Here is a 111,306-nt window from a genome sequence, read left to right on the forward strand (position 1 = left end):
GCGGCAGCGTGAACACGATGGCCACCGGCGTGAAGGCCTTGATGGGATCGAAACTCATGCGCGGCTGCAGGTACTGCGCGATCAGCAGCGAGCTGTCGCCCAGCATCAGCGTGTAGCCGTCGGGCGCGGCGCGTGCCACCGCATCACCGGCAATGAGGCCCGCAGCACCGGCGCGGTTGTCCACAATGACCTGCTGGCCCAGCGCGGCGGCCATGCGCGGCGCGATCAGCCGGGCCATGGCATCGACCCCACCACCGGCCGAGTAACCCACCACCAGGCGCACGGTCTTGTTCGGATAGGCCTGTGCCCAGGCGCCGGTGGCGGTGGTGGCCGCGGCTGCGGCCATGGCGAGGGCCACGACGCTGCGGCGGCGCATGGGGAAGTTGAGTCGGTTCATGGGTGTCTCCTGTTGTGGTGTCTGGTGGGGTCTCAGGCCTTGCCGGCGCCGCGCGAGCCGGGGCGCCTGGCGAGCTCGGCCAGGCGATCGGCGTTGGGCTTGAAGCCCAGGCCGGGTGTCTCGGGCAGGCGCAGCACGCCACGCTCGGGCTTGGGCAGGTCGTCGAAGACGAGTTCGCAGCACTGCACGGCCACCGAGTGGTATTCCACCAGCGAACCATTGGCCAGGCCGGCGTGCAGGTGCATGTTGTGGTGTGGCCAGGCGCCGCCGTTGGCAAAGCGCGTGTTGAAGGCCGCGGCCATGCCGGCGATGCGGGTGCATTGCGTGAAGCCACCGCTGATGCAGGCGTTGGGTTGGACCACGTCCACCGCCTGCGCGACCAGCATGTCGCGAAACCGCGAGGCCAGGCCTTCGTTCTGCCCGGCGGCCAGCGGAATCGACGTCTTGGCGCGCAGCCTGGCGAGGTTGGGGATGTCGTTCTGCGACACCGGTTCCTCGAAGAAACTGATGTCGTAGGGCTCCACCTTCTTCGCCAGCGACAGCGCGTGGAAGTAGTCCAGGCTGCAGTTGGCATCGATGTAGATTTGCACGTCGGGACCGACCGCCTCGCGCACGGCGCGGATGCGTTGCACGTCCTCCGCGATCACCTGGTCGAGCGGGCGCGGCTCGTCGCGCCGCTGCAGCCCGTGGTGACCCACGGTCATCTTCAGGCGCGAGAAACCCCGGCCCACCCAGTCGCTGGCCGCAGCAGCCAGTTCGTCGCGATCGAAGAAGGCAAAGCCGAAGGTGGCGTACACCGGCACCTCGGCGCGCGCGCCACCCAGCAGGCGCCAGCAGGGCTCGCCCAGCGCCTGGCCCTTGATGTCCCACAGCGCCAGGTCGATGGCCGCCATGGCATGGCTGGCGTAGCCCGACTGGCCGCGCGGGGTCAGCAACCAGTACATGCGCTCCCAGATCTGCTCGTGCCGCATCGGATCCATGCCCACCAGGTGGTGCGCGGCGATGTCGTTGACGATGCTGCCGATCACCTCTTCCTCGGTGATGGCGGTCATGCCGGTGCCGGTGAGGCCGCTGTCGGTTTCAACCTGGACGATGCACACCGACAGGCTGGTGCTCTTGCTGCCGCTGGCCATGGGCACGGTCACGGGCAGGTTCAGCGGCGTGGCGCTGACGCGGACGATTTTCATGAAGTCTCCAGCGCGAACCGGTCGGCTGCGCTTGTGTTGTTGGGGTCTGCAGGCAGTGTAGGAACCGCGCCGGCCTCGCGGCAAGGGCGTGGGGCAAAGGCCGCTTTCGCGAATCGCGAAAGCGGCTTCAGCCTGCCAGGGCCCGGATCAGCGTGAGGGCAGCGGGTGCAGATGGCGCGTCCGTGCGGGTGGCGATGTGGTGCGTTCGACGTGCCCAGGGGTCGGACAGCGGCACCGCGGCGAGCGGCAGGTGCGCGAGCTGCGGGGCAATTGCCTCCAGCGGCAGCACGCCCACGCCCAGCCCGGCGGCGACCATGCGGCACACCGCATCGAAGCCGCGCATGCGCATGCGCACGTTCAGCGGCCGGCCGGCATCCGCGGCCGATGCCATCAGGCGGTTGGAAAGGGCCGTGCCGTCGCTCAGCGTGATGAAGGGTTCGTCCAGCGCGTCGGCCAGGCGCAGCCGGCGCCGGCTGGCCAGCCGGTGCGAGCGTGGCGTGAGCAGCACCAGCGTGTCGCTGAAGAAGGGGGTGAACGCCAGGCCGGCGGGTGGCACGGGCAGGTCCACGACGCCGAAGTCGGCACGCCCTTCGATCAGCGCCAGCGGAATCTCCGGACTGCCGCGCTCCTCCAGGTCGATGCGGATCAGCGGGTGGGCCTTCATGAACGTGGCCAGGCGCTGGGGCAGCACCTCCAGCAGCGCAGAGGTGTTGGCCACCACGCGCACATGGCCCTGCAGCCCTTCGCTGTAGCCGCGCAGGTGCTGTGCCAGGCGGTCGGCGTCGGTGAGCAGCGCGCGGCTGCGCTGCACCAGCATCTGGCCGGCGGGCGTGAGCTGCACGCCGCGCGAAGATCGTTCGAACACGCGAAAACCGAGCGAATCCTCCAGCGCGGTGATGCGCGCACTGGCGGCCGCCACGGCCAGCTGGAGGCGGGCGCTCGCGGCGCTGATGGAGCCCAGGTCGGCGGCGGCCACGACGACGCGCAGGGTGCTCAGGTCGATGCTTTCGTGCATGTCAGCGCACCTCTGCGGCCTGTTTCACGCCCGCACCACGCACCTCGAAGCGCACCTCGTCCAGCACCTGGCCGCGCGCGTCGGTGAGCTGCATCACATGCCGGCCCGGCCACGGCAGCCATTGCACCTGGCTTCCCTGGGCCAGCGTCTTTCCGTCGAGCCGCCAGCGGCCGCCGCTGCCGCTGGCGGTGAAAGTCAGTCGCTGGCGTTGGGGTGGAATGTCCGGGTCGAGCGCGACGATGGTGCCGGGCGCCGGTGAACGGATGCGCAGCGGCGCGCGCGTTGCGCTGGCGTCGCTCGCCGGCATGGCGAAACTGTCCTGCTCGGTGCCCGCCATGAACCACTCGCTGCGCGCCGCTTCCAGTGGTCGAGTGCCCTCAGCGCCCACGAATCGGGCGTGGGCCCGCACCAGGCCTGCGGGCGCGCTCGGCGCGCGGCTGGGGGTGCGCTCGTGCAGGTGCTGCATCAGGCTCGCCCACACCGGTGCGGCGCCGCTGGTGCCGCTCACGTCCCACATGGGGGCGCCGCTGGCATTGCCCACCCACACGCCCACGGTGTAGCGCGAGGACCAACCCACCGCCCAGTTGTCGCGCATGTCCTTGCTGGTGCCGGTCTTCACGGCGGTCCAGAAGCGGGTGGCCAGGATGCTGTCGGTGCCGAAGGTGCGAGCACGTGCGTTGCCGTCGCTCAGGATGTCGCCAACGATGAAGGCCGCGCGCGGGTCGATGGCGGGCCTGGACTGCGGTGGGGCGCCCACCGCACCCGGGCGCCCGCCGTTGGCCAGGGTCCGAAAGGCGTTGGTGAGCGAGAGCAGCGACACCTCGGCACTCCCCAGGGCCAGGCTGTAGCCGTGGTAGCCACCCGACTCGCGCAGGGTCAGGCCGACCGCGCCCAGTTGTTGGTGGAACGCATCGGGCGACACCATGACCAGCGTGCGCACGGCCGGCACGTTGAGCGAGGAGGCCAGGGCCGTGCGGGCGGACACCCAGCCCTTGAACTGGCGGTCGTAGTTCTGCGGGATGTACAGGCCGCCCGCCGTGGGGATGTTGGTGGGCGAATCTTCCAGCAGGGAGGCGGCCGTGATGCGGCGCTCGGCAATGGCCTGCGCGTAGAGAAACGGCTTGAGCGTGGAGCCCGGCTGGCGCTGGGCGAGCACCCCATCCACCTCCGACGCCGCGCTCAGGTCGCCACCGGAGGAGCCGACCCAGGCCAGCACCTCGCCGCTGGCGTTGTCCAGCACCACCAGCGCGCCGTCCTGCACGTGGCGATCGCGCAGCTCGCGCAGGTGGCGCCGCAGCGTCTGCACGGCAAAACGCTGCAGCGGTGCCGAGACCGTGGACCGCAGCGGGGCCGGCGTGGCGCTGGCGTCTTGCGCGGCGGCGGCCAGCAGTCGCCGCGCATGGTGCGGTGCCGTGCCCTCGCTGGCCTCGAAGCTGCGCTGCGGCAGGGTGGCCGTGGCAAACAGCGCAAGGCCGGCGCAATCGACCGGCGTTTCTGGCTGCATGAGTTTCAGCACGCCACAGGCGCGCTGGCTCACCAGGCGCGGGTTCGCGTTCGGAGACCGCACCAGCGCCGCCGCCACGGCCGCTTCGCGCTCGTCCAGGCCGTGCGCGGCCTTGCCGAACAGGGTGCGAGAAAGCGCGTCGATGCCCACCACCTCGCCCCGGAACGGCACAAGGTTCAGGTAGGCCTCCAGGATCTGGTCCTTGCGCCAGTGCCGCTCCAACCGCTTCGCGGCCACGGCCTGCCCGAGTTTTTGCGGCACGGTGCGCCCGCCCGCGCCGCGTTGCAGGGTTCCCCCGTCGTCTTCGACCAGCGCCGCCAGCTGCATGGTGATGGTGGAGGCGCCGCGCGTGCGGGTGTTCCACAGGTTGCCCCAGGCGGCGGCCGAGATGGCGCGCCAGTCGACACCGCTGTGTTCGTGGAAGCGCTTGTCTTCGCTGAGCAGCATGGCCGTGCGCAGCGCGGGCGACACGTCCTCCAGGGCCACCCACTGCCCTCGTCGCACGCTGGCGTCGGTGCGGATGCGCTGCAGGAATTCGCCGTGCCGGTCGACCACGGTGGTGTCGGACGGCTGCCAGTTCCTGCGCACCTGCTCGAAAGAAGGCAGGGCGTGCACGGCCGATGCAGCCGCGAGCAAGGCGAGCGCCAGAGGCACGCGAAAGGCGTTCATCTCGGCATCTCCACCTTCAGCGTCGCGTTGGGCGTTTCACCGAACATCTCGGGCGCGTACATGGCCTCCGCCCGGCTGGGCGGCAGGGAGAATGTCCCGGCGTTGTTCAGCCGCACCGTGTATTCCATCTTGATGATGCCCTTGGGCACGTGCTCGTAGTAGCTGCGGTAGGCCTCGAAGCTGCGTTCCTCGAAGGCGGGCCAGGCGTTGCCGCGCGGGCTGTTCTGCCCGGCGGTCGCGATCTGTGAATCGCGCCCGAGCCCACCACCCAGGATGGTCGCGCCGCCCGGGATGGGGTCGGTGATCACCACCCACGTCATGTCGGTCGACGCGTTCACCTCCAGCGCCACGCGCAACACGTCGCCCCGCGTGTACTGGCCCGCGACCGCCTGCTCCACTGGCGTGATGGTTTTCTTGAGGGTGTAGCCGGCACTGAACGGCGCCTTGAGCTGGACGGCGGCGATCGACTGCAGCGTGAGCCACGGCTTGCCCGCGCCCTGGTGCGTCACGGTCAACGTGTCCTTGCCGCCATCGGCGGTCCATGGCAGGAAGCCGGTGTTGTTCCTGAGGTTGCCGGGGCTGGCCGGCGCACCGAACCAGGTGGTCTGGTGGGACGCGCCAGCAACGTCGCTGGTCTTCACGCGCTCCACCTTGCTCCAGTCGATGGCCGCGCTGCCCGTGCCCAGGGCTGCACGGGTCAGGCCTGCCACCGGCACCGCCTCGAACTTCGCCGAGAACTTCTCCAGCGCCAGGCCACCCCACAGGTTGGCCGTGGTGGTGTGCCATGCACCCGCCTGCTGGCGGCCGATGAAGCCGTTGGCCAGCCGGGCCATGTCGTCCTTCCAGGCCGGGTCGTCCATCACCGCCAGCATGAGCCGCGCGGTGTTGACGTCGCCATTGGTCATGAGCCACCACCAGTAGTCGTCCTGCTCCGTGCTGAAAACCAGCTTCGTGCCCTGGAAACTCAGGCGCGACCGCAGCACCTGCGTGGCCTCGGCCAGGCGCTGGTCGCGCTGCGGCACGTCGGCCACGCGCTTGAGGATGTTCAGCCAGTCGAGCACGGCGCTGGTGGGCCACTGGTTGGGCGCGATGGTGACGCTGCCCAGCATGCGCCCGCGTGCCTGCCCGTAGCGCGACAGCGCCTCGATCGCTGCGAGCTTGCGCACGTCGAGGTCCTTGCGCGGACTCCAGAACTCGCGCGTGATGCGTCCCTCCACAAACGCGATGAGGCCGCGCTCCATGGGGGCGCGCACATCGTCGGGCAGGGCGAACGCCGGATCGAGGGTCGAGGCTTCGTGCGTGGCCGCCAGCAGGTAGGCGGTGAGCGTGTCGCTGCCCCGGCTGGCATCGCCGTCGCGCGGCGGGAAATAGCTCGCCAGGCCATCGGCATCCAGGTAGCCGGGCAACTGGGCCACCACGCCCTGCCACAGCTTCGCATCGCGCAGGCCGACCGACTTGCTGGTCTTTTGCTCAAGGCAGACGAAGGGGTAGTTGGCGAACCAGTCGCGCACGCCAGGCAGGCCCTCGGCCAGCCGGGGCTGCAGCGCGAGCTTGAGGCCGCCACGCCCGGGCAGTGCGTTGGCAGGCGAGTTCACTTCCAGGTTGAAGCTGCCATCGACCTGCACCAGCGTGGCCTGCTGCACGGTGAGCGGGACGGCCGGCAGGATGCGCTGCCGGGCCTTGAGCGCGTCCTTCGCGCCGCCCAGCGTGTCGCTGGCTTCGATCTCCCACAGGAGCGATTCCGCGCGCGTTTGCGCGAGTTGCGCTGGCGCCGTCACGTTCCAGGCCACTTCGCGCGCCTCACCGGCGGGGATGTCCACGGTCTGCGTCTGCAACGCCAGCAGGGTCGCGCGGGGCTTCACGTCCACCTTCATGGCCTGGGCGGTGGTGTTGCGCAGGGTGATCTGGGCGCGGAACTGGTCGTCTTCGCGCACCAGTGGTGGCAGGCCGCTGATGATCTGCAGGTCCTGCGTGGCGCGGATACTGGCCTGCCCGGTGCCGAACAGACCCGTGCCCAGGTCTGCCACGGCGACGATCCGGAAGGTGGTGAGCGCGTCATTGAGCGGCACCGTGACCACCGCCTGGCCGTTGGCGTCCAGCACCACGCGCGGATTCCACAGCAGCAAAGTGTCGAGCAGTTCGCGCGCGCCGCTCTTGCCGCCGCCGCCACCCGCAGGCACCGCCTTGCGGCCGTAGTGCCGCCGGCCAATGATCTCCGTCTGCGCCGTCGACGTCTCCACGCCCCACGCGCGCCGCTGCAGCATGGCATCGAGCAGGTTCCAGCTGGTGTTGGGCATCAGTTCCAGCAACGCCTGGTCCACGGCCGCCAGCGCCACTTCGGCGTTGGCCGCCGGCTGGCCGCCTGGCAGTTTGGCCGTGATCGTGACCTTCGCCTGCGAGCGCACGGCGTAGCTCTCCTGGTCGGTCTTGACGCTGACGTCGAGCTGGTGGGCCCGCGTGCCCACGCGGATCTCGGCCAGGCCCAGGCGGAACGCGGGCTTGCTCAGGTCGACCAGCGCGGTCGGTGCCACGTACTCGCGGCCCTCGTACCAGAACGAGGTCCACCATTCACGTGGTGCCTTGTAGCCCCAGGTGAAGAAGGAGTACCAGGGCACATCGCGCAGGCGCCCGCGCAGCGCCAGCACGCTCACGTACACGTTGGGCCCCCAGCCTTCCCTGACCTGCAGGCGCACGGTGGGGTCCTGCCCGTTGAGTTGCACCACCTGCGATTCCACGATCCCCTCGCGCTCCACCGTGAGCAGCGCGGTGGCGAAGCGGAACGGCATGCGCACCTGGAAAATCGCGGTCTCGCCGGGCTGGTAGGTCTTCTTCTCGGGCAGCAGGTCGATGCGGTCGTGGTTCTCGCCACCGAACCAGAGCTCACCCTGGCGCGTGACGTACACCGAGCTCGCCGCCTGGATGCTGCGGCCGGACGCATCTTTCGCCGTCACGATGAGTTCCACCTCGCCCGGCTCACCCAGACGCGCTTCGCACAGCAGCAGGCCGCGGGCGTCGCTCTGGCCGCTGCAGACCGAGCCGAGCTCCTTGATGTCCGTCTTGTTGTCGTAGGTATAGAAGCCGCCCACCATGCGCTTGCGGCTGGTGGTGACGATGCGTGCCACGGCCTTCACATCGAGCGCGATGCCGGCGGCGGGCTTGCCTGTGAGGTCCAAGGCCAATGCCTGGAACCTGATCTTCTGGCTGGCAGAGACCCAGCCTTCGGTCTTGATGCCCGCCACCACCGCCGCCGGCCAGAGCGTGGAGACACTTCGCAGCGTCTGCAGCTCGCCATTGGGGTCGGCGTAGGTCGCCTCCAGCAGCAACTCCTGGGGCTGTGCGGCGGTGGGCACCTGCTCGATGCTGAGCTTGCCCGCGCCGTTGCGGTCCAGCGTCACGGGGAGCTTGTCGGCGATGACGCGCTGGTCTTGCGACGCGGTGGCTTCTTCCTCGCCGCCTTCGCCGCCTTCGTTGCCGTTGTCGCTGCGGGGCGGCTGGAAGCTGAAGGCCTCGAAGTCGCTGTAGAACAGGGATTTGTCGCGCACGAGCGCCGACACGCGCACCGGCAGGTTGGCCGCACCGCCGCCTGAGACGTAGTTGACCTGCACATCGGTGGGCACGGTCTGCACATTGACCAGCGCGTTCTTTCCGGTGGGGGCGATGCGACCTTCCAGCACCGGCAGGCGGAATTCCTCGACGCGAAACTCGCCGGAACTGAACTGGCGCTCGCGCTCGTCCGCGCTCTTGAGCAGCACCTGGTAAGTCCCGAGCCGGGCGGCCGGGGGGATCGCGAACGTGTTCTCCGCGCTCTGGCCGCCCGTGGCTGTGCGGCGCCAGGTCACGGGTTGCGTGTACTGCTGGCCGCTGCCTGTGTGGGTGATCTCCAGGATGTCGGGTCGGGCGGCCGGCACGCCGAAGCCCTGGCCGGTCTCGGTTCGGATCAGGTGTTTCATGGACACCGTTTCGCCGGCCCGCAGCAAGGTGCGGTCAAACACGGTGTGCACGCGCTCGTCGGGCCGAGCGTCGCGGCTGGTGGGCACATTGAAACGCCAGGGTTCGATGCCGCGGTGCCAGTCGCTCCAGGTGAAGGCCATGTCTTCGACGTTGCCGTCCTTGGCGCGCGCACTGACGAAATACGCCTGTGAACTCGCGCCGCCTTCGTCGCTGGCGCATCGCCTGGCCTCGGGCGGCACGCCCTTCAGGTCCGCCAGGCCTTGCGCGTTGGTGGTGGCGGTGGCCACTTCCTTGCCCGCGCAGTCCGACACGCGCACCAACGCGCCGGCCACGGGCCTGCCCTTGTCCAGCGTGGTCACCCAGGCCATCGCGTTCTCCCGGCCCAGTTTGAAATGCACGCCCAGGTTGGTCACCAGCGCCGAGGTGCGAACGAACATCGTTCGCGAGGCGCCATAACGTTCGTCCAGCAGCGCGCCGCCGAGTGCCGGCGATGCGATCTCCACCACGTGGAAGCCGGGGGTGAGTGGAATGCCGACCACTTCGAAAGGCCGCGGGTCGTTGTTCGACGGCCGGGGCAGCTCCAGCTGCTTCACGCCCGCCTGGCCCTTGAGCAGCGACACGGCACGCGTTTCCACCCAGCGCTTGTCGCGGTCCTCCAGGATCGGGGGCAAGGGCCCCGAGGTGTCGGCCTGGGCCTGCTGGCGCGTGACGGTGGACTGGTCGTAGCGCTGGACCCTGCGAAACCAGGCAATGATGTCCGCGTCGGCCCGGGGCTGCAGGTCGCTGACCTGGCCGGGCTGCACGCCTTGCACCTGGAGGGACGCTTCCACATTGCGCAGCGTCACCGGGAGCAAGGGTGGGCCGCCGGGTTCGGCGTGGCGCTCGACGACGCCGAAGGGAGAGGCCGCAAACTTCGCCAGCGGTGGCATCGGGCCGGTGCTGACGGCCAGCGGGAAGCTGCTGGCGTTGGAGGGCGTACGCCCCGCAGCGTCCTTGAAGTCCGGTGGCAGTTCGACGGTGAGCGCCGTCTGCTCGGCAAAAGGCGGCTTGAACCGCACTTCGGTGACCACGCTGTCGCCATCGGCGTTGACTTCGTCGAACACCGGCTGGTGCGACTGCCGGGGCGACTTCAGGCGAATGCCTTCGGCAATCCTGCGCGGCACGGGCGCATTGAAATCCACCGTCATGGGGCGGATCGGCAGGCAGGCGGCCTGCGCGTTCTCGCGCTCACAACTGAAGCTCACGGCAAAGGCCTCGCGCACCTGGAAGTTGAACCGTCTCTCGATGGAGTTCGCCACCCCCGACGGCGTGGCCACGCCCTTGCCATAGACGATGGAGACCCGGGAGTCGGCGGTGAACCGGCGATTGCACGACAGCGTCACGTAGCGCAGCGGGTCTTGCGCTGCGCGCTGGTCGAGGTACTGGGATTTCAGCAGCGCCGTGCGTTCATCGCCTTCGATCAGCCGCACCGGCACCCGTTCTCCCAGGCCTTCCACGGCACACCACACGTTGGCTCGCACACTGGCCGCCGTGGCGGCGCCGTTCAGTTGCAGGACGAAGTACTGTTCCTCATCGATGCGTGCGGACGTGCTGGGGCGCACGTTCTGCACGAAAGGTCCGCCGGTGCTGAAGCGGTAGCGCGTGGCGGGCAGTTCAACGCCCGCGGGCGATTTGAAGCCGCTCCTGACCTGCACGCCGCAGTTCACGCCCGGTGGCAGATCGTTCTGGAATTCGAAGGCCCATTCGCGGTCGCTGATCCATCGGCCGTTTCCCTGGGTGGCCTGTGCGTCGCTGCAGCTGAGGGTGACCGGCGCCGGTGCATTCGCATCGCCAAAACGGATGGCGCTCTCGTTGAATTTCACGACGACCTGCCGCACCCGGGCGACCTCGCCCTGCGGCGAAAGACTGGCGATCTGGAATGCAGACGCAGGCTGGGTGGCAGCGAGCAACGCGGCTGCGATCCAGCGGGACGGGATGTGCTTCACGGTTTCCTCCTTGGCCGAGGCCAAGGGTAGCCGAAAGAACCGCGTCAGTCTGCCGTGACGGGCGTCTGCATCTGCTGAACCGCGCGCAGCAGTTCGGGGGCGTGAAGTGCCTCGTTCAGGCGGCTGAGCACGGGGAGCGCCAGGCAGGCGCGCAGGTGGTGCATGTCCAGGGCCTCGTCGTCGGCCGGGGAGTAGGTTTCCAGCGAGGCGAGCTGGCCCATCGCCAGGCGTTCGCCCAGGCGAGCACAGAGGTGGGCCAGTGCCAGCCGGGGCACGCGGGCGGGATCGATGTCCTGCGGCGCGGTCACCATCAGGCGACCACCACCGTACACGTCGGCCACCAGCGCCGAGGGCAACGACCACCGCTGGTTCAGCAACAGATGGCCGATCTCGGTGCTGTTCAAGCCCAGCAGATCCTGCTCCAGCCGGGCGCGGCCCAGGCGGTCGCGCTGCAGCCAGGCAGAGAGCCCGGTGGGCGGAATCACCGAAGCCGTGGCCAGCAGGCCCACGAAGCTCAGCACCACCTGGGTGGCGAGCGTGCCCTGCGCGGGCAGGTGCAGCGCCTTGTCCAGGCGCGAGGCGATCTCGCTGGCGATGGCGCTGGCCTTCCACAGCGTGTCGAAGGTCCTCTGCACGCCGGGCAGTTTCGGCTTGAACGATCCGGCCAGCATGTGCTGCAGGCAGGTGCTGTGCACGCTGTGGATGCCGAGGAAAGTGACGGCCTGGCCGAGGTCCGTGACCGGCGTGTGCAGGCCGTAGAACGGGCTGTTGATGGAAGCCAGCACCTTGGCCGCGATCAGCGGCTCGCCCATGATCACTTCGCGCAGCTCGGTCGAACTCGCTCGAGCCAGAAAGTCGGGTGAGAGGATGCGCTGCAGGGCTTGCGGCGGGTGCGGAATGTCGCGGATGGCGGCCAGCAGGCGCTCGCGCTTGTCGGGCTCCATCTCGCCTTCGGTGCGCCATTGGAACCGCACCAGCGCATCGGGCGTGGGGGTCTCCTTGCGCGCTGCAGGCGCCGGTGCCAGGGACGCGGCTGCGCGCAGCACGGGCTGGGGCGCTGGACGAGTGGCCGGCAGGGTCGAGCGGCGAAAGCCCCACCAGGCCAGCGCCAGCAGCGGCAAGGCCGCCATGGAGAGCAGCAGGTTGGACATATGGAAGACCTCCGCAGAGGGGCTTGAGGCCTCTGCCGCCGATGGCGGATGAGGGTCGTTCCAGCTTATCGACGGGTTGGGCGCCGACTTGAATTCGGCCTGCTTCAGCCCAGGCGCGAGCGGTGCCGCGCGATCTGCGCGCGCACCTGGGTCGGTGCGGTGCCGCCCAGCGTGTTGCGGGCGTTCAGGCTGCCGCGCAGGCTCAGGCACTCGTACACGTCCTTTTCGATCGACGCGTTGAAGCCTTGCAGCACCGCCAGCGGCAGCTCGGACAGGTCGCAGTTGTGCGCGACCGCGGCCTTGACGGCGTGCGCCACGGTTTCGTGGGCGTCGCGAAACGGGAGGCCCTTCTTCACCAGGTAGTCGGCCAGGTCGGTGGCGGTGGCGTAGCCCTTCCTGGCAGCTTCTTCCATGGCGAGGGCGTTCACAGTGATGCCCCCTTCCTTTTCGCCCGTGGCCGGGTTCACCTGGCCACCCACCATCTCGCAGAAGATGCGCAGCGTGTCCTTGAGCGTGTCCACGGTGTCGAACAGCGGCTCCTTGTCTTCCTGGTTGTCCTTGTTGTAGGCCAGGGGCTGCCCTTTCATGAGCGTGATCAGGCCCATGAGGTGGCCCACCACGCGGCCGGTCTTGCCCCGGGCGAGTTCGGGGACGTCCGGATTCTTCTTCTGCGGCATGATCGAACTGCCCGTGGTGAAACGGTCGGCAATCTTCACGAAACCGAAGTTCTGGCTCATCCACAGGATGAGTTCTTCGCTGAAGCGGCTGATGTGCACCATGCACAGCGAGGCCGCCGCGGTGAACTCGATGGCGAAGTCGCGGTCGCTCACGCCATCCAGGCTGTTCTGGCACACCTGGGCTTCGCCGCGCTCGTCCACCATGCCCAGGGTGCGCGCCACCAGCTCGCGGTCCAGCGGATAGGTGGTGCCGGCCAGTGCGGCCGAGCCCAGCGGCAGGCGGTTGACGCGGCGGCGCACATCGCCCATGCGCTCGGCATCCCGCGAGAACATCTCCACGTAGGCCAGCAGGTGGTGTGCAAAGCTCACCGGCTGCGCCACCTGCAGGTGGGTGAACCCGGGCAGGATCACCTCCACGTTCCTCTGCGCCACGTCCACGAGGGCGGCCTGCAGTTCGTTGAGCAAAGGAACGATGAGGTCGATCTCGCTGCGAAGCCACAGGCGCACGTCGGTGGCCACCTGGTCGTTGCGGCTGCGGCCGGTGTGCAGGCGCTTGCCCGCATCGCCCACCAGCTGGGTCAGGCGCGCCTCGATGTTGAGGTGCACGTCCTCCAGGTCGAGCTTCCACTCGAAGCGGCCATCCTCGATCTCGGCGGTGATCTGCGCCATGCCGCGCTCGATGGCTTCCAGGTCGTCGCGGCCGATGATCCCCTGTGTCGCGAGCATGCCCGCATGAGCGAGGCTGCCGGTGATGTCGGCCTGCCACAGGCGCTTGTCGAAGAACACACTGGCCGTGTATCGCTTGACCAACTCGCTCATGGGCTCCGAGAATAGGGCAGACCAGGCTTCGGATTTCTTGTCGAGTTGATTGGTGGACATGGTGTTGCCAGCGGCTGGATGGGAGACGAATGAAGCGGATGTCCGCCAGGGAAGGGGCCACGAGATGCACGCCCGGGCCGGTGGACGGCGCGACGGATCCCTGTGCTGGCCCTCATGTTGGCCGACCCGAGGACGGAAAACGCTTCCCATGAAAGATTCCAGAATTTTATCGAGCTTCCAGGAGCTCGCGCATGCCGCGGGTGCCCGGCCGCTGTCGGAGATGCCCGAGCACATGCGTGCGCGCGTGCAGGTGTTCGACACCTGCCAGGTTGGCACCGTGTTGCGCGCCGTGCTGTTCGTGCAGGCCGTGGTCGCCGTGGCCGCCATGTTCGGCGTGCACGAGGTGCTGGGCTGGGTGACGCAGATGGCCATCCTGACCGGCGCGGCCTTGCCGGCGGTGCTGGCCTGGCTGCTCACGGTCTGTGGCCTCAAGCGACAGCTCGGCCTGCTGCCCATGCCGGGCCAGTGGGTCGCAGCCACCGGGCTGGGTGCCATTTCAGGTCTGTACGGTTGCGGCCTGCTGGTGCTCATGGGGTTGGCCGATCTCGCGCCCTGGGTGGCCAGTGCATCGGCCGGGGCCCTCGTGTCGGCGGTGCTGGTGGCTGCGCTCATGTGGCGCTCGAAGGCGCGCACGCCAGCGGGCACCACGGCGCGCCTGGCAGAGCTGCAGGCGCGCATCCGCCCGCACTTCCTGTTCAACACGCTCAACAGCGCCATTGCGCTGGTGCGCGAGGAGCCGGCCAAGGCCGAGAGCCTGCTGGAAGACCTGAGCGAGCTGTTCCGCCACGCCCTGGCCGACCCCAAGGAGGCGGTGCCCCTGTGGCAGGAGCTGGAGCTCGCCGAACATTACCTGGGCATCGAGCAGGTGCGCTTCCGCGAACGGCTCAAGGTGGAATGGAGCATCGACGAATCGGCCTCCAAGGCCAAGCTGCCCCCGCTGATCCTGCAACCGCTGGTGGAGAATGCCGTCAAGCACGGCGTGGAGCCCAGCCCCACCGGGGCCATCGTGCGCATCAGCACGCAGCGCCGGGGCAGCGTGGTGGTGATCAAGGTGACCAACACGGTGCCGGCCGGCAGCGGGCGGCCTGGCAACGGCCTGGCGCTGGACAACGTGCGCCAGCGGCTGACGTTGCTGCACGACGTCGAGGGCCGCTTTCAGAGCGCCCTGGTCAACGGGGTGTTTCAGGTTCGCCTCGAAATACCGGTATAAGCGCGTATTGGACGGGTTCTGGATACGGAGCGTGACATGGCATTGAAGGTATTGATCGTGGACGACGAAGCGCTGGCCCGCTCAAGGCTGCGCGCGTTGCTGGCCGAGTGCACCGAGCCGCGCACGGACGTGGTGGGCGAGGCGTCCAACGCGGTGCAGGCGATGGAGCAGATCCAGCGCACGCAGTGCGACCTTGTCATGCTCGACATTCACATGCCCGGCGTGGACGGCATTGCGCTGGCGAACACCTTTCGCGAGATGGCCAAGCCGCCGGCGGTCATCTTCGTCACGGCCTATGCCGAACACGCGGTGCACGCCTTCGAGCTCGAAGCGGTGGACTACCTCACCAAGCCGGTGCGGCGCGAGCGCCTGCAGCAGGCGCTGCAGAAGGCGCAACGCCTGCTGACGTCGGCCGAAGGCACGGGCGATGCCGGATTGCCCGAGAGCCTCATCATCCAGGAGCGCGGTCGCAGCGAGCGCGTGGCGCTGGCCGATGTGATCTACCTCAAGGCCGAGCTCAAGTACATCACCGTGCGCACGGCCGACAAGGAGCACATCTACGACGGCGCCCTCAGCGACCTGGAACAGCGCTACGCCCACCTGTTCGTGCGCGTGCACCGCAATGCGCTGGTGTCGCGCCGCGCGGTGCGCGCGGTGGAAAAGCACAACGACCCGGTGGAAGGCGAGGGCTGGATGGTGCGGCTCGATGGCGTCGACGAGCGCCTGGCGGTTTCCCGGCGCCAACTGGCTGCAGTTCGCGAAGCTCTGATGAGCTGATCTTCTTGTTTTGCGGTCACGCCACGCCGTGTCGCCGCAACACTTCGGCCCAGGCCGACAGCTTGCGGTCGAAGCTCCAGCTGGCATTGGCCGGGCTGGTGGAAGGAAGCCGGTACACCGGCAAACCGAAAGCCTGCGTGTGCCGCGCATGGCGAAAACTCTCCCCGCCGTTGTGGGCAATCGCCTCCAGCAACGGGCATTCGCGCAGCGCACCGGCGAAATCGTTGAGCTCGGCGTTTTCGATCGCGGTGTCCAGGCTGCCCTCTCGCTCGCAGGCGCGGTACACGTCCCAGACGCCCAGGCCACGTTCGCGCAGCACCCCCACGCGTTCCGCATAAGGCATGGCCAGCAGGGGCAGGGCCCACAAGGCGCCGAGGATTTTCCAGAAATGGTTCTGCGGGTGGCCGTAGTACTGCTGGGCGCGCAGCGATGCCACGCCGGGAAAACTCCCCAGCACCAGCACGCGCGTGTGGGCGTCCAGCACCGGCGCAAGTCCCTCGAGCCGCTTCATCCCAGCGCTTTCAGCCGTGGCAGGGCTGCCCATGCGTTGGCTTGTGACGCCGCCTGCATCTCGTCCGCGCCAATGCCGCGCAAGCCGGCCACCACACCCCCGATGCGCGGCAGCTCCGCGGGCGTGTTCACGCCCTGTGCTCGCCCTGTGGCGCGCTCGGCTGCCGTGGCGTACAGCCATTGCGGCGGGATGTCGGGCGAATCGGTCTCCAGCACCAGGGCGTCCAGTGGCAGGCCGACGGCCAGCCGACGCAGTTGCCTGGCGGGCTCGAAGGTGACGGCGCCGCCGAAGCCCAGCTTGAAACCGTGCTCCAGAAACGCCTGAGCCTGCTGTTCGCTGCCATTGAAGGCGTGCGCGATGCCGCCGCCCGTGGGCAGTTCGCGCAGGTGCTTGAGCAACACGTCGGCGCTGCGGCGCACGTGCAGGATCACCGGCAGGTGGTGCTTGCGCGCGAGCCGGAGTTGAGCGCGGTAGAAGGCCGCCTGCCGCTCGCGCATTTCGGGCGTGCACAGCGCCGGCACGAAAAAATCCAGCCCGATCTCGCCCACCGCCACCAGGCGGGGATCGTCGCGGTGCGCGGCCAGCGAGGCGTCCAGTGCGTCCAGATCGCTCTCTTGCGCCTCTGGCACGCAGAGGGGATGGATGCCCAGGGCGTAAGCGTCGCCCAGGCGATGGGCCAGCAGACGCACGGTGTCGAAATTGCCCCGCTGCACCGCGGGAATCACACATCGACCCACCCCGAGCGCGGCTGCGCGTTCGCGCGCGGCCACGGCCAGCGCGTGGTCGGCGCCGAACTCGGGAGCATCCAGATGGCAGTGTGTGTCGATCCACATGGCGGTATAACGGGCCATTGTGCCGTCTTGAAAGGAATCCCCGATGCCGTCCACCTTCCGACTTGCCGGGCTCATTGCGCCCGCGTTGATGGTTCTTTCTGCCTGTGCCATGCCCGGCGCACCCGCCGCCGCGCCGCTGGTGGGCAGCGAATGGCGCCTGGAAGATCTGGGTGGCAGCGCCGTGCTGGATGGCGCGCAGGCCACACTGGTGTTTCCTGAAGCCGGGCGCGTCGCCGGCAACGGTTCATGCAACCGCTTCTTCGGCTCCTATACCCTCATGAGCGATCGCATCGCCATTGGCCAGATGGGGGCCACGCGCATGGCCTGCGCGGGTGCGGTGGGAGAGCAGGAGGCGCGTTACCTGGGCGCACTGGAGAAGGCCGAACGCGTGGAGGTGCAGGGCAGGACGATGCGGGTGCATGTGAAGGGGATGGACAAGCCACTCCGTTTCACGAGAACAAAACCTTGAATGACCACGCTCCGCCTTGAGGACGGGTCTGTGGCGAATCGCCTCAGGTCAATACACCCGTCGTCAGCCGAAGGACACGGCCACACCGCGCCGCCAGCGTCTCATCGTGCGTGACCACGATGAAGGCTGTGCCCTGGTCGCGGGCAAGTTCCATCATGAGTTGAAACACGCCTTCGGCGGTGCTGCGGTCGAGGTTGCCGGTGGGCTCGTCGGCCAGCACGCAGGCGGGTTGGGTGACCAGCGCACGCGCAATGGCCACGCGCTGGCGTTCACCACCCGAGAGTTCCGCAGGACGGTGGCCGAGCCGGCTGGCCAGCCCCACACGCTCCAGCATCCTGGACGCGCGCTCGGCCGCTTCGGCGCGCAGCATGCGGCGAATCCACAGCGGCATGGCCACGTTGTCGCGGGCGCTGAACTCGGGCAGCAGGTGGTGGAACTGGTAGACGAAACCCAGATGCTGGTTGCGCAGGTCGCCCTGCTGGGCCGCGCTCAAGCCCGAGAGCGCCTGTCCCATCAGCTGCACGCTGCCGCCGGTGGGCGCGTCCAGCCCGCCAAGCAGGTGCAGCAGGGTGCTCTTGCCTGAGCCGGAAGCACCCACGATGGCCACGGTCTCGCCGGCGCGCACGGTGAGATCCACGCCGGTGAGCACGGTGACGTCCAGGCGTCCTTCGTGGAAGCGTTTGGTGAGGCCCTGGGCCTGAAGAACGATGTCACTCATAGCGGAGGGCTTCGGCAGGGTTCACGCGGCTCGCGCGCCAGCTTGGGTAGATGGTGGCCAGGAAGGACAGCACCAGCGAGATCACCGCCACGGGCATGATGTCGGCGCGCTGCGGGTCGCTGGGCATGCGGCTGATGAGGTAGATGTCCTGTGGCAGGAAGCTCGCGCCGAGCAGCTTTTCCAGTGCCGGCACCAGCGTGTCGATGTTGAAGGCCACGCCCAGGCCGAGCAGCAGCCCCGCACCCGTGCCAATGATGCCGACCATGGCGCCCTGCACCATGAACACGCCCATGATGCTGCGCGGGCTCGCGCCCAGCGTGCGCAGGATGGCGATGTCGGCGCGCTTGTCGGTCACGGTCATCACCAGCGTGGAGACGAGATTGAACGCGGCCACTGCCACGATCAGTGTGAGGATGATGAACATCATGCGTTTCTCGAGCTGCACGGCGGCGAACCAGGTCCGGTTCTGGCGTGTCCAGTCGCGCACCAGCAGGCCGGGATCGAGCCCCGCGGCCATCGAAATCGCCACCTCGCGCGCCGCGTGCAGGTCCTTGATCTTCACGCGCACGCCCGTGGGGCCTTCCACGCGAAAGATGCGCGCGGCGTCTTCCTGGTGCAGCAGGGCCAGCGCCGAGTCGTACTCGAAATGCCCGGAATTGAACACACCCACCACGTTCATCTGCCGGATGCGCGGCACCACGCCGGCGGGCGTCACCTGGCCACTGGGCGCGATCAGCGTCACGCTGTCGCCCACGATCACGCCCAGGCTGCGCGCGAGTTCCCCACCCAGGATCACGCCGAACTCGCCTGGCACCAGGCGGGGCAGCACGGTGGCGGCGAGATCGGCCGCGAGATCGGTCACCTTGGGCTCCAGTGCGGGATCGATGCCGCGCACCAGCGTGCCCTTCATGTCTTCGCCGCGCGCAATCAATGCCTGTGCGCCCACGAAAGGCGCTGCGCCCAGCACTTCGGGGTGGCCCTCGATGCTGGCCAGCACGCGGGGCAGATCGGGAATGGCCTGTCCGCTGGGCTCGAACACCTCGATGTGCGCCAGCACACCGAGCATGCGGTCGCGAACTTCCTTCTGGAAGCCATTCATCACCGAGAGCACGATGATGAGCGCCGCCACGCCCAGCGCGATGCCCAGCATGGACACCCCGGAGATGAAGGAAATGAAGCCGTTGCGCCGGGTGGCGCGGCCTGCGCGCGTGTAGCGCCAGCCCAGGATGAGTTCGTAGGGGGTTTGCATGGGAGGTGGGATTGTGGCATCCCCGACAATCGGACCATGCCCTTGACGCCCACGTCTTCCGAGTCCACCACGCACCTGCTGGTTCCCTTCGCCAGCGCGAGCGACCCGGCCTGCCGTGCCGCGCTGCCGGGTCTGGTGCTGCCGAATCTCGGCGAACTGCTCGCGCTGTTGTCTCCCGCCCATGAAGACGTGGGCGAGGACCACAGCCTGAGCCCACCGCACGAACGCGCCCACGCCCGTGCCGTGGGCCTGCTGGGCGCCGACGGGAAACCCTTCGCTGACGGACGCATTCCCTGGTCGGCGGCGACGAGCACGCAGCCTACGCAGCCCCAGGCCTGGTTCACACCCTGCCATTTCCAGGTGGGGATGGAGCAGGTGACGCTGCTGCCCGCAGAGCAGCTCGGCCTGGACGAAGAACATGCCCGGCCGTTGTTTGACGCGCTGGCGCCGTACTGCGCGGAAGACGGCATCCAGCTTGCGTACACCGCCGCCACGCGCTGGCATGCCCGGGGCGAGCCGCTGCGCGACCTGCCGTGCGCCAGCCTGGACCGGGTGGCCGGCCGCTCGGTGCAGGCCTGGATGGGCGAAGGCCTGGCGCACACCCCCGGGGGCCAGTTGCTCAAGCGGTTGCAGAGCGAAGCGCAGATGTTGTTCTACACCCACCCCGTGCACGACGCCAGAACGGCGGCGCGGCTGCATCCCGTGAACGGCTTCTGGGTGAGCGGCGCGGGCGCTCTCGACCATCCGGTGGCGTTCCACGCCTCGCCCGCCATGCCCAATGGCTTGCGCCGCGCTGCGCTGCAGGCCGACTGGCCTGCGTGGCAGCGGGCGTGGTCTGAACTGGATGGCGGTGACATGGCCGCGCTGCTGTCCCGCGCACGACGCGGCGAACCGGTGACGCTCACCTTGTGCGGCGAGCGCACCGCCCGCAGCTGGACGCTGGCACTCAAACGTGGGTTCGGCCTCGCGCGCATGATGCAAAAGCTGCGCGGCACACCTCCCGCCTGGAAAGTTCTGGAGACCCTATGAAGATCATCAACCGCGACGTGCCCCCGCGCGCCGCCTGGGCGCTGGAGCAAGGCGGCCTGCACCCGTTGCTGGCGCGCCTGTTTGCCGCCCGCGGCATCACCAGCAAGGACGAGCTCGACGACGCGCTGGCGCGCCTGATTCCCCCCGCGCAGATGCTCGGCGCCCAAGAGGCAGCGCGGGCGCTGGCCGATGCCATGGCTTCGAGACAGGCCATCTGCATCGTCGCCGACTACGACTGCGATGGCGCCACGGCCTGCGCCGTGGGTCTGCGCGGCTTGCGCCTGCTGGGCGCACCCCTGGGTTTCGACCGTGTGAACTACCTCGTGCCAGACCGCGTGACGGACGGCTACGGCCTCACGCCGTCGATCGCCAGGCGGGTGAAGGCGCAGGGCGCGGACGTGCTGGTGACGGTGGACAACGGCATCGCCAGCGTGGAAGGCGTGCGCGCTGCGCGCGAGCTCGGCCTGCAGGTGATCGTGACCGACCACCACCTGCCTGCGTTGAGGGACGGGGAGGTCACCCTGCCGCAGGACTGCATCATCGTCAACCCCAACCAGCCCGGCTGCACGTTCGAGAGCAAGTCGATCGCGGGCGTGGGCGTGATGTTCTATGTGCTGCTGGCGCTGCGGGCAGAGTTGCGTGAACGCGGCGTGTTCACGGCTCAGGAGCAGCCGCGCATCGACGCGCTGCTCCCTCTGGTGGCGCTCGGCACCGTGGCCGATGTGGTGAAGCTCGACGCCAACAACCGCCGCCTCGTGGCGCAAGGCCTCAAGCGGGTGCGCATGGGCGCCATGCCACCGGGCATGACGGCGCTGTTCAATGCCGCCGCGCGCAAGCCGGCAGCGGCCACCGGGTTCGATTTCGGTTTCGCGCTCGGCCCGCGCCTGAACGCGGCGGGGCGCCTGGCCGACATGACTCTGGGCATCGAATGCCTGAGCACCGACGACGCCTTGCGCGCCGACGAGCTCGCGCGCGCGCTGGATGGCATCAACCGCGAGCGCAAGGTGATCGAGGGCGACATGCGCGAGCAGGCGCTGCAACTGGCCGAAGAGATGTTCGATGAGTCGGAGGAGCCTCCACCCGCGCTGGTGGTGTTCGACCCCGACTTCCACGAGGGTGTGGTGGGCATCGTGGCCTCTCGCTTGAAGGACAAGCTGCACCGCCCGACGTTTGTGTTTGCCGCCAGCGGCGCCCAGGGCAAGGAGCACGAGCTCAAGGGCTCGGGCCGTTCCATTGCGGGCTTTCACCTGCGCGATGCGCTGGACCTCGTGGCCAAGCGGCATCCCGGCGTGCTGCTGCGTTTCGGTGGCCACGCCATGGCGGCAGGTTGCACCATCGACGAGGAGCACCTGGACACCTTTGAAGCGGCGCTGCAGCAGGTGGCGCACGAATGGCTGGACGCGGCCACGCTGCAACGCCGCATGGAGGCGGATGGCCCGCTGGAAGCAAAGTACCGCCGACCCGATCTGGTGGACACGCTGCACCAGGAGGTGTGGGGCCAGGGTTTTGCGCCGCCGGTGTTCTGCGAGGAAGTGCAGGTGGTGTCGCAGCGGCTGGTGGGGGAGAAGCACCTGGCGCTGAAGCTGAAACACCAGGGGGAGCCGGTGGATGGCATCTGGTTCAGCCACACGGAGCCTTTGCCCGAGCGCGTGAAGATTGCGTTTCGGCTGGACGCGGATGAGTGGCAGGGGCAGCGGCGGGTGCGATTTCTGGTTGAGGCCGCCGAGGTTTGAGCCTTTCCATACCTCGCGGCTCGGAGCGACTGGGCGCTCTGCTCCGCGAATGTCCTCCGCCGGCCTTCGGCGGTCTCCCCCTTTATTTCGCTGCGCAGAGCGCCCAGTCGCTCCGAGCTGACCAGGTTTTTCGCTCCATGGAAAAAGAAGACCACAGGAACATGGTGATCCGAATGAAGAGAAAAGGAAGCGCCACATGAAAGCCGGAGCCAACGCCGCAGCCCTCAGGCGTCGCACACCTCAGAGCCTGCCCGAGGTCACCATCTCCGAAGACAGCGAGGTTCGTTTCCTCCATCTGGGCACCGAGTGGATCCAGGGCTCCATGCTGCTGGATGCACCCTTCGACATCGAACTCGACTACGTCCAGCGCATGATGGCCTGGCTGCTGTTCGTCGAACCCGACACGGTCAGCAAGCGGCGCGCGCTGCAACTCGGCCTGGGCTCGGCCGCCCTCACCAAGTTCTGCTTCAAGAAGCTGCGCATGGACACCACCGCCATCGAGATCAATCCGCAGGTGCTCGCGGTGTGCCGGCAATGGTTCAAGCTCCCGGCCGACGGGCCGCGCCTGCGCGTGGTGCTGGCCGATGCGGGTGAAGAGATCCGCCGTGCCGATCACATCGCAGCCTTTGATGCGCTGCAGGTCGACCTGTACGACCACGAGGCGGCCGCACCCGTGCTCGACAGTCCCGACTTCTACGCCGATTGCCGTGCCGCACTCACCGACGAAGGCTGCCTCACGGTCAACCTGTTTGGCCGAGACGCCAGCTACGAACGCTCCTTGCAAAGCCTCTGCGCTGCATTTGGCGAGGAGGCGGTGTGGGCCTTCAAGCCCACGCGGGAAGGCAACACTGTGGTGCTGGCCCAACGAACCGCCTCGCGACCGTCTCGCATGGCCCTGCTCACGCGCGCCGAGGGGGTGCAGGAGCGCTGGGGTTTACCCGCTGTGAAGTGGTTGCGCCTGTTCAAACCGGTATCCTGATTGCGCCATGAAGACCTTGCAGAAGCCTCACCCCTCACACGTCGAAGGCCCCCTGGACTGGCGCCGACTGGTGGACTGGCTGCGTGAAGACGGCGTGATCTCGGCCGAGGAGGCCGAGCGCACCATCGCCCGCTGTTCTTCCGCCCACAGTTCGCAACACCCCTTGCAGCGCCTGTCGGTGGTGGGCATGTCGCGCGCGGCCGATCGGCACGTGCTCGATGTCGAGGAGCTCACGCAATGGCTGGCCGCGCGCAGCGGCCTCGAGTACATGCGCATCGATCCCTTGAAGGTGGACGTGGGCAAGGTGGCTGACGTGATGAGCGCGGCCTACGCCGAGCGCCACAAGGTGCTGCCGGTGCTGGTGAGTCCCACCGATGTGGTGGTGGCCACGGCCGAGCCGTTTCTGCGCGACTGGGTGCCCGAGGTGGAGCGTCAGACGCGCAAGACGGTTCGTCTGGTGCTCTCAAGCCCGCAGGCCATCAGCAGCTTCACCGCGGAGTTCTTCGCGTTGGCCAAGTCGGTGCGCGCGGCCAACAAGAGCGGGGGCCAGGCCGGGTTCGGCAGCTTCGAGCAGCTCGTCGAAATGGGCAAGGCCAACAAGCAGCTCGACGCCAACGACCAGGGCGTGGTGCAGGTGGTGGACTGGCTCTGGCAATACGCCTTCGACCAGCGCGCCAGCGACATCCACCTGGAGCCGCGGCGCGAGCAGGGCGTGATCCGCTTCCGCATCGACGGCGTGCTGCACCCGGTGTACCAGATGCCGATCGGCGTGATGAACGCGATGACCGCGCGCATCAAGCTGCTCGGCCGCATGGACGTGGTGGAGCGCCGCCGCCCGCAGGACGGGCGCATCAAGACGCTGCGACCCGGCGTGGGGCAGGCGCGCGGCGAAGAGGTGGAAATGCGGCTGTCCACGCTGCCCACGGCGTTTGGCGAAAAACTCGTCATGCGGATCTTCGACCCCGATTCCACGGTGAAGGACCTGGCTGCGCTGGGATTTGCCGCGCACGACGCGCAGCGCTGGGAAGGGCTCACGAAACACCCGCACGGCATCGTGCTGGTGACCGGCCCCACGGGGTCCGGCAAGACCACCACGCTCTACGCCACCTTGAAGCGCCTGGCCACCGAAGAAGTGAACGTGAGCACGGTGGAAGACCCGATCGAGATGATCGAACCGGCCTTCAACCAGACCCAGGTGCAACCGCACCTGGACCTGGACTTCGCCCAGGGCCTGCGCGCGCTGATGCGCCAGGACCCGGACATCATCATGGTGGGCGAGGTGCGGGATCTCGCCACCGCCGAAATGGCGGTGCAGGCCGCGCTCACGGGCCACCTGGTGTTCACCACCCTGCACACCAACGACGCGCCGGCGGCCATCATGCGCCTGATGGAGCTGGGCATTCCGCCCTACCTCATCAACGCCACGGTACTGGGTGTGCTGGCGCAGCGGTTGGTGCGCACGCTCTGCCCCGCGTGTCGCCAGCCCCTGGGCAAGGAGGAAGTGGCGGCTTCGCGCGACACACTGGCCGAACTGGTGAAGCCCTGGCAAATAAGCGGCAGCTACCGGCCCTTCCAGCCCGTGGGTTGCGTGGACTGCCGCATGACCGGTTTTCGCGGGCGCATGGGGCTTTACGAGTTGCTGGTGGTCACCGAGGGCTTCAAGGACAAGGTGAGCCGCGAGCCGCGTCTGGATGTGCTGCGCAGGCAGGCCGTGCAGGACGGCATGCGCCCGCTGCGCCTGGGTGGCGCGGCCCGCGTGGCCGAAGGCCTGTCCACCATGGACGAAGTGCTGGCCTGCACGCCGCCGGTGCAGTGAGCCGCTGAGCACGCGCCATGATCAAGAACCTGCAGGACTTTCTGGCTGGCCTGCTGTTCCTGGGCTTCGGCGTGGGTTTCGGCTGGGCGGCCACGAGGCACCCGCTGGGTGAAGCGGCCGACATGGGGCCCGGCTACTTCCCCTTGCTCATGGGCCTTCTGCTTGCGCTGCTCGGCGTGCTCATTCTCTTCAAGGCACTCACCTTTGAAGCCCTGGGTGGCGGGCGCGTGCCCCGCTGGGGGCTGGGCTCGCTGTGGCGCGTGCTCGGTGGCCTGCTCTGGCTGGCCTTGTGCACCGGGCCGTCCCAGTGGCCCTGGCTCGGGTCGGCGTTGGCCGGCTTTCCCACCTTCGGTCTGGTGATCGGTGTGGCCGGCCTGTTGCTGGCGGTGGGCTGGGGTGGCGGTGCTCGTGCGGCCTGGTGGTCGCTGGCGCTGGCGGTGGCGATCGGCGCCATCTGGTTGGCATTGCTGGGGCTGAGCGTGCCCCTCTGGCCGGGTCCCGGCGCGGGCTGACGGAAAAGGCGCAGCGACCATGCCGCTCTCCTGGTGGGACTCCTTGATGCTGGGCGCCTCCGCCGTGGGGGCGCTGCAGCCGCTCGCCCTGATCGCGGTGGGCGTGCTGGTGGGCAGCGTGTTCGGCCTGTTGCCCGGCCTGGGTCCCGTCACCGCCATCGCGCTGCTGCTGCCCGCCACCATCGGTCTGCCACCGCTGCCCGCGCTGCTGGTGCTGGCCGGCGTGTATTACGGCGCGCAGTACGGCGGCTCGCTCCCGGCCATCGTGCTCAACCAGCCGGGCGAGGCGTCGTCCGTCATGACCAGTCTGGATGGCCATCCGCTGGCGCGGGAAGGCAGGGCGGGTGCGGCGCTCACCATGGCCACGGTCAGTTCCTTCGCGGCCGGTTGCCTGGGCATCGCGGTCGTGGCTGCCCTGGTGTTGCCGGTGGTTTCGCTCGGCCTCCAGTTCGGATCGGCCGAGCGCTTCATGTTGCTGGTGGTGGGGCTGATGGGCGCCACCGTGCTGGCATCGGGTTCCTTCCTCAAGGCACTGGCGATGACCGTGCTCGGCATCCTGCTCGGCCTGACCGGCTGGGACGTGCACACCGGCACTGCCCGCTTCGTGCCCGAAGCGCTGGAACCGTGGATGGGCCGGCAGAACGGGCTCACCGATGGCGTGGGGTTCATCGCCCTGGCGTTGGGCTTCTTCGTGGTGGCGCCGGTGGCCGCCGAACTGGCGGGCTTGTCCGCCCTTGCCCCTGTGGTCGAATCGGAACCGAGCTCGCCATCGCAAGGCATGGCAGAACGCCCGACCCCGGCGGAATGGCGCGACGCCGTGCCCGCGCTGCTGCGCGGCACGGGGCTGGGCGTGGTCCTGGGCGTGGTGCCAGGTGGGGGTGCGCTGCTTTCGTCGCTGGCGGCCTACCAGGTGGAAAAGTTCGCGTCGCGCCAACGCACGCCCCCGCTTGGCCAAGGCAACCTGCGCGGCGTGGCCGCCCCCGAAGCCGCCAACAACGCCGGCGCACAGACCGCCTACCTGCCCATGCTGGCGCTGGGCCTGCCACCCAATGCCGTGATGGCCTTGCTGCTCGGCGCCCTCGGCCTGCACGCCATCGAACCCGGCCCGTCGGTCATGAAGGTGCAGCCCGCGCTGTTCTGGGGATTGCTCGTGTCCATGTGGGTCGGCAACGTGCTGCTGGTGTTGCTCAACCTGCCGCTGGCGCGTTGGTGGCAACCGGCACTCCTGAGTGTGCTGCGCATCCCGCGCAGGGCCTTGCTCGCCGGCCTTCTGGTGGCCTGCGGCATGGGCGCGCTGGCCCTGGGTCCGCACAGCTGGGGCGTGTGGCTGGTCATGGGCCTGGGCCTGCTGGCCTTTGTGCTCCAGCGCCTGGGTTGCGAAGGCGTCGCCCTGCTGCTGGGCTTCGTGCTCGCGCCGGGGCTGGAGGAACACCTGCGACGCACGCTGCAGCTCTCTCGCGGCGACTGGTTCGTTTTCCTGGAGCGGCCCGTGTCGGCGTTGCTGCTGATGGCGGCGATCGGCTTGCTGCTGGTGGTGGTGTTGCAGCCGGGACGGCGGGGCAGGCGCTGAACCGGATGAGGCGAAGGGGCTGCGGCGTGCTCAAGAGCTTGCCCACCGCCATATCCCGATAATCGACCCGATGTCCGCTACCGCGTCCCCTCCCAGCCCCCACCTCGCCACCGGCCTCACGCTGGCCATTGCAGGTTCGATCGCCTTCAGCGCCAAGGCCATCATCGTCAAGCTCGCCTACCGGTACGGCGTGGACGCGGTCACGCTGCTCATGTACCGCATGCTGTTCTCGCTGCCGCTGTTTCTGGCGCTGGCGTGGTGGGCGTCCTATCGGCAGGGCGGGCAGGCGGTTCGGCGGCTGGTGCTCAAGCGGCGCGACTGGCTGGGTGTCATCGGTCTGGGGTTTACCGGCTACTACCTCGCCAGTTTCCTGGATTTCTGGGGTCTGCAGTTCATCAGCGCGAGCCTGGAGCGGCTGATTCTTTACCTCAACCCCACGCTGGTGCTGGTGCTGGGGTGGATCATCTACAAGCGTCGCATCACCGGCCTGCAGGCCCTGGCCATGGCCGTGAGCTACGGCGGTGTGCTGCTGGTGTTCGGGCACGAGGCGGGATTCCAGGGGCCCAACGCGCTGCTGGGTGCCGCGCTGGTGTTCGGCAGCGCCATCAGCTATGCGATCTACCTGGTCTACAGCGGTGAACTCGTCAAACGGCTGGGATCGATGCGCCTGGTGGGCCTGGCGACCAGCGTGGCGTGTGTGCTGTGCATTGTCCAGTTCGCCCTGCTGCGGCCCTTGGGCGCAGCGGTGGTGGCGCCCGAGGTGATCTGGCTGTCCATGCTGAACGCCACGCTGTGCACGTTTGCGCCGGTGGTGATGGTGATGATGGCGATCGAGCGCATCGGCGCCGGCCTGGCCGCACAGACCGGCATGATCGGCCCCATGTCCACCATCGTCATGGGCGTGCTGATCCTTGGCGAACCTTTCAACGGCTGGATCGTGGCCGGCACCGTGCTGGTGCTCTCGGGCGTGTTCCTGGTGACGCGCTTTGGTGGTGCTGCTGCCAGCAAATAACTTCAATTCTTTCAGGAGATCGACGCATGGACATGGGCATCAAGGGCAAGTGGGCGCTGGTGGGCGGCGCGAGCAAGGGGCTGGGATTGGGCTGCGCGCAGGCGCTGGCCGGCGAAGGCGTGAACGTGGTCATGGTGGCGCGCCGCCTGCGAGACCTGGAAGAGGCGGTGGCCAGTGTGCGCACGGCATCGCCATCGGTCACGGTGCTGGGCGTGGCAGCCGACATCACCACGGCGGAAGGCCGCGCGGCAGCGTTCTCGGTGGGTGGCGGGCCGGGCACTGCGTTCGACATCGTGGTGACCAATGCCGGTGGCCCGCCGTCGGGAGACTTCCGGGCCTGGGACCGGGAGGTGTGGATCAAGGCGCTGGACGCCAACATGCTCACGCCGATCGAACTCATCAAGGCGACGGTGGACGGCATGGCGCAGCGCGGCTTTGGTCGCATCATCAACATCACCTCCGGCGCGGTGAAGGCCCCCATCGACATCCTGGGGTTGTCCAACGGCGCGCGCAGCGGCCTCACCGGTTTCATCGCAGGCGCAGCGCGCAGCCCGCTGGCCGCGCAGGGCGTCACGATCAACAACCTGCTGCCGGGCGCCTTCGACACCGACCGCCTCAAGAGCCTGTTTGCCGGTACGTCCAGCAAGACGGGCGAGCCGGCGGAGGCCATCGCCGATTCGCGGCGCAAGACGATACCGGCCAGGCGCTTCGGCGATCCGCAGGAGTTCGGCGCCACCTGCGCCTTTCTGTGCAGCGTGCACGCGGGCTACATCACCGGCCAGAACATCCTGGTCGACGGCGGCGCCTACCCCGGCACGTTCTGATCCTTCAGCGGCGCGATGACACCAGGATGCCGCCGACGATGAGCACGAAGCCCACCGCGTGGTACAGGCGCGGTGGTTCGCCGAGCAAGGTGGCCGACATGAGTGCGGCGAAGAGCGGCGTGAGGTTGGAGAAGAACGCCGCCATGGCCGGGCCCACGCGGGCCACACCAGCGCCCCAGCAACGGTAGGCCAGCAGCGAAGGGCCCACGGCCACATAGACCAGCGCGGCGGCCAGCGGCCAGCCCCACTGGATGGCCGACCCTCCTGGCGGCTGCGGGGGCAGCGTGAGCCATTCGCCCGCCGCAAAGAGGCCGGACCACGCCACACCCATCACCACCTGCGCCAGCAGGAAGGCGGCCCAGTCCGACCTGATGTGGGGCGGGTCCTCGCCCGGTCGGGGACGTGCCAGCAACCAGCTGTACCACGACCACAAGATCGCCGCGAGCAGGATCCAGGCGTCGCCCGGTACCAGCTGCAAGGCCTTGAGCTGAGCGAGCTCGCCGCGCGTGAGCACCACCACCACACCCGCGATGGAGAGCCCCGCGCCCAGTGCAGCCAGGCGCGACACCGCCACCCCGTAGAACAGCCTGCCAAGGAGCAGCATCCACACCGGCATGCTCGCAGCCACCAGCGTCACGTTGATCGGCGTGGAGGTCTTCAGGGCGACGTACTGGAGCGCGTTGTAGCAACCCACCCCCAGCAAGCCCAGCAGCGCGAAGCGCCGCCAGTGGGGCCACATGCTTTTATCTCCCGGCCGCAGCACCCAGCCCGCCAAGGGGAGCAACAAGGCCAGCGCCAGCGCCCAGCGCAGGAAGTTCAGCGTGACCGGCGGAACCACGCCCTGCATCAATCGGCCCACGATGGCATTGCCTGCCCAGAGCAGCGGGGGTGCCAGCAGCAGCAAGGTGGTGGAGGGGGAAAGGCGGAGACGCTCGGAATCGGACATGGCAGCACTGTAGCGGCCCGACCAAGTCCGGCCATTGCCCGGGGATGCTGCGCCCGCACGGACGCGGTGCAGAGATTTCGTGGCAGCATGCCGCTTTCATCATCACAAGAGGAGACCCGACATGAGCGAACAAAGCAGCCGCGCCGTGCGCATACACGCCGCTGGCGGCCCGGAGCAACTGGTGATCGACACGGTGAGCGTGGGCGAGCCCGGCCCCGGGCAGGTGCGGATTCGCCACCATGCGGTGGGTCTGAACTACATCGACGTCTACCAGCGCACCGGCCTCTACCCCTTCCCCATGCCGCTGGCGCTGGGCATGGAAGGCGCGGGCGTGATCGAAGCGGTGGGGGAAGGCGTGACGCACCTGAAGGTCGGCGACCGCGCCGCCTACGCCGCCAACCCGCCGGGCAGCTACTGCGACGTGCGCGTGATGCCGGCCATGAACCTTTGCAAGCTGCCGGATGGCATCGATTTCGAAACCGGCGCGGCCATGATGCTCAAGGGCCTGACCGCGCAATACCTGCTCAAGCGCTGCAAGCCGGTGGAAGGCCTCGAGGCCGGCGACTTCGTGCTGTTCCACGCCGCCGCTGGTGGCGTGGGCCTGATCGCCTGCCAATGGGCGAAGGCGCTCGGGCTTCAGCTCATCGCCACGGCGGGCTCGGACGACAAGTGCAGGCTCGCGCTGGAACACGGCGCGAGCCACGCCATCAACTACCGCACCGAAGATTTCCTGGCCCGCGTCAAGGAGATCACGGGCGGTCAGGGCGTGAAAGTGGTCTACGACTCGGTGGGCAAGGACACGTTCGACAAGTCGCTCGACTGCCTGCGCCCATTCGGCCTCTTGGTGAGCTTTGGAAACGCGTCAGGCCCGGTCCCGCCGATGGCCCCGGGCATCCTGGGCGGTAAGGGCTCGATCTACCTCACGCGTCAGACGGTGTTCAGCCACATCTCCAGCCGCGAGCGCACCCAGGCGATGGCGGACGATCTGTTCGCCGTGGTGGCCAGTGGTCAGGTCAAGATCCGCATCGACCAGCGATTCGCGTTGACCGATGTGCAGGCCGCACACAAGAGCCTGGAAGCGCGCGCCACCACAGGCTGCACCGTTTTGTTGCCGTGAGGTTCCGGGGCCTGCGTGTGAACGCCGTCACGCTCCGATCCTGCGAGGTCGTGGCGCGCGATCAGGCAGGCTGACCCTGTTTCGGAGCCACCTCAGCCAAAGCCCGTTCCAGGTGCTTCAACGTACCCGGCACGTCGTGCCACTTGTCCAGGCCGAAGAGCCCGATGCGGAAGGTCTTGAAGTCCGGGCCTTCGTCGCATTGCAATGGCACGCCCGCAGCGGTCTGCAGGCCTTGTGCCAGGAATTTCTTGCTCGACTGGATGTCCGGGTCGGTCGTGAAGCTCACCACCACCCCGGGTGCCTGGAAGCCTTTGGCCGCCACGCTGGCAAAGCCGTGGCGCTGCAGCAGTTCGCGCACCTGGGTGCCCAGCGCCATCTGCTCCTGTCGCACGCGCTCCACACCGTAGGCCTCGGTTTCCTTCATCGTGTCACGCAGGCGCGTGAGGGCATCGGTCGGCAGCGTGCTGTGGTACGCGTGGCCGCCCCCTTCGTAGGTTTCCATGATCTGCAGCCACTTCTTCAGGTCCATGGCAAAGGTGGTGCTCTGCGTGGCATCGATGGCGGCGCGGGCGCGTTCGCTGAGCATGACCATGGCGCAGCACGGCGAGCTGCTCCAGCCCTTCTGGGGCGCACTGATGAGGATGTCCACGCCGGTGGCCTGCATGTCGACCCACATGGCGCCCGAGGCGATGCAATCCAGCACGAAGAGGCCGCCCACCGCGTGCACCGCATCGGCCACGGCGCGAAGATAGTCGTCGGGCAGGATCATGCCGGCGGCGGTCTCCACGTGCGGCGCGAACACCAGCGCGGGCTTTTCCCGCGCAATGGCGGCCACCACCTCGTCGATGGGTGCAGGAGCCCAGGCGGCCTGCGGCCCGTCACCCGTGCGGCGCGCCTTCATCACCGTGTGGCTGGCAGGAATCGCGCCCATGTCGAAGATCTGCGTCCAGCGGTAGCTGAACCAGCCGTTGCGGATCACCAGCACATGCTTGCCGTGGGCAAACTGACGCGCCACCGATTCCATGCCGAAAGTGCCGCTGCCTGGCACCAGCACCGCCGAGCGCGCGCCGTAGACGCGCTTGAGCATGGCCGAGATGTCGGTCATCACGCCCTGGAAGCGCTGGGACATGTGGTTGAGCGCGCGATCGGTGTAGACCACCGAGAACTCGAGCAGGCCGTCGGGGTCGACGTGGGGCAGCAATCCGGGCATGGGTGTCTCCTGTGGCAACGCGCTTCAAAAAGCGGCCTGCCAGCGTAGCACAGCGACCTTTTCGCTGCAGGCCTCAGGTCCGTTCGCTTGCCTCGACCGCCGGGCGCAGGCGGCTGGGTGCCAGCACACCGGCCGAATCCAGGATGGGATAGGCGATGGAGCAGATGTGCGAGTTGATGCGCTTGAGATCACTGATCAGGTCCAGGTGCAGCGCGCTGGTGTCCATGCTCTGCATGCTCTGGTCGGACAGGCGGTTCAGGTGCGTGGCGGCGTACTCGCGCTCCATGTCGCGGAAGCGCACCTTCTCTTCCAGCAGGCGCTGCGCATCGCGCACATTGCCGTTCAGGAACACACTCATCCCCAGGCGCAGGTTGTCGATCAGGCGCGAGTGCAGGTCGGTGATCTCGGCCATGCCGGCCTCCGAGAAATCGCGGCCCTTGCGGATTTTCTTGTCCTCGATGTCGAGCAGCACGCGTTCCACCGTGTCGCCGATCTGCTCCATGTTGATGGTGAAGCTGATGATGTCGGTCCAGCGCCGGCCTTCTTCCTCGCTCAACTGCTGGCGCGAGATCTTGGTGAGGTAGTACTTGATCGACGAATAGAGGCTGTCCACCGTGTCGTCGAGCTTTCGCAGGTCCTGCGCCAGCTTGAGGTCGTTGGTCTTGATCACCGTGACCACGCCGCGCAGCATGGTTTCGACGATGTCGGCCTGGTGCATGGCTTCGCGCGCCGCGCAGGAAATGGCCAGCGAGGGAGTGGCCAGCGCGGAAGGGTCGAGGTGCTTGGGCCGGTCCAGCGGGCTGTTGCCCGCCTGCAGGGGCAGCAGCCGGTCCACCATGCGGGCAATGGGCCGGGTCAGGCCGATGAACACCATGCCCACCATGAGGTTGAAGCTGAGGTGGAACAGCACGGTGAGCGTGGCCGGGTCCTGCACCAGGGGTTGGACGAGCTGCAGCCAGAACGGGATCAGCCATGGCGCAATGGCCACGCCGAGCACCTTGAACAGCAGGTTGCCCAGCGGCACCTGGCGCGTGCTGATGCCCGATTTGGCGGTGGTGATCACCGCCAGCAGGCCGCTGCCCAGGTTGGCGCCCAAGACGAGCCCCAGGGCGACGTCCAGTCCCACCACCTGCGTGGCGAGGGTGGCCGAGAGCAGCACCACCGCCAGACTGGAGTAGGACAGCACCGCCAGCGTCGCGCCCAGCAGGATTTCCAGCAGCAGGTCGCTGCCCAGCGACTCCAGCATGAGTTGCACGGCCGGGTTCTGCGTCAGCACGCTGGTGGACGCCGACACCAGCCGCAAGGCCAGCAGCATCAGGCCCAGGCCGATCAGCACGCGACCGAAGTCGCCCACCTGGGTGCCCTGGCGCGAAATGAAGAGCGTGACGCCGATGAGGATGAAGAGCGGCGAGAGCCAGGAGAGGTCGAAGTGGAACAGCACCGCCATCAGGCTGGTGCCGATGTCGGCGCCCAGCATGACGGCCAGCGCTGCGGGCAGCGCAATCAGGCCCCGGCCGACGAAGGAGCCGGTGATGAGCGCGGTGGCGGTGCTCGACTGCACCAGCGCCGTGACGCCCAGGCCCGAGAGGGCCGCCGTAAAGCGGTTGCCAGTGCTGGTGGCGAGGATCTGGCGCAGGTTGCTGCCGAAGACCCTCAACACGCCCGTGCGCACGAGGTGGGTGCCCCAGACGAGCAGGGCCACGGCGGCCAGGAGATCCAGAAGATGTTTCATGAACCCCAAAACTATACGCGCCGCGTGTGACCCGCGCCGACAGCGCGGACTCGCGGAGCAGGCAGGGGCTTCAGCGGCTGCGCCGCAGTCGCAGGATTTCGTCCAGGATCAGCGATACGGCACCGACGGTGATGGCCGCGTCCGCCACGTTGAAGGCCGGAAAGTGGCCCGCAGGGAACATGCCGTCCAGCACGCGCCAGTGGAAGTCCAGGAAGTCCACCACATAGCCGTGCACCAGTCGGTCGATCACATTGCCCAGCGCCCCGCCCAGGATGCAGGCGAGTGCAAACGCAAACAGCTTCTGGCCGGGGTGTGAGCGCAGCATCCAGACGATGAAGACGGACGCTGCCACGCCCACGGCGGTGAAGAACCAGCGCTGCCAGCCGCCGGCCTCGGCCAGGAAGGAGAACGCCGCGCCCGTGTTGTGCGCGCGCACGATGTTGAAGAAGCTGGTGACGTACGTGGTGTCGCCAAGCTGGTAGTTGGACAGGATCACCTGCTTGGTGATCTGGTCCACCACCAGCAGGAAGGCAGCCAGTCCCAGCCACGGCCAGATGCTGGCGTTCGGTGCGCGGGCCATCAGGCCACGACGCGGGTTTCACCCGCGCCAAACAGGTTGCTGGTGCAGCGACCGCACAGCGTGGGGTGCGCAGCGTCGGCGCCCACGTCGTCGCGGTAGTGCCAGCAGCGCTCGCACTTGGGGGCGGTGGCGGGTGTGACTTCAATCGAGAGCTCGCCGCTGTCCACAGGCTCCAGCGTCACCTTCGAGGTGATGAAGACGAACTTCAGGTCTTCGCCGAGCGAAGCCAGCTCCGCCAGTTGGTCCGAAGGCGCGCGAATGGTGAGCTCGGCCTGCAGCGACGAGCCCACTTCGCCTGCCTCGCGTCGCTTCTCGATTTCCTTGTTGGCCAGGTCGCGCAACTGGTGCAGACGCTCCCACTTGTCCAGCAAGGCCTGATCGGGCTCTGGCAACTTGGCGAACGTCTCGAAGAAGATCGACCCCTGACTTTGCGCGCCGGCCAGCACCGGCCAGGCTTCCTCGGCCGTGAAGCTCAGGAAGGGCGCCATCCAGCGCAGCATGGCATGGGTGATCTGGTGCAGGGCGGTCTGCGCGCTGCGCCGCGCCAGGCTGTGCACAGCGGTGGTGTAGAGGCGGTCCTTGAGCACGTCGAGGTAGAACGCACCCAGGTCTTCGGAGCAGTACACCTGCAACTTGGACACGACGGGATGGAATTCGTACACCTCGTAGTGCCCCAGCACCTCGGCCTGCAACTGCGCCGCGCGCGACAGGGCGTAGCGGTCCACTTCCAGCAGTTGGTCGAAAGGCACGGCGTCCTTTGCAGGATCGAAGTCGCTCACGTTGGCCAGCAGGAACCGCAGCGTGTTGCGGATGCGGCGGTAGGCATCGGTCACGCGGGCGATGACCTTCTTGTCCATCGGCGGGTCGCCGGAGTAGTCGGTCGAAGCCACCCACAGGCGCGCGATCTCGGCGCCCGGGTCCTTGGCGAAGGTTTCGATCTCGATCACGTTGCCCAGCGACTTGCTCATCTTGCGGCCCTGGCCGTCGACGTTGAAGCCGTGTGTGAGGATGCCGCGGTAGGGCGCGCGGTCGTACAGCGCGCAGCCCAGCAGCAGCGAACTGTGGAACCAGCCCCGGTGCTGGTCGTGGCCCTCAAGGTAGAGGTCGGCCTCAGGGCCTTGTGCGTGGTACGGCAGGCGGTCGTATGCCTTGGCGTGGCTGCCGCGCAGCACGTGCTGGAAAGTCGAACCCGAGTCGAACCACACCTCCAGGATGTCGGTGCTCTTGGTGTAGAGCTTTGCGTCGTCCGCGCCCAGGATGTCTTCGGCCGTCACGCGGCTCCAGGCTTCGATGCCGCCTTGTTCCACGATGGCAGCCGCCTGATCCAGGATTTCCATGGTGCGCGGATGCAGCTCGCCGCTGTCCTTGTGCAGGAAGAAGGGAATGGGGACGCCCCAGCTGCGCTGGCGCGAGATGCACCAGTCGGGCCGGTGGGCGATCATGTCGTGCAGCCGCGCCTTGCCGTTGGCGGGGAAGAACTGCGTCTGCTCGATGGCGTCCAGCGCGGTCTGGCGCAGCGTCTTGGGCGCCTTGTCCCTGGTGAACACGCCCTCGCCCTCGTCCATGCGCACGAACCACTGTGCGGCGGCGCGGTAGATCACCGGCGTCTTGTGGCGCCAGCAATGCGGGTAGCTGTGCGTGATGGTCTGCGTGGCCATGAGGCGGCCCGCGTTCTTCAGCGCTTCCAGAATGACCGGCACGGCCTTCCAGATGTGCAGGCCGCCGAACAAGGGGAAGTGGGGTGCATAGGCACCGTTGCCCTGCACCGGGTTGAGGATGTCCTCGACCTTCATGCCGTGCGCGGTGCAGGAGTTGAAGTCGTCCAGGCCGTAGGCGGGCGAGGAATGCACGATCCCCGTGCCGTCGGCGTCGCTCACGTAGTCGGCCAGGAACACCGGCGAAAGACGGCGATAGCCGGCGTCCACATCGAACAGCGGGTGGCGGAAGTTCAGTCCGCCCAGCGCCTTGCCGGAGGCCGTCGCCAGCACGGTGCCGGTGAGGCCGAAGCGCTCCAGGCATTTCTCCACCAGTGTCTCGGCCAGCACCAGGCAGCCCTTGGGCGTATCGACCAGGGCGTAGGTGAAGTCGGGGTGCGCGTTGAGCGCCTGGTTGGCCGGGATGGTCCAGGCGGTGGTGGTCCAGATGACCGCGAAAACCGGCTTGAATTCACCCGTTCGCACTGAGCTTGTCGAAGTGCTCGCGAGGTCTTCGACAGGCTCAGACCGAACGGGAGATTTGGAGAACGCGGCATAGACCTTCGCTGGCTCGTCGGCCGCAAACGCCACGTCCAGTGTCTCGCTCTTCTTGTCGGCGTACTCGATCTCGAATTCCGCGAGCGACGACCCGCAGTCGAAACACCAGTAGACGGGCTTGAGGCCGCGGTAGACGAAGCCGCGTTCGATCACGCGCTTGAACGCGCGCAGCTCGCCGGCCTCATTGGCAGGGTCCATGGTGCGGTAGGGGCGATCCCAGTCGCCCAGCACGCCCAGACGGCGGAAATCGTTGCGTTGCTGGTCGATCTGCTCGGTGGCGAAAGCGCGGCTTTTCGACTGCATGTCGTCGCGGCTGAGGTTGCGGCCATGCAGTTTCTCGATCGCGTTCTCGATCGGCAGTCCATGGCAGTCCCAGCCAGGGATGTATTGCGCGTCGAAGCCCGCCAGCTGGCGGCTCTTGACGATCATGTCTTTCAGGATCTTGTTCAGCGCATGGCCGATGTGCAGCTTGCCGTTGGCGTAGGGCGGGCCGTCGTGCAGCACGAACAAAGGTGCGCCGGCGCGCGCCACGCGCAGGCGCTGGTACAGCCCTTCTTCCTGCCAGCCTTTGACCCAGCCCGGCTCGCGCTTGGGCAGGTCGCCGCGCATGGGGAAGGGGGTGTCGGGCAGGTTCAGGGTGCTGCGGTAGTCGGTGGTGGAGGTGGTGTCGGACATGACCGGGATTCCGTGGTGGCTACGACAAGCTCAGCCCGAACGGGGAATGAGGGGGACGGGAGACTGGAAACCGTTCGCCCTGAGCCTGTCGAAGGGCGGCGACCGGACGGACAACAGGTCGTTAAATTCGGTCGCGCGTGGTCTGCCGGTGGGTTTGCGTGTGCAGCGACGCGAAATAGGCACGCGCGTCGTCGCAATCCCGCGCGATGCCCTGGGTCAGGGCGTCGAGGCCGTCGTATTTCAGCTCGTCGTGCAGTTTGTGCAGAAGTTCCACGCGCACGATTTTACCGTAGGCCTCCCCCCCGGGCAGGCTGCGGGCCAAGGCCTCTGGCCACTGCAGGCAATGCGTTTCCAGCAGCACCCGCCCGCCATTGACGTCCTTCGGGTCGAGCGAGGGCCGCACGCCGAGGTTGGCCACCCCGGGAAGCGGGGGCGACGCGGGCGTGGGACCGAGCCCATGCACCAGCACCGCGAAAATGCCGCTGGCGGCGGGCTTCCAGTGGGAAAAGCGCAGGTTGAGCGTGCGAAAACCATCGCCCTTGCCCGGCGCGCTCTCGGCCAGCTGACGGCCGAGCTTGCGACCGTGCACCACGTGGCCGCTGATGCTGTAGGGCCGGCCGAGCAAGGCGGCCACGTCGTCCATGCGCCCGGCAGCCAGCGCCTCGCGCACGGCCGAACTGGACACCCGCAGACCATGCACCTCGTAGCTCTGCATGCGCGCCACGTCGAACCCCAGGCGTGAGCCAGCGGCATCGAGCATGGCGTAGTCGCCCGCGCGTCGGGCACCAAAGCGGAAGTCGTCACCCACCAGGACGTAGCGAATGCCGAGTGCCTCCACCAGCGTGTCCTCGATGAACGCTTGCGGAGGCTGGTTGGCCAGCGTGGCGTTGAAGGGCAGCACCACGCACTGGTCCACACCGCAGCGTTCGAGTTCCTGCAGCTTGTCGCGCAGCGTGGCAATGCGCGCAGGTGCCAGTTCCGGTTTCTGGTGCAGGGCGGCGAAGTAATCGCGCGGGTGCGGCTCGAAGGTCATCACGCAACTCGGCACCCCCCTGTGCTGGGCTTCGTTGTTGAGGAGCGCGAGCATGGCCTGGTGCCCTCGGTGCACGCCGTCGAAGTTGCCGATGGTCAGTGCGCAGCCGGAGGAACCGGCCAGATGGGAGCGCAAACCGCGAAAGATTTTCATGCGATTCAAGGGGGTCGAATCGGGCAGCAGCTGTGGCTAATGCGCCCGCTGCCATGGCCCGCTCACAAAGTCTTGCTATATTGGTGCACGATCATATGCGCCCGCAGCCTCGGCCGCTGGTGCCGGACGGCTCCTTCGGGGGCCGCCCTTCCTGTTGACTTGTTCGATAGAAGGAGCCCGTCTTGAAGGTCTTGAAACTCTCCGCGCAAGGCTTGCCACAATCGTGGATCAGCCTGGAAGAAGCCGTGCTGCACTATGCCGCGGACGAGGTGCGCTGGGAGATGGGGGCCGAGATCGCGGTGTTCCATGGTGGGCACAACGCGGTGACCGGTCGCCAGTCCATCATCACCGTCAATTCCATCATCGGCACCCAGGGCGTGCCGCGCATCAACCCGTTCGACCTGCGGCCCACGCTCACGAACAGCAAGCTGTTCGCGCGCGACCGCAACGTCTGCGCCTACTGTGGCGACCATTTCCATGAAGACGAGCTCACCCGCGAGCACATCGTGCCGCTGGGACAAAGCGGTCGCGATCTGTGGATGAACGTGGTCACGGCCTGCCGATCCTGCAACCACCGCAAGGGCAACCGCACGCCAGAGCAGGCCAACATGGGCTTGCTCTATGCGCCCTACGTGCCGAGCCTGTGGGAAGACTTCATCCTGCGCAATCGTCGCATCCTGGCGGACCAGATGGAGTTCCTGATGTCCCACCTGCCCAAAACCTCCAGGCTGCACGCCTGAGGTCGGGCGACGTCAATAGGTCAGTTCGAGGACAACGACGCGGTTGTCGGCGGCCGGCCAGGTTCGTCCGGTGATGCGCTCGCCGTTGAACTCCGCCGAGATCGGGCGTACACCTTCTTCCATCAGCTTGATCTTCGAACTCGACACGCCGGCACCGGTGGCTGGCACACCCGGGAGTGCCTTGCCGTCCAACGCCAGGCGGTCGCGCTCGGCATCGAAATAGCCGCGTGGCCGGGTGAAAGTGACGACGGACTTGCCATCTTTATCGGCCGCCGCGATCCGCTCGGCGCGCAGGTGAATGAGTTCGCTGCTGCGCGGGAACGGGCTGCGGTAGACGTGGGTGGTGGCGTAGCCGGGTGCGCTGACCACGAATTCGTAAGCCACGCCGGCCTGCGCCGTGAAGGGCCCCCACAGACCGTCGGCGCCCACCGTCTTGCGGTGCACGGCTGCACCGCGGCGTTCGCCGGTGGCCGCATCGGTGGCATACACCTCGATCTGCGCGCCCGGCAGTGGCAGGTTGTTCGAATAGTTGCCTGAGGCGGGATCGGTGGAAGACAGCCCCAGCCCCGTGATCTTGCCGTTGAGCACCGGCTGGGGCTGCGGTGCGATCGCCAGCGTCTTGGGTGCCTGGCCGGTGACGAACCTCCAGGTCGCGTCGAACGCCGCAGGTGAAAACGCGGTCTCGCGGTGGTCCACGCGCGGCAGCACCAGGTTCTGGGCGCCCTTGAGCGCTGGCCCGTCGAAGCTGACGTTGGTCGGTGTGCCTTTGGCGCCGATCCACAACCCATCGGGCTGCGCGAATTTGTCGTTGTTGTCCGATCGGATGGTCAGCCACTTCACCGGGCCGCTCACTTCGTCACCCGCGGCGTTCTTCGGAGCATTGAGGGCGGTCAGGAAGGGGCCCGTGCCCGAGAACTCGTTGACTTCCCGAAAGCCCTTGACCGCCCAGACGCCGTGGTTGGGCACGCCGCCCAGCACCGCGTGGCTCACGGTCTTGTCGCCGCCGCCGTTCTGGATGTAGTTGCGCACCGCATAACCGCCGCGCGAATTCGCCACCAGCACCACCTGGCTGGCGCCAGTGGACTTCATGACCTTCTCCACCTCGGCTTTCAGGAAAGCCATGTGCTCGCCGGTCGAGGTGCGGCCTGGCTGGGCCTTGCCGTCGTCGTCCCGCGCGAGCGGGTAGGGCAGGTCGATGGCGTGCAGGCGCTCGCGCGGCCAGCCGTTCGCTTCGAAGCGCCACACTGTGGTCTGCCAGATCGATGCGGAGTCTCCGTTGCCGTGCACGAACACGATGGGTGGCTGGGCCGTGAAGGTCGGCGTGCTGGCGCAGGCGACCAGCAGCAGGCTGGCGCCGCACAGCGCAAGGACGGTGCGGCGGGTGGTCATGCGAACACCCCCGCCGTGTCCTGCATGCGGGCCGACACTTCGCCCAAGTGGTGCAGCGTGTCGCCGAAGGTCATTTCCAGCTGCGTGAGCTTCTTGAAATAGTGGCTGACGATGTACTCGTCGGTCACGCCGATGCCACCGTGCAACTGCACCGCCTGCTGGCCCACGAAGCGCATGGACGTTCCCAGCTGCACCTTGGCGCGCGCCATGGCGGCGCGTCGCTCAGGCGCGGGCGCGTTCAGCTTGAGACTGGCGTAGTAGCTCATGGAGCGCGCCAGTTCGAGCTGCATCTTCATGTCGGCCACGCGGTGGCGCAGCGCCTGGAAAGTGGCAATGGCCACGCCGAATTGCTTGCGCGTGTTCATGTACTCGACCGTGATGGCCAGCGTTTTGTCCATCACGCCCACCGCTTCGGCGCACGCGGCGGCGATGCCGATGTCCACGGCGTGTTCGAGGGCGGCGAGACCGTCTTCGGTGACACGTTGTGCGGGCGCGTCCCTGAAAGTCACGTCGCCTGCACGGGCGCCATCCTGCGTGAGGTAGCCGGTGGTGGTCAAACCGGAGGCACCGCGTTCAACGAGGAACAGCGCCATCTGGCCGCCGGCCATGGCCGGCACCAGGAAGGCGTCGGCCTGGTCGGCGGCGGGCACCACGTTCTTGGTGCCCGATAGCGACCACCCATCTCCTTTTTGGGCTGCCATGGTGGAGCAAACGTCGAGTTTGTAGCGGGATTTGTGCTCCTGGTGCGCCAGCACCACCAGCGCTTCACCCGAGGCGATGCGCGGCAGCCAGGCGGCCTTGAGCTCTGCCGGTGCGTACCCACCGAGTACGCCTGAGGTGACGAGCGTCTGCGCCAGCGGCTCGAGCACGATGCCGCGTCCGAGCTCTTCCATCACCACCATGCCTTCCACCGGCCCCATGCCCAGGCCGCCGTCGTCCTCACTCACGTAGAGCCCGGAAAGACCGAGTTCGGCGAGTTCGCCGTAGGCCTTGCGGTCGAAACCACCGGCCTTCACGATGGTGCGCCGGCGCTCGAAGTCGTAGCCCTTCTCCACCCATTTCTGAACTGCGTCGCACAGTGCGCTCTGGTCGTCGGAAAAATCGAAGTCCATGTGTCTGCTCCTCAGCCCAGAACCGTCTGCGCGACGATGTTGCGTTGCACTTCGTTGCTGCCGCCGTAGATGGTGGTCTTGCGCATGTTGAAGTAGGTGGACGCCAATGGCGCGTTGGCGTTGACGCCGCCTGGGAAGTCGCCCTGCCAGCCGGCTTCCATGGCTTCCTCGATGAAGGGCAGGCTGTAGGGGCCAGCGGCCAGCATCATGAGTTCGCTGTAGCGCTGCTGGATCTCGCTGCCCTTGATCTTGAGCAGACCAGCGATATCCAGCGAGTTCTTGCCCGACTTCTCAGCCGAGAGAACGCGCAGCACCAGCATCTCCAGCGCCACCACGTCCACTTCGAGCAGCGCGATCTGATCGCGGAAACGCAGGTCGTCCCAGACGCCTTCGGCCTTGGCGATTCGTTTGAGGCGCTCGAGTTCGCGCTTGGCGCGGTTCACGTCCGCGATGTTGGTGCGTTCGTGGCTGAGCAGGTGTTTGGCGTAGGTCCAGCCCTTGTTCTCTTCGCCGATCAGGTTCTCCGCCGGCACCTCGACGTTGTCGAACCAGACCTCGTTGACCTCGCTTTCGCCGTCGAGCAGCTTGATGGGTCGCACCGAGACGCCGGGCGATTTCATGTCGATCAGCAGGAAGGAGATGCCGGTCTGGGGCTTGCCTTCGTTGCTGGTGCGCACCAGGCAGAAGATCCATTCACCATACTGGCCGAGCGTGGTCCAGGTCTTCTGTCCATTGACGATGTACTTGTCGCCCTTGCGTTCGGCGCGGCATTTCACAGAGGCCAGGTCCGAGCCAGAGCCCGGTTCGCTGTAGCCTTGGCTCCACCACACCTCACCACTGGCGATGCCGGGCAGGAAACGCTGCTGTTGTTCCTTGTTGCCAAAGGCCATGATGACCGGCGCCACCATCACGGGCCCAAAAGGCACCACGCGCGGCGCGCCGGCCAGCGCACATTCTTCTTCGAACAGGTGTTTCTGCACCGCGTTCCAGCCGGGGCCGCCGAACTCCTTCGGCCACCCCCACCCCAGCCATCCCTTGCTGCCCAGGATCTTCGCCCAGCGTTGCAGGTCATCGCGGGTCAGGCGCAAGGCGTTGTGCACCTTGTGCGATATCTCGGGGGGCAGGTTGGCCTTGACCCAGGCGCGGATGTCTTCGCGAAACGCCTGCTCTTCGGGCGTGAATGCCAGATCCATGGGGTTGTCTCCTGAGGGCCGCCACCACGGGGTGCCGGCAAGTTGATCGACGCCGGCCAGTTTCGCACGACCGTTCGTTTTATGGCTGTCCGGGCTGCGACAAGCCGAGTTGTTCATTCAGATTCTGCAACTGGTCCTGCAAGGCGGCCACGGTGTTTTCCAGTGCCGCGACGCGGCGCGTGAGGGCGATGAGCTCATCCTCCGTGGCGGCGCTGGATGTTGCCGCCGCGGCCGGCGTGGACATGTCGACCGGGCCGCACAGCAGATGGGCCCAGCGTTGCTCGCGTGCACCCGGCGCGCGCGGCAGCTTCACCACCAGCGGGCCGCCCTTGTCGGCGCTGCGATCCTGCAGCTCTTCCAAAAAACCGTCCACCGAGGCGATGTCGAGGAACTTGTACCAGCGCTCGGTGTTCAGGCGAAGCTCGCCCGCGGTCTGCGGCCCTCGCAGCATCAGCATGCCCAGCAGCACGGCGGACTGCTCGGGCACGCCGGCTGCGCGCGCAAAGTTGTGCTCGTAGCGCGTGACCCGGCTGCCGCTGCCCTCCAGCACCATGTGCAGGGAGCGCAGTGCATCCAGCGCTTCCAGCACCTGCGCATCGGCCAGGCTCATCACCGGTTCGCGGCTGGATTTCTGGTTGCAGCCGGTGACCAGCGCATTCAGGGTCAGCGGATAGCTGTCGGGCACGGTGCGCGCCTTTTCCATGAGCGTGCCGAGCACGCGTGCCTCGGCGGGCGTGAGCGGGCGCTGCTGAAAATCATGACCGCGTGGGCGGTTGGATGGAGGGTATGCGGAGTCTGGGGTCATTACACTTCCCGGCCATGTCTGGCGTGAACAAGAACATCGTGATTCTGATCTCTGGCAGCGGCTCCAACATGGCTGCCATCGTGGAGGCGGCGCGTGTGCGCCACTGGCAAGCGCGGTTCGGCGCGCGCGTGGCCGCTGTGATCAGCAACAAGGTCGCGGCGCAAGGACTGGCATGGGCCAGCGAGCAGGGCATCGCCACCGCCGCCCTTGACCACACCCAGTTCGAAAGCCGCGAGGTATTCGACGCGGCCTTGATGCATGAAATTGATCGGCACGAGCCCTCGGTCGTGGTGCTGGCCGGCTTCATGCGCATCCTCACGCCCGGCTTCGTGCAGCACTTCGAAGACCGCCTCATCAACATCCACCCGAGCCTGCTGCCCGCTTTCACCGGCCTGAAAACGCACCAGCGCGCCATCGACATGGGCTGCCGCTTTGCGGGTGCTACGGTGCACCGCGTGACCAGCGAACTCGACCACGGCGAGATCCTGGAGCAGGCGGTGGTGCCCATCATCCGCGGCGACACGGCCCAGACGCTGGCTGCGCGGGTGCTGGCGCAGGAGCACGTGATCTATCCACGCGCTGTGGAGAAGCTGCTCGCTGGCGGCTGATCAGACACCCTTGGCAAACACCAGACCCGCGTGCTCGCGCATCGCGTGGAATCTGATCTTCGGCCAGTTCGTCTCGACCGCGCGCAGGGTGGCCGCATGGTCCACCAGCAGCGTGGGCGCATCCACCGCGTCCAGGGCCACGCGGTGGCTGTTGGCATCGATGAAACGCTTGAGCTCGACGTCACCGCCGTCCTCGGGCGCGCACGTCACCCAGCGCGCCACCTGGTAGGGGCTGTTCATGATGCGAGCCTTCACGCCGTATTCGTGCTCCAGGCGATGGGCCACCACCTCGAACTGCAACTGACCCACGGCACCGAGCAGGAGCACCGAGCCCGCCACCGGGCGAAACACCTGGATCGCGCCTTCTTCGCCCAGTTGCGTGAGGCCGGCGCGCAACTGCTTGCTGCGCAGCGGATCGGCCACTTCCACGCTGCGGATGATTTCCGGTGCGAAGAAGGGAAGGCCGGTGAACTGCAGGCTCTCGCCTTCGGTGAGGGTGTCGCCCAGCTGCAGCACGCCGTGGTTCGGGATGCCGATGATGTCGCCGGCAAAGGCTTCGTCGAGCAGTTCGCGCCGCTGCGAGAGAAAGCTCACCACGGTGTTGGGGCGAAGGTCTTTGCCCGAGCGCACCACCTTGAGCTTCATGCCGCGTTCGAAGTGGCCGCTGGCGACCCGCACGAAGGCAATGCGGTCGCGGTGGGCCGGGTCCATGTTGGCCTGGATCTTGAAGACCACGCCGCTGAATTTCGGCTCTTCGGGATGCACCACGCGCTGGATGGCGGGGCGGTCGCCGGGCGGTGGCGCCAGGTCGACCAGCGCATCGAGCACCTCGCGCACACCGAAGTTGTTCACTGCCGAGCCAAACAGCATGGGCGTCTGCTTGCCGGCGAGGAACTGGGCCTCCTCGAAGGCAGGTGAAGCGCCTGCCACCAGTTCCAGCTCGTCGCGCGCCTGCTCGAACTCGGCGCCGAAGCGCCTGACGCTCTCGGGGTTGTCCAGACCGGCGAGAACGTCCTCGTCGCCCCCGCGGCGATCCTCGCCAGCCGCGAACACGCGCATCTGGTCCGTGCGTCGATCGAACACACCGCGAAAGGTCTTGCCCATGCCCACAGGCCATGTGAAAGGCACCACCGTCATGCCGAGCTCGCGCTCGATTTCGTCCATGAGGTCCAGCGGCGCCTGTACCTCGCGGTCCATCTTGTTGACGAAGGTCAGGATGGGCGTGTTGCGCGCACGGCAGACCTGCAGCAGGCGGCGCGTCTGCGGCTCCACACCGTTGCCCGCGTCGATCACCATCAGCGCAGCGTCCACGGCGGTGAGCACGCGGTAGGTGTCTTCACTGAAATCCTGGTGTCCCGGCGTGTCCAGCAGGTTGATCACGCAATCGCGGTACTCCATCTGCATCACGGATGAGGCCACGGAAATGCCACGCTGCTTCTCGATCTCCATCCAGTCGCTGGTGGCGTGGCGTGCAGCCTTGCGGGCCTTCACGCTGCCGGCAATGTTGATGGCGCCCGAGAACAGCAGCAGCTTTTCGGTGAGGGTGGTCTTGCCGGCGTCGGGGTGGGAAATGATGGCGAAGGTGCGGCGGCGGCGCACCTGTTGGGAGATGTCGGACATAACCGCGAATTATCGTGCCCCACGCTCCGCCGCTACGCGGGTCGCTGCCCCCGAGGGGCGGGTTTCGCCTTGGGGCGGCCCGGCGGCGAGCCCACCCCGGAGGACAATACGTCCCATGCACCCTAAAGCCTTACTGGACGAAAGCGCCGCCCTGATCGAGCAGGTCTTCAAATTCGAGCACCCCGCGGACGCCGTGGTGGCGCGCCATTTTCGCGAGAACCGTTCGCTTGGTCCGCGCGAACGCTCCACGCTGTCCGACAGCGTCTATGCCATCCTGCGCCAGCGCCTGAAACTGGAATGGCTGGCGCGTTCGGGCAGCGGATCCAAATGGCGGCGGCTGGCGATCCTCGCCTTTCCCGGGGATCGCGCCTTTGTCAAGAGCACGCTGAACGACGCGGAAAAGACCTGGCTCGACCATTGCGACGCGGTGTCCGACGCCGATCTGATGTCGCAACACCGGCACAACCTGCCAGACTGGCTGGCGACTGCACTGGGTGCACAGGTGGGCAACGATTTTGATGCTTTGGTGGCCAGCCTGAACCAGGCCGCGCCGCTGGACCTGCGTGTGAACCTTCTCAAGTCCAAACGCGACGCAGCGCTGGCGTCCATCCGCCAGGCGGGTCTGGACGCCGAAGCCACCCCCTATTCACCGCTGGGCATTCGCCTGGCCGGCAAGCCTTCCCTCGCGAAACTGCCCGCCTTCGTGAATGGCGAGATCGAGGTGCAGGACGAAGGCTCGCAATTGCTCGCCCTGTTGCTGGATGCCAAGCGCGGCGAGATGGTGGTCGACTTCTGCGCGGGCGCAGGCGGGAAGACGCTGGCCATTGGTGCGGCCATGCGCAACAGCGGCCGGCTCTACGCCTTCGACACTTCCGGGCACCGGCTCGACGCCCTCAAGCCGCGCCTGGCCCGCAGCGGACTCTCCAACGTCCACCCGGTCGCCATTGCACACGAGCGCGACGACCGGATCAAACGCCTGGCCGGCAAGATCGACCGGGTGCTGGTGGATGCCCCGTGTTCCGGCCTCGGGACCCTGAGACGCCATCCCGACCTGAAATGGCGCCAGACGCCCCAGACCGTGGCCGCGCACGCAGAACTGCAAAAGGCCATCCTGACCAGCGCTGCGCGCCTGCTTAAGCCAGGTGGACGACTCGTGTATGCCACCTGCAGCTTGCTCCCGGACGAGAACGAGGCAGTGGCTGGCGCGTTTTCGGGCGCCCATTCCGAATTCGAGCCTTTGTCCGTCAGGGAATTGCTGGAGGCGCTTCATGTAGGGCAAGCCCATGCGTTGTGTGCAGGAAATTCTGGGCAGCATCTGCGTTTGTGGCCACATTTGCACTCAACTGACGGCTTCTTCGCGGCCGTCTGGCGGAAAAAGCCTTGAAACGGGCCGAAATCGACCCATCTCTGTTTGCAGCTTCCACATCGTGGGGACTCCTTGTTGGCGATTTCCCACCCCTCCCTTAAAATAGGGGTGTTTTGCCGGCTCCCGCGCCTGGGGCCGGGCCTGTCACGTCGGGAAGCTCCGGGCGCTCCTTTAGGAATTCAATGTCTTCATCTGTTTTCGAGGTCTTCTTGCCGCTTTGGGATGGTCTGGTCCGGTTCCTGGACCAGGGCTTGACGGGTGCCACTTGGTGGCAGGCCATCATCGTCGCCCTCATCCTCGCGCACGTGACCATCGCCAGCGTCACCATCTACCTGCACCGCCACCAGGCTCACCGGTCGCTGGACCTGCACCCGATCGCCTCGCATTTCTTCCGCTTCTGGCTTTGGATGACCACGGGCATGGTCACCAAGGAATGGACTGCCATTCACCGCAAGCACCACGCCAAGTGCGAACACGAAGGGGACCCGCACAGCCCGGTGGTGTTCGGCATCAAGAAGGTGTTCTACGAAGGCAGCGAGCTGTACCGCCAGGAAGCCAAGAATCAGGAAACGCTGGATCGCTACGGGCACAACACGCCCAACGACTGGATTGAAAAGCACCTGTACACCGGTCAGTCCAAGCTGGGTGTGAGTCTCATGCTCATCATCGACGTGGCCCTCTTCGGCGCGTTGGGCCTGACGGTCTGGGCGATCCAGATGATCTGGATCCCGGTCACGGCCGCCGGCATCATCAATGGCATTGGCCACTGGTGGGGCTACCGCAATTTCGAAGCCGCCGACGCGAGCACCAACGTCTCGCCCTGGGGCATCCTGATCGGTGGCGAGGAACTGCACAACAACCACCACACTTACCCGACGTCGGCCAAGCTCTCCGTGAAGTCTTATGAATTCGACATCGGCTGGATGTACATCAGCATCCTGCGCTCGGTGGGCCTGGCGTCGGTGAAGAAGTTGCCACCCAAGATGGCTTATGGCGCCGTGCGGGCCGTGGCTGACGAGAAGACGCTGGAAGCCATCATCGCCAACCGCTATGAGGTCATGGCTGGCTACGCCCGTGAAATGCGCGCGGCCTGCAAGCGGGAACTCGACAACCTGAAGAGCAGCCGGAGCGATGCCACTGTGCTGCAGTCGGCGCGCCGCTGGCTGCACCGCGACGACGACAAGGTGCCGGCCAACGTCAAGCCCCAGCTCGCCCAGGTGCGCGCAGAGCACCCGGTGCTCGACAAGATGGTGACCATGCGTGAAGAGTTGCGTGCCTTGTGGTCCAGCACCCATTCGACGCGAGAGCAACTGGCGACCGACCTGCAGGCCTGGTGCCGCCGCGCAGAGGAAAGCGGCATCGCCGCGCTGCGCGATTTCTCCATTCGCCTGCGCTCCGCTCACGCTTGAACCGGTTCTTCTCCGGACAACAAAAAACCCGCTGTTTCCACAGCGGGTTTTTTGTTGGGCAATCGCTCGGTTACTTGAGCTTGATTTCCTTGTAGTCCACGTGCTTGCGTGCCTTGGGATCAAATTTCTTGATCAGCATCTTGTCAGGCGTGGTCTTCTTGTTCTTGGTGGTGGTGTAGAAGTGGCCGGTACCAGCAGTGGATTCCAGCTTGATCTTTTCGCGTGAGCCTTTGGTTGCCATGTTCGGTTCTCCTTAAGCCTGACCACGTGCGCGCAGGTCGGCGAGCACGGCATCAATGCCGTTTTTGTCGATCAGGCGGAGCGCGGCGCCGGAGACGCGCAGGCGCACCCAGCGGTTTTCAGTCTCGACCCAGAAACGGCGGTATTGCAGGTTCGGCAGGAACCGGCGCTTGGTTTTGTTGTTGGCGTGGGAAACATTGTTCCCGACCATGGGCTTCTTGCCCGTAACGTCGCAGACGCGTGCCATGAGGACACTCCGATCATTTTCAAACAGCTGGTGACCGCGAACCGGATGCCTATCCGGCTGAGCCCATCAGCCTCACCTCGCCAGGAAAGGGTGGCGGTAACCCGAAATCTGCGTCAACCCCGGTCGTACCGGGCTTTGTCAGCAAAGCCGACAATTATAACCAACCTGGAGGGAACTGCCCAGCCCGTGGGGTCAGGCCGGTTCCTGCTCCAGAAAACGCTGGGCGTCGAGCGCGGCCATGCAGCCCGTCCCGGCGCTGGTGATGGCCTGTCGGTAGACATGGTCCTGCACGTCCCCGGCTGCGAACACGCCGGGCACGCTGGTCATGGTGGCCATGCCCTGCAGGCCGGAGCGGGTGGTGATGTACCCGTCCTTCATGTCGAGCTGTCCCTTGAAGATGTCGGTGTTGGGCTGGTGGCCGATGGCAATGAAGCAGCCCTTGACGGCCACGTCTTCAGTGGCGCCGGTTTTCACGCTCTTGAGCCGAACGCCGGTCACGCCGGTCTGGTCGCCAAGGACCTCATCGAGCGTGCTGTGCAGTTTGAGTTCGATCTTGCCTGCGGCCACCTTGTCCATCAACTTGTCAACCAGGATGGCCTCGGCCTTGAAGGTGTCGCGACGGTGAACGAGGGTGACCTTGCTGGCGATGTTGGAGAGGTAGAGGGCCTCTTCGACGGCCGTGTTGCCTCCACCCACCACGCTGACTTCCTGTTCGCGGTAGAAGAAGCCGTCGCAGGTTGCGCAGCCCGACACGCCCTTGCCCATGAAGGATTCTTCCGAGGGCAGGCCCAGGTATTTGGCCGACGCGCCGGTGGCGATGATGAGCGCATCGCAGCTGTACTCGCCACTGTCGCCCTTGAGCACGAAAGGCCGCTTGCTGAAATCCACGGCGTTGATGTGATCAAAGATGATCTCGGTCTTGAAGCGCTCGGCATGCGAAAGGAAGCGCTGCATCAGGTCGGGACCCTGCACCCCTTCGGCGTCGGCAGGCCAGTTGTCCACGTCCGTGGTGGTCATGAGCTGGCCGCCCTGGGCGATGCCGGTGATGAGGACCGGGTTGAGGTTGGCGCGTGCGGCGTAAACAGCGGCCGTGTAGCCCGCTGGGCCCGATCCGAGGATGAGTACTTTCGCGTGTTTCATGTGGCGAGCCCCATCGGAATTGGAGCCAAGTGGTTTAGAGTAGTAGGGTATATGGGCGCGATCAGGCCAAAAAACAGCCCTGTGCCGAGCCCGATGTGCGAAGGTCATTGTATGAAAGAGCGCCCGCTGCGCTGGCTGAACCAAGGAATACACGCATGTCCCTTCTGTCCAATCTCGATCTCATCCGTCGAGTGCCGTTGTTCTCCACACTGACGCAGGCGCAGGCCGAGGCGGTTGCCGATTCCGTCATCAAGCGGCGCTTCAAGCGCGGCGAGTGCATCGTCGAACAAGGCAAAAAATCGAACTGCCTGGCCATCGTTCTCACCGGGCGCGCCCGCGTGGTGACCACGGACACGCGTGGTCGTGAGGTGATCCTGGCCACCATGAATCCGGGCGATTACGTGGGCGAGATGAGCCTGATCGACAACCAGCCGCATTCCGCCACGGTGAAGGCCGAGGTCCAGACCGACGTGCTGATCCTGGGCCGCACCGAATTTGCGCGTTGCCTGCCCGAGAACACCTCGATGGCATACGCCGTGATGAAGGGTCTGGTGCAGCGTCTGCGCCACGCCGACCGGAAAATCGAATCGCTCGCGCTGATGGACGTGTATGGCCGCGTCGCGCGTGCCCTGCTGGAGTTCGCCCGGCCCGACAAGGATGGCCAGCTTGTCATCAAGGACCGCGTTTCGCGCCAGGACGTGGCCAAGATGATCGGTGCTTCGCGCGAGATGGTCAGCCGTGTGATGAAGGACCTCGAAGACCGAGGATTCATCGAGCTGGCCGAGGATGGCAGCACGATCATCAAGGAACGTCTCAACTCGCTGGGCTGAGGCCCGCTGGACCCGCAAAGGGCGCCCTTTTGGCGCCCGGTCCCGACCCCTGCATGGGGTAAGCTTGCGGCAGGAAATCCGTCAGGCTCATGACCTATTCACTGAACACACTCAATGCCGATCGCAGCGCGTCGCCTGCGGTCGGTGTGTCGCGCTTTGCCCAGGAGATCGTGCTCGTGCTGGGGGCTGCCGCGTTGCTGTTCTGGCTCCTCGCGCTGTTGAGTCACTCGCTGTCCGACCCGGCATGGAGCACGACTGGGACTTCTGCCGATGTGAGCAACTGGGGGGGCCGTCTGGGTGCGCTTTTGTCCGACGGTAGCTACTACCTGCTGGGCTTTTCAGTGTGGTGGTGTTTTGTGGCGGGGGTGAGAGCGTGGTTGTCCGCCCTCGCGCGCTGGATCCGTGGGATGCAAGGCCCGACCGCCCAGGAACTCGCAGCCTTGCGACCCTGGCAGCGACCTTGGGCGCGGCGTGGCTTGTACGCGGTGGGCCTGGTGATGTTGCTCGTGGCCAGCACGGTGCTGGAATGGAGCCGGTTGTACCGCCTCGAGGCGCTGCTGCCGGACCATGCGGGTGGTGTGCTAGGTCATGCGCTCGGACCCGTGGCCACGCGATGGCTCGGCTTCAACGGCGCTGCGATCGCCATGCTCGCCCTCCTGCTGGCCTGCCTGCCAGCGGTGTTTCGGTTTTCGTGGGGCCACTGGGCAGAGGTGGTGGGCCACACCCTGGACGGATGGTTCGAGGCGCGCCGTGAAAAGCGCGAGGCGGTGGAAGACCAGCGCATCGGCGAGATGGCGGCCCGCGAGCGCGAAGAGGTGGTCAAGGTTGAACGCGTCGAAATCGAGGAACTGCACCCCACACCGGTGGTGATCGAGCCGACGCTGGTCGACGTCCCCAAGAGCGAGCGTGTGGCCAAAGAGCGCCAGAAACCACTTTTTGCCGAGATGCCCGACAGCAAGTTGCCGCAGGTGGATCTGCTCGACAGCGCCCCGCTGCACCAGGCGGGTGTGGACAGCCAGACGCTGGAAATGACCAGTCGCCTGATCGAAAAGAAGCTCAAGGATTTCGGCGTCGAGGTGAGGGTGGTGGCGGCGGCGCCTGGACCGGTGATCACGCGCTACGAAATCGAACCCGCCACCGGTGTGAAGGGTTCGCAGATCGTCAATCTGGGGCGCGATCTCGCTCGCTCGCTCTCGCTGGTGTCGATCCGCGTGATCGAGACCATTCCAGGCAAGAACCTCATGGCCCTGGAGCTGCCCAACGCCAAGCGCCAGACCATCAAGCTCAGCGAGATCCTGGGCTCCCAGGTCTACAACGACGCCAAGTCCATGTTGACCATGGGACTGGGCAAAGACATTGGCGGACAGCCCATCGTGGCGGATCTTGCCAAGATGCCGCATTGCCTGGTCGCAGGCACCACCGGTTCGGGCAAGTCGGTTGGTATCAATGCCATGATCCTGTCGCTGCTGTACAAGGCCGATGCCCGCGATGTGCGACTGTTGCTGATCGATCCCAAGATGCTCGAAATGAGCGTTTACGAAGGCATCCCGCACCTGCTGGCGCCCGTGGTCACGGACATGAAGCACGCGGCCAACGGGCTCAACTGGTGCGTGGCAGAGATGGAGAAGCGCTACAAGCTCATGAGCAAGATGGGCGTTCGAAACCTCGCCGGCTTCAACACCAAGATCGACGAGGCCACGGCACGTGGCGAAATCATCGGCAACCCATTCAGCCTCACGCCGGAGCAGCCCGAACCGCTGGAACGCCTGCCTTACATCGTGGTGGTCATCGATGAACTGGCTGACCTGATGATGGTGGTGGGCAAGAAGATCGAGGAACTCATCGCCCGCCTGGCGCAGAAGGCGCGCGCGGCGGGCATTCACCTCATCCTTGCCACCCAGCGTCCCAGCGTGGACGTGATCACCGGCCTCATCAAGGCAAACATTCCCACGCGCCTGTCGTTCCAGGTCAGCAGCAAGATCGACAGCCGAACCATCTTGGACCAGATGGGTGCCGAGAGCCTGCTGGGCATGGGCGACATGCTCTACATGCCTTCGGGCACGGGTTTCCCGATCCGGGTCCACGGCGCTTTTGTCAGCGACGACGAAGTGCACCGTGTGGTGGCCTATCTGAAAGAGCAGGGCGGTGAGCCCAACTACATCGATGGCGTGCTGGAAGGCAGCGCCGGTGATGGCGAGGGCGGTGACTTGTTCGCAGAGGGCGGCGATACCGGCGGCGAGAAGGATGCGCTCTACGACCAGGCCGTGGAAATCGTGCTCAAGGACCGCAAGGCCAGCATCTCTTACGTGCAGCGCAAGCTCAAGATTGGTTACAACCGCGCTGCCCGCCTGCTGGAAGACATGGAAAAAGCCGGGCTGGTAAGTGCGCTGACGTCCAGTGGCCAGCGCGACATCCTCATGCCCTCGCGCGGCGATTGAAGGATGCTGGCCTGCAACCAAGTGGGCGCAAACGGATCACACACCTCATGATGAAACAACTTTTTCTTGCCGGCGTCCTCGCCTGGTCGAGTTTTGGCGCTCAGGCCGACGGCATGCAGGACCTGGAGAAGTTCCTGCGTGAGGTCAACAGTGCGCAGGCCAGCTTCACCCAGGTGGTGACGTCGCCCAAGCGGAGCAACGAGACCACCGCGCGAAGCAAGACCTCCACCGGCCGCTTCGAATTCCTGCGGCCCAACCTTTTTCGGTTTCAGTACACCAAACCCTTCGAGCAGACCATCGTGGCCGACGGGCAGACGCTCTGGCTGCACGACGTCGACCTGAACCAGGTGACCTCGCGGTCGCAAAAGGATGCACTGGGCAGCACGCCTGCGGCGCTCATTGCCTCGGGCGCTGACATGAAGGCCCTCTCGGAATCGTTCGAGCTGAAGGCCGCTCCCGCACGAGAAGGCCTCGAATGGCTGGAGGCTCGGCCGAAGGACCGCAACGGCCAGTTGCAGATGGTGCGCATCGGTTTTCGCCAGGGCCAGCTGTCGGTGCTGGATATCGAGGACAGTCTCGGCCAGCGCTCCGTGCTCACCTTCAGCGAATGGCGCGACAACGCGGCGCTGAAGGCGGGCGATTTCAGGTTCCAGCCACCACCTGGCGCCTCGGTGATCCGGCCTTAGCCGGACGCCCTCTCCATGCCCGTCTCCAAGGCCGGTGCTCACGTCCCGCTGGCCGAGCGCTTGCGCCCGCGCACGCTGGCCGATGTCATCGGCCAGCAGCACATGCTGGGTGAAGGCATGGCCTTGCGGCTGGCGTTCGAATCGGGCCAGCCGCACAGTTGCATCCTCTGGGGGCCACCCGGCGTGGGCAAGACGACCATCGCGCGACTGATGGCAGATGCCTTTGATGCCCAGTTCATCACCATCAGCGCGGTGCTGGGCGGTGTGAAGGACATCCGTGAGGCCGTGGAACGTGCGGAAGCGGCCCGCAGCGGGCTTGCGTCGCAACGCACCATCCTGTTCGTGGACGAGGTGCACCGGTTCAACAAGAGCCAGCAGGACGCCTTTCTGCCCCATGTGGAAAGTGGCCTGTTCACCTTCATCGGCGCCACGACCGAAAACCCTTCGTTTGAAGTGAATTCGGCCTTGCTGTCCCGCGCAGCGGTGTACGTGTTGCAACCCCTCACCGAAGACGATCTGCGCCAGATCGTGGCCAAGGCACGCGCGATCGATGCCGTGCCGCCGGTGGAGGAAGCGGCGGTCGACCGGCTCATTGCCTACGCAGACGGCGACGCGCGCCGTTTGCTCAACACGCTGGAAACGCTCGCGGTGGCGGCCGATAGCGAGAAACTGGCCGAAGTCACCGATGCCTGGTTGCTCAAGGTGCTGGGCGAACGCATGCGGCGTTACGACAAAGGCGGCGAGCAGTTCTACGACACGATCAGCGCGCTGCACAAAAGCGTGCGCGGATCAGACCCGGACGCCGCACTGTATTGGCTCGTTCGCATGCTGGACGGCGGCGCAGACCCCCGCTACATGGCGCGACGCCTCATCCGCATGGCCAGCGAAGACATCGGCCTGGCGGACCCGCGCGCCTTGCGCCTGGCGCTGGATGCGGCCGAAGTCTACGAACGGCTGGGCAGTCCGGAAGGCGAACTGGCGCTGGCGGAATGCGTGGTCTATCTGGCCGTCGCCCCCAAGTCCAACGCGGTGTACAAGGCCTTCAACGCGGCCAAGGCGTTCGTCAAGAAGGATGGCACGCGTCCTGTGCCCATGCACCTGCGCAACGCGCCGACGAAACTCATGAAGTCGCTCGACTACGGCAAGGGGTATCGATACGCGCACGATGAGGACGGCGGATTTGCCGCAGGTGAGAGTTACCTGCCAGAAGGCATGCCAGAACCTGGTTTCTACAAGCCGGTGGATCGTGGCCTGGAACTGCGCATTGGTGATAAGTTGCGTGAGCTCAAGCGGCGCAACGATCAAAATAACTAATGGAACGCCTGACCCTCTGATGCTGTGGTCCTGCCCTGGGTGAATTCAGGGTAAACCCGCGCCCGTTAAGGGCTTACACGCATGGGGGGCCCCAAAACGCCTCGCTACAATCGCCCACCAACCCGCAGTCTGTCCTGTTACAAGGTCGAGTCTGGCGGGTTTTTTGCTAGGTTGAAGCAGGCCATGGCGCACAACGCAAGTGGCTGATCACAAACACGGAGAACCTTCATGGAAGTATTGCTTCAGCAGATCATCAACGGTCTGGTGCTGGGCAGCATGTATGCGCTCGTGGCCCTGGGTTACACCATGGTCTACGGCATCATCGGGCTGATCAACTTTGCGCACGGCGACGTGCTGATGGTGGGGGCCCTGACCAGCTGGACCGTCATCGGCTGGATGATGGACGCCTCCACTGGCCTGCCGACCTGGCTGGTCCTCCTTTTCGCCACCATCATCGCCATGGTGGTCTGCGCGGTCCTGAACTTCTCGATCGAGAAGCTCGCCTACCGGCCGCTGCGCAACTCGAACCGGCTCGCTCCCCTCATCACGGCGATCGGCATGTCGCTTCTGCTGCAGACGTTTGCCATGATCATCTGGGCCCCGAATCCGAAGTCCTATCCCTCGATGCTCTCGCGTGAGCCGATCGAATTCGCTGGCGCGGTGGTGTCGGTCACCCAGGTCGTCATCCTGGCCACCACGGCCGTGACGCTCGCGTTCCTGATGTGGCTGGTCAACCGCACGAACCTCGGCCGGGCCATGCGCGCCACGGCAGAAAACCCGCGCGTCGCTGCGCTCATGGGCATCAAGCCCGACGTGGTCATCTCGGCCACCTTCATCATCGGCGCGATGCTCGCGGCGATTGCCGGCGTGATGTGGGCTTCCAACTACGGCACGGTGCAGCACGCGATGGGCTTCATGCCCGGGCTCAAGGCCTTCGTGGCCGCCGTCATGGGTGGCATCGGCAACCTGGCTGGCGCAGTGGTCGGTGGCATCGCACTGGGTCTGATCGAGTCGCTCGGTGCCGGCTACCTGGGCAAGCTGACCGGCGGTGTGCTGGGCAGCCAGTACACCGACATCTTCGCTTTCATCGTGCTGGCCATCGTCCTCACGCTGCGCCCCTCGGGCCTGCTGGGTGAACGCGTGGCAGACCGCGCCTGACCGCAAGGAGAAGCACCATGATGAACACGAAAACCGGCAAACTCATCGTCTTCCTGATCGCGGCCGCAGCCTTGCTGCTGTTGCCCATCATCCTGCAATCCACCGGCAGCAACTCCTGGGTCCGCATCCTGGACATTGCGCTGCTCTATGTTCTGCTGGCTCTGGGCCTGAACATCGTGGTGGGCTACGCGGGCCTGCTGGACCTGGGGTACATCGCGTTCTTCGCGGTGGGCGCCTACGTCTTTGCCCTGCTGGGTTCGCCTCACCTGGCCAACACGTTCCCCGCCATCCAGGCCATGTTCCCGGATGGGCTGCACTACAGCATCTGGTGGGTGATGATCCTGGCGGCGGTGATCGCGGGCGTGGTGGGCATGATCCTCGGAGCGCCCACGCTGAAGCTGCGTGGCGACTACCTGGCCATCATCACGCTGGGCTTTGGCGAGATCATCCGCATCTTCCTGCTCAACATGGACCGCCCGGTGAACATCACCAACGGGCCCAAAGGCATCAGCCAGATCGACACGATCTCGGTGTTCGGGCTGGACCTGGGCAAGCGGCTCACCATTGGCGACTACACCTTCCAGCCGGTCACGCTGTATTACTACCTGTTCCTGTTCTTCGTGGTGCTGGCGGTGATCATTTCCTACCGCCTGCAGGATTCGCGCATCGGCCGTGCCTGGATGGCCATCCGTGAAGACGAGATCGCTGCCAAGGCCATGGGCCTGAACACCCGCAACCTCAAGCTGCTGGCCTTTGGCATGGGCGCTTCCTTCGGCGGCGTCTCCGGCGTGTTGTTCGCATCGTTCCAGCGCTTCGTCTCGCCGGAGTCCTTCTCCTTGATGGAGTCGGTGATGGTGGTGGCGATGGTGGTGCTCGGGGGCATTGGCCACATTCCAGGCGTGATCCTGGGGGCCCTGCTGCTGGCCGGACTGCCAGAGCTGCTGCGCCATGTGGCCCATCCACTCACGGCCATGACCGACGGGCGCCTGGCGCCCGAGATCCTGCGCCAGCTGCTCATTGCGCTGGCCATGGTCGTGGTCATGCTCATCCGTCCCAAAGGCTTGTGGCCCGCGCCCGAGCACGGCAAGTCCTTGAGCAAGTGAGCGGAGAAGAAAAATGAGCGACACCATTCTCAAGGTAGCGAATGTTTCCAAGCGCTTTGGCGGCCTGCAGGCCCTGAGCGACGTGGGCATTGAAATCAAGCGTGGCCAGGTCTATGGCCTGATCGGTCCCAACGGTGCCGGCAAGACGACGTTCTTCAACGTGCTGACCGGCCTGTACACACCCGACAGTGGTTCCTTTGAACTCGCAGGCAAGCCCTACACCCCCAGTGCGGTGCACGAAGTGGCCAAGGCCGGCATCGCCCGGACGTTCCAGAACATCCGGCTGTTTGCCGAAATGACCGCGCTGGAAAACGTGATGGTGGGTCGCCACGTGCGCACCCATTCGGGCCTGATCGGCGCGGTGCTGCGCACCCCTGGATTCAAACGCGAGGAGGCCGCCATCACTGCGCGGGCGCGCGAACTGCTGGCGTACGTCGGCATCGAGAAATTTGCCGATTACAAGTCGCGCACGCTCAGCTATGGCGACCAGCGCCGCCTGGAGATCGCGCGAGCCCTCGCCACCGATCCGCAGTTGATTGCGCTCGACGAGCCGGCTGCCGGCATGAACGCGACCGAGAAGATCCAGCTGCGCGAGTTGATCGACCGCATCCGCAAGGACAACCGCACCATCCTGCTGATCGAGCACGATGTGAAGCTGGTGATGGGGTTGTGCGACCGCGTCACGGTGCTCGACTACGGCAAACAGTTGTCGTCAGGCACCCCTGCCGATGTGCAGAAGGACCCGAAGGTGATCGAGGCTTACCTCGGCACGGGTGGCCACTGATCAAGGATTCATGCAAATGGCAAACACACTCCTCAAAATCAGCGGCCTGAAGGTGTCCTATGGCGGCATCAAGGCCGTCAAGGGCGTCGATCTGGAAGTGCGCGAGGGCGAGCTGATCTCCCTCATCGGCTCCAACGGCGCCGGCAAGACCACCACCATGAAGGCGGTGACCGGTTCCCTGGCCTACGAAGCCGGCGACATCGAATACCTCGGCCAGAGCATCAAGGGCAAAGGCGCCTGGGACCTCGTCAAACAGGGCCTGGCCATGGTTCCGGAAGGCCGCGGGGTCTTCACGCGCATGAGCATCACCGAGAACCTGCAGATGGGCGCCTACATCCGCAAGGACAAGGCTGGCATCGCGCAGGACATCGAGCGCATGTTCGGCATCTTCCCCCGCCTGCGCGAACGCAAGGACCAGCTGGCCGGCACCATGAGCGGTGGCGAACAGCAGATGCTCGCCATGGCACGCGCCCTCATGAGCCAGCCCAAAGTGCTGCTGCTCGACGAGCCGTCCATGGGGCTGTCGCCCATCATGGTCGACAAGATCTTCGAGGTGGTGCGCGATGTGTCGGCACAAGGCGTGACCATCCTGCTGGTGGAGCAGAACGCACGCCGCGCCTTGCAGATTGCCGACCGTGGCTATGTGATGGATTCCGGCGAAATCATCATGACGGGCAATGGCCGCGACATGCTGGACGACCCCAAGGTGCGGGCCGCCTATCTAGGCGAATGAGGCCGTGGCGGACGCAAGTCCGCTCAAAACTACAATCGAGGGTTGCGCACACCAGTGCCCAACCCTCTTTTCATTCATGACCGAAGCCCAAACTCCCGATTCCGGCGCGCCCGCGCACGACGACAACCAGCTCATTGCGGAACGCCGCGAGAAGCTCAAGGCCTTGCGGGAATCGCAGAAGCAGGGACTGGGCGTGGCCTTTCCCAACGATTTCAAACCCGCCCACAAGGCCGCCGACCTGGTCGAGAAGTACGGCGAGTCGACCAAGGAAGCGCTGGAAGCCGAGCCGGTGCGCGTCAGCGTGGCAGGCCGGATGATGCTCAAGCGGGTCATGGGCAAGGCCAGCTTCGCCACCGTGCAGGACGCTTCGTTCGGCCCGTCGGGCGGACGCATCCAGATCTATGTGAACAACGATGGCGTGGGCGAGGCGACGCACCAGGCCTTCAAGCATTGGGACCTGGGTGACATCATCGGGGTGGAAGGTGTGCTCATGCGCACCCGCACGGGCGAACTCACGATCCAGGCCGACGGCATCCGCCTGATCACCAAGAGCCTTCGGCCCTTGCCTGACAAGTTCCACGGCATCGCGGACCAGGAGATCAAGTACCGCCAGCGCTATGTGGACCTCATGACCGACGAGGCGGCTCGCAAGCGCTTCATGGCTCGCAGCCAGGCGCTCTCCAGCATCCGCGATTTCATGGTGAGCCATGGTTTCCTGGAGGTGGAAACGCCGATGCTGCACCCCATTCCCGGCGGGGCGAACGCGAAGCCTTTCAAGACGCACCACAACGCGCTGGATCAGGAAATGTTCCTGCGCATCGCGCCCGAGCTGTACCTCAAGCGGCTGCTGGTGGGTGGCTTCGATCGGGTGTTCGAGATCAACCGCAACTTCCGCAACGAAGGCATCAGCGTCCGCCATAACCCCGAATTCACCATGATGGAGTTCTACGCGGCGTACTGGAATTACCAGGACCTGATGGACTTCAACGAGCAACTCATTCGCCATGTGGTGCGCCGCGTGCGGGGCGACGAACCGCTCACGTACCAGGGCCAGCCCGTCGATGTGGAGTCCCCGTTCGAGCGGTTGACGATCCGCGAAGCGATCAGCAAGTACACCGATGCGGGCGACCTTGTGGACGATGCCGCCTGGCTCACTGGTCAGCTGAAAAAGCTGGGCCTGAGCGAGGAAAAACACCAGCTCTCCGGTCGCAGTCTTGCGAGCCTGCAGGTGATGTACTTCGAAGAGAAGGTCGAGGACAAGCTCTGGAACCCGACCTTCATCATGGACCACCCGACCGAGATTTCGCCGCTGGCGCGCGCGAACGACGCCAACCCTGAAGTGACCGAGCGCTTCGAGCTTTACATCACGGGTCGTGAGTTCGGCAATGCGTTTTCGGAGCTCAACGACGCCGAAGACCAGGCCGCGCGCTTCCAGGCACAGGCCTCAGCCAAGGATGGAGGCGATGAAGAAGCGATGTACTACGACGCGGACTACATTCGCGCGCTCGAGTACGGCATGCCGCCCGCTGGCGGATGCGGCATCGGCATCGACCGCCTGATGATGTTGCTGACCGACAGTCCGAGCATTCGTGATGTGATTCTTTTTCCCGCGCTGCGCCGCGAAAACTGACGCCGCTGCAGGTGCCATGAAAGAAGCCGCCCGCAGGCGGCTTCTTTTTTGGGTAAACCCGTTCAGGCGTAGGCGGCCAATGCCTTGCGCATCTTCTTCATGGCGGCCACTTCAATCTGGCGAACGCGCTCGGCGCTCACGCCGTACTCGGCCGCCAGCTCGTGCAAGGTCATGCCACCAGAGCCGTCGTCGTTCACCTTCAACCAGCGCTCGCTGACGATGCGGCGCGAGCGCTCGTCGAGCTCACCCATCGCCATGGCCACGCCTTCGGTGGCCAGCAGGTCGCGCTGGGCAGACTCCAGCACGGCAGTCGGCTCGTGCGTGGCGTCGGCCAGGTAGGCAATGGGCCCGAAGCTGTCTTCGCCGTCGTCGCCGGGAGCGGGGTCCAGCACCACGTCACCGCCTGAGAGGCGTGTTTCCATCTCGCGCACTTCTTCGGGCTTCACGTTCAGCTCGCGGGCCATCACGCCCACTTCGCCGTCGGACAGCACATCGCGGTGGGTGTCGCCATCCAGCGCGTCAGCCCGGAAGCCCTGCTTGCGCGAGCGCAGGTTGAAGAAGAGCTTGCGTTGTGCCTTGGTGGTCGCGAGCTTGACCATGCGCCAGTTCTTCAGCACGTATTCGTGAATCTCGGCCTTGATCCAGTGCATGGCGTAGCTCACCAGCCGCACGCCCTGGTCAGGGTCGAACCGCTTCACGGCCTTCATCAGGCCGACGTTGCCTTCCTGGATCAGGTCGCCGTGCGGCAGGCCGTAGCCCAGGTACTGGCGGGAGATGGAAACGACCAGGCGCAGGTGGGACATCACCAGCTGGCCGGCGGCGTCGATATCGTTGTCGTCGCGCAGGCGGCGAGCGGCCTGCTGTTCCTGCTCGAGCGTGAGCAAGGGCAGGCGGTTCACCGCGGAAATGTAGGCGTCCAGGTTGCCCAGGGGCGGCACCAGCGCCCACGGGTTGGCCACGGCGAGCGAGCCGTTGGCAGCAGAGGCGACAGGAGCGAGAGCGTGAGACATGAGAACCCTCCTCAGGTGTTCGGCCAAGAATATTAGCACTCTCTAGGATCGAGTGCTAAGACCGAAGTTCCTGGCCTCATGGGGCGGCCGTGTTCGGCGTCGACTGGCGCTTCCCCGCCGGGGCGAGGCGTCCAGAGTGAAAGCCTTAAGTCCTTGATTTAAAACAGTTTTCAGGACTCCTGAAGCTTGAGCATCCAATGAAAGGTGGCGCGGGCGATGACGATGCCGTCCTCGGAGCGAGCATTCACGTCCACGGCCACTTCGGCACGTCCCAGTTGCCGAAGGTCCTTCAAAAGGGCCTCCAGATCGTCCACCAGGGTGGCGTGGGCCGTGAACAGGCCTTTCGCGGGTTTCAGGTAGGACATCCGGGCCTCCTTCACCACGAACCGGGTCTGCATGATCATCGGCAGCAGGGCTCCCGCCAGTGCCGCGCCCGAGGCCGTCTCGCAGGTGGTGAACAGCACGCCCGCGTGGAACGTCCCGACGTGGTTCAGGAGGTCGGGGGATTCTTTCACGCTCGCGTGCGCCTGCCCCTTGTCCAGCGCATCGACCGAGATGCCCAGCCAGCGGGCGAAAGGCACGCTGCGGCTCATTTGTTTGCGGACGATGTCGAACATGATCTTGGGGCTCCATTGCGTGGCGAGATGGATGAGTTTCTGGCTGACTTGCATGGTGGTGCGGGGTGGGATGCGGTGACGCCAGTCTGGAAATCGCGCGTCCGCTGAACGTCCGCTGGCTTCTTCCGGTCCGACGCACGGGCAACCGGGGTCCTGCGGGACCCCTACAATTTTTTGCCATGTCCAGCGCCGCTCCGATCCATGCGATGCCTGCGGCGTCGAACCGCGTCGCCGCGTCGCCGCACCGCGTCGACGTCCGTTGCAAGGGCTACCCCGGCATCTGGATCGATGGGCAGGCGCGGCCACTCAAGCTCAAACGCGGGCTCGCGCTCGTCGTGTACCTCAGTGAGTTGTCGAGACCGGTCGCCCGCAACCAGCTGGCCGACACCTTGTGGCCTGACGCAGCACCCGACACGGCCCGCGCGCGGTTGCGCCGCCTGTGTCACGAAGTCAATGGCGTCCTCGGGCTCGACCTGGTGGTCGGCGACGCCGACGCCTTGTGGCTCGACGGCGTGGCAGAGGGACCCGTCTCGGATGTCGAGCGCATCCGCCAGGGCGCACAACAACTGCTGGCGACGCCGAACGAAGCCCGGTCGCGCGAGTCGCTGGAGCTACTGCTCGCGAGCGATTCCCACCGCCTGCTGGACGGCTTCGAGCTGGACTCCGACGTTTTCCATGCGTGGCTGGACGTGCGGCGCAGCGAACACGAACGCCTCGTGGTGCGCGCGCTCAGCCGGGCGGCGGAACACCTTTGCGCCAGTGGCCAGCCGGCGCTGGCCGCTGAGGCGGCGGCTCGGCTGATCGCCATTGACGCGCTGGCGGACCTGGGTCACGCCGTGATGCTGACGGCTCGCTCCCAGCTGGGCGATGCGGCCGGGGTCGAGGCGGCGTATTTCGCCTGCGCCGAGGTGCTGCGCAACGAACTCGGCATCCGGCCTTCTGCGCACATCGAGGCGGCCTACGCGGACGCGCGCACGCAGCTCACGCTGTTGCCAGACCAGCGCACAGCGCGCCCCCGCCTGTCGCCTCCCATCCGGTTCGCAGACACCGAAGATGGCTCGGTGGCCTACCTGGAGCTCGGTGGTGGCGACACCACGCTGGTGATCCTCTTCGGTCTCTGGTCGCACCTGGAGGTGTCCTGGGAAGAGCCCCGCATCCGCGCCGTCCTGGATCGTCTGGCCCGCTCCTTTCGCGTGGTGCTCGTGGATCGCCGTGGCACCGGCCTGTCTGACCGGGTCGATCAGCAGCAGTCCACGCGCGCCGGCGTGGAAGACATCGATGCGGTGCGCCGGGCCTTGGGAACAGAGCAACTGTGGCTCCTCGGCAATTCGGTCGGAGGCGCGATCGCCATTGAGTACGCGTCGGTGTTTCCCACCCGTGTCAGGGGCTTGGTGCTCTATGGAACCGGCGCGCGTGGCACCTGGTCGCCCGACTACCCGTGGGCGCTCACGGAGCAGCAGCAGAAGAAGTGGCTGAGCCAGTTGCAGTCTTCCTGGGGTGGCGCCACCAGCCTCGCGCAGTTCGCTCCGTCGATGGCGCAAGACCAGGCCACCCGAGACTGGTGGGCGCGGATGCTGCGGCAGTCGGCTTCGAAGAACGGCATTCCGCTGCTGTTGCGCGCACTCGGTGGGATGGACGTTTGCGCTCGCCTTCCCGAACTTCAGGTGCCCACGCTGGTGCTGCAGCGCGAGGGCGATCTCATCGTGCGCGAAGGTGCGGCGCGCTATCTGGCCCAGCACATTCCCGGCGCCCGGCTGGTGCTGCTCGAGGGAATGGACCATCCCCTCTGGTATGGCGATACCGGCGCCGTGCTCGACGAGATCGAGCGCTTCATGCAGGTGCAGCACCCGGTCCCTTGAGGCGAAGGACTGTCAGCGGACGGTCGCTTCCTAAGCTGGTTGTGTCGGTTGGCCCTGCGGCCGATGCCGATGCCCGACAACCTGTCGGGCCCACCTTCCATGTCCCTCAGGAGAACCATTGTGATTTTCAAAGACCTTCGCGGCGAAGCGCTGTCCACCGCGCACGCGTCCTCGGCCGCCGCGTACAACCAGACCCTCGACCTGCTCAACAGCTTCCGCGCCGACCCGGTCGCCGCGCTCGCGCCGGCACTGGAACAAGACCCCGACTTCATATCGGGCCATCTTCTGATGGGCGCCATGATGCTGGCGACCTATGACCCGCAGATGAATGCACCTGCGCTCGCCAGCCTGCATCAGGCCGCAGCCAGTCCACTGGCGCCGACCGCGCGAGAGCAGTCGCTGCACGCGGCGCTGCGCGTCTGGGCCGAAGGCGACATGAAAGAGGGGAGCCGTCGGCTCGACCGTCACCTGTTCGATCATCCGCGCGACCTGCTGGCCTTGCAGCTCGCCCACACCGCCGACCTGGCGCTGGGCCAGACGACGATGCTGCGCGACCGCATCGCGCGTGTGCTGCCCGCCTGGAACGAAAGCGACGCTGGTTATGGCTACGTGCTGGGCATGCAGGCCTTCGGGCTTGAAGAGTGCCACGCCTACGAGCAGGCCGAGGAAGTGGGCCGGCGCGCCGTGGCGCTGCAGCCGCACGACACGTGGGCGATCCATGCGGTGGCCCACGTCTGCGAAATGCAGGGCCGCGCGGCCGACGGCATCCAGTGGATGAACGCCACGCGCGCCACCTGGGAGGCCAACAACGGTCTGGCCGTTCACAACCACTGGCACCTGGCGTTGATGCACCTGGCCCGTGGCGAACACGCTGCTGCGCTCGCGCTGTACGACCAGGCTGTGGTGCCTTCGCCCACCGCGTTGGCGCTGGATCTTGCCGACGCCAGCGCGCTGCTGTGGCGCCTGGCCATGCGCGGGGTGGATGTGGGGCCACGGTGGGCATCGCTCGCTCAGCGCTGGCGTGCGCAGGGCCTCTTCGGCGCCGTGGGCTTCCTCGACGTGCATGCTGGCGTCAGCTTCGCTGCCGCCGGTGATCGGGAAGGCCTCACGCAGTTGGCGCGCGCCGCTGCGGCAGCGCAGGAGCGCCCCGGTGCGCATGCCGAATGGAGCGCGGTGGCCATTCCTGCCCTTGATGGCGTTGCTGCCATGGCAGCGGGTGAGCACGCGCGCTGCGTGGATCTGCTCCTCCCGGTCCTGCCGGTCGCCCAGGCGCTGGGCGGAAGCCATGCCCAGCGCGACCTGCTCGCACTGACGGCGCAGGAGGCGGCCCGTCGCAGCGGCCAGCACGCAGTGGTGCAGGCGTTGCAGGCGCAGCGGCAGGTTCACCACCTGCCGATCACGACGCTGACGAGCGACATGCCCTGGCGCACGTCTGAGCGCCGCACCACGCCGGCCTGAAGTCTTCCATCACCCTGGACGCAGGATGGCACGCGGTCCCCGGACCGCGTGCCCGAGCCATCCACACACGCCGCCTTGCGGGCGGTTGCAGGATCACCATGAACACCACGCACACCCTTTACTTTTTTGGCCGGCTGCTTCGCAGCGCTCGCGCGATTCAGGGGCCTCAAGCCACCACCGTCAGGATGAAGAAGAACGAGCTGTTGTCCATCGCACGGCCGTTGGGTTGCCGCATCGACTGCATTCAAGGTGGGGTATGGATCACCCAGGACAGCGACGAACGCGACACTTTGCTGTCTGCGGGCGAGCACCACGTGGCTGACCGCCGAACGCGCCTGATCGTGCAGGCGCTGGAAGCCGGTGTGGTGCGGATTGCCGCGCGGGCGGCCTGAACTCAGGGATGCGTCTGCAGCGTGCGGGCGCCGCGCGCCTCGCAGCGCGCCATCAGGCGCTGGTTCATCTTGCTGTGGGGCCGCGCGGCGATGCGCTCGTCAACGAGTGAACGCGCCAGTTCCCACTGACCGTCGCGCATGCTGGCTTCCAGCAAGGTCTGGTGGACCAGGTCGCACTGGGCCCGGCTTCCACCGCAGTGCTGCGACAGGTGACGGTGCTGCAACATGCATTCCACCGCTGCGGCGTAGTCGCCGGCACCAAAGCGCCACACGGCCTCGCACACCGGCAGCGCGGCGTGCGCGATGAGGCCATGAAGATCCCCGGTTCGCTCTGCACTCGCGCGCAGTGCGTCCATCACCCACTTGGCGTGCTGGTGTCGGCCGGCACCCACATAGGCCAGGATGGCGTGTGTGTCGTTGAAGGGCCGCAGACCGCGTTCAGGCACCACGGCCCAGGCACCGGCCACACGCTGCCATCGATCGACCGTATCGATCCCGCGCAACTGCAGGCGCCACAGCAGTGCCGACGCATCCACCAGCGCGGGCACGCTGGCGCCGGGCGCTGAGGGCAGAAACGCATCCAGGATGCGCAAGGCCGATTCGACATCGTCCAGGTCCAGGTGGCACAAAGCCTGGTGCCACCACAGGTGCGGGGCGTAGCCCGAGCTGCTCGTCCATGCGGACGACCTTTCTTCCAGCCAGGCAATGCCTTCGTGCGACTTTCCCTGCATGTCCAGCGCGTGGGCCACGGCGTGCACCGCCGCCGCGTTGCGACCATCAAGTCTCAGGGCCTGCGTCCCGGCTTCCACTGCGCCTTCGTGATCGCCGTTCTCGGCCAGGCCGAAGGCATGCATGCCCAGCACGTGGCCATACCCGGGCATGCGTTCGTGCCAGTGCGCCAGTGCCGTGGCGATGCGGTCGCGCAATTGCAGCGTGCGGCCCCACTGGAGGTCACCGAAATGCGCGACGCGCAGCGCCAGTGTGTCCAGCGGATCCAGGCATGCGATCTCTCCATAGAGCTGGAGCGACGCCTTGAGATCGCGTTCAAGCCAGGCGCGCGCTGCGGCCAGGTGCCGCCGATCGCGCTCGCTGGCCGATTCTGCGGGCAAGGCCTCGGCCAGGTGCAGGGTGCGGGCCAGTGCAGGCAGCGTGTCCTCGCTGCCTGCCATCACGAGCAGAGCGGCGTGCAGGCAGTGTCCCGCTGCAAAGTGGGGATGCGACCACATCAGCGCCTGGGCGCCCGCCATGGGATCGCCCTGACCGGTGTGCAGCATGGTCAAGAGTTGGTCCAGCGCCTCCTGCGGCCGCGCGGCCGGGCCTGGCAGGGGTCGGGCGTGCTGGTGAGTGGATGAGCACACGGCCGCTCACCGCCCCGGCGCTGACATGGCCAATCCCACCAGCAGAAGCGTGGTCATGACCATGCCGAAGTGGACCACCGAGGCCAGCAGTTCGCGCCCGCGCCACCACGGGGAACGCCTCGCTTGCCGGGAGGAACGGGAAAAAGCGGTGAGACACCAGCTCGAAAGCCATGACATGGCGAACTCCATCGAAAAAGATGGATGCAAGCTTAGGAAGTCCGGGTCCGCTGAGCGTCTTTCGCGGCGCGTCAGATCACGCTGAAACGAAACTCCGTGGTGCCGCGGTAGGGCCGCGCCTTGGTGACCAAGTTCTGCGGCAGCGCCGGACAGTTGGGGGCGTTGGGGAAATGCTGGGGTTCGAGGCACACCGCTGTGCGCGGGCGATGCGCGATGCCGAGCTTGCCCACGTCCGGCTTCTCCGACGAGCCGAGTTGCCCGGCGGTGTAGACCTGCAGGAGGGGCTCGCTCGTCCACACCTCGAGCGCTCTGCCGCTGCCCGGGCTGCTGAGTCGGGCGCACAGGCGAGTGGCGTCCGAAGGGTGGGGGTCCAGCGGATAGCTGAGGTCGATGTCGGGCAACGAGCCCAGGAGTTTCGGGGTTCGCAGGTCGTGCACGTGGCCGTCCAGCAACACCAGGGCACCGGTGGCAATGCCGTCACTGCCCGTGGCCAGCACCGTGCTGGCGCAAGGTACCTGCAGCACATGCTCGTCGATGCGCCGGCCATGCCCCACACCATCGAGGTTGAAGTAGATGTGGCTCGTGAAGCTGGCGGGGCCGGGATCGTCCAGCGCGGTGGCCAGGTGCTCGATCACCAGTGCGTTGTCATCGTCCAGGCGGTAGGTGAGCTGCAGGTCCAGCGTACCGGGGAAGTCGTCTTCGGCGGTGAGGAACCGGTGGTGAAGCACCAGCGTCCGCGCGTCGGGCTGCGTGGCGTCGAAGACGCGGTGACGCGCGCCGCGCGGGCCACCGTGAATGCAGTGTTCGCCGGCATTGGGGGTCAGGCGGTGCTCGCGGCCATCCAGGGTGAAACGCGCGCCGCCAATGCGTCCGGCGTAGCGCCCGACGAAAGCGCCCATGGATGGCGAGCCCGCGATCACCGCGTCCAGGCTGTCATAGCCGAGCGCCACGTCGGCCAGCTCGCCCTGGCGGTCGGGAACGACGATCTGCAGCACCTTGGCGCCCAGGTTGGTCACGGCCACCACCATGCCGCGTGCATTGCGCAGAAAGAACAGTGCGGTGGGTCGGCCGTCGACCGCGCCGTGAAAGCGTGCCGGATCGAGCAGGGGGAAAAAAAAGGGAGGCGGGTTCATGCGCCCCATTGTGGCCCGAGCGCGTGGACCCTCGCCTCGCCTGCGTTCAGTCGAGCTTGATGTTGGCCTGCGTCACCACCTCTGCCCAGCGCTTGCGCTCGCGCTCGAAGAAGCGGTCCTGTTCGGCAGACTGCATGGTGACGACTTCGGCACCCTGACCGGTCAGGCGCGCGCGCACGTCGGGGCTGCGGATGGCCTTGATCAGTTCGGCATTGAGACGCGCAATGACGGCTGCCGGTGTGCCGTTGGCCACCAGCGCGCCCTGCCAGGTGCCGGATTCGAAGTCGGTCACGCCTTGCTCGGCCAGCGTGGGCACGTCACCCACCAGCGGCATGCGCGTCTTCTTGGAGATGCCGAGCACCTTCAGGCGCCCGCTCTGCACGTGCGGCAAGGTGGCGAGCATGCCGTTCATGATCACCTGGGTCTGGCCCGCCACCGTGTCGGCGACGGCCTGCGAACCGCCTTTGTAGGGCACGTAGGTCCACTTGGCGCCGGTGGCACGTTCCACCGCCACGCCCGCCACGTGCGGCGCACTGCCCACCGCGGTGACCGCGAAGTTCAGGTCGGAGGTCTTGGACAGGACCACCAGTTCCTTGAGCGAGTTCGCCTTCACCGAAGGGTGCACGGCCAGCATGTGCGGCGAGTAGGCCAGCATGGTCACGCCACGCAGGTCCTTGCCCGGGTCGAACGACAGCTTGGTGTAGACCGAAGGGCTGATGGCCAGCGCGCCCACATCGCACAACAGGATGGTGTGGCCATCCGGGGCCGACTTGGCCACCAGGTCGGCGCCGAGGTTGCCGTTGGCGCCAGGGCGGTTTTCCACGATGACCGACTGGCCCAGGCTTTCGGAGAGCGGCTGGCTGATGGCGCGCGCGATGATGTCCGAGGAGCCGCCGGGCGGGTAGGGCACGATGATGCGAACGGCCTTGTTCGGGAAGCTCTGGGCGTGGGCAGGCAGTCCCACCGTGGCCATGACGGCGGAGGCAGCGATGAGTTGGCGGCGGTTCAGTGACATGGAGATCTCCTTGGGGTTCATTTGAAGAGGCTGGGGAGCCAGAGCGAAAACGCGGGGACGTAGGTCACGAGCATCAGACAGACGCCGAGTGCGCCATAGAACGGCGCGATGGTTCGCATGACCTGGCCCACCGAAATGCCACCGATGGCGCAGCCCACGAATTGCACAGACCCGACCGGTGGCGTGTTCAGGCCCAGGGCGCAATTGATCAGCATGACGATGCCGAACTGGATCGGATCCATGCCGAACTGCATCGCGATGGGCAGGAAGATGGGCGTGCAGATCAGGATGGTGGCGGCCATGTCGAGGAAGGTGCCCAGCACGAACAGCAACAGGTTGATCATGAGGAAGATCACCCACGGCTTGTCCGACACCGACTTCATGAGTTCACCGGTCACCTGGGGCACTTCATAGAGCGCCATGAAGTAACCGAACGCAGCCGAAATGCCGATCAGCAGCAGCACCACGCCCGTGGTCTTGCAGGCCTTGGCGCAGGCCTTGAGGAAGTTGTGCCAGGTCAGCGAGCGGTACACCAGCGTGGTGATCAGCAATGCCCAGGCCACGGCGATGGAAGCGGATTCGGTGGCGGTGAATGCGCCAGAGAGGATGCCGGCCAGGATGATCACGACCACCAGCAACCCAGGCAGCGAAGCCAGGAACGCGGCCAGCACGATGTTCCAGCCCACGAAGCCGCCCGCACGCACCGGATAGCCTCGCCGGATGGCGACCCAGTAGGCCGCTGCCAGGTTGCAGACCGTGAGCAGCACCGCGGGCAGGAGGCCCGCCAGCATCAGGCTGAGGACGCTCACCGAGGCGATGCCGGATGTCGCCAGCGTGAAAATGATGAGGTTGTGCGAGGTCGGCATGATGGCGCCGACCAGTGCCGCGTGGGTGGTGACGTTGACGGCGTAGTCCGCGTCGTACCCTTCCTTCTTCATCAGCGGGATCATCACCGAGCCGATGGCCGACACATCGGCCAGCGGCGAGCCGGCGACCCCGCCGAAGATGGTGCAGCCCAGCACGTTGCTCATGCCCAGTCCGCCGCGCACGTGGCCCACCAGGCTGTTGGCAAAACGCACGATGCGGTCGGCGATGCCGCCGTACAGCATGAGCTCCCCGGCAAACACGAAGAACGGGATGGCCAGAAAACTGAACACCTGCATGCCGCCCACCATCTTCTGGAACACCAGCGCCACGGGCAGGCCCGCAGCGATGATGGTGACGATGGAGGACAGACCGATGGCAAACGCCACCGGGACGCCGATCAGCAGCAACAGGGTGAAGCTGACGGCGAGGATGGTCAATTCCATGAGGGCTCCACCGTGTCGCCGCGCAGCAAGGCCAGGAAGTGCTCCACCGAGAACATGACGATGAGCACGCCGGCGATCATCAGGGGAATGAAATCCATGGCTTCACTCACACCCAGGAGCGGCTTCACTTGCGACCATTTGGCCTGGGCCCAGATCCAGCCCCCATAGACCATGATCGCGCCGAACGTGCCCACCAGCACATGGATGAGCAACTCCACCCGTTGTCGCCATCGGTCCGGCAGCAGTGCCACCATGGACTCCAGACCGATGTGCCCGGCGTCGCGCACGCCCACCGCCACGCCCAGCGCCGTCACGTAGAGCACCAGCAGCAGGGCCAGGGCTTCGGCCCAGGTGGGGGTGTCGTTCATGACGTAGCGGCCGATGACCTGGTATTGCACGCAGAGCACGAGCGCGATCAGTCCGATCACCGCCAGCATCAGACTGAGCCGGGACAGGCCGGCGCAGAGCCTGGTGTACATGGGTTACTTGGAGTCCTGGATCGACTTGACCAGGCGTTTGAGATCCGGCGTGGTCATGAACTTGTCGTACACCGGGCCCATGACGGCCTGGAAGGACTTCTTGTCCACTTCGGCGATTTCCGCGCCACCGGCCTTCACCGCGGCCAGCGATTTCGCTTCCTGCTCGTCCCATTTCTTGCGCTGGAATGCGACGGACTCCTTGGCCGCGGCGCGCACCATGTCCTGCTCCGCCTTTGGCAGCTTGTCCCAAACGACCTTGGACATCAGCAGCATCTCGGGCGCCATGGAGTGTTCCGTGCGTGAGTAGTACTTGGCCGACTCGTAGTGTTTGGTCGATTCGAACGAGGGAATGTTGTTTTCTGCCGCGTCGATCAGGCCGGTCTTGAGGCCGGTGTACACCTCGCCGAACGGCATGGGGGTGGCGTTGCCGCCCATCGCACCGATCAGCGCCACCCACAGCTCGGACTGCTGCACGCGAACTTTCTGCCCCTTCACATCGGCCACGGTCTTGATCGGTTTCTTGGCATACAGCGAGCGCGCGCCGCTGTCATAGAACGCCAGGCCGATGAAGCCCTGGTCCTCGCAGGACTTCAGGATCTCCTCGCCGATCGGGCCATCCAGCGACTTGCGCATGTGTTCGACCGAACCGAACAGAAACGGCATGGTGGGCACTTGTGTCTTCTGGCAGATGGCGTTCATCGGGCTGATGTTCACCCGCGTCATTTCCAGCGCGCCGATCTTGACCTGGTCGATGGTTTCCTTCTCGGTGCCCAGCGCACCTTTGTTGAAGACTTTGATCTTGTGCTTGCCACCGCTTTTTTTCTCGAGCAGTTCGCTCATGTACTTGACGGCGGCGACGGTGGGGTAGTCGTCGGCGTTGTGGATATCGGCCGAGCGGAACTCGGCCGCTTGGGCACTGATGGCCGCGCAGGCGGCCAGGGCGATCAGGGCAGGTTGGAGCTTCATGTCTTCCTCGGGGTTGCGTTGGTGGATGGAGCGTGAAATAGGGCCTGGGGCCTCTTGTCAGAATTCGCAGGGGGTTTCGGCGATCCCGCGCGTGCCGGGGCGCAAAGCAAACAAGCCGCCCGCCAGCGGCTGATCGGCGAGGTCGCCGCCAGGCCGGATGGAGGTGACGAACAGGGTGTCCATGCCCGGGCCGCCGAACGCGCACATGGCCGGTTTCTTCACCGGCACCGCCAGCGAACGGTCCAGTCGGCCATCGGGGGTGAAGCGGTGCACCAGGCCGGCGTCGTTGGCGCAGATCCAGTAGCCACCGTCCTCGTCCATGGCCGCGCCATCGGGGCGGCCGGGCAGGGGGTTCATGTCGATGAACACGCGCCGGTGGTGCGGCATGCCGGTGTCGGTGTCGTAGTCGAAGGCCCAGACGGTCTGCACGCTGGGGTGCGAATCCGAGAGGTACATGGTTCGACCGTCCGGGCTGAAGGCCATGCCGTTGGGTGTGATCAGGCCGCCGAGCAGGCTGTGCAGTTCATCGCCGTCCCAGGCATAGACGGTGCCTGCGGCAGCGGCCAGCGACATGTCCGACACCATGGTGCCGGCACGAAGGCGTCCCTGGCGGTCGCAGCGCCCGTCGTTGAAGCGCATGCCGGTCTGCGGATGCCGCACGCGGGCGCGGTGTTCCACTTCGACGGTCCCGTCTTCCAGCGGCGTGAGCACGGCCAAGCCGGTTTCCATGGCGGCCACCCAGCGGCCATGAGGCTCCACCTCTGAGCCCTGCACGAGCGCGATGCAGCCGGTCATCTCGGGCGTGGGCCACTGGCGCGACTGTCCCGTGCCGGCGTCCCAGCACCAGAGCGCGCGACCGGGAATGTCCACCCAGAAAAGGCACTGCCGCTGCGCGTCCCACACCGGGCTTTCGCCCACGCCGTTGCGCGCATCGACCAGCAGTTCGGCGGTCGTGCTCATGATCAGAACGGACCGGCCTTGACGAAGGCGCCGCCCTGGAAGATGGCGGCCGGGTCGCTCAGGTCTGGCGCGCTGGTGCGGGCAAACACGGCATCGCGGAACACATCCGAACTGTCACGCGGCACGAAGCCGATGTGTTTCGCGCGGCTGTTGTCCCACCAGGTCACCGCGTTGTTGGACATGCCGAAGACGATGCTGTGGCCCAGCACCGGCGTGCTCAGGCAGGCCCCGATCAGCCGGTGAAGATCGTCAAAGCTCAACCAGGTGGCCAGCATGCGGCGGTCCTTGGGTTCGGGAAACGACGAGCCGATGCGCACGCACGCGGTCTCGATGCCGTGGCGGTCGAAATACAGGCGGGCCAGGTCTTCGCCGAAGGCCTTGCTCAGGCCATAGAAGCCATCGGGCCGGGCCGGGTGGTCCGCGTGAATGGTCTCGCTCTGCTTGTAGAAACCGGTCACGTGGTTGGAACTGGCGAACACGATGCGCTTCACCCCGTGCCGCCGCGCCGCCTCGTAGAGGTGGTATGCGCCCAGGATGTTGGCCTGCAGGATGGCGGCGAAGGGCGCTTCGACCGAGATGCCGCCCATGTGCACGATGGCGTCCACGCCCCGCACCATCGCTTCCACTTCGTCTGCGTTCGACAGGTCGGCCTGCACGATCTCTTCGCCCGGCTGGGCAGCGCCCAGGTCGGCCTTGTCCGAGAGCCGCAACACAGCGCAGTTGCCCTTGAGCCGATCGCGCAGGGCCGTGCCCAGGCCGCCGGCGGCGCCGGTGAGCAACAGGCGGTGATGGGTCTTGAGCGTGGATTCCATGCGGTGATCGGGTGGGTGGTCAAAGGGCTTGGACTTTTGGCAACGGGTTTGTTACAGTCCGCCCCATCTCGTTGTCTGTTGTCGGTTGTCAGACAACTTGGGCGGATTGTGTGAACGCGAGAATGGGGTGTCAAGGAAAAAACCATGCTCTCAGTGAAAACCCTAGATGCGGACGCCGTGCCGGCTTCGCGACCGCGCCGCCCTCGCGGGCTGGTGCCCGAAATCGTGGAGACCCTTTCCGCCGACGTGCGCGAAGGCCGCCTGCAGACCGGCGACAAGCTGCCCACCGAATCCGAGCTGATGGGCCGTTTCGAAGTGAGCCGCACCGTCATTCGAGAGGCCATCTCGCGCTTGCAGGCCTCGGGCCTGGTGGAGACCAAGCACGGCATCGGCACCTTCGTGATGTCGCCGCCGGAGCAGAGCAACTTCCGCGTCGCGCCAGAAGACTTCGCCACCGTGGCCGACGTGATCTCGCTGCTCGAGTTGCGCATCAGCCTGGAGAGCGAGGCCGCCAGCCTGGCCGCGCAGCGCCGGGATGACAGCCACTTGCAGAACATGGCGGCCGCGCTCGCGGCCTTCGAGGCGTCGATTGACGAGTCGTCGGATGCCGTGCCGTCGGATTTTCAGTTCCACATGGAAGTGGCGCGCGCCACCGGCAACCGCCATTTCGCGGACCTCATGACCTACCTGGGCACCATGATCATTCCGCGCACGCGGCTCAACACCGCCAGCAGCGCACCCGAAGGCCGGCTGGCCTACCTCAAGCGCGTGCACGGCGAGCACCAGAACATCTACCAGGCGATCCGACAGCACGACGCCGAGGCCGCGCGCAAGGCCATGCGGCTGCACCTGTCGAACAGCCGCGAACGCCTGCGCCGCGCAAAGCCCGAAACGCCCGTCTGAGGGCTTGACCTTCACCTCGCGGAGCTGCGCCATCGGCGCTACAGTGCCCCTTCCGTTGACTAGAGGGGAAGTTCATGGCGTGGCTCATCGTGGGTCTGGTGCTGTTCCTGGGTGTGCACTCCGTGTCCATCGTCTCGCCCCATGGCCGCCATGCGCTGGCGGGGCGCATGGGTGAGGGGGGCTTCAAGGGTCTGTACTCGCTGGTGTCCTTCGTGGCGCTCGCACTCATCGTCTGGGGATACGGACTGGCGCGGCAAGCGCCCGTGGTGGTCTACACACCGCCCACCGGTCTGCGCCACGCCGCGCTGCTGCTGATGCTCCCGGTGTTCGTGCTGTTGCTGGCGGCGTACCTGCCCGGGCGCATCCAGCGCGCGGCGAAGCACCCGATGCTGCTGTCGGTGAAGCTCTGGGCCACGGCGCACCTCCTGGCCAACGGCACGCTGGCCGACGTGCTGCTCTTCGGCGGTTTCCTGGCCTGGGCGGTGATCGACCGCATCTCGGTCAAGCGCCGGGCGGCGGCCGGCCTCACTCGCTCCGTGCCCGCGCTGCCTGGCAGTGCGGCCAACGACGCCATCGCCATCGTGCTGGGCCTGGGCATCTATGGGGTGTTCGTGTTCTGGGCGCACGCGTGGCTGTTCGGCGTCAGTCCGATGGGGCGCTGACGGGAACCCTGCGCATGGTGGGTGCACCAACCCGGTTGCAAGCCCCCCTTTTTCCGCAATTCCTTCCCTCCACCATGACCCTATCTTTCAATCCACCCCTTTTTCACGCCCTGGTTCTGGCAGGCACGCTGGTTGCCCCGTTGGCACATGCTCAATCGTCCTCTGTCTCCGCCGAAGTCGTTGCACGCGGATTGCAGAACCCGTGGGGTCTGGCCTTCATCGGGGACGGGCGCATGCTGGTGACCGAGCGCCCGGGGCGCATGCGGGTCGTCGAGGCCGATGGTCGGGTGGGCGATGCGCTCAAGGGTGTGCCGCGCGTCGATGCGGTGGGGCAGGGCGGCCTGCTTGATGTCGTCGCGGACCGCGACTTCGCCCGCAATCGCACGATCCACTTCTGTTACGCCGAACCTGCGACCAGCGGATCGGGCAACTCCACGGCCATGGCATCGGCGCGGCTCTCGGCCGATGCCACCGCGCTGGAAGATGTGAAGGTGATCTTCAGCCAGAAGCCCAAGGTGAGCAGCCGGCTGCATTTTGGTTGCCGTATCGCGCAGGCCAGCGACGGCCACCTGTTTCTTGGCCTGGGCGATCGTTTCCAGCGCATGGCCGATGCGCAGACCCTGGACAACCACCACGGCAAGGTGGTGCGCGTGCGGCCCGATGGCAGCGCGCCCGCCGACAACCCCTACGCCAGGCAGTCGGGTGCGCTGCCCGAGATCTGGAGCATCGGCCACCGCAACGTGCAGGCCGCTGCGATGGGTGCCGACGGGCGTCTGTGGACCATCGAGCACGGTCCACAGGGCGGCGACGAAATCAACATCACGCAAGCGGGCAAGAACCACGGCTGGCCGGTGATCACCTACGGCGAGAACTACGGCGGTGGCCAGATCGGCGAAGGCATCACCAGCAAGGCCGGCCTCGAACAACCCCTGCATTACTGGAAGCCGTCCATTGCGCCTTCGGGCATGGCGTTCGTGAGAAGCGAGCGGTACGGCAAGGCTTGGCAGGGCAACCTGCTGGTGGGTTCGCTCAAGTTCCGTTACGTCGCGCGCATCGTGCTCGATGGCGATCGCGTGGCGCGTGAAGAAAAGATCCTCCCCGACCTGGGCCAGCGCGTGCGCGATGTGCGCGAGGGTCCGGACGGATTCATCTACCTGCTGACCGACGATCGCGACGGCCAGTTGCTTCGACTTCGACCTGGAAACTGACGTCATGCAAATCCAACCCTCACCTTTAGCCGCGCGGCATCCGTTGGCCTCGTACTACGCCGAGGTGAGGGCGCGCAGCCGCGCACTGGCAGCGCCCTTGTCGGCAGAAGACTGCCAGGCGCAGTCCATGCCCGACGCGAGCCCGGTGAAGTGGCACCTCGCCCACGTGACGTGGTTCTTCGAGACGTTCGTGCTGGAGGTCTTCGAGCCCCGGTTCAAACCTTTCAATCCCGCCTTTCGCGTGCTGTTCAATAGCTACTACCAGGGCGTGGGCGAGCAGTTCTCCAGACCGCAGCGTGGCCTGATCACGCGGCCCGACCTGGCCGAGGTGTGGCGCTGGCGCGAGGACGTGGATGAACGCATCACGCGCTTGATCGCCGACGGTGCGCCAGAGCAGGCGTTGCGCCTGATCGCGCTGGGCCTGCAGCATGAGCAGCAGCACCAGGAACTGCTGCTCACCGACGTCAAGCACCTGCTGTCCATCAACCCGTTGCGGCCGGCCTACCACCGGCCATGGCCGCTCACGCCGGTGTCGAACATTGCCCCGGCCTGGGTCGAGTTCGAAGGTGGTCTGGTGGAGGTGGGTCAAGATGGCCCTGGTTTCTGTTTCGACAACGAGACGCCGCGCCATCGTCAGTGGCTGGAGCCACACGCCTTGATGAACCGACCCGTGACGCACGGCGAATGGCTCGCTTTCGTCCGGGACGGCGGCTATCAGGAACCGCGCTGGTGGCTGGCCGCCGGCTGGGACTGGGTGCGTGCCCAGGGCATTCGCGCACCGATGTACTGGACCTTGCCCCTGGAGGTGAATGCCCTGCCCACGGTGTTCACGTTGCACGGCGAGATGCCGCTCGATCCGAACACGCCTGTCACGCACATCAGCTATTTCGAAGCGGATGCGTTCGCGCGCTGGTCGGGGGCCCGCCTGCCCACCGAAGCCGAGTGGGAGTCGGCTGCTGCGCCGCTGCCGGTGCAGGGCAACCTGCAGGACGGCAACGCGCTGCACCCCCTGCCGGCGCGCCAGGCCGGCAGCGGCCTCGTGCAGATGTTTGGGGACGTCTGGGAGTGGACCTCCAGCAGTTACGCGCCCTACCCGGGTTACCAGCCCGCGGAGGGCGCCGTGGGCGAATACAACGGCAAGTTCATGGTGAACCAGTACGTGCTGCGCGGCGGTTCGTGCGCCACGCCTGCCACCCACATCCGCGCGAGCTATCGCAACTTTTTCCCCACCGACGCGCGCTGGCAGTTCAGCGGGCTCCGACTGGCTCGAAGCCTGTGAAACACCAAACCATCCCCACCCCGCAGTTCGTTCAGTTCGAATTGCCTGCCGCCACCGTCGTTCGCGCCGAACTGCTCGCCAGCCTGAACGAAACGCCACCGCGCGTGGCGCCGAAGTTCCTGTACGACGCGCTCGGCTCGCGGCTGTTCGATGCCATCACCGAGCTGCCCGAGTACTACCCCACGCGAACCGAGGCCGCCATCTTTGCGCGCCACGGCGCCGACATGGCGCGCCATGTGCCCGAAGCGGCCGTGATGATCGATCTGGGAGCGGGCAGTTGCGAGAAGGCCACGCGCCTGTTCCCGGTGCTGCAGCCCTGCGCGTATGTGCCGGTGGACATCTCGGTGGACTACCTGCGAGACACGCTCGCCGCGTTGCAGGAGCGCCATCCGGACCTGCCCATGCTCGGCATGGGGATGGACTTCTCCCAGCGCTTCACGCTCGGCGCCACCGCCCACCAGTGGCTTGCCGACCGTGCGCTGGGTGAGCATCCGCGCTGCGTGTTCTACCCCGGCTCCAGCATTGGCAACTTTGTCCCGGATGAGGCGCTGGCCCTGCTGTGCCAGGCCCACGAGGTGTGCGCCCGGGGCGGTCCCGGCAGCGGCTTGTTGATCGGTGTGGACCGCGTCAAGCCGCGCGAGGTGCTCGAGCCGGCCTACGACGATGCGCTGGGCGTCACGGCCGCGTTCAACCGCAACCTGTTGCTGCACGTGAACCGCCTGCTGGGCGCCGACTTCGCCCCTGCCGCATGGCACCACGTGGGTCTGTTCAACGCGGAGCTCTCCCGCATCGAGATGCACCTGGAGGCGCGTGAAGCGCAAACGGTGTGCTGGCCGGGCGGCGAGCGGCACTTCGCCCAGGGGGACCGCCTGCACACCGAGAACTCCTACAAGTGGGACCCGGCCGATTTCCAGGCTTTGTTGCAGGAGGCCGGCTTCGGCCCGGCGCGCCACTGGAGCGACGAGCGCGGCTGGTTCAGCGTGTTCTGGGCGCCGGCCTGAGGCCTGTCGCACAATGGGCGTCCGGCGCGCCCCTGTGCGCCCTGCCACCCACGCCCGACCATGAACGCTCCCCTCCCTGAATCCGCCCGCAAGGAACCCCGCCTCACCAGCCTTTCGCATGGCGGTGGCTGTGGTTGCAAGATCGCACCTGGCTTGCTGGGTGAAATCCTCAAGGGCACCAGTGCCATGCCCGTGCCGCCCGAGCTGCTCGTGGGCATCGAGACCGCCGACGACGCCGCCGTGTACCGGCTCAACGACCAGCAGGCGCTGATTGCCACCACCGATTTCTTCATGCCCATCGTCGACGACCCGTTCGACTTCGGCCGCATTGCCGCCACCAACGCCATCAGCGACGTGTATGCCATGGGCGGCACGCCGATCATGGCGCTGGCGATCGTGGGCATGCCCATCAACGTGCTCTCGACCGAGACCATCGGCCAGATCCTCGCGGGTGGCCAGAGCGTGTGCCGCGCAGCCGGCATTCCCATCGCGGGTGGCCACACCATCGATTCCGTGGAGCCCATCTACGGCCTGGTGGCGCTCGGGCTGGTACACCCCGCGCGCGTCAAGCGCAACGCCGAGGCGAAGGTCGGCGACCGCCTGATCCTGGGCAAGCCCCTGGGCGTGGGCGTGCTTTCGGCGGCGTTGAAGAAGGACGCGTTGCCGGCCGACGGCTACGCCCGGATGATCGCGAACACCACGCAACTCAACACGCCTGGCCCCGATCTGGCCGCTCTGCACGGCGTGCACGCGCTCACGGACGTCACCGGCTTCGGCCTGGCGGGCCATGCGCTGGAGATGGCGCGCGGTTCGAACACCACGGTGCACCTCGACATGACCCGAGTGCCGTTGATCGAGGGTGTTCGCAGCCTGGCCGGCGCTGGCATGGTGACCGGTGCTTCCGGCCGCAACTGGGCCGCCTACGGGCACGAGGTCCGCCTGGGCGAAGGCCTGCAGCCTGTCGATCAGGCGCTGCTGTCCGACCCGCAGACCAGTGGTGGCCTGCTGGTGGCTTGCGCGCCCGATGCGGTGGCCGAGGTGCTGGCCGTGTTCGAGCGCCATGGCTTCGCCATGGCCGCCGAAGTGGGGCAGGTGGAGGCAGCGCGCGCCGATGGCGTTCGCCTGCAGGTGAACTGAACAGGGGACGAACGCATGGAACGACAACGCATCAGCTCGGGCTCCACCTTCGAGGAGCAGATCGGCTATTCACGCGCCGTGGTCGCTGGCGACTTCGTGTTCGTGGCCGGCACCACGGGCTACGACTACACCCGCATGACCATCTCGGACGACATCGTCCAGCAGACCGAGCAATGCTTCCAGAACATCCAGTCGGCGCTGCAGCAGGCCGGCGCCAGCCTGGACGACGTGGTGCGCGTGAACTACGTGCTGCCCGATGCCTCGCTGTTCGAGGCCTGCTGGCCCGTGCTGCGCAAGCATTTGGGCCGTGCCCGGCCCGCCGCCATGGTGATCACGGCGGGACTTCTCGATGAGCGCATGAAGATCGAGATTGAAGTGACGGCGATCAAGTCGCATTGATGGCCTACACCCCGATCCTCGCCTTCGACATCTTCGGCACGGTCGTCGACTGGCACGGCAGCATTTCGCGCGAGGTGCAGGCGCTGTACCCGCAGGTGGATGCCGATGCCTTCGCCATCGCCTGGCGCGAGGGTTACCAGCCGGCCATGCAGCGCGTGCGCTCGGGCGAACTGGGCTGGACGCGCATCGACGATCTGCACCGCCTGATCCTGGACGAGCTCCTGCCGCGGTTTGGCCTGTCGCACCTGGGCGAGGCCGAACGCGATCACCTCAACCACGTGTGGCACCGGCTCGACCCCTGGCCCGACGCCGTTCGCGGCCTCATGCGGTTGAAGGCGCGGCACACGATCTGTACCTTGTCCAACGGCAACCTGGGTTTGCTCACCCACATGGCCAAGCGCGCCGGACTGCCCTGGGACTGCATTCTTTCGGCCGAGGTCTTCCGCGCCTACAAGCCCGACCCGCGTACCTACCTGGGCGTGGCCGACGTGTTTCGCGTGCCGCCCACGCAGGTGATGCTGGTGGCCGCGCACCAGGACGATCTGGCCGCGGCGCGCGGCTGTGGCCTGGCCACTGCCTATGTGGAGCGTCCGCTGGAATTCGGCGCCGCGCGCCCCAAGGATGTGTCGCCCGATGCAGCGAACACCATCCACGCCAGGGACTTCCTCGACCTGGCCGACCAGCTCGGTTGCTGAAGTCGCGTCACTCGACGCGCACGCTGGCCACCGACGGCGCGGTCAGGCGTCGGGCGGGGTCGACGTTGTCCACCATTTCCAGTCGCAGGTTGTAGCTGCCTGCCGGCGGCGCCAGCCAGACCTCGGTCTGGCCATCGGCAAAATCGATCACGGTGGGCGCAGCGGAGCCGGTGGCGGGCGTGGCGGTCAGGCGGAAATGCCCCGTGTCCGGTATTTTCTGGGCCTGGTGGGCGACGTTGAGTGCGGAGGCATGGAACTGCACCCTGAACGGCGCCTTCAACACCGGACCGTCGAGCACCATGCTCACGCCCTTGACGGACAGCGTGGCGGGATCCACCGCGTTCTTTTTCGTGACCGTGATCCTGGCGGGCTTGCTGTAGACGAAGTGCGGCAGGTGCTTCTGGTCGGCCAGCAGCATGCGCAGGGTATAGGTGCCGGGTTCGAGCGTGAGCACGGTCTCCATCTGCCCCTTGCCGAAGTGGATGTACTGGTCGTTGAACGGCAGTGCTTCCTTGAAGTTCAGGGGCAGGTCGCGGTTGACCAGCAGGTGGTGGTGGCCGCTGCGCGCGCGGCCTGCCTGCGCGATCGGCGCCAGGCCCCATCCGCCGGAGAGTCCGAACTTGAGCAGGTAGGGCGTCTCGATGCGATCGCCGTCCTTGAGGTTGGTGAAATAGGCCTCGGCCGTGAGACGTGGGGGCGGCGCCTGCCACGGGTGGAGCTTGTCGGTGGCGGCGGGTGCCGGGGCCTGCGCCCCACTGCCCTGGGCCAGAACGGTGAGCAGAAGCAGGGCAGACAGACGCAGTGGGGCGAAGCGATGGGCAGGTGAGGCTGGCATGGTGTGACGGCAGAATGGCTGGGACCAGTCTACCCAGAGCGCACCCCCGGCGCGGTTACCGCCGGTAGCGCGCCATGAACCCTTGGTCGATCCGGTTCTTCCACCACCAGGCCCACGCGCCCTCGAGGTGCAGGGGGCCGTAGCTCGCAATGGCATGCCCCGTGCCGCACGAGAGCAGGTTGAGCGAATGCCGGGGGGGCTGATGGGCCTTGAGGGCTTGCCCTTCGTGCGCGGCGAGCAGGTTGTGGGCCAGGGGCGGGCCTGCGCGCACCGCGTAGACACCGCTGCGCGGATGCGTCTGGTCGATGCGGTTCGCCACGTCGCCCGCGGCGAAGACATTGGCGTGGCTGGTGCTTTGCTGGAATTCATTCACCTGCACGTGGCCTGCTTCGGAGAGGGCGAGCCCGCTGCCCCCCAACCAGGCTGGCGCATGCGTACCGATGGCCAGCAGCGGCACATCGCAAGCCAGACGAGCGCCGTTGCCCAGGTGCAGTTCGCCTTCGCCGACCCCGGTGCAGGCCTCGCGCAGCACGGTGATGCCGCGCCGCTTGAGCTGGCGCAACACGCGCCCTTGCACGCCGGGCGCATAGCCTGTGGCCACTTCGGGACCGCCGGTGATCAGTGTGAAACGCGCGCCAGCGTGGCCCTGCAGCCTGATCGCCTGCTCGGCGGCGAACACCAGTTCGATGCCACCGGCGCCCGCGCCCACCACGGCCAGCGACACCGCCCGGGTCTGCGCCAGTTCCATCACCTGCGGCCAGAAGGTGGTGAAGGCTTCGATCGGCCGGATCGGCAGCGCGTGCGTGGCGGCACCCGGCATCTCGGCCTCCAGCCGCGCGCGGTCCAGCACGGCGCCGGTGTCGATGGAGAGCAGGTCGTAGGCCAGCGTGGCGGGCGCACCCTGCGTGCCGGTGGCCGTCTGCACCCCCACCAGGCGCTGTCCGGCATCGATGCCGTTGCAACGTCCCTGCACCCAGCGCGCCCCGGCCGCCCGCATGAGCGGCTCCAGCGCGATGCGGCAATCGTCCTCGGTGTAGTGGCCGGCGACGAAGCCGGGCGTCATGCCGCTGTAGGTCTGGTGCGGGTAGGGCGTGAGCACGGTCACATCCAGGTTGCCCGGGCGTCCTTGCGCGAGGCGGGCCAGCACTTCCACGTGCGCGTGGCCCGCGCCGAGCAGCAGGAGTTTCTTGATGCCGTGGTGCATGCGCCCGATGGTACGGCCTGGCTCAGCGCGAGTCCGCTGCCCACCGCACATCGGCCACCCAGCCGCGGCTGGTGCTGGCGGTGTTGTCGCTGTCTGCGCCAATGAGCACGCGCGTCACGGCGGGCGCGGCATCGCGTGGCGTGGCCGGACCCTGGGGAAGCTCGTCGGCGAAAAGGTCGATGAAGTCCTGGGCCACGTCGCGCGACTCCGGTACCCAGCGCGCCAGCGGTGCACCGCGACCCTGCAGGCTGATGAAGCGCACACGCCGCGTATACGGGTTGGCGCCCTGCGTGAGCGCGGGGTGGGTGCTGTCCCACACGTAGCACACCGTGGCTGCAGGCAGGCTCTCGCCGCTCGCGCTGCGCGCCAGCCGCAGCACCGTGCGCTCCACGAAAGGCACACGGTCCAGCGCGTGGTCGAACATCACGCACACCTTCAGCGCGGCGTCGTCGCCGGCCTTGGTGAGGATGTCGGCGTTCGCCTTGCCGCCGGAGAGCGGCTGGTCCAGCCGCCAGCGCCACTGCAGACGCGCAGGCGCGAGGCCCCGGGTGTCCTGCACGAGCGTGCCGTAGGAGGACGCGGTGAGCACCTGCACGCCGGCCACGCCGTCCGCGCTGCCCGCTTCAAACCGGGTGGGTGGCAGTTCGGTGTGTTGCCTGGGAAAGCCCACGAACCGCCAGGCCGGGTTGATCGCGCCATCGGGCTGGACCAGAGGCGGCAGCGGCAGGGCCTGTGCCCACACCTGCATGCAGGCCAGCACCATCCACAGTCCGAACCACGCTTTTGTCATCCGCGCTTCCAGTCGTGGTACTTCTTCACCCAGCCGAGCAGTCGCTCCGGCGCGTGGGCGCGCTTCCATTCGCCCGCCGCGTACTTGTTGGCTTCGGCCAGGGTGGGGTAGGTGTGGATGGTGCCCAGGATCTTGTTGAGCCCCAGGCTGTGCTTCATGGCCAGCACGTACTCGGCCAGCAGGTCGCCAGCGTGCGTGCCGACGATGGTCACCCCCAGGATGGTGTCCTTGTCGGGTGGGGTGAGCACCTTCACGAAACCGTGCGCCTCGCTGTCGGCAATGGCGCGGTCCAGGTCGTCGATGCCGTAGCGCGTCACCTCCACCGCGATGCCTTTTTCCTTGGCTTCCTGCTCGTTCAGTCCCACGCGGGCCACCTCGGGGTCGATGAAGGTGGCCCAGGGAATGACGCGGTAGTCGGCCTTGAATCGGCGGAACTCGCCAAACAGCGCGTTCACCGCCGCGTACCAGGCCTGGTGCGCAGCCACGTGCGTGAACTGGTATGGGCCGGCCACATCGCCCGCGGCGTAGATGTTCGGATAGATCGTCTGCAGGTATTCGTCGGTCTCCACCGTCTTGTTGGTCGGTATGCCGAGTTCTTCCAGGCCATAACCTTCCAGCCGCGCGCTGCGGCCCACGGCGCAGATGAGTTCGTCGTACAGGATGCGCTGCTCCTGCCCTGCGTGCTCCACCACCAGCACCTTCTGGTCGCCCTGGCGCTCGCACCTCAGTGCCTTGTGGCCGGTGCGCACGTCCACGCCATCGGCCGCCAGGGCCTTGCGCGCGAGCTCGCTCACCTCCTCGTCTTCGCGCAGCATGAGCCGTGGCGCCATCTCCACCTGCGTCACCTGCGAGCCCAGCCGGGCGAAAGCCTGCGCCAGTTCGCAACCAATCGGACCGCCGCCCAGCACCACCAGGCGCCGGGGAATCTCGTCGAGTTCGCCGAAGCGCTCCCACATCGTGTCGCTGGTCACATAGCCGCTGTCGTCCAGGCCGGGCAGGGGTGGGACGAACGGTCGCGCGCCTGTGGCCAGCACGATGCTGCGCGCCGTCAGGGTCTGGGTGCCGCCACCGTTCAGCGCGATCTCCACCGTCCAGGGATTGGTGAGCCGGGCGTAGCCCTGCAGCACCTCCACGCCCAGGCCGGTGTAGCGCTCCACGCTGTCGTGCGGTTCGATCGCGCGGATGATGTCCTGGATGCGCTGCATCACGGCCTTGAAACTGAATGCCGGTGTCGTGGCGTGCAGGCCGTAGTTCTCACCGTGGCGCATCTGGTGCGCGAGTTTCGCGCTCTTGATCAGCGCCTTGCTCGGCACACAGCCATAGTTCAGGCAGTCGCCACCCATCTTGTGCGATTCGATCAGCGTGACTTTGGCCTTGACCACGGCGGCGATGTAGGCCGAGACGAGCCCGCCCGCGCCCGCGCCGATCACGATCAGGTTGCGATCGAAGCGCTTGGGGCGCTGGCCCTTCCAGCGCGCGTACACCTGCCGCTTGCGCGCCGCGCCCAAGATCCATCGCGCGATCAGCGGGAACACGCCCAGCAGAACGAACGAACCGAGCAGCGCCGGGCTCAGGATGCCCTGGAGCGAGTCAAGGCGGGCCAGCTGCGTGCCCGCGTTCACATAGACCAGGGTCCCAGCCAGCATGCCCAGCTGGCTGACCCCATAGAAGGTGATGGCCTTCATGCGCGTCAACCCCATCACCAGGTTGATCACGAAGAACGGCACCACGGGGATGAGCCGCAGCGTGAACAGGTAGAACGCACCGTCTTTCTCGATGCCCCGGTTGATCTCTTTCAGGCGATGGCCAAAGCGCGCCTGGATGCCATCGCGAAGCACGAATCGCGACACCAGGAAGGCGAGCGTCGCGCCGATGCTGGAGGCGAACGAGACCAGCACCGTGCCCCAGAACAGGCCGAAGATGGCGCCGCCGGCCAGCGTGATGATGGTGGCGCCCGGCACCGAGAGCGCCGTGGCCGCCACATAGACGGCAAAATACGCCAGCGCCACCTGGACCGGCGAGCGGGCGTGCAGTTCTGCAAAGGTGGCCTGGCTCCGCTTGAGCTGTTCCAGACTCAGGAATCGATCCAGGTCGAACGCAAAAAAGGCCACGATGCCCAACAACACCACCGCCAGCAGCAGGATTCTTCGAAGGTTCACGATGGTTCCAGTGGAGGGGTTGCAGATGGGTCGGTCGACGCTGGCCATTCTTACACCCCCGCGCGACCTTCACGGCAGTGGGCTCTCGGCTTGAATCGCGCCGAAGGCCTCGTCCAGAGCTTGCGCGATGCCCTGCGGGCAGCCCGCCACAGCGCGGCCGACTCCGCGCTGGAGCACCTGCGCGACAAGGGCCTGGCGCATGACCATGTGCGCATCGTGGGCAGCGGTCTGCTCGCGCGCGTGCCCAAGCAGAGCCAGATGGACCTGGGTGCGCACGACAACCTGGCCTACCAGCGCGCCTGCTTCGAACGCGCCGCTGCCAGCGCCCACACGCCGGCCCTTCGTGGCTGGCTCATGCCTTCGTTCCATCTGCCCCGTGGGGCGCTGCTGGTCGATGAAATCAGGGGCCGCCCGGCGCAGCTTCCGACCGATCTCGACGCCATCGCCACCGCGCTCGCCGCGCTGCACGCCTTACCTTTGCCGGGCGAGCCAGCCCCGCTGCGCCATGCGCACGATCCGTTGCGCGACCTCTGCGACGAGATTGCAACCCAGATGGCGCATCTACCCGCCGCCAGCGTGCCAACGAGTGTGGAGGATGGCATCCAGAGCGAGTGGCGCAGCGTGCTTCAGCGGCTGGATTCGCCCGAGCGCCCGCCGCGCTGCCTCGTGGCCTTCGATGCGCATCCCGGCAATTTCATGGTCCAGGCCGACGCTCGCGCCATGCTGGTGGACCTGGAGAAATGCCGCTACGCCTACCCCGGCCTCGACCTTGCCCATGCGACGCTCTACACCTCCACCACCTGGGACCTGGACACCCAGGCGGAACTTGCCGTGGATCAGGTGGCCCGTTTCTACGGCACCTGGGCGCGTGCGGCGGGGCCAGTGGCCAGCGCCGCACTGGCCTGGCACCTGCCTTTGCGCCGCGCCATGTGGCTGTGGTCGGTGAGCTGGTGCGCCAAGTGGCGCGCCAGCTCGGGCGCAGCGCCTCGCCACAGGCCCGACGGCGAAGACTGGTCGAGCGGGCACAGCGAGGCAGCGCTGGTGGCCCACGTGCAGGAACGGGTGGACCACTACCTGAGCCCTGCGGCGGTGTCGCGTGTGCGAGACGAATTCGCCGCGCTCGAACACCTGTGGCGGTCATGAAGCTGTCCATCGTCGTCCCCGTGCTCAACGAGTCCGCCACGCTGGTGGGTCGACTCGCCGCGCTGGCGCCCTTTCGCGCACGCGGCGCCGAACTGGTGGTGGTCGATGGCGGCAGTGAAGACGACACCCTCCCGATGGCCAGAGCCCACGCCGACCGGGTGCTGGTCGCGCCACGCGGCCGCGCCTCGCAACTCAATGCCGGGGCCTGTGCAGCCCAGGGCGAGGTGCTGCTTTTCCTGCATGCCGACACGCAGTTGCCTGACGACGCTGACGCCGTGGTCGCGAGGTGCATCGCAAACCATCACCACTGGGGGCGGTTCGACGTGCGGATCGAGGGCCGCCACCCACTGCTGCCGCTGGTGGCCGCGCTCATGAACCTGCGCTCACGCATCACGGGCATCGCCACCGGCGACCAGGCCATCTTCGTGCGGCGCGACACGTTCGCGTCCGTGGGCGGCTTTGCGCCGCTGCCGCTGATGGAAGACGTCGACATCAGCCGGCGTCTGAGGCACATCGGTGCGCCCGCCTGCCCGAATGAGCGCGTCATCACCTCAGGCCGGCGCTGGGACCAGCACGGCTTCTGGCGCACCGTGACCTTGATGTGGCGCTTGCGTGCGGCTTTCTGGCGTGGTGTGGATGCCCGCAACCTCGCCGTGCGGTACGGCTACCAGCCGCGGCCGGTCGCGGCGGTGGCCGTGCTGGCCAAGGCGCCGGTGCCCGGCCTGGCCAAGACGAGGCTCATCCCGCTGCTCGGCGCGTCCGGCGCGGCGCGCGCGCAGAGGCGGTTTGCGCTGCAGACGCTGGCCACCGTGCGCGCCGCCAGCATCGGCCCGCTCACACTCTGGTGCGCGCCCGATGAAGACCACCGCTTCTTTCGCACACTGCGGCGTCGTCATGGTGTGCGAGTGGTGCCGCAACCCCAGGGCGACCTGGGCCATCGCATGGCCCGTGCCATGCGCGGGCACTTCGAACGTGCAGGTGCCGTGCCCCTGCTCATCGTCGGCACCGACTGCCCGGTGCTCACGGCCGACCACCTGCAACAGGCTGCCGATGCCTTGCAGACGCACGACGCGGTGCTGATCCCGGCCGAAGACGGGGGCTACGTGCTGATCGGTCTGCGCCGACCCTTGCCCGAGGTGTTCCAGCGCGTGGACTGGAGCACAGACCGGGTGCTGGAGCAGACACTTGACCGCCTGCGCGAGGCGGGTGCGAGCTGGCACGCGCTGACGCCGCTGTGGGACGTGGATGAGCCGGGGGACTGGCTGCGCTGGACTCAGACCACCAGCATCCCCGCGAACCACGCCGCCGCGCCCGCCATCGCCCAGGCGGGTTTCGGGCGGGTGAGCCAGAGCGAGCGCACCAGGAACGCGTTGTAGGGCACCGGCGCGAAATGCACGGCAAGCGCCCATGCCACGGGATGCCCCTGCGAGAGCAGGAAGAGCGAGACGAAGCCGGTGAAGAGGTTGATGGCGCTGCCCACGGCCACCATGTCGCGCCAGAACAGGGTGTGCCAGGGCACCTGGCCCTTCCAGCGTGGCGTCCAGTAACCGGAGGCGCCGGGACTCAATGCGCGCTCAGCACGCCCGCGCCCAGCAGCCCGAAGACCAGCAGGCCCAGCGCAATGCGGTAGTACACGAAGGGCATGTAGCTCCGCGTGGACACCAGCTTGAGGAAGACGACGATCACCCCGTAGCCCACGCCAAAGGCGATCACCGTGGCGAGTGCCGTGGGGCCCGGAGCGACCGGACTTCCCACCTGCCAGCTTCGGTACAGCTGGTAGAAACCCGAGCCCATCACCGCAGGAATGGCCAGCAGGAACGAGTAACGCGCAGCGGCTTCGCGGGTGTAGCCCATCATCAGGCCGGCGGTGATGGTGCCGCCCGAGCGCGAGACGCCGGGAATGAGGGCCATGGCCTGCGCCAGTCCGAACAGCACGCCGTGGGTCCAGGTCAGGCGGTCCAGCGTGCGTTCACGCCGGCCGTAGCGGTCGGCGGCGGCCAGGATCAGCGCAAACACGATCAGCATGGTCGCGGTGATGTACAGGTTGCGCAGCGAACCTTCGATGGCGTCCTTGAACAGCAAGCCCAGCACCACGATGGGCACCGAGCCGATGTTGATCAGCCAGCCCATGCGCGCGTCCGGGTCCTGTCGTCTGGCTGGCTGGGTGAGCGATGCCCACCACGCCAGGAAGATGCGCGCGATGTCGTGCCGGAAATACAGCAGCACGGCCGCCTCGGTGCCGATCTGGGTGATGGCGGTGAACGCCGCGCCGGGGTCGCCACCGGAAGGCAGCAGCGGGCCGATGATGCGCAGGTGTGCGCTGGAGGAGACGGGAAGGAATTCGGTGAGTCCCTGGATCAGGCCCAGGAACGCGGCTTCCAGCCAGGCGGTGGCAGGACTCATGGCGGGGTGTGGAGGAGAGAAGGGTGCGGGAAGTATAGGCAGCCGACGGTCAGTCGAACCGCCGGTAGCCCCAGCCGATGCGCAGCACCGTGGTGATGGCGCACAAAGCCGCGAAGCCGTAAGCGATCTGCGGGAACGCGGCCGGCCAGAGGCACATGGCGGCAAAGGCTACCAGGGTTTCGGTGGCCTCCGTCAGGCCGCCGAGAAAGTAGAAGCCCTTGTCGGGAAACTCCAGGGAACTCAACTTTCGCTGCGCCGCCACGATGGCGAACGCCAGGAAGCTGCTGCCGGTGCCGATGAAGGTGGTGAGCAGCACGGCAGCACTCAGCGCGTTCGACGCCGGGTCTTGCAGCGCGAAGGCCAGCGGGATCGAGGCGTAGAAAAGGAAGTCCAGCGTGATGTCGAGAAAGCTGCCGCGATCGGTGGGCTTTGTGGCCCGGGCCACCGCGCCGTCGAGCCCGTCCATCAGGCGCGAGAGCAGCAGCAGCGCCAGACCCGCGAGGAAATAGCCGAACGCAATGGATGCTGCCGCGGCCAGACCCAGGCCGAACCCTGTGAAGCTGAGGGCATCGGCGCCCACGCCGGCGCGCACAAAGACCCTGGCCGCGCGTTCCAGCGGCGCCCTGATCACGCCCTGCAGTGCCCTATCGAACATGCGCGAGCTCCAGCACCAGCGCGGCATCGGCCACGTCGGCGGCGTCGTGCGTCACCAGCACGGCTGGCACGCCCATGTCTCGCAGGTGGTCGAACACAAAGCTGCGGAACTGCTCACGCAATCCGGCGTCCAGCCGCGAAAACGGCTCGTCCAGCAACAGGGCGCGCGGGCGCGCGAGCAGGGCGCGCATGAGCGCCACGCGCGCGCGCTGGCCGCCCGAGAGCGTGGCGGGGTCGCGCTCACCGAAGCCGGCGAGATCGGCCTCGGCCAGCGCGCGTTCCACCTGAGCCAACCGGTCGGCCTTCGGGCCGGCGGCCACGGCAAACAACAGGTTTTCGGCCACCGTCATGTGGGCCAGCAGCAGATCGTCCTGGAACAGCAGGCCCACGCCGCGCTGCGAGGTGGGCAGGCCGCCGATGTCACGACCGTCGAGCTGCACCCGGCCTTCGAAGCGCAGCGCCTGGGTGTCCAGCGTGCCGGCGATGGCCGCCAGCACCGAACTCTTGCCGCAGCCGCTGGGGCCCATCAAGGTGAGGATCTGTCCGGCTGCGACCTGCAGCCGGACATCTTCCACCAGCGTGCGATCGCGGGTGGCCAGGCGCTGGATGTGGACGGAGAGGGTCATCAGCGCCGAGCATGCCTGAAACGGCGCGGCCGGCCCAGCCAGGCGGCCAGCCCGAACACCAGCACTGGCAGCAGGATCTGCAGGCCGGCGTACGCGCTGGTGAGCGAACGCTGGCCGCCCGATGCGAGCGTGACGGCCTCGGTGGTGACGCTGGCGAAACGCCCGGCGCCGACGTAGAGCGTGGGCAGGTACTGGGCCACGCTCACCGCAAAGCCGACCGCGGCGGCCGATGCCAGCGAGCGGCGCAGAAGCGGCCACTTCACCCGCCACAGCAACCGCCAGGTGCCGTGTCCGAGACTGGCATTGAGTTGCGCGTAGCGAGGGTCGAACCCCAGGTAGGCCGGGCTCAGCGCCAGCAGCACATACGGCAGCACGATGAGCGTGTGGGCCACCAGCAGGCCGCTGGCGCTGCCCTCGAGCTGCCAGCGCAGCCCCACGCCATACAGCCCCACCACCCACAGCACGGCGGGCAGCACCAGCGGCAGGTAGAGCACGGGGCGCAGGGCCTGGTCCCACCGGCGCGGCGCGAGTTCGAGCCAGGCCACGCTCCAGGCCAGCGCAATGGCGCTGCTGAGCGCGGCCAGCCACAGCGTGGTCCAGGCGGTCTGGCTGCTCTGCACCACCTGCGCCCAGGCTTCGAGCGTCCAGGTCTGTGGCCAGAGGGCAGGGAATGCCCAGACGCCGCTGAAGCTGCCCACCGCCAGCGCGACCAGCACGCCGGCATAGAGAACGCCCAGCAGCCACACACCGGTGGCGGGCCGCGCGTGGTGGGCAGTCGAGCGGCCCCGAACACCGCGGCCATGGGCCTGCGCGGCGCGCCAGAGCCGCTGGGCGGCGAGCCAGGCCACGCCACAGGCGAGCGTCGACAGCGCAAGCAACACGCCCGCTGCCGCACCGCGCGCGTAAGTGGTGGGCTCGACATCCTGCAGCCACTGCCAGGCCAGCACCGCCAGCGTGGGCGGTGAGGCTGGCCCGATGACCAGTGCCATGTCGACCACGGTGAGGCTGTACGCCAGCACCGCCAGCAGGGGCCAGCGCAAGCGCACCGCCAGCTGCGGCCACAGCACCAGCCAGAAAGCGCGGTGCGTGGTGTAGCCCAGCGTCTGCGCCATGGCATGTTCGGCGCGCCAGCGCTGGCGCACGTCGTCGCGCTGGAGCTGGGTGGCAGCCGTCCAGAGCAGAAAGGGGATTTCCTTGGCCACCAGCGCCAGGATCAGGCCCAGCCCCCACGGGTCCTGGGTGGTGGCCCAGGGCGGAGGGCTCTCAAGGCCGGTGAGCCAGGGTGAGAGTGCGCGCATCAGCCAGCCGCTGGGGGAAAGCAGGAACAGCAAGCCGATGGCCAGCGCCGCATGCGGCGTGGCCAGCATCAGCGGAAGGCCGCGCAGCAGGCGCGCGAGCCCGTGCCGGACGAATCCCTGCGCCAGCAGCGCGGCCGTGCACCACCACGCCAGCAAGGTGGCGGCCAGCCCGGTCCACAGCGTGAGGGCCCATGCGTGCCAGAAGCCGGGCTCTGGCGGCAGGGATCGCCAGGCTTGCGGTTGCAGGCCGCTGCGAAGTGCCTCGAGCGCCGTCCACAGCATCGGCACGGCGGCCAGCACCAGCAGGGCTGCCGCCATCCAGCGGCGGATCACGCCGGTCTCAGACACCGTAGCGCCGCGTCCATTCCTTTTCGATCGGATCCACCCACGAGGCGTGGGGCTCGGGCAGCGTGGGCGCCGGCTTGCGCACCAGGCCGGGCAGCGCGCCGGTCTGGAAAAGCGCGCGATCGGCGGCAGGCAGGCGCGGGATGTCGAGCACCGTGGGATCGCCCCAGTGCGCGATGTCGGCCTTGCGCGCCTGCGCAGCGGGTGAGAGCAGGAAGTTGGCCACCACCTGCGCGGCCGGCTTGGCGCGCGCGTTGTAGGGAATGGCCACGAAGTGCGTGTTGCCGATGGTGCCTTTCTCGAACTGCCAGCTCACCACGCTGGAAGGCAGGCGCTTGGCGGCGATCTCGTTGGCCGCTTCGTTGGGATTGAAGGTGATGGCCAGCAGCAGTTCGCCATCGGCCATCATCTGGCGCACGGCGGCTGCGTTCTGCGGAAACTGCCTGCCCGCGCGCCACAAGTGTGGGCGCAGGGCGTCAAGAAAGGGCCACAGCGCCGTGGTCTGCGCCGCCAGGGCGGCATCGGTCACCGGCCGGGCCAGCGCCTGGCGGTCGGGCGCGAATTCCACCAGCGCCTGCTTGATGAACGTGGTGCCATGGAAATCCGGCAGGCGCGGGTGCGTGATGCGCCCCGGCTGACTGCGTGCGAGTGCCAGCAGGGCCTGCATGCTCTGCGGCGATTGCGGCAGGCGCTTGCTGTCCGCGAACAGAGTGAACTGGGCCATGCCCCACGGCGATTCCATGCCGTCGGTGGGCACCGAAAAATCGTTCTGCGTGGTGGGCTTGCCTTCGGTATCGACCCAGCGGAAGTGGGGCAAGGCCTCGGCATAGGGCCCAAACAGCAAGCCTTCGCGTTTCATGGCGGCAAAGTTCTCACCGTTGATCCACACCAGGTCCACCGTGCCTTCGCCCGCGCCGCGCCCGGCGGTCTTCTCCGCGCGCACGCGCTTGACGACATCAGCGGTGTCGGTGATCTTGACGTGCTGCAGCGTGATGGCGTGAAGCGACGACACCTGTTGCGCCACCCACTGGATGTAGTTGTTGGTCTGGGCGCTGCCGCCCCAGGCGTTCCAGTAGACGGTCTGCCCGCGTGCGGCCTGTTCGATGGCGGCCCAGCCGCTGCTGGCGGTCTGGGCGTGCGCGGGCGCCAGTGCACCGGCGCTCGCCGCCAGCAACAGTTGGCGGCGGGTGATTCGGGGGGTGATCGATGGCACGGTGTCTCTCCTTGGGGTGCGGCAGGGCGTCAGCTTAGTCCATGCTTCACTTCATCAGTCAGACAGACCACCGTTTCCTTACACTGCAGGCCATGCCGATTCCAGCGGACCCCAGCTTCGAACAACAGGTCTTCGACCTGCGCCTGTACCTGCTCAAGTTTGCCCGGCTGCAACTGCGCAACGAAGCGTGGGCGGAGGACGCCGTGTCAGAAACCGTGCTGGCCGCCATTGCCAGACCCCAGGCCTTCGAGCAGCGTTCCCAGCTCAAGACGTGGCTGGTGGGGATCCTCAAGCACAAGATCATCGACGCGCTGCGCCACCACCGTCGCGAGGTGAGTTCATCGGCCGCGTCGGATGATGAACAGGCCGATCCGCTGGAGGACATGGCCTTCCGTGCCGACGGGCACTATGCCGAGAAACCCGCCGATTGGGGCGACCCCGAGCAGGACCTGAACAGCCGGCAGTTCTTCGCCATTCTGGAGGCCTGCACCGAGAAGTTGCCTGCCGTGCAGGGCCGCCTCTTTCTCATGCGCGAGTGGCTGGAACTCTCCAGCGAGGAGATCTGTAAGGAACTGTCGCTCACCCCGACCAATCTCTACGTCCAGCTGCACCGCGCTCGCCTGCGCCTGCGCGAATGCCTGGAACTCAACTGGTTCGCCCGCAAAAACCCATGAAGCCCGTGTACCCCCTTCGCCGCACCTGCAAGGAGGTCAGCGCCCTGCTGATCGCCAGGGAAGACCGCGCCCTGCCTCTGGTGGAGCGCATGGCACTCAGGCTGCACATGGCGGTGTGCGAGGCCTGCCCGAAGTTCGAGCGGCAGTTGCTCACCATGCGCCAGGCCATGGGCCGGTGGCGCCACTATTCGGAAGACTGACGCGGCCCGAATTCAGGCCAGCAAAGCCTGGGCGAACTCGCGTGCGTCGAAGGTTTCCAGATCTTCGAGCTTCTCGCCCACGCCAATGAAGTAGACCGGCACCGGTTTCTCGCGCGCAATGGCGCACAGCACGCCGCCCTTGGCCGTGCCGTCGAGCTTGGTGATGATCAGTCCCGTGAGCGTGAGCGCTTCGTCGAACGCCCTGACCTGATGCAGGGCGTTCTGCCCGGTGTTGCCGTCGATCACCAGCAGCACCTCGTGCGGGGCGGTGGCATCGGCCTTCTGAACGACGCGCTTGATCTTGCGCAGCTCTTCCATCAGATGCAGTTGCGTGGGCAGACGACCGGCGGTGTCGACCAGCACGACATCGCGCCCGCGTGCCTTGCCGGCGGTGACGGCATCGAAGCTCACGGCGGCGGGGTCACCGCCTTGCTGCGTGATGATCTCCACCGTGTTGCGGTCGGCCCAGACGGCCAGCTGCTCGCGCGCCGCCGCGCGAAAGGTATCGGCTGCCGCCAGCAGCACACTCGCGCCGCCATCGGCCAGGTGGCGCGTGAGCTTGCCGATGGACGTGGTCTTTCCGGCACCATTGACGCCCGCCACCATGATCACCGTGGGCTTGTGCTCGCCGATCACCAGGGGCTTCTGCAAGGGCTTGAGCAGATCGGCAATGGCCTCTGCCAGCAGGCCTTTCACCGCAGCGGGGTCGGTGGTCTTGCTGTCCTTCACGCGGCGCTTGAGGTCGGCCAGCAGGTGCGTGGTGGCTTTCACGCCGGTGTCGGCCATGAGAAGGGCTGACTCCAGTTCTTCGTACAGGGCGTCGTCGATCTGGGTACCGGTGAAGACCGTGGCGATGCCGCTGCCCGTCTTGCGCAGGCCGGTCTTGAGCTTGTCGAGCCATCCCTGGCGCGGGGTGGCCTTCTCCTGCACCGCCACCACGGCTGCGGGCGGCAACTCGGCGGGTGGGGCGGCAATGGGTGAGGGCGGGGGGGATTTTTTGCGGAAGAACGAGAACATTTTCGAATCTCTAGAATCCATTGCATTCTATGAAACGCTTCCCACGCCTGCTCTTCGCCCGCCTGGGTGCATCCTTTTCCCCTCTGGTTCTCGCCCTGGCGCTCACGCAGCCGGGCGGTGCGGGTGCGCAAGTTCCGCCGGCACCGGCTGCGCCACCCGCTGCGGCGGGCAGCACCGCTGCACAGTCGTTCACGCTGGCCAATGGCATGACGCTGATCGTGCGGCCGGACCGCCGCGCGCCGACGGTGGTGCACATGTTGTGGGTGCGGGTGGGCTCGATGGACGAGGTCGATGGCACCTCCGGCGTGGCACACGTGCTGGAGCACATGATGTTCAAGGGCACGCCCGATCTGGCGCCCGGTGAGTTCTCGCGCCGGGTGGCGGCGCTGGGCGGGCGCGAGAACGCGTTCACCAGCCGCGATGCCACCGCCTACCACCAGCAGGTGCCCACCGAGCGCCTGGAAGACATGATGAAGCTCGAAGCCGACCGGTTCGCCCGCAACCAGTGGGACGACGCGGAGTTCAGGCGAGAGATCGAGGTGATCAAGGAAGAACGCCGGCAACGCACGGAGGAGTCCCCCCGTTCGCGGATGTTCGAGGCCCTCAACGCCATGGTGTACCAGGCCAGTCCGTACCGCCGCCCCATCATTGGGTGGATGAGCGACCTCGATGCGATGACGCCCGACGATGCGCGTGCCTTCTACCGCCAGTGGTACAGCCCATCCAATGCCGCCGTGGTGGTGGCCGGCGACGTGGACGTGAAGCAGGTGCTGGCATTGGCGCAGAAGCACTACGGATCGATTCCTGCGCGCGCAGTGCCGGCCCGAAAACCGCGCGAAGAGCCGCCACAGGTGGGCCCGCGCCGCATGGAGTACCGCGCCGTGGCCGATCAGGCCCTGGTGGCGCTGGTCTACAAGGCCCCGCGATGGCAGGCCGATGACAGCAGCGCGAGCCAGGACGCGCTGGCGCTCACCGTGCTCTCTGCCGTGCTGGACGGCTACAGCGGTGCGCGGCTCGATCGTGCGCTGGTGCAAGGATCGGGCAACGGTGGCAAGCGCATCGCCGACGGCGCGGGCGCTTCCTTCGGCCTGATGGGACGTGGCCCGCAGGAGTTCACGCTCAGCGCCGTGCCCGCCCGTGGCGTGAGTGCCGAGATGGCCGCCGCTGCGCTCAAGGCGGAGGTGGCGCGCATCGCACGCGAGGGCGTGAGCGAAGCCGAGTTGCGCCGCGTCAAGACGCAGTGGACCGCGAGCGAGGTCTACAAGCTCGACTCGGTGGTGAGCCAGGCCCGCGAGCTGGGCAGCTACTGGATCAACGGCATGGGCGTCGACAGCGGCGAGCGGCTCATGGCGCGGCTTCGAGACGTTTCCGCCGAGCAGGTGAAGTCGGTGGCGCAGCGCTATTTCTCGGACGATCAGCTCACCACCGCCGTGCTGGTGCCCACGACGCCCGCACCGAAGTGAACATGACTTTCCCAATCCCCACCCTTCACCTGCTCATCGCTCGATGGGCCACACTGGTCGCCGGCATGCTCGCCTTGCTGGTGGCATTCCCCGCCCAGTCCGCCATCCCCATTGAGCACTGGACCCACGCCAGCGGTGCCCGTGTGTACCTGGTGCCCAGCCCTTCCATTCCCATGCTCGACGTGCAGGTCGATTTCGACGGCGGCAGCCGGCGCGAGCCCGCGCGCCAGGCCGGCCTAGCCAGCGTGACGGCGGGCCTGCTCTCCGGTGGGGTGGCCGCGCAGGGTGGGCTGCCGGCGCTGGATGAGAACCAGTTGAGCGAAGCCTGGGTGGACCTGGGCGCGCAGTTCGGTGCGCAGGCGGGTACCGACCGCTTCAGCGTCTCGCTGAGGACCCTGACCGAACCCGATCTGCTGAACCGCGCCGTGGCCCTGGCAGCGCGGCAACTCGCCGCGCCGGCGTGGCCGGAGCGTGTGTGGCAGCGCGATCGCGAACGCATGCTCGCATCGCTCAAGGAAGCAGAGAACCGGCCGGGCACCCTCGCGGGGCGCAGCTTTGCGCGTGCGGTCTACGGCACGCATCCCTACGGGCAGCAGACCGAAGCCACCACCCTGCAAGCCATCGGCATCGCCGACATGCAGGCCTTCTACCGCCGCCACGTGGTGGCTTGCCGCGCCCAGGTGACCCTGGTGGGCTCAATCGACCGCGCGCGTGCCGACCGCATCGTGGACCAGCTCATGGCAGCCGTGCAGCCGCATGGCTGCGCCGCACTGCCGAGCGTGCCCGAGGTGGCGGCCTTGCCGCGTGCCGTCGAAGAGCGCCTGCCGTTCGACGCGGCCCAGGCGCAGGTGTTGATCGGTCAGCCCGGCATTGCGCGCACCGATCCGGACTTCTTTCCCCTGTTTGTCGGCAACTACATCCTGGGCGGCGGCGGCTTCGTTTCGCGCCTCACCACCGAGGTGCGTGAAAAGCGCGGGCTGAGCTACAGCGTCTACAGTTATTTCTCGCCCGGCCGGCATGCCGGCGCATTCCAGATCGGCCTGACCACACGCCCGGACCAGGCGGCGCAGGCGGTGGAAGTGTCGCGTGAGGTCGTGCGCAACTTCGTGGCGCAAGGCCCGACCGAAGCCGAACTGCAGGCGGCCAAGGACTTCCTCATCAATGGTTTTGCCTTGCGCATCGACAGCAACCGCAAGCTGCTCGACAACGTGGCCAACATCGCCTGGAACGGCCTGCCACTTGACTACCTGGACACCTGGACCGAGCAGGTCAGGCGCGTGAGCGTGGCCGATATCCGGCGCGCTTTCGCCAGGGCGATCCAGCCCGATCGCATGGTCACCGTGGTGGTGGGCGCCAAGCCCTGAATCGATGAAGAAATCTCCCGCCAGCACGTCACGTGCGCCCGTCAACGCACCGCGAGAGGTTCGCATCATCGGCGGCCAGTGGAAGCGCACGAAACTGCCTGTGACCAATCGGCCGGGCCTGCGCCCCACACCCTCGCGCGTGCGGGAAACCCTTTTCAACTGGTTGGGCCAGGACCTCACAGGCTGGCGCTGCATTGATGCCTTCGCCGGCACGGGCGCTCTCGGGATGGAGTCGGCCTCGCGTGGCGCGGCCGAGGTGGTTTTGGTGGAGCAGGATGCGGCACTGCTGGCCCAGCTGAGCCGCACCGTCACCAGGCTCAAGGCCGATGCCGTGCGCGTCGAGCGAGGCGACGGCGTGGCTGCGTTGCGCCAGCGCGCGGGCCAGGGGCTGGACGTGGTGTTTCTCGACCCTCCCTTCGCCCAAGGGCAGAACGACGCACTGGTGTTGTCTGCGCTGGCAGCCGCGCGGCAGGCGGTGCGCGAGGACGGTTTGGTCTACCTGGAAGCGCCCCGTGTCTGGAACGACGACGAGCTCGCCCGCGTGGGCCTGCAATTGCACCGCCACGGCAAGGCTGGGGCGGTGGCCTTTCACCTGTTGCGGCCATTGCCGGCGCAGTGAAGCCGCGCCAGAGACCCCGCGCGCATAATCCCGAGGATGAGTTCAGCCCTCGTTTCCCACGCCGGCCCCGCCCGAGTGGCGGTCTACAGCGGTACCTTCGATCCCATCACGCTGGGCCACGAAGACGTGACGCGCCGAGCGGCGTTGCTGTTCGACGAGGTGATCGTCGCGGTGGCGATGGCGCACCACAAGAAGACCCGCTTCTCGCTGCAGGAACGGCTGGACATGGTGGCCGAAGTGGCTGCACGCATGCCCGGCCGGGTTCGTGTTCTGCCCTTTGATGGCCTGATCATGGAGTTCTGCCGGCAGCAGGGCGCCACCGCTGTGGTGCGCGGCATCCGCAACCTCACCGACTTCGACTACGAAGCCCAGATGGCGGCGATGAACCGCAAGCTGAACCCGGCCGTGGAAACCGTGTTCCTTCTGCCTCAGGCCGAACTGCAGTGCATCTCCAGCACCCTGGTGCGTGAGATCTCGCAACTGGGCGGGGACGTGTCGCAAATGGTCAGCTCCCCGGTGGCGCAGCGCCTGTTGCCAAGGCCGCTTCAGGCCTGAACAGGAGCCGACGGATGGCCTTGCTGATCACCGACGAATGCATCAACTGCGATGTGTGCGAGCCCGAATGCCCGAACCAGGCCATCTACATGGGCGAGGAGATCTATGAGATCGACCCGTCTCGGTGCACGGAATGCGTGGGCCACTTCGACGAACCGCAATGCGTGCAGGTCTGCCCGGTGAGTTGCATTCCGGTCAATCCGGAACACATCGAATCCCGCGAGACGCTCTGGCAGAAGTACCAGCGTCTGCAGAAGGCCGGTCAGCCCTTGTCGGCGGCCGGTGAAGTGACCCCGCCGTCTGCTGCAGGCTGAACAGACGCTTCGGCCGGGCGCGGTGGCTTGGGCCGAGGCGGCTTGCTGGTGTGAATGAGGGCCGTGGCCTTGTCCATCTCGCCGGCGATCAGCGCAGGCAGCGCCTTGAGGCTGCGGTCCAGCGCCTGCGCAATGGCAATGCGGTCGTCCGGTGAAGGCTTTTTCAGCACCCAGTTCGCCACCTCGTTCTTGTTGCCGGGGTGGCCGATGCCCACGCGCAAACGCCAGTAATCGGGACTGCCCAACTGGGCATGGATGTCGCGCAGGCCGTTGTGGCCCGCATGCCCTCCACCCTTCTTGAGCTTGACTTCGCCGGGCGGCAGGTCCAGCTCGTCGTGCACCACCAGCAACTCCTCCGGTGCAATCTTGAAGAAGCGCGCCACCGATGCCACCGACTTGCCCGAGAGGTTCATGAAAGTCTGTGGCTCCACCAGCCACACGCTCTGGCCCGCCACGTTGGCACGCGCCACCAGGCCGAAGTGGCCTCGTTCCATCTGAAGGGATGTCCTGAGCAGCCGCGCGGCTTCGTCCACCCACCAGAAACCGGCGTTGTGGCGGGTGGGTTCGTATTCCGGTCCCGGGTTGCCCAGGCCGGCGATGAGCTTGATCATGGGATGCGATTATCGAGGCGAAAAAATGAAAAAGGCCCGCGTGTGCGGGCCTTCAGGGCAGGAGAAGGGCGGCTTACTTCTTGCCCTTGCCCTTGGCGGCGGCCTTCTTGTCGTCCACCGGGGCGGCGACGGGAGCGGCCACCACTTCTTCCACCGGTTCGACCACGGTCGCCACGGTGAGGTTCTTGCGTCCGTGCATCACCAGCTTGATGCCCTTGGGCAGCTTGATGTCGCCGGTGTGGACGGTGGCGCCCTTGGTGACTTCACCGAGATCGACCTCGATGTGCTCGGGCAGCTTGTTGGCCAGGCACTCGATTTCGATGTCGTTCATCACGTGGCTGATCACGCACTTGTCGGTCTTGACCGCAGGCGAGTTCTCGGCGTTGATGAAGTGCAGCGGCACCTTCTTGCGCAGGCGAGTGCGGTCGTCCACGCGCTGGAAGTCCACGTGCAGCACTTGCGGCTTGTACGGGTGGTATTGCACGTCGCGCAGCAGCACTTTCTGCACCTTGCCAGCGAGTTCCATCTCCAGGATGGACGAGTGGAACGCTTCCTTCTTCAGGGCGTGCCACAGGGCGTTGTGATCGAGTTCGATCGTGGCGGCCGGCGTTTCACCGCCGAAAACGATACCGGGCGCGCGACCGGTGTTGCGCAGACGGCGGCTCGCACCCGTACCCTGCTTGGCGCGCTCAAAAGCGACGAATTGCATGTCAATCTCCAATGGAGGGGTTCCGCGACCAGAACGCCTCTGTTTCAAAAGAGCGGCGCCCACCATGGACGCCACCCGCTTTTTGCCGCCTGCAGGAACCTAGAACAGGTTGTCTTGGTCGGCGAACAAACTCATGACCGACTCTCCGGAAGCAATGCGCGCGATGGTTTCAGCCATCAGCGGCGCCACGGAGAGCTGGCGAATCTTGGAGCAGGCCTGCGCGGCCTGCGAAAGGGGAATGGTGTTGGTCACCACAACCTCATCGAGCGCGCTGCCCTTGGCGATGCGCTCGATGGCCGGACCCGAGAAGATGGGGTGCGTGCAGTAGGCATAGACGTTCTTGGCACCGCGCTCCTTGAGCACCTCGGCGGCTTTGACCAGCGTGCCGGCGGTGTCGATCATGTCGTCCATGATCACGCAGTTGCGACCATCGATGTCGCCGATCACGTGCATGACTTCGGACACGTTCGCCTTCGGGCGGCGCTTGTCGATGATGGCCATGTCGCAGTTGAGCTGCTTGGCCAGTGCGCGCGCGCGAACCACTCCACCCACGTCGGGCGAGACCACCAGCAGGTCTTCGTAGTTCTTGGTGCGAAGGTCGCCCAGCAGCACCGGTGAGGCGTAGATGTTGTCGACCGGAATGTCGAAGAAGCCCTGGATCTGGTCGGCGTGCAGGTCCATGGTGAGCACGCGGTTCACGCCCACGGTCTGCAACAGGTTGGCCACCACCTTGGCCGAGATCGGCACGCGTGCCGAACGCGGGCGGCGATCCTGGCGGGCGTAGCCGTAGTAGGGAATGACCGCGGAAATGCGCTCGGCCGAGGCGCGCTTGAGCGCGTCGACCATGATGAGCAGTTCCATCAGGTTTTCGTTGGTCGGGGCACAGGTGGACTGCACCACGAACACGTGGCGTGCGCGCACGTTCTGGGTGATCTCGACCGTCACTTCGCCGTCGGAGAAGCGGCCCACGTTGGCCGCGCCGAGTTGGGTGCCCAGATGCTGGGCGATCTCGGATGCCAGCACCGGGTTGGCATTGCCGGTGAAGATCATGAAATCCGGGGGCTGAACTTGCATGGTGTTCCCAGCGGTTTGAACGACGGCCGCGTCCGGCGTGGCCGTGTGCCTACCTGATTGGCTCGAAAAATGGGTGGCAGGGGAGGAAGGACTCGAACCCTCGCATGCTGGAATCAAAATCCAGTGCCTTTACCAACTTGGCGACTCCCCTACGCAGGAAGGCTGTTCGACGCGATGCCGGACGGCCCACCAAAAAACGTCGCTGGTTGCGCAACCACTGCCTGGGCTGTTGTGCTGGCCGATTCTAGTCGGCGCACCAGTCGAGCAATGGATGTGCATCCATGTTGGCGCATTCCCGGATCAGCCAGCCGCCAGGGGCGGGTGTCAGGTTCTGGGGCTGCGCCAGATGCGCAAACACCGCGGTGCCGGATCCGGTCATGCGCGCCTGCAATCCGTGGCCTTCGAGCCATTGAATGCAGTGACCCACTTCGGGGCAGATCGCCTGAGCCACGGGTTGAAGGTCGTTGTGCCCGAAAGCCAGAATTCTCTGGATATCAAGCGCTCCAGCAAGCTGGAACCCCCCGCCCGTTGCATCGGATTCGTCGGTTTGGTTTCCCGCGACGTTTGCAGCAAAGCCTTGGATTGTAGCAGTTTTGCTGTCACGTTTGAGCTCCGGGGCGCCGAAAATGCGCTGTGTGGAAGCGCCGCCGGGTGGCTTGACGACCACGAATCGGGCCGGCGTGAGGTGCAATGGGGTGATGCGTTCCCCCACGCCTTCCACCCACGCGTTGCGTCCTCCCAGGAAGAAGGGCACGTCGGCGCCCAGCCGCAAGCCGATGCCGGCGAGTTCGCGTCGCGTCAGGCCCAGGCCCCAAAGCCGGTTGAGTGCCAGCAGCGTCGTGGCAGCGTCCGATGAGCCACCACCCATGCCGGCTTCCGCGGGAATGTGTTTTTCCAGCCCGATGCGAACGCCGAACGGACAGCCGGTGGCTTCGCCCAGCGCGCGGGCGGCGCGCACCGTAAGATCTTCGGCAGGCAACGCGCCCGAAGCCGGAGCAAGCCCGATGTCTTCACGGTCGATGCCGCCGTCCGCGCGCAACTCGAAATGCAGTCGGTCGCACCAGTCGACCATCATGAACACCGACTGGAGCAGGTGGTAGCCATCGTCGCGGCGGCCCGTGATGTGAAGAAACAGGTTGAGCTTGGCCGGCGCGGGCACATCGAGCAGGCGCAGCAGCGGGGATCGCTCGGTCATGGCTGGAAGACGACGCGCAGTTCGGCGGTGGGCAGCGGTTGAGTCCGCCGCGCGGTGAGTCGGCCTTCGGCCTGACGGGTGAGATCGGCCTGCCAGCCGGGCACATCGCCGGTCTGGCCGCTCAGCCAGCCGAACAGGGCGGCCACAGGCACCGCCGTGCCGCTGAGTTCGGTTGTGAGTTCGTCCAGGCTGCCGCGCCGGGTGATCTGGCCTCCCTGGCGAAGTTCGGCCCCACCGGGGTTCCAGATCACCAGTGCCAGCGTGTTGCCCAGGGGCGACACGAGTTGCAGTTCACCGGCCGACGGCGAACCTCGCAAGTCAAAGCCGGCGGAAAAGGATTGCGGCGGCTTGCTGTCGACCGTGAGGGCAAGCCGTCCGCTCCAGGCAGACTCGCCCGGCTGAACGGGTTTGGGTGTGGAGGCGCAGGCGGCGAGCAGCGTGGCCAGCGTCAGCGCGCCCCACACCCGCCACAGGCCGCTCGCACCGGGCCGTGAGAAGGTCATGGCTTGACTTGCAGGCGCTTGAGGGTTTCCTGCAGCGTCTCGTTGTCGTTCGACAACAGCAGGCCTTCGCGCCAGATCTTGAGGGCCTGGTCACGTTGCCCCTGAGTCCACAGCACCTCGCCCAGGTGCGCCGCGATCTCGGCGTCCGGTCGCTTGGCATAGGCGGCCTGCAGGATGCTGAGCGCGCGGGCGGCATTGCCGAGGCGGAACTCGACCCAGCCCAGGCTGTCCTGGATGTACGCGTCACCCGGTGCAAGCGACACCGCCTTCTCGATCAGTTGCTTGGCTTCGTTCAGTCGCACCTTGCGATCGGCCAGGGAGTAGCCCAGGGCGTTGTAGGCGTGGTGGAAATCGGGCCTGGCGGCCATCAGCTGTCGAAGCAGCTTCTCCATCTCGTCGCTTTTGCCCGCCTTCTCGGCCATCATGGCCTGGTCATACAGCAGGTCGGTGTCTTCGGGAAACCGCTGGACCGCCTCGCCATACACCTCATACGACTGCTGGTAAGCCTTGAAGTCGCGCAGCAACTGGGCCTCGGCCACGAGCTTGAGGCGCGCGTCCTCGGGCCGGCGTTCGGGCTGGTTGCGCAGCAGGGCGCGCGCCTGCGGCAACTGTCCCTGCCGCGCCAGCAGCGAAGCCCGGCGCATCTGGGCAGCCATGATGTCGTCGGCGTTCTCGATCCGGTCCAGCCACGCGTTGGCGGCCGCGAAGTCCTGCTGTTTTTCAGACACCTGGGCCATGAGCAGATAGGCCTGCGTGAGGCCGCGAGCCGAACGCTCATCGGCGGCGCGGCGCGCCAGCGCCATGTATTTCTGCAGCGAATCCGTTGCCGCTGCCAGGGCGTTCTCCTGAACTTGCAGCGAACCCAGCAGCAACCACGGCTCTGCCTGATCCGGCTGGCGCGCCGTGAGCGTCTCGAGTTGGGCACGCGCGTCGCTGTTGCGCTGCAGGTCGAGCAGGATGCGGGCGTAGGCCAAAGCCACCGCGGTGTCGCCCTGGGAGTTCGTGGTGCTGACCAGCAGCTGGCGTCGCACCATGGGCTCGGCTTCAGCCTGACCGCGTTCCAGCAGCTCCAGCGCGAGCAGGGCAGGGTAAGGCGAGGCGGGCTCGGCTTCGTGCCCTTGACGCGCAGCAGCGAGCGCCTGCGGCAGGCGATCCTGCGCCAGCTCCATGCGACCCACCGTGGTCCATGCCACGGCGGCATGCGCCGGCTGTTTCAGCCAGGGATCGAGCGCTTCACGCACCACCGAAGCCGCCAAAGCCTTGTCGGCGACCCGTGCATAGGTCTGGGGAATCGCATTGATGGTGTCGTTGCGCTCGCCCACACTGGTGGCCTGCAGGATGTTGCGCAGCACGGGCGAGGTTTCGCTGGCGCGGTCCAGCGCCAGCAGGATCTGCAGCACATAGCGGCTGGATTCGGTCCCGCCGGGCAGTTCCTGGGACCACGCGCGCGCTGCGGTCAACGCCGCTTCACCAGAACGGGCCTGCAAGGCCACGTCCACCGCGCGCCGGTACAGATTGGCGTCGCGCTGCTTTCGCGCTGCATCCAGGATGAGGGAGTACCCGGTTCCGGGTTCCCCATCGCGAACGTTGAGTTCACCCAGCAGCAGTTGGTAGAACAAGGGCGCGTTGAGCCCGGAGTTCACCACCGGCTCTGGCGCCGCGGCCCCGGGCGCAGGGGGTGGAGGGGGCGTCTGTGCGGCGGCGCCGACCGCGAGGCACCACAACCCGCTGGCCATCAGGCCGGCAGCCAGCAAGGGTCTGGCGTTGACGTAAAAAGGCGCGTTTTTCATCGGTTCATGATAATGGAAGGGTTCCTGAGCGTCCGGGTGTGATCCGATGACCTCACCACCGTTCCGCCCCCTTGAAAAGTATCTGGAATAGACCCGGCGACCATGCCCGAATTGCCTGAAGTGGAAGTAACCAGACGCAGCTTTGCCGACCGCATTGCGGGCGCCAGGGTGCAGCATCTGCAGATGGGAAAGCCACTGCGCTGGCCACTGGGCTGCGAGCCCCAGGAGCTGGTGGGCCGGCAGGTGCGCAGCGTGGCGCGGCGTGGCAAGTACTTGCTGATCCATCTCGACCAGGGACTGCTGCTGCTGCACCTGGGTATGTCGGGCAGCCTGCAGTTCGCGCCAGCTCTCCCGCCGCCGGGCGCTCACGACCACTTCGAACTGCGCACCAACCTGGGCGTGCTTCGCCTGCACGATCCCCGACGTTTTGGCGCGGTGGTCTATGCCCCCTCGCTCGACGATCCGCGCGCGATCAAGCTGCTCGGGGGCCTTGGCGTGGAGCCGCTGGAAGCGGGCGCCTTTGATCCCCAATCCTTTCACCGCGCGCTGCGCCTGCGCCGCGCACCGATCAAGCAGGTGCTGCTGGCGGGTGACATCGTGGTGGGCGTGGGCAACATCTATGCTTCCGAGGCCTTGTTTATGGCCGCCATCCGCCCGACGCTGCCGGCCGACCGACTCAGCGGTCCGCGCGCAACCCGTTTGCACGGTGCCATCGTGGATGTGCTGCAGCGCGCGGTCGCGCTCGGTGGCAGCACCTTGCGGGATTTTTCGAGTGCAGAGGGCCAGAGCGGCTACTTCCAGCTCGATGCCATGGTCTACGGTCGCCACGGCCTGCCCTGCAGGGTGTGTGGCACACCGGTGAAGACCATCCGCCAAGGTCAGCGATCCACCTTTTTCTGTGCCGTCTGCCAGAAGCTCTGAGCGCCGTTGAAGCCACGGGAGCGCCCGGCTGTCGGGCTCGGGAACCGTCCGGCATTCTCCAGGGTGGCGATGCTATATTGGCCGATTCAAGGACCCCAGCGCGATGAGTTTCAATCAGGATTTCGAGCAGCACGGTATCTGGCGCAAGCAATTTGCCTTGCGCCTGAAGCTGTTGTCCGAATGGTTGACTGACCACGATCTCATGGAATCCGGCGTGCGCGAGCGCCTGGATCAACTCCACGCGCAGGTCAAGAACGACAAGATCATGGTGGCCTTCGTCGCCGAGTTCTCGCGTGGGAAGTCCGAGCTCATCAACGCGGTGTTTTTCGCCGGGTATGGGCGTCGCATCATGCCCGCGAGTGCGGGGCGCACCACCATGTGCCCGACCGAGCTGGGCTACGACGCCGACATTCCCCCTTGCCTGCGCTTGTTGCCCATCGAGACCCGGCTGCAGCCGCAGTCGCTGCTCGACTGGCGCAATGCGCCGGACAAGTGGGAACGCGTCGATCTGGATGTGACCGATTCCAGGCAACTGGCGCGCGCCATCCAGAAGGTGGCCGAAGTGCGCCGCGTGACGCAGGCCGAGGCCGCCGCACTCGGGTTCTGGCACGAGGAGATTCCGGAGGACAACCCGCTCCCCGGGCCCGATGGCCTGATCGAGGTGCCGCGCTGGCGCCATGCGCTCATCAACATGGCGCACCCCTTGCTCAAGCAGGGGCTGGTGATCCTGGACACGCCGGGCCTGAACGCGATCGGCGCCGAGCCAGAACTCACAGTGAGCCTGCTGCCGCAGGCCCATGCCGTGGTGTTCATCCTGGCCGCCGACACCGGTGTCACCAAATCCGACCTCACCATCTGGCGCCAGCACCTTTCCGTGCTGGGCGAAGGCCGCGAGTCGCGGCTGGTGGTGCTCAACAAGATCGACACGATGTGGGATGCACTGAGTTCGCCTGAGCAGGTGCAACTGCAGATTGCGTCGCAGCGGACCGACTCCGCTGAAATTCTGGGACTGGAGCCCCGCCAGGTGCTGGCGGTTTCGGCACAGAAGGGCCTGCTGGCCAAGGTGAGCCGCGACAAGAAGCTGCTCCAGGCCAGCAACCTCATGGAACTGGAGACCGCGCTGGGCGTGGATCTGCTGGGCCAGCGGCGCAAGATCCTGGGCGCTGCGGTGGCCTCGGGCATTCAGGCGCTGCGCGTGGAAACGGGTCGCATGGTGCACACGCGGGCCCGCGACCTCGTTGAGCAGATCCAGGAGCTCGACGGCCTGCGCGGCAAGAACACCGGTGTCATCAAGCAGATGCGCCTTCGCATCGAGCAGGAGCAGGCCGACTTCGATGCCAGCGGTGCCAAGATCCAGGCCGTCCGGTCGGTGCATCTGCGCCTGCTCAAGGACCTGTTTGCGCTGCTCAGTTCCACGCACCTCAAGACCGAAGTGGGCGTGCTGGGCAAGGCGCTCAAGCAACCCGGTATCAAGCTGGGCGTGCGAAGGGCCTACGACCAGACCTTCGATCGATTGCGCGCCGATCTCATCAAGGCCGACCGCATGGCTGGGGACATCCAGTCCATGCTGGAAGGCAGCTTCAAGAACCTCAACGCCGAGTACAGCTTCTCGCTTCAGGCGCCCACGCCCCCGCGCCTGGGGCAGTACGTCAAGGATCTGGACCTCATCGAGAAGAGCCACCTGCAATACCTGAGCCTGGGCAATGCGCTGCGCCTGGCGCAGCCCGAGTTCGCCGAGCGCCTCGCGCGCGCGCTGATGAGCCGCCTGCGCGTGGTTTACGAGACGGCGGTCAACGAGGTCGAGCTGTGGAACAAGTCGGCCGCTGCGCAGCTGGACGCGCAGTTGCGCGAACGGCGCCGGAACTTCAGCCGCCGCATCGAGGCGGTTGCGCGCATCCAGCAGGCCGCTGGCGGCCTGGATGAACGCATTCGGGAGCTGCAGTCGCTGCAGGACAACCTGAATCAACTCGAGGCCAAGCTGGCCGAACTCACCGATCACCTGCTCGCGGCTCCCGAGGATGAACCCGCCGAAGCCCTGGCGGCATGACGCGCGCGTCCCTGCCGCTTGAATTTGCGCCACGTCTGATTGAATGGCAGCGGCGCGCCGGTCGCAGCGGATTGCCTTGGCAGCACACCCGCGATCCCTACCGTGTGTGGCTCTCCGAAGTCATGCTGCAGCAGACGCAGGTGGGCACCGTGCTTTCGTACTTTCCCCGGTTTCTCGAGCGCTTTCCAGATGTGAAGGCACTCGCCCAGGCTTTGCCGGATGACGTGATGGCCATGTGGAGCGGGCTTGGCTACTACAGCCGGGCGCGCAACCTGCACCGTTGTGCGCAAGTGGTGATGAGCGAACACGCGGGCGTGTTCCCCGAAACCGCCGCGGTCTTGCAGACGCTGCCCGGCATCGGCGCTTCGACGGCGGCGGCCATCGCAGCCTTTTGCCACGGAGAGCGGGTTTCGATTCTGGACGGGAATGTTCGCCGGGTGCTTTCGCGCCTGCTCGCTTTTGAAGGTGACCTCGCTCAGGCAGGCCCCCAGCGCGAACTCTGGAACATCGCACAGGCGCTACTTCCCGTGGCGCCCTCACCCGACGACATGACCGCCTACACGCAGGGCCTCATGGACCTGGGCGCGACGGTGTGTCAACGCAGCCGGCCAGCCTGTGCGATCTGTCCGGTGCAGTCCTTGTGCCGCGCTCACGCTGCGGGCGAGGTACAGCGTTTTCCCGTGAAGACGCGGCGCCTCGTGCGCAGGTTCGAGCGCTGGTGGCTGCTGGTGCTGCGCACACCACCGACGTCTGGAAGCGCCCGCGTCTGGCTGGAGCGCCGGCCAGCGCCGGGCATCTGGGCTGGCCTTTACTGCCCGCCCGTGTTCGCCGCCGAAGACGCGTTGCTGGGCGTGTTGCCTGAAGGGCTGCGCGCCGCCGTGCATGCACTGCCGACCGTGACGCACAGCCTCACCCACCGCGAACTCCATCTGCACCCGATGCTGCTGGAGGTGCCGCCGGGATCGTTCGAGCCGAGCGCGGATCATGCCCAATGGGTGGCGGCCGACGCGTTGGGCGGGCATGGCCTGCCCACGCCGGTGCGCCTTCTGCTCGCCAGTCTGGTCTGACTACGCGCTGGTGCGCAGCCAGGCGTCGAGCTCGCGGTGGCGCACCCGCGTCGACCATTCCACGCGGAAGGCTTGCGCCAGCCGCTCGACCAGGTAGACCGAACGGTGTTGCCCGCCCGTGCAGCCAATGGCCACCGTGACGTAGCTGCGGTGGTCGCGCAGCATCTGCGGCATCCAGTGACGCAGAAAGTCGCTGATCTGTTGCTCCATCTGCACCACTTCCGGCTGCGCGGCCAGGTAGTCCGCCACCGGCAGGTCCAGCCCGCTCAGCGACTTGAGTTCGGCTTCGTAGTGAGGGTTGGGCAGCATGCGCACGTCGAAGACGAAATCCGCATCCATCGGTACACCGCGTTTGAAGGCGAAGGACTCGAAGACCAGCGTGAGCGACGCCTGTGTGGTGCCCAGCATGTCCTTGACCTGGCTGCGCAGCCGCATGGGGCGGATCAGGCTGGTGTCGATCACCAGCGCCTGTTCGCGCAACTCCGCCAGCAACTCGCGTTCGTGCTCGATCGCGTCCACCAGGGCACGGTGCTGGTCGTTGACGACCTTGAGCGAGAGCGGGTGCAGCCGGCGGGTTTCGGAAAAACGGCGCACCAGGGTCTCGGTGGTCGCATCGAGGAACACCGTGGTGAGGTTCACCGGGCGGTCGGGATCGTTCTGCAGGCGCGCCAGGCGCCGAGGCAGCCCGGGCAGAGAGGACGCGCTGCGCACATCCATCGCAATCGCCACCTTTTGCGCACGCTGGTTCTGTTCAAGTTCAATGAACGACTCCAGCAGTTCGGG

102 protein-coding genes and 1 tRNA gene (2 of these 103 only partly in view) are annotated in these 111,306 nt (G+C 66.8%); 48 read left to right on the forward strand and 55 right to left on the reverse strand.

Features of this window, described 5'->3' with window-relative positions:
• From ACTIEY_RS14540 to argH, 7 genes are all read right to left on the reverse strand, one after another.
• Positions 1-397, reverse strand: the beginning of a protein-coding gene (locus ACTIEY_RS14540; RefSeq protein ID WP_439519848.1) for a Bug family tripartite tricarboxylate transporter substrate binding protein. It extends 593 nt beyond the left edge of the window; 397 of the gene's 990 nt are visible here — the first part of the coding sequence; its start codon is at positions 395-397; the stop codon falls past the left edge of the window.
• Between the two features lie 32 nt (positions 398-429).
• A complete protein-coding gene (locus ACTIEY_RS14545; protein ID WP_439519849.1) occupies positions 430-1,584 on the reverse strand; it encodes a mandelate racemase/muconate lactonizing enzyme family protein in 1,155 nt (384 codons plus the stop codon).
• Positions 1,585-1,711: 127 nt separating this feature from the next.
• Entirely contained in the window at positions 1,712-2,599 is an 888-nt protein-coding gene (locus ACTIEY_RS14550; RefSeq protein ID WP_439519850.1) for a LysR substrate-binding domain-containing protein, read from the reverse strand.
• Between the two features lies 1 nt (position 2,600).
• Positions 2,601-4,772: a penicillin-binding protein 1C gene (pbpC, locus tag ACTIEY_RS14555; protein ID WP_439519851.1), complete on the reverse strand. Its 2,172-nt coding sequence runs from the start codon at positions 4,770-4,772 to the stop codon at positions 2,601-2,603.
• Positions 4,769-10,708 (reverse strand): alpha-2-macroglobulin family protein, encoded by a 5,940-nt coding sequence (locus tag ACTIEY_RS14560; protein ID WP_439519852.1) that lies wholly within the window; start codon positions 10,706-10,708, stop codon positions 4,769-4,771. Before ACTIEY_RS14560 ends, pbpC begins: the two co-directional genes overlap by 4 nt.
• A gap of 44 nt (positions 10,709-10,752) precedes the next feature.
• Complete coding sequence (locus ACTIEY_RS14565; protein WP_439519853.1) at positions 10,753-11,859, reverse strand: HDOD domain-containing protein; 1,107 nt, start codon at positions 11,857-11,859, stop codon at positions 10,753-10,755.
• Between the two features lie 104 nt (positions 11,860-11,963).
• On the reverse strand, positions 11,964-13,415 hold the full coding sequence (argH, locus tag ACTIEY_RS14570; protein ID WP_439519854.1) for an argininosuccinate lyase: 1,452 nt from the start codon (positions 13,413-13,415) through the stop codon (positions 11,964-11,966).
• 148 nt (positions 13,416-13,563) lie between these two features.
• Here argH and ACTIEY_RS14575 point away from each other — a divergent pair, with 148 nt between their 5' ends.
• Positions 13,564-14,625 carry a sensor histidine kinase gene (locus ACTIEY_RS14575; RefSeq protein WP_439519855.1) on the forward strand — a complete coding sequence of 354 codons (1,062 nt, stop codon included), beginning with the start codon at positions 13,564-13,566 and terminating at the stop codon, positions 14,623-14,625.
• A gap of 36 nt (positions 14,626-14,661) precedes the next feature.
• The gene (locus ACTIEY_RS14580) at positions 14,662-15,402 is read left to right on the forward strand and encodes a LytR/AlgR family response regulator transcription factor (protein WP_439519856.1); all 741 of its coding nucleotides are present in this window, start codon (positions 14,662-14,664) and stop codon (positions 15,400-15,402) included.
• Positions 15,403-15,418: 16 nt separating this feature from the next.
• Here the strand turns inward: ACTIEY_RS14580 and ACTIEY_RS14585 are convergent, their stop codons facing one another.
• Both ACTIEY_RS14585 and ACTIEY_RS14590 read right to left on the reverse strand, forming a co-directional pair.
• A complete protein-coding gene (locus ACTIEY_RS14585) occupies positions 15,419-15,913 on the reverse strand; it encodes a DNA-deoxyinosine glycosylase (protein WP_439519857.1) in 495 nt (164 codons plus the stop codon).
• Positions 15,910-16,764, reverse strand: a complete 855-nt coding sequence (locus tag ACTIEY_RS14590; RefSeq protein ID WP_439519858.1) for a TatD family hydrolase — start codon at positions 16,762-16,764, stop codon at positions 15,910-15,912. Before ACTIEY_RS14590 ends, ACTIEY_RS14585 begins: the two co-directional genes overlap by 4 nt.
• A 25-nt stretch (positions 16,765-16,789) precedes the next feature.
• Between ACTIEY_RS14590 and ACTIEY_RS14595 the strand changes: the two genes are divergently transcribed.
• Complete coding sequence (locus ACTIEY_RS14595; RefSeq protein ID WP_439519859.1) at positions 16,790-17,215, forward strand: META domain-containing protein; 426 nt, start codon at positions 16,790-16,792, stop codon at positions 17,213-17,215.
• A 43-nt stretch (positions 17,216-17,258) separates the two neighbouring features.
• Here ACTIEY_RS14595 and lolD read toward each other — a convergent pair whose 3' ends face one another.
• The gene (gene lolD / locus ACTIEY_RS14600; protein WP_439519860.1) at positions 17,259-17,933 is read right to left on the reverse strand and encodes a lipoprotein-releasing ABC transporter ATP-binding protein LolD; all 675 of its coding nucleotides are present in this window, start codon (positions 17,931-17,933) and stop codon (positions 17,259-17,261) included.
• Positions 17,926-19,182, reverse strand: a complete 1,257-nt coding sequence (locus ACTIEY_RS14605; RefSeq protein ID WP_439519861.1) for a lipoprotein-releasing ABC transporter permease subunit — start codon at positions 19,180-19,182, stop codon at positions 17,926-17,928. Before ACTIEY_RS14605 ends, lolD begins: the two co-directional genes overlap by 8 nt.
• 36 nt (positions 19,183-19,218) lie before the next feature.
• Here ACTIEY_RS14605 and ACTIEY_RS14610 point away from each other — a divergent pair, with 36 nt between their 5' ends.
• The 8 genes from ACTIEY_RS14610 to ACTIEY_RS14645 all read left to right on the forward strand — a co-directional run bounded on the left by ACTIEY_RS14610 (position 19,219) and on the right by ACTIEY_RS14645 (position 28,657).
• Entirely contained in the window at positions 19,219-20,211 is a 993-nt protein-coding gene (locus tag ACTIEY_RS14610) for a phosphoglycerate mutase (RefSeq protein ID WP_439519862.1), read from the forward strand.
• Entirely contained in the window at positions 20,208-21,944 is a 1,737-nt protein-coding gene (recJ, locus tag ACTIEY_RS14615; RefSeq protein WP_439519863.1) for a single-stranded-DNA-specific exonuclease RecJ, read from the forward strand. Before ACTIEY_RS14610 ends, recJ begins: the two co-directional genes overlap by 4 nt.
• Positions 21,945-22,140: 196 nt before the next feature.
• On the forward strand, positions 22,141-22,923 hold the full coding sequence (locus ACTIEY_RS14620) for a spermidine synthase (protein ID WP_439519864.1): 783 nt from the start codon (positions 22,141-22,143) through the stop codon (positions 22,921-22,923).
• Between the two features lie 7 nt (positions 22,924-22,930).
• Complete coding sequence (locus tag ACTIEY_RS14625; protein WP_439519865.1) at positions 22,931-24,739, forward strand: GspE/PulE family protein; 1,809 nt, start codon at positions 22,931-22,933, stop codon at positions 24,737-24,739.
• Positions 24,740-24,756: 17 nt separating this feature from the next.
• The gene (locus tag ACTIEY_RS14630) at positions 24,757-25,251 is read left to right on the forward strand and encodes a tripartite tricarboxylate transporter TctB family protein (protein WP_439519866.1); all 495 of its coding nucleotides are present in this window, start codon (positions 24,757-24,759) and stop codon (positions 25,249-25,251) included.
• A gap of 19 nt (positions 25,252-25,270) precedes the next feature.
• On the forward strand, positions 25,271-26,821 hold the full coding sequence (locus ACTIEY_RS14635) for a tripartite tricarboxylate transporter permease (RefSeq protein WP_439519867.1): 1,551 nt from the start codon (positions 25,271-25,273) through the stop codon (positions 26,819-26,821).
• Between the two features lie 70 nt (positions 26,822-26,891).
• A complete protein-coding gene (locus ACTIEY_RS14640; RefSeq protein WP_439519868.1) occupies positions 26,892-27,833 on the forward strand; it encodes a DMT family transporter in 942 nt (313 codons plus the stop codon).
• 26 nt (positions 27,834-27,859) lie between these two features.
• Positions 27,860-28,657 carry an SDR family oxidoreductase gene (locus ACTIEY_RS14645; protein ID WP_439519869.1) on the forward strand — a complete coding sequence of 266 codons (798 nt, stop codon included), beginning with the start codon at positions 27,860-27,862 and terminating at the stop codon, positions 28,655-28,657.
• 4 nt (positions 28,658-28,661) lie between these two features.
• Here the strand turns inward: ACTIEY_RS14645 and ACTIEY_RS14650 are convergent, their stop codons facing one another.
• The gene (locus tag ACTIEY_RS14650; RefSeq protein ID WP_439519870.1) at positions 28,662-29,603 is read right to left on the reverse strand and encodes a DMT family transporter; all 942 of its coding nucleotides are present in this window, start codon (positions 29,601-29,603) and stop codon (positions 28,662-28,664) included.
• A gap of 121 nt (positions 29,604-29,724) precedes the next feature.
• Here ACTIEY_RS14650 and ACTIEY_RS14655 point away from each other — a divergent pair, with 121 nt between their 5' ends.
• The gene (locus tag ACTIEY_RS14655; protein ID WP_439519871.1) at positions 29,725-30,720 is read left to right on the forward strand and encodes a quinone oxidoreductase family protein; all 996 of its coding nucleotides are present in this window, start codon (positions 29,725-29,727) and stop codon (positions 30,718-30,720) included.
• Positions 30,721-30,781: 61 nt separating this feature from the next.
• Here ACTIEY_RS14655 and ACTIEY_RS14660 read toward each other — a convergent pair whose 3' ends face one another.
• The 5 genes from ACTIEY_RS14660 to ACTIEY_RS14680 all read right to left on the reverse strand — a co-directional run bounded on the left by ACTIEY_RS14660 (position 30,782) and on the right by ACTIEY_RS14680 (position 38,355).
• Positions 30,782-31,930, reverse strand: a complete 1,149-nt coding sequence (locus tag ACTIEY_RS14660; protein ID WP_439519872.1) for an aminotransferase class V-fold PLP-dependent enzyme — start codon at positions 31,928-31,930, stop codon at positions 30,782-30,784.
• Positions 31,931-32,003: 73 nt separating this feature from the next.
• Positions 32,004-33,662: a Na/Pi cotransporter family protein gene (locus ACTIEY_RS14665; protein WP_439519873.1), complete on the reverse strand. Its 1,659-nt coding sequence runs from the start codon at positions 33,660-33,662 to the stop codon at positions 32,004-32,006.
• A 70-nt stretch (positions 33,663-33,732) separates the two neighbouring features.
• On the reverse strand, positions 33,733-34,242 hold the full coding sequence (lspA, locus tag ACTIEY_RS14670; RefSeq protein WP_439519874.1) for a signal peptidase II: 510 nt from the start codon (positions 34,240-34,242) through the stop codon (positions 33,733-33,735).
• On the reverse strand, positions 34,242-37,169 hold the full coding sequence (ileS, locus tag ACTIEY_RS14675; protein ID WP_439519875.1) for an isoleucine--tRNA ligase: 2,928 nt from the start codon (positions 37,167-37,169) through the stop codon (positions 34,242-34,244). Before ileS ends, lspA begins: the two co-directional genes overlap by 1 nt.
• A 121-nt stretch (positions 37,170-37,290) precedes the next feature.
• Positions 37,291-38,355, reverse strand: coding sequence for a bifunctional riboflavin kinase/FAD synthetase (locus ACTIEY_RS14680; RefSeq protein ID WP_439519876.1), 1,065 nt, complete (start codon positions 38,353-38,355; stop codon positions 37,291-37,293).
• 182 nt (positions 38,356-38,537) lie between these two features.
• Here ACTIEY_RS14680 and ACTIEY_RS14685 point away from each other — a divergent pair, with 182 nt between their 5' ends.
• A complete protein-coding gene (locus ACTIEY_RS14685) occupies positions 38,538-39,095 on the forward strand; it encodes an HNH endonuclease (RefSeq protein WP_439519877.1) in 558 nt (185 codons plus the stop codon).
• 12 nt (positions 39,096-39,107) lie between these two features.
• Here ACTIEY_RS14685 and ACTIEY_RS14690 read toward each other — a convergent pair whose 3' ends face one another.
• The 4 genes from ACTIEY_RS14690 to ACTIEY_RS14705 form a co-directional block, all read right to left on the reverse strand.
• Positions 39,108-40,484, reverse strand: coding sequence for an alpha/beta fold hydrolase (locus ACTIEY_RS14690; RefSeq protein ID WP_439519878.1), 1,377 nt, complete (start codon positions 40,482-40,484; stop codon positions 39,108-39,110).
• Positions 40,481-41,596, reverse strand: coding sequence for an acyl-CoA dehydrogenase family protein (locus ACTIEY_RS14695; protein WP_439519879.1), 1,116 nt, complete (start codon positions 41,594-41,596; stop codon positions 40,481-40,483). The genes ACTIEY_RS14690 and ACTIEY_RS14695 overlap by 4 nt, the downstream gene beginning before the upstream one ends.
• 11 nt (positions 41,597-41,607) lie before the next feature.
• Positions 41,608-42,789, reverse strand: a complete 1,182-nt coding sequence (locus ACTIEY_RS14700) for an acyl-CoA dehydrogenase family protein (protein WP_439519880.1) — start codon at positions 42,787-42,789, stop codon at positions 41,608-41,610.
• A 79-nt stretch (positions 42,790-42,868) separates the two neighbouring features.
• Positions 42,869-43,594: a YceH family protein gene (locus ACTIEY_RS14705; RefSeq protein WP_439519881.1), complete on the reverse strand. Its 726-nt coding sequence runs from the start codon at positions 43,592-43,594 to the stop codon at positions 42,869-42,871.
• Between the two features lie 14 nt (positions 43,595-43,608).
• Between ACTIEY_RS14705 and purN the strand changes: the two genes are divergently transcribed.
• Positions 43,609-44,202: a phosphoribosylglycinamide formyltransferase gene (purN, locus tag ACTIEY_RS14710; protein ID WP_439519882.1), complete on the forward strand. Its 594-nt coding sequence runs from the start codon at positions 43,609-43,611 to the stop codon at positions 44,200-44,202.
• Here the strand turns inward: purN and ACTIEY_RS14715 are convergent, their stop codons facing one another.
• Complete coding sequence (locus ACTIEY_RS14715) at positions 44,203-45,822, reverse strand: peptide chain release factor 3 (protein WP_439519883.1); 1,620 nt, start codon at positions 45,820-45,822, stop codon at positions 44,203-44,205. It abuts the gene before it with no gap.
• A 115-nt stretch (positions 45,823-45,937) separates the two neighbouring features.
• Here ACTIEY_RS14715 and ACTIEY_RS14720 point away from each other — a divergent pair, with 115 nt between their 5' ends.
• Both ACTIEY_RS14720 and ACTIEY_RS14725 read left to right on the forward strand, forming a co-directional pair.
• A complete protein-coding gene (locus ACTIEY_RS14720) occupies positions 45,938-47,206 on the forward strand; it encodes an RsmB/NOP family class I SAM-dependent RNA methyltransferase (protein WP_439520300.1) in 1,269 nt (422 codons plus the stop codon).
• 164 nt (positions 47,207-47,370) lie between these two features.
• Positions 47,371-48,597 (forward strand): DesA family fatty acid desaturase, encoded by a 1,227-nt coding sequence (locus tag ACTIEY_RS14725; protein WP_439519884.1) that lies wholly within the window; start codon positions 47,371-47,373, stop codon positions 48,595-48,597.
• 70 nt (positions 48,598-48,667) lie between these two features.
• Here ACTIEY_RS14725 and rpmG read toward each other — a convergent pair whose 3' ends face one another.
• From rpmG to trxB, 3 genes are all read right to left on the reverse strand, one after another.
• Positions 48,668-48,838 (reverse strand): 50S ribosomal protein L33, encoded by a 171-nt coding sequence (gene rpmG / locus ACTIEY_RS14730; protein ID WP_086125472.1) that lies wholly within the window; start codon positions 48,836-48,838, stop codon positions 48,668-48,670.
• A 12-nt stretch (positions 48,839-48,850) separates the two neighbouring features.
• Positions 48,851-49,084 (reverse strand): 50S ribosomal protein L28, encoded by a 234-nt coding sequence (rpmB, locus tag ACTIEY_RS14735; protein WP_069045502.1) that lies wholly within the window; start codon positions 49,082-49,084, stop codon positions 48,851-48,853.
• Positions 49,085-49,276: 192 nt separating this feature from the next.
• Entirely contained in the window at positions 49,277-50,224 is a 948-nt protein-coding gene (trxB, locus tag ACTIEY_RS14740) for a thioredoxin-disulfide reductase (RefSeq protein ID WP_439519885.1), read from the reverse strand.
• Between the two features lie 155 nt (positions 50,225-50,379).
• On the opposite strand from trxB, the gene ACTIEY_RS14745 reads away from it, so the two are divergent.
• From ACTIEY_RS14745 to lysS, 9 genes are all read left to right on the forward strand, one after another.
• Positions 50,380-51,054, forward strand: a complete 675-nt coding sequence (locus ACTIEY_RS14745) for a Crp/Fnr family transcriptional regulator (RefSeq protein WP_086125474.1) — start codon at positions 50,380-50,382, stop codon at positions 51,052-51,054.
• A gap of 89 nt (positions 51,055-51,143) precedes the next feature.
• Positions 51,144-53,492 carry a DNA translocase FtsK gene (locus ACTIEY_RS14750; protein WP_439519886.1) on the forward strand — a complete coding sequence of 783 codons (2,349 nt, stop codon included), beginning with the start codon at positions 51,144-51,146 and terminating at the stop codon, positions 53,490-53,492.
• A gap of 50 nt (positions 53,493-53,542) precedes the next feature.
• Positions 53,543-54,178, forward strand: a complete 636-nt coding sequence (gene lolA / locus ACTIEY_RS14755) for an outer membrane lipoprotein chaperone LolA (RefSeq protein WP_439520301.1) — start codon at positions 53,543-53,545, stop codon at positions 54,176-54,178.
• A 15-nt stretch (positions 54,179-54,193) separates the two neighbouring features.
• The gene (locus tag ACTIEY_RS14760; RefSeq protein WP_439519887.1) at positions 54,194-55,492 is read left to right on the forward strand and encodes a replication-associated recombination protein A; all 1,299 of its coding nucleotides are present in this window, start codon (positions 54,194-54,196) and stop codon (positions 55,490-55,492) included.
• Positions 55,493-55,720: 228 nt separating this feature from the next.
• Entirely contained in the window at positions 55,721-56,650 is a 930-nt protein-coding gene (locus ACTIEY_RS14765; protein ID WP_439519888.1) for a branched-chain amino acid ABC transporter permease, read from the forward strand.
• 17 nt (positions 56,651-56,667) lie between these two features.
• Entirely contained in the window at positions 56,668-57,753 is a 1,086-nt protein-coding gene (locus tag ACTIEY_RS14770; RefSeq protein ID WP_439519889.1) for a branched-chain amino acid ABC transporter permease, read from the forward strand.
• A 13-nt stretch (positions 57,754-57,766) separates the two neighbouring features.
• Positions 57,767-58,537, forward strand: coding sequence for an ABC transporter ATP-binding protein (locus ACTIEY_RS14775; protein ID WP_439519890.1), 771 nt, complete (start codon positions 57,767-57,769; stop codon positions 58,535-58,537).
• A 16-nt stretch (positions 58,538-58,553) separates the two neighbouring features.
• A complete protein-coding gene (locus ACTIEY_RS14780; RefSeq protein WP_428288128.1) occupies positions 58,554-59,270 on the forward strand; it encodes an ABC transporter ATP-binding protein in 717 nt (238 codons plus the stop codon).
• Between the two features lie 76 nt (positions 59,271-59,346).
• Positions 59,347-60,900, forward strand: a complete 1,554-nt coding sequence (gene lysS, locus ACTIEY_RS14785) for a lysine--tRNA ligase (RefSeq protein ID WP_439519891.1) — start codon at positions 59,347-59,349, stop codon at positions 60,898-60,900.
• Positions 60,901-60,962: 62 nt separating this feature from the next.
• Here lysS and rpoH read toward each other — a convergent pair whose 3' ends face one another.
• Both rpoH and ACTIEY_RS14795 read right to left on the reverse strand, forming a co-directional pair.
• Complete coding sequence (gene rpoH, locus ACTIEY_RS14790; RefSeq protein WP_439519892.1) at positions 60,963-61,910, reverse strand: RNA polymerase sigma factor RpoH; 948 nt, start codon at positions 61,908-61,910, stop codon at positions 60,963-60,965.
• A 170-nt stretch (positions 61,911-62,080) separates the two neighbouring features.
• On the reverse strand, positions 62,081-62,581 hold the full coding sequence (locus tag ACTIEY_RS14795) for a PaaI family thioesterase (protein ID WP_439519893.1): 501 nt from the start codon (positions 62,579-62,581) through the stop codon (positions 62,081-62,083).
• A 125-nt stretch (positions 62,582-62,706) separates the two neighbouring features.
• Between ACTIEY_RS14795 and ACTIEY_RS14800 the strand changes: the two genes are divergently transcribed.
• The 3 genes from ACTIEY_RS14800 (at position 62,707) to ACTIEY_RS14810 (ending at position 66,236) form a co-directional block, all read left to right on the forward strand.
• Positions 62,707-64,386 carry an alpha/beta fold hydrolase gene (locus tag ACTIEY_RS14800; protein ID WP_439519894.1) on the forward strand — a complete coding sequence of 560 codons (1,680 nt, stop codon included), beginning with the start codon at positions 62,707-62,709 and terminating at the stop codon, positions 64,384-64,386.
• Between the two features lie 120 nt (positions 64,387-64,506).
• Positions 64,507-65,844, forward strand: a complete 1,338-nt coding sequence (locus tag ACTIEY_RS14805; RefSeq protein ID WP_439519895.1) for a tetratricopeptide repeat protein — start codon at positions 64,507-64,509, stop codon at positions 65,842-65,844.
• Positions 65,845-65,942: 98 nt separating this feature from the next.
• The gene (locus tag ACTIEY_RS14810) at positions 65,943-66,236 is read left to right on the forward strand and encodes a DUF2917 domain-containing protein (protein ID WP_439519896.1); all 294 of its coding nucleotides are present in this window, start codon (positions 65,943-65,945) and stop codon (positions 66,234-66,236) included.
• A 2-nt stretch (positions 66,237-66,238) separates the two neighbouring features.
• On the opposite strand, the gene ACTIEY_RS14815 is transcribed toward ACTIEY_RS14810, so the two are convergent.
• From ACTIEY_RS14815 to ACTIEY_RS14855, 9 genes are all read right to left on the reverse strand, one after another.
• Complete coding sequence (locus ACTIEY_RS14815) at positions 66,239-67,510, reverse strand: tetratricopeptide repeat protein (RefSeq protein WP_439519897.1); 1,272 nt, start codon at positions 67,508-67,510, stop codon at positions 66,239-66,241.
• Between the two features lie 90 nt (positions 67,511-67,600).
• Positions 67,601-67,771 carry a hypothetical protein gene (locus ACTIEY_RS14820; protein WP_439519898.1) on the reverse strand — a complete coding sequence of 57 codons (171 nt, stop codon included), beginning with the start codon at positions 67,769-67,771 and terminating at the stop codon, positions 67,601-67,603.
• A gap of 71 nt (positions 67,772-67,842) precedes the next feature.
• Complete coding sequence (locus tag ACTIEY_RS14825) at positions 67,843-68,904, reverse strand: aldose epimerase family protein (RefSeq protein WP_439519899.1); 1,062 nt, start codon at positions 68,902-68,904, stop codon at positions 67,843-67,845.
• Positions 68,905-68,950: 46 nt separating this feature from the next.
• Positions 68,951-69,919 (reverse strand): Bug family tripartite tricarboxylate transporter substrate binding protein, encoded by a 969-nt coding sequence (locus ACTIEY_RS14830; protein ID WP_439519900.1) that lies wholly within the window; start codon positions 69,917-69,919, stop codon positions 68,951-68,953.
• Positions 69,920-69,936: 17 nt separating this feature from the next.
• Positions 69,937-71,229 (reverse strand): TRAP transporter large permease, encoded by a 1,293-nt coding sequence (locus ACTIEY_RS14835; protein WP_439519901.1) that lies wholly within the window; start codon positions 71,227-71,229, stop codon positions 69,937-69,939.
• Positions 71,220-71,708: a TRAP transporter small permease gene (locus ACTIEY_RS14840; protein ID WP_439519902.1), complete on the reverse strand. Its 489-nt coding sequence runs from the start codon at positions 71,706-71,708 to the stop codon at positions 71,220-71,222. The genes ACTIEY_RS14835 and ACTIEY_RS14840 overlap by 10 nt, the downstream gene beginning before the upstream one ends.
• 3 nt (positions 71,709-71,711) lie before the next feature.
• Positions 71,712-72,674 carry a TRAP transporter substrate-binding protein gene (locus ACTIEY_RS14845; protein WP_439519903.1) on the reverse strand — a complete coding sequence of 321 codons (963 nt, stop codon included), beginning with the start codon at positions 72,672-72,674 and terminating at the stop codon, positions 71,712-71,714.
• 57 nt (positions 72,675-72,731) lie between these two features.
• The gene (locus ACTIEY_RS14850) at positions 72,732-73,634 is read right to left on the reverse strand and encodes an SMP-30/gluconolactonase/LRE family protein (RefSeq protein WP_439519904.1); all 903 of its coding nucleotides are present in this window, start codon (positions 73,632-73,634) and stop codon (positions 72,732-72,734) included.
• A gap of 2 nt (positions 73,635-73,636) precedes the next feature.
• A complete protein-coding gene (locus ACTIEY_RS14855; RefSeq protein ID WP_439519905.1) occupies positions 73,637-74,446 on the reverse strand; it encodes an NAD-dependent epimerase/dehydratase family protein in 810 nt (269 codons plus the stop codon).
• Between the two features lie 144 nt (positions 74,447-74,590).
• On the opposite strand from ACTIEY_RS14855, the gene ACTIEY_RS14860 reads away from it, so the two are divergent.
• From ACTIEY_RS14860 to ACTIEY_RS14895, 8 genes are all read left to right on the forward strand, one after another.
• On the forward strand, positions 74,591-75,349 hold the full coding sequence (locus ACTIEY_RS14860; RefSeq protein WP_439519906.1) for a FadR/GntR family transcriptional regulator: 759 nt from the start codon (positions 74,591-74,593) through the stop codon (positions 75,347-75,349).
• 74 nt (positions 75,350-75,423) lie between these two features.
• Positions 75,424-76,011: an NnrU family protein gene (locus ACTIEY_RS14865; protein WP_439519907.1), complete on the forward strand. Its 588-nt coding sequence runs from the start codon at positions 75,424-75,426 to the stop codon at positions 76,009-76,011.
• Positions 76,012-76,085: 74 nt separating this feature from the next.
• The gene (locus ACTIEY_RS14870; protein ID WP_439519908.1) at positions 76,086-77,219 is read left to right on the forward strand and encodes a PQQ-dependent sugar dehydrogenase; all 1,134 of its coding nucleotides are present in this window, start codon (positions 76,086-76,088) and stop codon (positions 77,217-77,219) included.
• A gap of 4 nt (positions 77,220-77,223) precedes the next feature.
• Positions 77,224-78,498, forward strand: a complete 1,275-nt coding sequence (gene egtB / locus ACTIEY_RS14875; RefSeq protein ID WP_439519909.1) for an ergothioneine biosynthesis protein EgtB — start codon at positions 77,224-77,226, stop codon at positions 78,496-78,498.
• Positions 78,495-79,499, forward strand: a complete 1,005-nt coding sequence (egtD, locus tag ACTIEY_RS14880) for an L-histidine N(alpha)-methyltransferase (protein ID WP_439519910.1) — start codon at positions 78,495-78,497, stop codon at positions 79,497-79,499. The genes egtB and egtD overlap by 4 nt, the downstream gene beginning before the upstream one ends.
• Positions 79,500-79,559: 60 nt before the next feature.
• On the forward strand, positions 79,560-80,636 hold the full coding sequence (gene selD / locus ACTIEY_RS14885; protein ID WP_439519911.1) for a selenide, water dikinase SelD: 1,077 nt from the start codon (positions 79,560-79,562) through the stop codon (positions 80,634-80,636).
• A 15-nt stretch (positions 80,637-80,651) separates the two neighbouring features.
• Positions 80,652-81,035, forward strand: coding sequence for a RidA family protein (locus ACTIEY_RS14890; RefSeq protein WP_439519912.1), 384 nt, complete (start codon positions 80,652-80,654; stop codon positions 81,033-81,035).
• Entirely contained in the window at positions 81,035-81,730 is a 696-nt protein-coding gene (locus ACTIEY_RS14895) for a haloacid dehalogenase type II (protein WP_439519913.1), read from the forward strand. Before ACTIEY_RS14890 ends, ACTIEY_RS14895 begins: the two co-directional genes overlap by 1 nt.
• A gap of 7 nt (positions 81,731-81,737) precedes the next feature.
• On the opposite strand, the gene ACTIEY_RS14900 is transcribed toward ACTIEY_RS14895, so the two are convergent.
• Genes ACTIEY_RS14900 through ACTIEY_RS14915 form a run of 4 tightly spaced genes read right to left on the reverse strand, consistent with a single transcriptional unit; the run spans position 81,738 to position 86,718 of the window.
• Positions 81,738-82,565, reverse strand: coding sequence for a DUF4399 domain-containing protein (locus ACTIEY_RS14900; protein ID WP_439519914.1), 828 nt, complete (start codon positions 82,563-82,565; stop codon positions 81,738-81,740).
• Between the two features lie 55 nt (positions 82,566-82,620).
• Positions 82,621-83,769 carry an FAD-dependent oxidoreductase gene (locus ACTIEY_RS14905; RefSeq protein WP_439519915.1) on the reverse strand — a complete coding sequence of 383 codons (1,149 nt, stop codon included), beginning with the start codon at positions 83,767-83,769 and terminating at the stop codon, positions 82,621-82,623.
• 22 nt (positions 83,770-83,791) lie between these two features.
• Positions 83,792-84,559 carry a DUF3047 domain-containing protein gene (locus ACTIEY_RS14910; RefSeq protein ID WP_439519916.1) on the reverse strand — a complete coding sequence of 256 codons (768 nt, stop codon included), beginning with the start codon at positions 84,557-84,559 and terminating at the stop codon, positions 83,792-83,794.
• Positions 84,556-86,718, reverse strand: a complete 2,163-nt coding sequence (locus ACTIEY_RS14915) for an FAD-dependent oxidoreductase (RefSeq protein WP_439519917.1) — start codon at positions 86,716-86,718, stop codon at positions 84,556-84,558. The genes ACTIEY_RS14910 and ACTIEY_RS14915 overlap by 4 nt, the downstream gene beginning before the upstream one ends.
• A gap of 90 nt (positions 86,719-86,808) precedes the next feature.
• Between ACTIEY_RS14915 and ACTIEY_RS14920 the strand changes: the two genes are divergently transcribed.
• Complete coding sequence (locus tag ACTIEY_RS14920; RefSeq protein ID WP_439519918.1) at positions 86,809-87,861, forward strand: phosphotransferase; 1,053 nt, start codon at positions 86,809-86,811, stop codon at positions 87,859-87,861.
• The gene (locus tag ACTIEY_RS14925) at positions 87,858-89,237 is read left to right on the forward strand and encodes a TIGR04283 family arsenosugar biosynthesis glycosyltransferase (protein ID WP_439519919.1); all 1,380 of its coding nucleotides are present in this window, start codon (positions 87,858-87,860) and stop codon (positions 89,235-89,237) included. Before ACTIEY_RS14920 ends, ACTIEY_RS14925 begins: the two co-directional genes overlap by 4 nt.
• Here the strand turns inward: ACTIEY_RS14925 and ACTIEY_RS14930 are convergent.
• The 6 genes from ACTIEY_RS14930 to ACTIEY_RS14955 are packed head-to-tail and all read right to left on the reverse strand — an operon-like array spanning position 89,135 to position 94,400.
• Positions 89,135-89,428 carry a hypothetical protein gene (locus tag ACTIEY_RS14930; RefSeq protein WP_439519920.1) on the reverse strand — a complete coding sequence of 98 codons (294 nt, stop codon included), beginning with the start codon at positions 89,426-89,428 and terminating at the stop codon, positions 89,135-89,137. The genes ACTIEY_RS14925 and ACTIEY_RS14930 overlap by 103 nt on opposite strands.
• Positions 89,425-90,264: an undecaprenyl-diphosphate phosphatase gene (locus ACTIEY_RS14935; protein ID WP_439519921.1), complete on the reverse strand. Its 840-nt coding sequence runs from the start codon at positions 90,262-90,264 to the stop codon at positions 89,425-89,427. The genes ACTIEY_RS14930 and ACTIEY_RS14935 overlap by 4 nt, the downstream gene beginning before the upstream one ends.
• 49 nt (positions 90,265-90,313) lie before the next feature.
• A complete protein-coding gene (locus ACTIEY_RS14940; protein WP_439519922.1) occupies positions 90,314-90,919 on the reverse strand; it encodes a CDP-alcohol phosphatidyltransferase family protein in 606 nt (201 codons plus the stop codon).
• Entirely contained in the window at positions 90,909-91,544 is a 636-nt protein-coding gene (locus tag ACTIEY_RS14945) for an ATP-binding cassette domain-containing protein (RefSeq protein ID WP_439519923.1), read from the reverse strand. The genes ACTIEY_RS14940 and ACTIEY_RS14945 overlap by 11 nt, the downstream gene beginning before the upstream one ends.
• The gene (locus ACTIEY_RS14950; protein WP_439519924.1) at positions 91,544-93,190 is read right to left on the reverse strand and encodes an ABC transporter permease; all 1,647 of its coding nucleotides are present in this window, start codon (positions 93,188-93,190) and stop codon (positions 91,544-91,546) included. The genes ACTIEY_RS14945 and ACTIEY_RS14950 overlap by 1 nt, the downstream gene beginning before the upstream one ends.
• The gene (locus tag ACTIEY_RS14955) at positions 93,183-94,400 is read right to left on the reverse strand and encodes an ABC transporter substrate-binding protein (protein ID WP_439519925.1); all 1,218 of its coding nucleotides are present in this window, start codon (positions 94,398-94,400) and stop codon (positions 93,183-93,185) included. The genes ACTIEY_RS14950 and ACTIEY_RS14955 overlap by 8 nt, the downstream gene beginning before the upstream one ends.
• Positions 94,401-94,492: 92 nt before the next feature.
• Here ACTIEY_RS14955 and ACTIEY_RS14960 point away from each other — a divergent pair, with 92 nt between their 5' ends.
• A complete protein-coding gene (locus tag ACTIEY_RS14960) occupies positions 94,493-95,074 on the forward strand; it encodes a sigma-70 family RNA polymerase sigma factor (protein WP_439519926.1) in 582 nt (193 codons plus the stop codon).
• Positions 95,071-95,274, forward strand: a complete 204-nt coding sequence (locus ACTIEY_RS14965; RefSeq protein ID WP_439519927.1) for a zf-HC2 domain-containing protein — start codon at positions 95,071-95,073, stop codon at positions 95,272-95,274. Before ACTIEY_RS14960 ends, ACTIEY_RS14965 begins: the two co-directional genes overlap by 4 nt.
• Before the next feature lie 12 nt (positions 95,275-95,286).
• Here the strand turns inward: ACTIEY_RS14965 and ftsY are convergent, their stop codons facing one another.
• Complete coding sequence (gene ftsY, locus ACTIEY_RS14970) at positions 95,287-96,291, reverse strand: signal recognition particle-docking protein FtsY (RefSeq protein WP_439519928.1); 1,005 nt, start codon at positions 96,289-96,291, stop codon at positions 95,287-95,289.
• A 29-nt stretch (positions 96,292-96,320) separates the two neighbouring features.
• Here ftsY and ACTIEY_RS14975 point away from each other — a divergent pair, with 29 nt between their 5' ends.
• From ACTIEY_RS14975 to ACTIEY_RS14995, 5 genes are read left to right on the forward strand one after another with little or no spacing between them, the layout of a single operon-like run.
• Positions 96,321-97,754: a M16 family metallopeptidase gene (locus ACTIEY_RS14975; protein WP_439519929.1), complete on the forward strand. Its 1,434-nt coding sequence runs from the start codon at positions 96,321-96,323 to the stop codon at positions 97,752-97,754.
• Positions 97,755-97,756: 2 nt separating this feature from the next.
• Positions 97,757-99,118: a M16 family metallopeptidase gene (locus ACTIEY_RS14980; protein ID WP_439519930.1), complete on the forward strand. Its 1,362-nt coding sequence runs from the start codon at positions 97,757-97,759 to the stop codon at positions 99,116-99,118.
• Positions 99,119-99,122: 4 nt separating this feature from the next.
• Positions 99,123-99,737 carry a 16S rRNA (guanine(966)-N(2))-methyltransferase RsmD gene (rsmD, locus tag ACTIEY_RS14985; protein ID WP_439519931.1) on the forward strand — a complete coding sequence of 205 codons (615 nt, stop codon included), beginning with the start codon at positions 99,123-99,125 and terminating at the stop codon, positions 99,735-99,737.
• 36 nt (positions 99,738-99,773) lie between these two features.
• A complete protein-coding gene (gene coaD / locus ACTIEY_RS14990; RefSeq protein WP_439519932.1) occupies positions 99,774-100,292 on the forward strand; it encodes a pantetheine-phosphate adenylyltransferase in 519 nt (172 codons plus the stop codon).
• 14 nt (positions 100,293-100,306) lie between these two features.
• Positions 100,307-100,606: a YfhL family 4Fe-4S dicluster ferredoxin gene (locus tag ACTIEY_RS14995; protein ID WP_439519933.1), complete on the forward strand. Its 300-nt coding sequence runs from the start codon at positions 100,307-100,309 to the stop codon at positions 100,604-100,606.
• On the opposite strand, the gene pth is transcribed toward ACTIEY_RS14995, so the two are convergent.
• From pth to ACTIEY_RS15030, 7 genes are all read right to left on the reverse strand, one after another.
• Positions 100,555-101,217: an aminoacyl-tRNA hydrolase gene (gene pth / locus ACTIEY_RS15000; protein ID WP_439519934.1), complete on the reverse strand. Its 663-nt coding sequence runs from the start codon at positions 101,215-101,217 to the stop codon at positions 100,555-100,557. The genes ACTIEY_RS14995 and pth overlap by 52 nt on opposite strands.
• A gap of 73 nt (positions 101,218-101,290) precedes the next feature.
• Complete coding sequence (locus ACTIEY_RS15005; protein ID WP_439519935.1) at positions 101,291-101,926, reverse strand: 50S ribosomal protein L25/general stress protein Ctc; 636 nt, start codon at positions 101,924-101,926, stop codon at positions 101,291-101,293.
• Between the two features lie 99 nt (positions 101,927-102,025).
• A complete protein-coding gene (locus ACTIEY_RS15010) occupies positions 102,026-103,000 on the reverse strand; it encodes a ribose-phosphate pyrophosphokinase (protein ID WP_086125522.1) in 975 nt (324 codons plus the stop codon).
• Positions 103,001-103,074: 74 nt separating this feature from the next.
• A tRNA-Gln gene (locus tag ACTIEY_RS15015) sits at positions 103,075-103,151 on the reverse strand.
• Between the two features lie 93 nt (positions 103,152-103,244).
• Positions 103,245-104,177 carry a 4-(cytidine 5'-diphospho)-2-C-methyl-D-erythritol kinase gene (ispE, locus tag ACTIEY_RS15020; RefSeq protein WP_439520302.1) on the reverse strand — a complete coding sequence of 311 codons (933 nt, stop codon included), beginning with the start codon at positions 104,175-104,177 and terminating at the stop codon, positions 103,245-103,247.
• Positions 104,178-104,191: 14 nt separating this feature from the next.
• Complete coding sequence (locus ACTIEY_RS15025) at positions 104,192-104,698, reverse strand: lipoprotein insertase outer membrane protein LolB (protein ID WP_439519936.1); 507 nt, start codon at positions 104,696-104,698, stop codon at positions 104,192-104,194.
• Entirely contained in the window at positions 104,695-106,488 is a 1,794-nt protein-coding gene (locus ACTIEY_RS15030) for a tetratricopeptide repeat protein (protein ID WP_439519937.1), read from the reverse strand. Before ACTIEY_RS15030 ends, ACTIEY_RS15025 begins: the two co-directional genes overlap by 4 nt.
• 102 nt (positions 106,489-106,590) lie before the next feature.
• Between ACTIEY_RS15030 and mutM the strand changes: the two genes are divergently transcribed.
• From mutM to mutY, 3 genes are all read left to right on the forward strand, one after another.
• Positions 106,591-107,409 carry a bifunctional DNA-formamidopyrimidine glycosylase/DNA-(apurinic or apyrimidinic site) lyase gene (mutM, locus tag ACTIEY_RS15035; RefSeq protein WP_439519938.1) on the forward strand — a complete coding sequence of 273 codons (819 nt, stop codon included), beginning with the start codon at positions 106,591-106,593 and terminating at the stop codon, positions 107,407-107,409.
• Positions 107,410-107,512: 103 nt separating this feature from the next.
• On the forward strand, positions 107,513-109,456 hold the full coding sequence (locus ACTIEY_RS15040) for a dynamin family protein (protein WP_439519939.1): 1,944 nt from the start codon (positions 107,513-107,515) through the stop codon (positions 109,454-109,456).
• A complete protein-coding gene (gene mutY / locus ACTIEY_RS15045; RefSeq protein ID WP_439519940.1) occupies positions 109,453-110,523 on the forward strand; it encodes an A/G-specific adenine glycosylase in 1,071 nt (356 codons plus the stop codon). Before ACTIEY_RS15040 ends, mutY begins: the two co-directional genes overlap by 4 nt.
• Here mutY and rapZ read toward each other — a convergent pair whose 3' ends face one another.
• A protein-coding gene (gene rapZ, locus ACTIEY_RS15050; RefSeq protein ID WP_439519941.1) for an RNase adapter RapZ crosses the window boundary here: on the reverse strand, positions 110,524-111,306 show its 3' portion. It continues 129 nt past the right edge of the window; the window shows 783 of its 912 coding nt (coding positions 130-912); its start codon lies off the right edge, out of view; the stop codon is at positions 110,524-110,526.

Source organism: Hydrogenophaga sp. (assembly GCF_051858985.1).
Classification (GTDB): Bacteria; Pseudomonadota; Gammaproteobacteria; order Burkholderiales; family Burkholderiaceae_C; genus Hydrogenophaga.

What these genes read in the sequence shown, in the direction of transcription:
- ACTIEY_RS14545 (WP_439519849.1), bottom strand. Translation starts at nt 1,584, where the DNA reads ATGAAAATCGTCCGCGTCAGCGCCACGCCGCTGAACCTGCCCGTGACC.
- ACTIEY_RS14550 (WP_439519850.1), bottom strand. Translation starts at nt 2,599, where the DNA reads ATGCACGAAAGCATCGACCTGAGCACCCTGCGCGTCGTCGTGGCCGCC.
- pbpC (WP_439519851.1), bottom strand. Translation starts at nt 4,772, where the DNA reads ATGAACGCCTTTCGCGTGCCTCTGGCGCTCGCCTTGCTCGCGGCTGCA.
- ACTIEY_RS14565 (WP_439519853.1), bottom strand. Translation starts at nt 11,859, where the DNA reads ATGTCCAACCTGCTGCTCTCCATGGCGGCCTTGCCGCTGCTGGCGCTG.
- argH (WP_439519854.1), bottom strand. Translation starts at nt 13,415, where the DNA reads ATGTCCACCAATCAACTCGACAAGAAATCCGAAGCCTGGTCTGCCCTA.
- ACTIEY_RS14575 (WP_439519855.1), top strand. Translation starts at nt 13,564, where the DNA reads ATGAAAGATTCCAGAATTTTATCGAGCTTCCAGGAGCTCGCGCATGCC.
- ACTIEY_RS14580 (WP_439519856.1), top strand. Translation starts at nt 14,662, where the DNA reads ATGGCATTGAAGGTATTGATCGTGGACGACGAAGCGCTGGCCCGCTCA.
- ACTIEY_RS14585 (WP_439519857.1), bottom strand. Translation starts at nt 15,913, where the DNA reads ATGAAGCGGCTCGAGGGACTTGCGCCGGTGCTGGACGCCCACACGCGC.
- ACTIEY_RS14590 (WP_439519858.1), bottom strand. Translation starts at nt 16,764, where the DNA reads ATGGCCCGTTATACCGCCATGTGGATCGACACACACTGCCATCTGGAT.
- ACTIEY_RS14595 (WP_439519859.1), top strand. Translation starts at nt 16,790, where the DNA reads ATGCCGTCCACCTTCCGACTTGCCGGGCTCATTGCGCCCGCGTTGATG.
- lolD (WP_439519860.1), bottom strand. Translation starts at nt 17,933, where the DNA reads ATGAGTGACATCGTTCTTCAGGCCCAGGGCCTCACCAAACGCTTCCAC.
- ACTIEY_RS14605 (WP_439519861.1), bottom strand. Translation starts at nt 19,182, where the DNA reads ATGCAAACCCCCTACGAACTCATCCTGGGCTGGCGCTACACGCGCGCA.
- ACTIEY_RS14610 (WP_439519862.1), top strand. Translation starts at nt 19,219, where the DNA reads ATGCCCTTGACGCCCACGTCTTCCGAGTCCACCACGCACCTGCTGGTT.
- recJ (WP_439519863.1), top strand. Translation starts at nt 20,208, where the DNA reads ATGAAGATCATCAACCGCGACGTGCCCCCGCGCGCCGCCTGGGCGCTG.
- ACTIEY_RS14620 (WP_439519864.1), top strand. Translation starts at nt 22,141, where the DNA reads ATGAAAGCCGGAGCCAACGCCGCAGCCCTCAGGCGTCGCACACCTCAG.
- ACTIEY_RS14625 (WP_439519865.1), top strand. Translation starts at nt 22,931, where the DNA reads ATGAAGACCTTGCAGAAGCCTCACCCCTCACACGTCGAAGGCCCCCTG.
- ACTIEY_RS14630 (WP_439519866.1), top strand. Translation starts at nt 24,757, where the DNA reads ATGATCAAGAACCTGCAGGACTTTCTGGCTGGCCTGCTGTTCCTGGGC.
- ACTIEY_RS14635 (WP_439519867.1), top strand. Translation starts at nt 25,271, where the DNA reads ATGCCGCTCTCCTGGTGGGACTCCTTGATGCTGGGCGCCTCCGCCGTG.
- ACTIEY_RS14640 (WP_439519868.1), top strand. Translation starts at nt 26,892, where the DNA reads ATGTCCGCTACCGCGTCCCCTCCCAGCCCCCACCTCGCCACCGGCCTC.
- ACTIEY_RS14645 (WP_439519869.1), top strand. Translation starts at nt 27,860, where the DNA reads ATGGACATGGGCATCAAGGGCAAGTGGGCGCTGGTGGGCGGCGCGAGC.
- ACTIEY_RS14650 (WP_439519870.1), bottom strand. Translation starts at nt 29,603, where the DNA reads ATGTCCGATTCCGAGCGTCTCCGCCTTTCCCCCTCCACCACCTTGCTG.
- ACTIEY_RS14655 (WP_439519871.1), top strand. Translation starts at nt 29,725, where the DNA reads ATGAGCGAACAAAGCAGCCGCGCCGTGCGCATACACGCCGCTGGCGGC.
- ACTIEY_RS14660 (WP_439519872.1), bottom strand. Translation starts at nt 31,930, where the DNA reads ATGCCCGGATTGCTGCCCCACGTCGACCCCGACGGCCTGCTCGAGTTC.
- ACTIEY_RS14665 (WP_439519873.1), bottom strand. Translation starts at nt 33,662, where the DNA reads ATGAAACATCTTCTGGATCTCCTGGCCGCCGTGGCCCTGCTCGTCTGG.
- lspA (WP_439519874.1), bottom strand. Translation starts at nt 34,242, where the DNA reads ATGGCCCGCGCACCGAACGCCAGCATCTGGCCGTGGCTGGGACTGGCT.
- ileS (WP_439519875.1), bottom strand. Translation starts at nt 37,169, where the DNA reads ATGTCCGACACCACCTCCACCACCGACTACCGCAGCACCCTGAACCTG.
- ACTIEY_RS14680 (WP_439519876.1), bottom strand. Translation starts at nt 38,355, where the DNA reads ATGAAAATCTTTCGCGGTTTGCGCTCCCATCTGGCCGGTTCCTCCGGC.
- ACTIEY_RS14690 (WP_439519878.1), bottom strand. Translation starts at nt 40,484, where the DNA reads ATGACCACCCGCCGCACCGTCCTTGCGCTGTGCGGCGCCAGCCTGCTG.
- ACTIEY_RS14695 (WP_439519879.1), bottom strand. Translation starts at nt 41,596, where the DNA reads ATGGACTTCGATTTTTCCGACGACCAGAGCGCACTGTGCGACGCAGTT.
- ACTIEY_RS14700 (WP_439519880.1), bottom strand. Translation starts at nt 42,789, where the DNA reads ATGGATCTGGCATTCACGCCCGAAGAGCAGGCGTTTCGCGAAGACATC.
- ACTIEY_RS14705 (WP_439519881.1), bottom strand. Translation starts at nt 43,594, where the DNA reads ATGACCCCAGACTCCGCATACCCTCCATCCAACCGCCCACGCGGTCAT.
- purN (WP_439519882.1), top strand. Translation starts at nt 43,609, where the DNA reads ATGTCTGGCGTGAACAAGAACATCGTGATTCTGATCTCTGGCAGCGGC.
- ACTIEY_RS14715 (WP_439519883.1), bottom strand. Translation starts at nt 45,822, where the DNA reads ATGTCCGACATCTCCCAACAGGTGCGCCGCCGCCGCACCTTCGCCATC.
- ACTIEY_RS14720 (WP_439520300.1), top strand. Translation starts at nt 45,938, where the DNA reads ATGCACCCTAAAGCCTTACTGGACGAAAGCGCCGCCCTGATCGAGCAG.
- ACTIEY_RS14725 (WP_439519884.1), top strand. Translation starts at nt 47,371, where the DNA reads ATGTCTTCATCTGTTTTCGAGGTCTTCTTGCCGCTTTGGGATGGTCTG.
- rpmG (WP_086125472.1), bottom strand. Translation starts at nt 48,838, where the DNA reads ATGGCAACCAAAGGCTCACGCGAAAAGATCAAGCTGGAATCCACTGCT.
- rpmB (WP_069045502.1), bottom strand. Translation starts at nt 49,084, where the DNA reads ATGGCACGCGTCTGCGACGTTACGGGCAAGAAGCCCATGGTCGGGAAC.
- trxB (WP_439519885.1), bottom strand. Translation starts at nt 50,224, where the DNA reads ATGAAACACGCGAAAGTACTCATCCTCGGATCGGGCCCAGCGGGCTAC.
- ACTIEY_RS14745 (WP_086125474.1), top strand. Translation starts at nt 50,380, where the DNA reads ATGTCCCTTCTGTCCAATCTCGATCTCATCCGTCGAGTGCCGTTGTTC.
- ACTIEY_RS14750 (WP_439519886.1), top strand. Translation starts at nt 51,144, where the DNA reads ATGACCTATTCACTGAACACACTCAATGCCGATCGCAGCGCGTCGCCT.
- lolA (WP_439520301.1), top strand. Translation starts at nt 53,543, where the DNA reads ATGAAACAACTTTTTCTTGCCGGCGTCCTCGCCTGGTCGAGTTTTGGC.
- ACTIEY_RS14760 (WP_439519887.1), top strand. Translation starts at nt 54,194, where the DNA reads ATGCCCGTCTCCAAGGCCGGTGCTCACGTCCCGCTGGCCGAGCGCTTG.
- ACTIEY_RS14765 (WP_439519888.1), top strand. Translation starts at nt 55,721, where the DNA reads ATGGAAGTATTGCTTCAGCAGATCATCAACGGTCTGGTGCTGGGCAGC.
- ACTIEY_RS14770 (WP_439519889.1), top strand. Translation starts at nt 56,668, where the DNA reads ATGATGAACACGAAAACCGGCAAACTCATCGTCTTCCTGATCGCGGCC.
- ACTIEY_RS14775 (WP_439519890.1), top strand. Translation starts at nt 57,767, where the DNA reads ATGAGCGACACCATTCTCAAGGTAGCGAATGTTTCCAAGCGCTTTGGC.
- ACTIEY_RS14780 (WP_428288128.1), top strand. Translation starts at nt 58,554, where the DNA reads ATGGCAAACACACTCCTCAAAATCAGCGGCCTGAAGGTGTCCTATGGC.
- lysS (WP_439519891.1), top strand. Translation starts at nt 59,347, where the DNA reads ATGACCGAAGCCCAAACTCCCGATTCCGGCGCGCCCGCGCACGACGAC.
- rpoH (WP_439519892.1), bottom strand. Translation starts at nt 61,910, where the DNA reads ATGTCTCACGCTCTCGCTCCTGTCGCCTCTGCTGCCAACGGCTCGCTC.
- ACTIEY_RS14795 (WP_439519893.1), bottom strand. Translation starts at nt 62,581, where the DNA reads ATGCAAGTCAGCCAGAAACTCATCCATCTCGCCACGCAATGGAGCCCC.
- ACTIEY_RS14800 (WP_439519894.1), top strand. Translation starts at nt 62,707, where the DNA reads ATGTCCAGCGCCGCTCCGATCCATGCGATGCCTGCGGCGTCGAACCGC.
- ACTIEY_RS14810 (WP_439519896.1), top strand. Translation starts at nt 65,943, where the DNA reads ATGAACACCACGCACACCCTTTACTTTTTTGGCCGGCTGCTTCGCAGC.
- ACTIEY_RS14815 (WP_439519897.1), bottom strand. Translation starts at nt 67,510, where the DNA reads ATGCTGCACACCGGTCAGGGCGATCCCATGGCGGGCGCCCAGGCGCTG.
- ACTIEY_RS14820 (WP_439519898.1), bottom strand. Translation starts at nt 67,771, where the DNA reads ATGTCATGGCTTTCGAGCTGGTGTCTCACCGCTTTTTCCCGTTCCTCC.
- ACTIEY_RS14825 (WP_439519899.1), bottom strand. Translation starts at nt 68,904, where the DNA reads ATGAACCCGCCTCCCTTTTTTTTCCCCCTGCTCGATCCGGCACGCTTT.
- ACTIEY_RS14830 (WP_439519900.1), bottom strand. Translation starts at nt 69,919, where the DNA reads ATGTCACTGAACCGCCGCCAACTCATCGCTGCCTCCGCCGTCATGGCC.
- ACTIEY_RS14835 (WP_439519901.1), bottom strand. Translation starts at nt 71,229, where the DNA reads ATGGAATTGACCATCCTCGCCGTCAGCTTCACCCTGTTGCTGCTGATC.
- ACTIEY_RS14840 (WP_439519902.1), bottom strand. Translation starts at nt 71,708, where the DNA reads ATGTACACCAGGCTCTGCGCCGGCCTGTCCCGGCTCAGTCTGATGCTG.
- ACTIEY_RS14845 (WP_439519903.1), bottom strand. Translation starts at nt 72,674, where the DNA reads ATGAAGCTCCAACCTGCCCTGATCGCCCTGGCCGCCTGCGCGGCCATC.
- ACTIEY_RS14850 (WP_439519904.1), bottom strand. Translation starts at nt 73,634, where the DNA reads ATGAGCACGACCGCCGAACTGCTGGTCGATGCGCGCAACGGCGTGGGC.
- ACTIEY_RS14855 (WP_439519905.1), bottom strand. Translation starts at nt 74,446, where the DNA reads ATGGAATCCACGCTCAAGACCCATCACCGCCTGTTGCTCACCGGCGCC.
- ACTIEY_RS14860 (WP_439519906.1), top strand. Translation starts at nt 74,591, where the DNA reads ATGCTCTCAGTGAAAACCCTAGATGCGGACGCCGTGCCGGCTTCGCGA.
- ACTIEY_RS14865 (WP_439519907.1), top strand. Translation starts at nt 75,424, where the DNA reads ATGGCGTGGCTCATCGTGGGTCTGGTGCTGTTCCTGGGTGTGCACTCC.
- ACTIEY_RS14870 (WP_439519908.1), top strand. Translation starts at nt 76,086, where the DNA reads ATGACCCTATCTTTCAATCCACCCCTTTTTCACGCCCTGGTTCTGGCA.
- egtB (WP_439519909.1), top strand. Translation starts at nt 77,224, where the DNA reads ATGCAAATCCAACCCTCACCTTTAGCCGCGCGGCATCCGTTGGCCTCG.
- selD (WP_439519911.1), top strand. Translation starts at nt 79,560, where the DNA reads ATGAACGCTCCCCTCCCTGAATCCGCCCGCAAGGAACCCCGCCTCACC.
- ACTIEY_RS14890 (WP_439519912.1), top strand. Translation starts at nt 80,652, where the DNA reads ATGGAACGACAACGCATCAGCTCGGGCTCCACCTTCGAGGAGCAGATC.
- ACTIEY_RS14895 (WP_439519913.1), top strand. Translation starts at nt 81,035, where the DNA reads ATGGCCTACACCCCGATCCTCGCCTTCGACATCTTCGGCACGGTCGTC.
- ACTIEY_RS14900 (WP_439519914.1), bottom strand. Translation starts at nt 82,565, where the DNA reads ATGCCAGCCTCACCTGCCCATCGCTTCGCCCCACTGCGTCTGTCTGCC.
- ACTIEY_RS14905 (WP_439519915.1), bottom strand. Translation starts at nt 83,769, where the DNA reads ATGCACCACGGCATCAAGAAACTCCTGCTGCTCGGCGCGGGCCACGCG.
- ACTIEY_RS14910 (WP_439519916.1), bottom strand. Translation starts at nt 84,559, where the DNA reads ATGACAAAAGCGTGGTTCGGACTGTGGATGGTGCTGGCCTGCATGCAG.
- ACTIEY_RS14925 (WP_439519919.1), top strand. Translation starts at nt 87,858, where the DNA reads ATGAAGCTGTCCATCGTCGTCCCCGTGCTCAACGAGTCCGCCACGCTG.
- ACTIEY_RS14935 (WP_439519921.1), bottom strand. Translation starts at nt 90,264, where the DNA reads ATGAGTCCTGCCACCGCCTGGCTGGAAGCCGCGTTCCTGGGCCTGATC.
- ACTIEY_RS14940 (WP_439519922.1), bottom strand. Translation starts at nt 90,919, where the DNA reads ATGTTCGATAGGGCACTGCAGGGCGTGATCAGGGCGCCGCTGGAACGC.
- ACTIEY_RS14945 (WP_439519923.1), bottom strand. Translation starts at nt 91,544, where the DNA reads ATGACCCTCTCCGTCCACATCCAGCGCCTGGCCACCCGCGATCGCACG.
- ACTIEY_RS14960 (WP_439519926.1), top strand. Translation starts at nt 94,493, where the DNA reads ATGCCGATTCCAGCGGACCCCAGCTTCGAACAACAGGTCTTCGACCTG.
- ACTIEY_RS14965 (WP_439519927.1), top strand. Translation starts at nt 95,071, where the DNA reads ATGAAGCCCGTGTACCCCCTTCGCCGCACCTGCAAGGAGGTCAGCGCC.
- ftsY (WP_439519928.1), bottom strand. Translation starts at nt 96,291, where the DNA reads ATGTTCTCGTTCTTCCGCAAAAAATCCCCCCCGCCCTCACCCATTGCC.
- ACTIEY_RS14975 (WP_439519929.1), top strand. Translation starts at nt 96,321, where the DNA reads ATGAAACGCTTCCCACGCCTGCTCTTCGCCCGCCTGGGTGCATCCTTT.
- ACTIEY_RS14980 (WP_439519930.1), top strand. Translation starts at nt 97,757, where the DNA reads ATGACTTTCCCAATCCCCACCCTTCACCTGCTCATCGCTCGATGGGCC.
- rsmD (WP_439519931.1), top strand. Translation starts at nt 99,123, where the DNA reads ATGAAGAAATCTCCCGCCAGCACGTCACGTGCGCCCGTCAACGCACCG.
- coaD (WP_439519932.1), top strand. Translation starts at nt 99,774, where the DNA reads ATGAGTTCAGCCCTCGTTTCCCACGCCGGCCCCGCCCGAGTGGCGGTC.
- ACTIEY_RS14995 (WP_439519933.1), top strand. Translation starts at nt 100,307, where the DNA reads ATGGCCTTGCTGATCACCGACGAATGCATCAACTGCGATGTGTGCGAG.
- pth (WP_439519934.1), bottom strand. Translation starts at nt 101,217, where the DNA reads ATGATCAAGCTCATCGCCGGCCTGGGCAACCCGGGACCGGAATACGAA.
- ACTIEY_RS15005 (WP_439519935.1), bottom strand. Translation starts at nt 101,926, where the DNA reads ATGCAATTCGTCGCTTTTGAGCGCGCCAAGCAGGGTACGGGTGCGAGC.
- ACTIEY_RS15010 (WP_086125522.1), bottom strand. Translation starts at nt 103,000, where the DNA reads ATGCAAGTTCAGCCCCCGGATTTCATGATCTTCACCGGCAATGCCAAC.
- ACTIEY_RS15025 (WP_439519936.1), bottom strand. Translation starts at nt 104,698, where the DNA reads ATGACCTTCTCACGGCCCGGTGCGAGCGGCCTGTGGCGGGTGTGGGGC.
- ACTIEY_RS15030 (WP_439519937.1), bottom strand. Translation starts at nt 106,488, where the DNA reads ATGAAAAACGCGCCTTTTTACGTCAACGCCAGACCCTTGCTGGCTGCC.
- mutM (WP_439519938.1), top strand. Translation starts at nt 106,591, where the DNA reads ATGCCCGAATTGCCTGAAGTGGAAGTAACCAGACGCAGCTTTGCCGAC.
- ACTIEY_RS15040 (WP_439519939.1), top strand. Translation starts at nt 107,513, where the DNA reads ATGAGTTTCAATCAGGATTTCGAGCAGCACGGTATCTGGCGCAAGCAA.
- mutY (WP_439519940.1), top strand. Translation starts at nt 109,453, where the DNA reads ATGACGCGCGCGTCCCTGCCGCTTGAATTTGCGCCACGTCTGATTGAA.